General features: G+C 58.6%; 96 protein-coding genes, 1 tRNA gene and 1 other RNA gene (2 of these 98 cut by a window edge). 40 read left to right on the top strand and 58 right to left on the bottom strand.

The genetic code is table 11. The annotated features are described in order from the left end of the window. The 28 genes from ACWPM9_RS08010 to ACWPM9_RS07875 form a co-directional block, all read right to left on the bottom strand. Nucleotides 1–285, bottom strand: the 5' portion of a protein-coding gene (locus ACWPM9_RS08010) for a hypothetical protein (protein ID WP_428187158.1). Its footprint begins 117 nt before the window's first position; the window shows 285 of its 402 coding nt (coding positions 1–285); its start codon is at nucleotides 283–285; its stop codon lies off the left edge, out of view. A gap of 153 nt (nucleotides 286–438) precedes the next feature. Next, nucleotides 439–2598: an NAD-dependent DNA ligase LigA gene (gene ligA, locus ACWPM9_RS08005; protein WP_484757327.1), complete on the bottom strand. Its 2160-nt coding sequence runs from the start codon at nucleotides 2596–2598 to the stop codon at nucleotides 439–441. A 74-nt stretch (nucleotides 2599–2672) separates the two neighbouring features. Further along, nucleotides 2673–3491, bottom strand: coding sequence for an endonuclease/exonuclease/phosphatase family protein (locus ACWPM9_RS08000; RefSeq protein WP_484757326.1), 819 nt, complete (start codon nucleotides 3489–3491; stop codon nucleotides 2673–2675). Between the two features lie 49 nt (nucleotides 3492–3540). Further along, the gene (locus ACWPM9_RS07995) at nucleotides 3541–4932 is read right to left on the bottom strand and encodes a phospholipase D-like domain-containing protein (protein ID WP_484757622.1); all 1392 of its coding nucleotides are present in this window, start codon (nucleotides 4930–4932) and stop codon (nucleotides 3541–3543) included. A 109-nt stretch (nucleotides 4933–5041) separates the two neighbouring features. Next, nucleotides 5042–6715: a DNA repair protein RecN gene (gene recN, locus ACWPM9_RS07990; protein WP_484757325.1), complete on the bottom strand. Its 1674-nt coding sequence runs from the start codon at nucleotides 6713–6715 to the stop codon at nucleotides 5042–5044. A gap of 31 nt (nucleotides 6716–6746) precedes the next feature. Continuing rightward, the gene (locus tag ACWPM9_RS07985) at nucleotides 6747–7595 is read right to left on the bottom strand and encodes an outer membrane protein assembly factor BamD (protein ID WP_428187162.1); all 849 of its coding nucleotides are present in this window, start codon (nucleotides 7593–7595) and stop codon (nucleotides 6747–6749) included. A gap of 211 nt (nucleotides 7596–7806) precedes the next feature. Beyond that, nucleotides 7807–8766, bottom strand: a complete 960-nt coding sequence (lpxC, locus tag ACWPM9_RS07980) for a UDP-3-O-acyl-N-acetylglucosamine deacetylase (protein WP_484757324.1) — start codon at nucleotides 8764–8766, stop codon at nucleotides 7807–7809. Between the two features lie 277 nt (nucleotides 8767–9043). Further along, entirely contained in the window at nucleotides 9044–10756 is a 1713-nt protein-coding gene (gene ftsZ, locus ACWPM9_RS07975) for a cell division protein FtsZ (RefSeq protein WP_484757323.1), read from the bottom strand. A 95-nt stretch (nucleotides 10757–10851) separates the two neighbouring features. Next, the gene (gene ftsA, locus ACWPM9_RS07970) at nucleotides 10852–12183 is read right to left on the bottom strand and encodes a cell division protein FtsA (RefSeq protein WP_428187165.1); all 1332 of its coding nucleotides are present in this window, start codon (nucleotides 12181–12183) and stop codon (nucleotides 10852–10854) included. Beyond that, entirely contained in the window at nucleotides 12180–13067 is an 888-nt protein-coding gene (locus ACWPM9_RS07965; RefSeq protein ID WP_484757322.1) for a cell division protein FtsQ/DivIB, read from the bottom strand. The genes ftsA and ACWPM9_RS07965 overlap by 4 nt, the downstream gene beginning before the upstream one ends. 20 nt (nucleotides 13068–13087) lie before the next feature. Then, a complete protein-coding gene (locus tag ACWPM9_RS07960) occupies nucleotides 13088–14014 on the bottom strand; it encodes a D-alanine--D-alanine ligase (protein ID WP_484757321.1) in 927 nt (308 codons plus the stop codon). Between the two features lie 415 nt (nucleotides 14015–14429). Next, entirely contained in the window at nucleotides 14430–15404 is a 975-nt protein-coding gene (gene murB, locus ACWPM9_RS07955; RefSeq protein WP_484757320.1) for a UDP-N-acetylmuramate dehydrogenase, read from the bottom strand. Then, entirely contained in the window at nucleotides 15405–16817 is a 1413-nt protein-coding gene (gene murC / locus ACWPM9_RS07950) for a UDP-N-acetylmuramate--L-alanine ligase (protein ID WP_484757319.1), read from the bottom strand. After that, nucleotides 16814–17935, bottom strand: coding sequence for an undecaprenyldiphospho-muramoylpentapeptide beta-N-acetylglucosaminyltransferase (murG, locus tag ACWPM9_RS07945; protein WP_484757318.1), 1122 nt, complete (start codon nucleotides 17933–17935; stop codon nucleotides 16814–16816). The genes murC and murG overlap by 4 nt, the downstream gene beginning before the upstream one ends. 5 nt (nucleotides 17936–17940) lie before the next feature. Beyond that, entirely contained in the window at nucleotides 17941–19095 is a 1155-nt protein-coding gene (gene ftsW, locus ACWPM9_RS07940; RefSeq protein ID WP_428187171.1) for a putative lipid II flippase FtsW, read from the bottom strand. Between the two features lies 1 nt (nucleotide 19096). Beyond that, a complete protein-coding gene (gene murD / locus ACWPM9_RS07935; protein ID WP_484757317.1) occupies nucleotides 19097–20506 on the bottom strand; it encodes a UDP-N-acetylmuramoyl-L-alanine--D-glutamate ligase in 1410 nt (469 codons plus the stop codon). Nucleotides 20507–20512: 6 nt separating this feature from the next. Further along, on the bottom strand, nucleotides 20513–21613 hold the full coding sequence (gene mraY, locus ACWPM9_RS07930) for a phospho-N-acetylmuramoyl-pentapeptide-transferase (RefSeq protein WP_428187173.1): 1101 nt from the start codon (nucleotides 21611–21613) through the stop codon (nucleotides 20513–20515). A 24-nt stretch (nucleotides 21614–21637) separates the two neighbouring features. Beyond that, nucleotides 21638–23071: a UDP-N-acetylmuramoylalanyl-D-glutamyl-2,6-diaminopimelate--D-alanyl-D-alanine ligase gene (locus ACWPM9_RS07925; RefSeq protein WP_484757316.1), complete on the bottom strand. Its 1434-nt coding sequence runs from the start codon at nucleotides 23069–23071 to the stop codon at nucleotides 21638–21640. Further along, complete coding sequence (locus tag ACWPM9_RS07920; protein ID WP_484757315.1) at nucleotides 23068–24525, bottom strand: UDP-N-acetylmuramoyl-L-alanyl-D-glutamate--2,6-diaminopimelate ligase; 1458 nt, start codon at nucleotides 24523–24525, stop codon at nucleotides 23068–23070. The genes ACWPM9_RS07925 and ACWPM9_RS07920 overlap by 4 nt, the downstream gene beginning before the upstream one ends. Before the next feature lie 59 nt (nucleotides 24526–24584). Next, nucleotides 24585–26333 carry a peptidoglycan D,D-transpeptidase FtsI family protein gene (locus ACWPM9_RS07915; RefSeq protein ID WP_428187176.1) on the bottom strand — a complete coding sequence of 583 codons (1749 nt, stop codon included), beginning with the start codon at nucleotides 26331–26333 and terminating at the stop codon, nucleotides 24585–24587. Continuing rightward, the gene (gene ftsL, locus ACWPM9_RS07910) at nucleotides 26333–26701 is read right to left on the bottom strand and encodes a cell division protein FtsL (protein WP_428187177.1); all 369 of its coding nucleotides are present in this window, start codon (nucleotides 26699–26701) and stop codon (nucleotides 26333–26335) included. The genes ACWPM9_RS07915 and ftsL overlap by 1 nt, the downstream gene beginning before the upstream one ends. A 6-nt stretch (nucleotides 26702–26707) precedes the next feature. Beyond that, complete coding sequence (gene rsmH, locus ACWPM9_RS07905; protein ID WP_484757314.1) at nucleotides 26708–27733, bottom strand: 16S rRNA (cytosine(1402)-N(4))-methyltransferase RsmH; 1026 nt, start codon at nucleotides 27731–27733, stop codon at nucleotides 26708–26710. Nucleotides 27734–27746: 13 nt separating this feature from the next. Continuing rightward, nucleotides 27747–28187 (bottom strand): division/cell wall cluster transcriptional repressor MraZ, encoded by a 441-nt coding sequence (gene mraZ / locus ACWPM9_RS07900; protein ID WP_428187179.1) that lies wholly within the window; start codon nucleotides 28185–28187, stop codon nucleotides 27747–27749. A gap of 379 nt (nucleotides 28188–28566) precedes the next feature. Beyond that, nucleotides 28567–28992, bottom strand: an RNA gene (gene rnpB, locus ACWPM9_RS07895) — RNase P RNA component class A. Nucleotides 28993–29063: 71 nt separating this feature from the next. After that, the gene (locus ACWPM9_RS07890; protein ID WP_484757313.1) at nucleotides 29064–30251 is read right to left on the bottom strand and encodes an NAD(P)/FAD-dependent oxidoreductase; all 1188 of its coding nucleotides are present in this window, start codon (nucleotides 30249–30251) and stop codon (nucleotides 29064–29066) included. Between the two features lie 223 nt (nucleotides 30252–30474). Then, nucleotides 30475–30990 carry a lytic transglycosylase domain-containing protein gene (locus tag ACWPM9_RS07885; protein ID WP_428187181.1) on the bottom strand — a complete coding sequence of 172 codons (516 nt, stop codon included), beginning with the start codon at nucleotides 30988–30990 and terminating at the stop codon, nucleotides 30475–30477. A 263-nt stretch (nucleotides 30991–31253) separates the two neighbouring features. Continuing rightward, nucleotides 31254–32015, bottom strand: a complete 762-nt coding sequence (locus ACWPM9_RS07880; RefSeq protein ID WP_484757312.1) for an N-acetylmuramoyl-L-alanine amidase — start codon at nucleotides 32013–32015, stop codon at nucleotides 31254–31256. Further along, nucleotides 32012–32749, bottom strand: coding sequence for a TerB family tellurite resistance protein (locus tag ACWPM9_RS07875; RefSeq protein WP_484757311.1), 738 nt, complete (start codon nucleotides 32747–32749; stop codon nucleotides 32012–32014). The genes ACWPM9_RS07880 and ACWPM9_RS07875 overlap by 4 nt, the downstream gene beginning before the upstream one ends. Nucleotides 32750–33198: 449 nt before the next feature. On the opposite strand from ACWPM9_RS07875, the gene ACWPM9_RS07870 reads away from it, so the two are divergent. The 7 genes from ACWPM9_RS07870 (at nucleotide 33199) to ACWPM9_RS07840 (ending at nucleotide 40379) form a co-directional block, all read left to right on the top strand. Then, nucleotides 33199–34413, top strand: a complete 1215-nt coding sequence (locus ACWPM9_RS07870; protein WP_484757310.1) for a pyrophosphate--fructose-6-phosphate 1-phosphotransferase — start codon at nucleotides 33199–33201, stop codon at nucleotides 34411–34413. A 46-nt stretch (nucleotides 34414–34459) separates the two neighbouring features. Further along, the gene (locus ACWPM9_RS07865; protein WP_484757309.1) at nucleotides 34460–35095 is read left to right on the top strand and encodes a LysE family translocator; all 636 of its coding nucleotides are present in this window, start codon (nucleotides 34460–34462) and stop codon (nucleotides 35093–35095) included. Nucleotides 35096–35247: 152 nt separating this feature from the next. Beyond that, the gene (locus ACWPM9_RS07860) at nucleotides 35248–36138 is read left to right on the top strand and encodes a transglycosylase SLT domain-containing protein (protein ID WP_484757308.1); all 891 of its coding nucleotides are present in this window, start codon (nucleotides 35248–35250) and stop codon (nucleotides 36136–36138) included. Between the two features lie 132 nt (nucleotides 36139–36270). Continuing rightward, complete coding sequence (locus ACWPM9_RS07855) at nucleotides 36271–37518, top strand: BtaA family protein (RefSeq protein ID WP_484757307.1); 1248 nt, start codon at nucleotides 36271–36273, stop codon at nucleotides 37516–37518. Further along, on the top strand, nucleotides 37518–38180 hold the full coding sequence (locus ACWPM9_RS07850; RefSeq protein WP_484757306.1) for a class I SAM-dependent methyltransferase: 663 nt from the start codon (nucleotides 37518–37520) through the stop codon (nucleotides 38178–38180). Before ACWPM9_RS07855 ends, ACWPM9_RS07850 begins: the two co-directional genes overlap by 1 nt. A 127-nt stretch (nucleotides 38181–38307) precedes the next feature. Then, nucleotides 38308–39090, top strand: coding sequence for a glycoside hydrolase family 25 protein (locus tag ACWPM9_RS07845; protein WP_484757305.1), 783 nt, complete (start codon nucleotides 38308–38310; stop codon nucleotides 39088–39090). 104 nt (nucleotides 39091–39194) lie between these two features. Continuing rightward, nucleotides 39195–40379 (top strand): lytic murein transglycosylase, encoded by a 1185-nt coding sequence (locus tag ACWPM9_RS07840; protein ID WP_428187190.1) that lies wholly within the window; start codon nucleotides 39195–39197, stop codon nucleotides 40377–40379. Between the two features lie 58 nt (nucleotides 40380–40437). Here ACWPM9_RS07840 and ACWPM9_RS07835 read toward each other — a convergent pair whose 3' ends face one another. The 4 genes from ACWPM9_RS07835 to ettA all read right to left on the bottom strand — a co-directional run bounded on the left by ACWPM9_RS07835 (nucleotide 40438) and on the right by ettA (nucleotide 46122). Then, complete coding sequence (locus ACWPM9_RS07835) at nucleotides 40438–41706, bottom strand: cation:proton antiporter domain-containing protein (protein ID WP_484757304.1); 1269 nt, start codon at nucleotides 41704–41706, stop codon at nucleotides 40438–40440. A 660-nt stretch (nucleotides 41707–42366) separates the two neighbouring features. Beyond that, nucleotides 42367–43272: a methylenetetrahydrofolate reductase [NAD(P)H] gene (metF, locus tag ACWPM9_RS07830; RefSeq protein ID WP_484757303.1), complete on the bottom strand. Its 906-nt coding sequence runs from the start codon at nucleotides 43270–43272 to the stop codon at nucleotides 42367–42369. Nucleotides 43273–43275: 3 nt separating this feature from the next. Continuing rightward, on the bottom strand, nucleotides 43276–44280 hold the full coding sequence (locus tag ACWPM9_RS07825) for an ArsR/SmtB family transcription factor (protein ID WP_428187193.1): 1005 nt from the start codon (nucleotides 44278–44280) through the stop codon (nucleotides 43276–43278). Between the two features lie 192 nt (nucleotides 44281–44472). Then, nucleotides 44473–46122: an energy-dependent translational throttle protein EttA gene (ettA, locus tag ACWPM9_RS07820; protein ID WP_428187194.1), complete on the bottom strand. Its 1650-nt coding sequence runs from the start codon at nucleotides 46120–46122 to the stop codon at nucleotides 44473–44475. 337 nt (nucleotides 46123–46459) lie between these two features. Here ettA and ACWPM9_RS07815 point away from each other — a divergent pair, with 337 nt between their 5' ends. Genes ACWPM9_RS07815 through ACWPM9_RS07800 form a run of 4 tightly spaced genes read left to right on the top strand, consistent with a single transcriptional unit; the run spans nucleotide 46460 to nucleotide 51292 of the window. Beyond that, complete coding sequence (locus ACWPM9_RS07815) at nucleotides 46460–47416, top strand: alpha/beta fold hydrolase (protein WP_428187195.1); 957 nt, start codon at nucleotides 46460–46462, stop codon at nucleotides 47414–47416. A gap of 54 nt (nucleotides 47417–47470) precedes the next feature. Next, a complete protein-coding gene (locus tag ACWPM9_RS07810; protein ID WP_428187196.1) occupies nucleotides 47471–48433 on the top strand; it encodes a DMT family transporter in 963 nt (320 codons plus the stop codon). Nucleotides 48434–48446: 13 nt separating this feature from the next. Continuing rightward, a complete protein-coding gene (gene caiB / locus ACWPM9_RS07805) occupies nucleotides 48447–49640 on the top strand; it encodes a succinate--glutarate CoA-transferase (protein ID WP_484757302.1) in 1194 nt (397 codons plus the stop codon). Continuing rightward, nucleotides 49637–51292 carry a thiamine pyrophosphate-binding protein gene (locus tag ACWPM9_RS07800; RefSeq protein ID WP_484757301.1) on the top strand — a complete coding sequence of 552 codons (1656 nt, stop codon included), beginning with the start codon at nucleotides 49637–49639 and terminating at the stop codon, nucleotides 51290–51292. The genes caiB and ACWPM9_RS07800 overlap by 4 nt, the downstream gene beginning before the upstream one ends. An 88-nt stretch (nucleotides 51293–51380) precedes the next feature. On the opposite strand, the gene ACWPM9_RS07795 is transcribed toward ACWPM9_RS07800, so the two are convergent. The 3 genes from ACWPM9_RS07795 to ACWPM9_RS07785 form a co-directional block, all read right to left on the bottom strand. Beyond that, nucleotides 51381–51722: a RidA family protein gene (locus ACWPM9_RS07795; RefSeq protein ID WP_428187199.1), complete on the bottom strand. Its 342-nt coding sequence runs from the start codon at nucleotides 51720–51722 to the stop codon at nucleotides 51381–51383. Nucleotides 51723–51795: 73 nt separating this feature from the next. Further along, a complete protein-coding gene (locus ACWPM9_RS07790; RefSeq protein ID WP_484757300.1) occupies nucleotides 51796–52134 on the bottom strand; it encodes a protein tyrosine phosphatase family protein in 339 nt (112 codons plus the stop codon). 84 nt (nucleotides 52135–52218) lie between these two features. Further along, on the bottom strand, nucleotides 52219–53043 hold the full coding sequence (locus tag ACWPM9_RS07785) for a DUF4432 family protein (protein WP_484757299.1): 825 nt from the start codon (nucleotides 53041–53043) through the stop codon (nucleotides 52219–52221). A 187-nt stretch (nucleotides 53044–53230) separates the two neighbouring features. On the opposite strand from ACWPM9_RS07785, the gene ACWPM9_RS07780 reads away from it, so the two are divergent. After that, entirely contained in the window at nucleotides 53231–54568 is a 1338-nt protein-coding gene (locus ACWPM9_RS07780) for a L,D-transpeptidase (protein ID WP_484757298.1), read from the top strand. A gap of 16 nt (nucleotides 54569–54584) precedes the next feature. Here ACWPM9_RS07780 and ACWPM9_RS07775 read toward each other — a convergent pair whose 3' ends face one another. The 10 genes from ACWPM9_RS07775 to ACWPM9_RS07730 all read right to left on the bottom strand — a co-directional run bounded on the left by ACWPM9_RS07775 (nucleotide 54585) and on the right by ACWPM9_RS07730 (nucleotide 65074). Continuing rightward, on the bottom strand, nucleotides 54585–55343 hold the full coding sequence (locus tag ACWPM9_RS07775; RefSeq protein WP_484757297.1) for a Stf0 family sulfotransferase: 759 nt from the start codon (nucleotides 55341–55343) through the stop codon (nucleotides 54585–54587). Nucleotides 55344–55499: 156 nt separating this feature from the next. Next, complete coding sequence (locus ACWPM9_RS07770) at nucleotides 55500–56219, bottom strand: AAA family ATPase (protein ID WP_484757296.1); 720 nt, start codon at nucleotides 56217–56219, stop codon at nucleotides 55500–55502. A 242-nt stretch (nucleotides 56220–56461) separates the two neighbouring features. Further along, a complete protein-coding gene (locus ACWPM9_RS07765; protein ID WP_484757295.1) occupies nucleotides 56462–56689 on the bottom strand; it encodes a hypothetical protein in 228 nt (75 codons plus the stop codon). 302 nt (nucleotides 56690–56991) lie between these two features. Beyond that, nucleotides 56992–58137: an iron-containing alcohol dehydrogenase gene (locus tag ACWPM9_RS07760; protein ID WP_428187206.1), complete on the bottom strand. Its 1146-nt coding sequence runs from the start codon at nucleotides 58135–58137 to the stop codon at nucleotides 56992–56994. Then, nucleotides 58134–59519 carry an aldehyde dehydrogenase family protein gene (locus tag ACWPM9_RS07755; protein WP_484757294.1) on the bottom strand — a complete coding sequence of 462 codons (1386 nt, stop codon included), beginning with the start codon at nucleotides 59517–59519 and terminating at the stop codon, nucleotides 58134–58136. The genes ACWPM9_RS07760 and ACWPM9_RS07755 overlap by 4 nt, the downstream gene beginning before the upstream one ends. Nucleotides 59520–59698: 179 nt before the next feature. After that, nucleotides 59699–61066, bottom strand: coding sequence for a glutamine synthetase family protein (locus ACWPM9_RS07750; RefSeq protein ID WP_484757293.1), 1368 nt, complete (start codon nucleotides 61064–61066; stop codon nucleotides 59699–59701). A gap of 113 nt (nucleotides 61067–61179) precedes the next feature. After that, on the bottom strand, nucleotides 61180–62223 hold the full coding sequence (locus ACWPM9_RS07745; protein ID WP_428187209.1) for a TRAP transporter substrate-binding protein: 1044 nt from the start codon (nucleotides 62221–62223) through the stop codon (nucleotides 61180–61182). A gap of 114 nt (nucleotides 62224–62337) precedes the next feature. Then, nucleotides 62338–63663, bottom strand: coding sequence for a TRAP transporter large permease (locus tag ACWPM9_RS07740; RefSeq protein ID WP_428187210.1), 1326 nt, complete (start codon nucleotides 63661–63663; stop codon nucleotides 62338–62340). Next, complete coding sequence (locus tag ACWPM9_RS07735) at nucleotides 63660–64169, bottom strand: TRAP transporter small permease subunit (protein WP_428187211.1); 510 nt, start codon at nucleotides 64167–64169, stop codon at nucleotides 63660–63662. Before ACWPM9_RS07735 ends, ACWPM9_RS07740 begins: the two co-directional genes overlap by 4 nt. 125 nt (nucleotides 64170–64294) lie before the next feature. Further along, nucleotides 64295–65074, bottom strand: coding sequence for an N-formylglutamate amidohydrolase (locus tag ACWPM9_RS07730; RefSeq protein WP_428187212.1), 780 nt, complete (start codon nucleotides 65072–65074; stop codon nucleotides 64295–64297). Between the two features lie 172 nt (nucleotides 65075–65246). Between ACWPM9_RS07730 and ACWPM9_RS07725 the strand changes: the two genes are divergently transcribed. The 5 genes from ACWPM9_RS07725 (at nucleotide 65247) to ACWPM9_RS07705 (ending at nucleotide 70236) form a co-directional block, all read left to right on the top strand. After that, entirely contained in the window at nucleotides 65247–66119 is an 873-nt protein-coding gene (locus ACWPM9_RS07725) for a MurR/RpiR family transcriptional regulator (RefSeq protein WP_484757292.1), read from the top strand. A 174-nt stretch (nucleotides 66120–66293) separates the two neighbouring features. After that, a complete protein-coding gene (locus ACWPM9_RS07720) occupies nucleotides 66294–67400 on the top strand; it encodes an ABC transporter substrate-binding protein (protein WP_484757291.1) in 1107 nt (368 codons plus the stop codon). A gap of 104 nt (nucleotides 67401–67504) precedes the next feature. Continuing rightward, nucleotides 67505–68392 carry an ABC transporter permease gene (locus ACWPM9_RS07715; protein ID WP_428187215.1) on the top strand — a complete coding sequence of 296 codons (888 nt, stop codon included), beginning with the start codon at nucleotides 67505–67507 and terminating at the stop codon, nucleotides 68390–68392. Further along, a complete protein-coding gene (locus ACWPM9_RS07710; RefSeq protein ID WP_428187216.1) occupies nucleotides 68389–69168 on the top strand; it encodes an ABC transporter permease in 780 nt (259 codons plus the stop codon). The genes ACWPM9_RS07715 and ACWPM9_RS07710 overlap by 4 nt, the downstream gene beginning before the upstream one ends. 12 nt (nucleotides 69169–69180) lie before the next feature. Next, nucleotides 69181–70236 (top strand): ABC transporter ATP-binding protein, encoded by a 1056-nt coding sequence (locus ACWPM9_RS07705; RefSeq protein WP_428187217.1) that lies wholly within the window; start codon nucleotides 69181–69183, stop codon nucleotides 70234–70236. A 26-nt stretch (nucleotides 70237–70262) separates the two neighbouring features. On the opposite strand, the gene ACWPM9_RS07700 is transcribed toward ACWPM9_RS07705, so the two are convergent. Then, nucleotides 70263–71246 (bottom strand): GlxA family transcriptional regulator, encoded by a 984-nt coding sequence (locus ACWPM9_RS07700; RefSeq protein WP_484757290.1) that lies wholly within the window; start codon nucleotides 71244–71246, stop codon nucleotides 70263–70265. Between the two features lie 106 nt (nucleotides 71247–71352). Between ACWPM9_RS07700 and bcoG the strand changes: the two genes are divergently transcribed. From bcoG to ACWPM9_RS07655, 9 genes are all read left to right on the top strand, one after another. Beyond that, nucleotides 71353–72255, top strand: coding sequence for a 3-dehydrocarnitine:acetyl-CoA trimethylamine transferase BcoG (gene bcoG, locus ACWPM9_RS07695; protein WP_428187219.1), 903 nt, complete (start codon nucleotides 71353–71355; stop codon nucleotides 72253–72255). A 189-nt stretch (nucleotides 72256–72444) separates the two neighbouring features. Further along, nucleotides 72445–73938: a carnitine 3-dehydrogenase gene (locus ACWPM9_RS07690; RefSeq protein WP_484757289.1), complete on the top strand. Its 1494-nt coding sequence runs from the start codon at nucleotides 72445–72447 to the stop codon at nucleotides 73936–73938. 117 nt (nucleotides 73939–74055) lie between these two features. Then, nucleotides 74056–75216, top strand: coding sequence for an acyl-CoA dehydrogenase family protein (locus tag ACWPM9_RS07685; RefSeq protein ID WP_428187221.1), 1161 nt, complete (start codon nucleotides 74056–74058; stop codon nucleotides 75214–75216). After that, nucleotides 75216–77273, top strand: coding sequence for an acetate--CoA ligase family protein (locus ACWPM9_RS07680; RefSeq protein ID WP_484757288.1), 2058 nt, complete (start codon nucleotides 75216–75218; stop codon nucleotides 77271–77273). Before ACWPM9_RS07685 ends, ACWPM9_RS07680 begins: the two co-directional genes overlap by 1 nt. A 4-nt stretch (nucleotides 77274–77277) precedes the next feature. Next, nucleotides 77278–78060, top strand: coding sequence for a carnitinyl-CoA dehydratase (locus tag ACWPM9_RS07675; RefSeq protein WP_484757287.1), 783 nt, complete (start codon nucleotides 77278–77280; stop codon nucleotides 78058–78060). 156 nt (nucleotides 78061–78216) lie between these two features. After that, entirely contained in the window at nucleotides 78217–79806 is a 1590-nt protein-coding gene (locus ACWPM9_RS07670; RefSeq protein ID WP_428187224.1) for an ABC transporter substrate-binding protein, read from the top strand. 203 nt (nucleotides 79807–80009) lie between these two features. Further along, nucleotides 80010–81014, top strand: a complete 1005-nt coding sequence (locus ACWPM9_RS07665) for an ABC transporter permease (RefSeq protein ID WP_428187225.1) — start codon at nucleotides 80010–80012, stop codon at nucleotides 81012–81014. Then, entirely contained in the window at nucleotides 81011–81838 is an 828-nt protein-coding gene (locus tag ACWPM9_RS07660; protein ID WP_428187226.1) for an ABC transporter permease, read from the top strand. Before ACWPM9_RS07665 ends, ACWPM9_RS07660 begins: the two co-directional genes overlap by 4 nt. After that, nucleotides 81831–83462: an ABC transporter ATP-binding protein gene (locus ACWPM9_RS07655; RefSeq protein WP_484757286.1), complete on the top strand. Its 1632-nt coding sequence runs from the start codon at nucleotides 81831–81833 to the stop codon at nucleotides 83460–83462. Before ACWPM9_RS07660 ends, ACWPM9_RS07655 begins: the two co-directional genes overlap by 8 nt. A gap of 67 nt (nucleotides 83463–83529) precedes the next feature. Here the strand turns inward: ACWPM9_RS07655 and ACWPM9_RS07650 are convergent, their stop codons facing one another. Further along, entirely contained in the window at nucleotides 83530–84315 is a 786-nt protein-coding gene (locus tag ACWPM9_RS07650; protein ID WP_428187228.1) for a helix-turn-helix domain-containing protein, read from the bottom strand. A gap of 133 nt (nucleotides 84316–84448) precedes the next feature. On the opposite strand from ACWPM9_RS07650, the gene ACWPM9_RS07645 reads away from it, so the two are divergent. From ACWPM9_RS07645 to ACWPM9_RS07635, 3 genes are read left to right on the top strand one after another with little or no spacing between them, the layout of a single operon-like run. Next, on the top strand, nucleotides 84449–86038 hold the full coding sequence (locus ACWPM9_RS07645; protein ID WP_484757285.1) for an ABC transporter substrate-binding protein: 1590 nt from the start codon (nucleotides 84449–84451) through the stop codon (nucleotides 86036–86038). Between the two features lie 22 nt (nucleotides 86039–86060). Further along, the gene (locus ACWPM9_RS07640) at nucleotides 86061–88061 is read left to right on the top strand and encodes a CocE/NonD family hydrolase (RefSeq protein ID WP_484757621.1); all 2001 of its coding nucleotides are present in this window, start codon (nucleotides 86061–86063) and stop codon (nucleotides 88059–88061) included. Nucleotides 88062–88108: 47 nt separating this feature from the next. After that, nucleotides 88109–89152: a zinc-dependent alcohol dehydrogenase family protein gene (locus ACWPM9_RS07635; RefSeq protein ID WP_428187231.1), complete on the top strand. Its 1044-nt coding sequence runs from the start codon at nucleotides 88109–88111 to the stop codon at nucleotides 89150–89152. A 54-nt stretch (nucleotides 89153–89206) separates the two neighbouring features. Here the strand turns inward: ACWPM9_RS07635 and ACWPM9_RS07630 are convergent, their stop codons facing one another. Together ACWPM9_RS07630 and metH are read right to left on the bottom strand one after the other, a co-directional pair. Then, nucleotides 89207–90130, bottom strand: a complete 924-nt coding sequence (locus ACWPM9_RS07630; protein ID WP_484757284.1) for an alpha/beta hydrolase — start codon at nucleotides 90128–90130, stop codon at nucleotides 89207–89209. A 122-nt stretch (nucleotides 90131–90252) separates the two neighbouring features. Beyond that, entirely contained in the window at nucleotides 90253–94029 is a 3777-nt protein-coding gene (gene metH, locus ACWPM9_RS07625; protein WP_484757283.1) for a methionine synthase, read from the bottom strand. Nucleotides 94030–94209: 180 nt separating this feature from the next. Here metH and ACWPM9_RS07620 point away from each other — a divergent pair, with 180 nt between their 5' ends. After that, a complete protein-coding gene (locus tag ACWPM9_RS07620) occupies nucleotides 94210–95466 on the top strand; it encodes an AGE family epimerase/isomerase (protein WP_484757282.1) in 1257 nt (418 codons plus the stop codon). Nucleotides 95467–95505: 39 nt separating this feature from the next. Here the strand turns inward: ACWPM9_RS07620 and ACWPM9_RS07615 are convergent, their stop codons facing one another. Next, the gene (locus ACWPM9_RS07615; RefSeq protein ID WP_428187235.1) at nucleotides 95506–95985 is read right to left on the bottom strand and encodes a hypothetical protein; all 480 of its coding nucleotides are present in this window, start codon (nucleotides 95983–95985) and stop codon (nucleotides 95506–95508) included. Between the two features lie 209 nt (nucleotides 95986–96194). Continuing rightward, the gene (locus ACWPM9_RS07610) at nucleotides 96195–98018 is read right to left on the bottom strand and encodes a methyl-accepting chemotaxis protein (protein ID WP_484757281.1); all 1824 of its coding nucleotides are present in this window, start codon (nucleotides 98016–98018) and stop codon (nucleotides 96195–96197) included. Nucleotides 98019–98573: 555 nt separating this feature from the next. Between ACWPM9_RS07610 and ACWPM9_RS07605 the strand changes: the two genes are divergently transcribed. From ACWPM9_RS07605 to rsgA, 9 genes are all read left to right on the top strand, one after another. Next, entirely contained in the window at nucleotides 98574–99710 is a 1137-nt protein-coding gene (locus ACWPM9_RS07605) for a transporter substrate-binding protein (RefSeq protein WP_428187237.1), read from the top strand. Then, the gene (locus ACWPM9_RS07600; RefSeq protein WP_428187238.1) at nucleotides 99707–100291 is read left to right on the top strand and encodes an ANTAR domain-containing response regulator; all 585 of its coding nucleotides are present in this window, start codon (nucleotides 99707–99709) and stop codon (nucleotides 100289–100291) included. The genes ACWPM9_RS07605 and ACWPM9_RS07600 overlap by 4 nt, the downstream gene beginning before the upstream one ends. Beyond that, entirely contained in the window at nucleotides 100291–101139 is an 849-nt protein-coding gene (locus ACWPM9_RS07595; protein ID WP_428187239.1) for an ABC transporter permease, read from the top strand. The genes ACWPM9_RS07600 and ACWPM9_RS07595 overlap by 1 nt, the downstream gene beginning before the upstream one ends. After that, nucleotides 101139–102059 carry an ABC transporter permease gene (locus tag ACWPM9_RS07590; protein ID WP_484757280.1) on the top strand — a complete coding sequence of 307 codons (921 nt, stop codon included), beginning with the start codon at nucleotides 101139–101141 and terminating at the stop codon, nucleotides 102057–102059. The genes ACWPM9_RS07595 and ACWPM9_RS07590 overlap by 1 nt, the downstream gene beginning before the upstream one ends. A gap of 28 nt (nucleotides 102060–102087) precedes the next feature. Continuing rightward, nucleotides 102088–103707 (top strand): ABC transporter substrate-binding protein, encoded by a 1620-nt coding sequence (locus ACWPM9_RS07585; protein WP_428187241.1) that lies wholly within the window; start codon nucleotides 102088–102090, stop codon nucleotides 103705–103707. A 100-nt stretch (nucleotides 103708–103807) separates the two neighbouring features. Continuing rightward, nucleotides 103808–104752 carry an acetamidase/formamidase family protein gene (locus tag ACWPM9_RS07580; RefSeq protein ID WP_428187242.1) on the top strand — a complete coding sequence of 315 codons (945 nt, stop codon included), beginning with the start codon at nucleotides 103808–103810 and terminating at the stop codon, nucleotides 104750–104752. Next, nucleotides 104749–106464, top strand: coding sequence for an ABC transporter ATP-binding protein (locus ACWPM9_RS07575; RefSeq protein WP_484757279.1), 1716 nt, complete (start codon nucleotides 104749–104751; stop codon nucleotides 106462–106464). The genes ACWPM9_RS07580 and ACWPM9_RS07575 overlap by 4 nt, the downstream gene beginning before the upstream one ends. 131 nt (nucleotides 106465–106595) lie before the next feature. Further along, complete coding sequence (gene otnI / locus ACWPM9_RS07570) at nucleotides 106596–107363, top strand: 2-oxo-tetronate isomerase (protein ID WP_484757278.1); 768 nt, start codon at nucleotides 106596–106598, stop codon at nucleotides 107361–107363. Nucleotides 107364–107672: 309 nt separating this feature from the next. Next, nucleotides 107673–108671 (top strand): ribosome small subunit-dependent GTPase A, encoded by a 999-nt coding sequence (gene rsgA, locus ACWPM9_RS07565; RefSeq protein WP_484757620.1) that lies wholly within the window; start codon nucleotides 107673–107675, stop codon nucleotides 108669–108671. Nucleotides 108672–108712: 41 nt separating this feature from the next. Here the strand turns inward: rsgA and ACWPM9_RS07560 are convergent. Further along, a tRNA-Ile gene (locus ACWPM9_RS07560) sits at nucleotides 108713–108788 on the bottom strand. A gap of 169 nt (nucleotides 108789–108957) precedes the next feature. Here ACWPM9_RS07560 and ACWPM9_RS07555 point away from each other — a divergent pair. Beyond that, nucleotides 108958–109695, top strand: coding sequence for an SIMPL domain-containing protein (locus ACWPM9_RS07555; RefSeq protein WP_428187245.1), 738 nt, complete (start codon nucleotides 108958–108960; stop codon nucleotides 109693–109695). A gap of 103 nt (nucleotides 109696–109798) precedes the next feature. On the opposite strand, the gene ACWPM9_RS07550 is transcribed toward ACWPM9_RS07555, so the two are convergent. The 6 genes from ACWPM9_RS07550 to rpoD form a co-directional block, all read right to left on the bottom strand. Further along, nucleotides 109799–110158: a hypothetical protein gene (locus ACWPM9_RS07550; RefSeq protein WP_428187246.1), complete on the bottom strand. Its 360-nt coding sequence runs from the start codon at nucleotides 110156–110158 to the stop codon at nucleotides 109799–109801. A gap of 177 nt (nucleotides 110159–110335) precedes the next feature. Continuing rightward, entirely contained in the window at nucleotides 110336–110758 is a 423-nt protein-coding gene (locus ACWPM9_RS07545) for a secondary thiamine-phosphate synthase enzyme YjbQ (protein WP_484757277.1), read from the bottom strand. Nucleotides 110759–110839: 81 nt separating this feature from the next. Next, nucleotides 110840–112348: a putative bifunctional diguanylate cyclase/phosphodiesterase gene (locus tag ACWPM9_RS07540; protein ID WP_484757276.1), complete on the bottom strand. Its 1509-nt coding sequence runs from the start codon at nucleotides 112346–112348 to the stop codon at nucleotides 110840–110842. A gap of 261 nt (nucleotides 112349–112609) precedes the next feature. Continuing rightward, the gene (locus ACWPM9_RS07535) at nucleotides 112610–113767 is read right to left on the bottom strand and encodes a DUF930 domain-containing protein (protein WP_484757275.1); all 1158 of its coding nucleotides are present in this window, start codon (nucleotides 113765–113767) and stop codon (nucleotides 112610–112612) included. Between the two features lie 193 nt (nucleotides 113768–113960). Then, nucleotides 113961–114818 (bottom strand): EamA family transporter, encoded by an 858-nt coding sequence (locus ACWPM9_RS07530; protein ID WP_484757274.1) that lies wholly within the window; start codon nucleotides 114816–114818, stop codon nucleotides 113961–113963. Nucleotides 114819–114932: 114 nt separating this feature from the next. After that, a protein-coding gene (gene rpoD / locus ACWPM9_RS07525; RefSeq protein WP_428187251.1) for an RNA polymerase sigma factor RpoD crosses the window boundary here: on the bottom strand, nucleotides 114933–115343 show its final stretch. 1635 nt of this gene lie beyond the right edge of the window; only the last 411 of its 2046 coding nucleotides appear in the window; the start codon falls outside the window, past its right edge; the stop codon is at nucleotides 114933–114935.

The raw sequence follows: 115343 nt of genomic DNA, 5'->3' as shown, positions 1-115343 counted from the left end.
AATGACGGAATTCACTTCATCCGGCGTATCGCATAGGCACGCGACAGCAGAGATTGGGCAAACCCCACCGGGGTAACGCTTGCCATTGCCGGTATAGACCCGGCGGCCCCACTGCTCGGAATAGCTCAATTCTTCGCGTTCGAGATTGAGCAGCGTGCCATCAACGCTGGTCACGACTGCGGCCTTGCCATAGGCAAACCAGTGATAATTCAGCTTGCGCAGAATGTATTTTCCGGTGATGTCCTCGCCGCGCAATTCGGCGGGGTCTTCAATCAATCTGATCATGACGGTAATCCTTCAGCCATTTCACTATCCGCGAAGTCACCTTTTGCAGCAAGTCAAAAAAGCAAAGCTTTCCCAGTCACTTAGTCACAAAGTGTTTCCAATTCTTACAAGTTGTTGCAGATCCGTTATTGAATGATGCCAGCGCGTCGCTCCTCAAGGAGCGATCAGCGCCAGCCATTCATCCTCATCCATGGTCTGGATGCCAAGTTCTTGCGCCTTGCTGAGCTTCGAACCGGCGCCAGGCCCGGCAACCAGAATGTCCGTCTTCTTCGAAACGGAGCCGGAGACCTTGGCGCCGAGGCTCTCTGCCCGTGCCTTGGCTTCGTCCCGGGTGAACTTTTCAAGCGAGCCGGTAAAGACCACCGTCTTGCCGGCAACCGGACTGTCACTCGCTTGTGGCGCTTCTGCATCTTCAGGCGTCACCTTCTCAAGAAGACGGTGAATCACGTCCCGGTTTCGCTCTTCCTTGAAGAACTCGACAATTGCAGTGGCGACCACTTCGCCGATCCCGTCAATCGCGTTCAGTTCGTTCCACGCCTCACCATGCAAAGACCCGGCCTGCTTCATGCCCTCTTCAAGCGCTGCATATGACCCATAAGAGCGTGCCAGCAACTTGGCTGTGGTCTCGCCCACATGGCGAATACCAAGCGCATAGATGAAACGATTGAGCGCAATCGAGCGCCGCGCATCGATCGCGTCGAAGAGCTTGCGCACGCTCACTCGTCCAAACCCCTCGATATTCTCAAGCTTGGTTAGCGAGGTCGCTTCCTGCCGCTCTCTGAGCGTGAAGATGTCAGGTGCCGTGCGCACCGTGATCGCAGGATCTTCGCTGTCGAAGAAGAAGTCGATCTGTTTGGTACCAAGCCCTTCGATATCGAAGGCATTGCGGGAGACGAAATGCTTCAGATGTTCCTTGGCTTGCGCCTTGCAGATGAAACCGCCGGTACACCGGGTGACCGAATCGAGCTTGCCGGTCTTCTCATTCTTCTCGCGCACCGCATGGCTGCCGCAGACCGGACATTTGCTCGGAAACACGTAAGGCTCCGCGTCGGACTTACGCTTCTCGAGCACCACGTCGAGCACCTGCGGGATCACATCCCCTGCCCGTTGCACGATCACCGTGTCGCCGATCCGGATATCGTGGCCCTCTTCGCGAATACGCTCGCCATTATTGCCGATGCCCAGAATGTAGTCGGCATTGTGCAGCGTGGCATTGGTCACCACCACGCCGCCAACCGTGATCGGCGTCAGCCGCGCCACCGGCGTCAAGGCGCCGGTGCGGCCCACCTGAATGTCGATCGTCTCGATTGTCGTGAAGGCCTGCTCGGCGGGAAATTTGTGTGCGGTTGCCCAGCGCGGCGAACGCGAACGGAATCCGAGACGCTGCTGCAGGTCCAGCCGGTCGACCTTGTAGACCACGCCGTCGATATCATAGTCGAGATCGGGGCGTTTAAGACCGATCTGGTGATAATGATCGAGAATAGCCTCAACCGACGAAAGCCGGCTCATCAGTGGATTGACCGGAAAGCCCCAGCGTTCGAAGGTCTTGACCATGCCCAGCTGGGTGTCGGCCGGCATCTCCGATATCTCGCCCCAGGCATAGGCGAAGAACTTGAGTTTACGGCTGGCAGTCACCTTCGCGTCGAGCTGGCGCAGCGACCCGGCAGCCGTGTTGCGCGGGTTCACATAGGTCTGCTTGCCGTCGGCCTCCATCTGCGCATTGAGCGCCATGAAGTCGGACTTGGCCATATAGACCTCACCGCGGACCTCCACCACATCGGGTGCGTCGTCAGGCAGCGAGTCGGGAATTTCGGCAATGGTGCGGATATTGGCCGTGACGTTCTCGCCGGTCGTCCCGTCGCCACGCGTGGCGCCGGTGACCAGTTTGCGATTCTCGTAACGCAAGGACATCGACAAACCGTCGATCTTGGGCTCGGCGGTAAAGGCAATCGAGCCATCAGGCAATTGCCCGAGAAAACGGTAGACCGAGTTTATGAAGTCCCGCACGTCCTCGTCCGAAAACGTGTTATCCAGCGACAGCATCGGGCGAGCGTGGGTAACTTGAGAAAAGATACCAGCCGGCGCCGCACCCACGCGCTGCGAGGGACTGTCCGTGCGAACAAGGCCCGGAAACCGCTCTTCGATGGCATCATTGCGCCGCTTGAGCGCATCATAATCGGCGTCGGAGACTTCCGGCTTGTCCTCACCATGATAAAGCGCATCGTGATGGGCAATCGCTGCCGACAAGCGCTCAAGCTCGGCGCGCGCCTGTTCCTCGTTCAGTTCTTCAACGGGAATCAACTGTTCCGCCATGGCCGTCTCCGCTTGCTGACCCCCCACGTCTTAGCCGAAATTGAGGGAATGAAAAGACTGAAGCGTGACCATCCTCAAGCCTCTTGGCCAGCCTCTATATCGATCCGCGCCACCAGCGGCAGATGATCCGATGCCAGCCGTGCCAGAGGCGTATCGTGGACGGCGATATGATCCACCAGACCTTCCCGATTGCCGATGATGCGATCAAGGGAAAGCACCGGCAGACGGGCCGGAAAGCTTGGCAATGCCGGTGGCAATGGTCCAAGCGCCCGCTCCAACTGTTTGAGCGCAGAACCGTTACCAAGCCGCCACTCGTTGAAATCGCCCATCAGCAGCGTCGGTTGGGCATTCCCCGTGTCCAGCATGTCGAGAAGAATGCCGGCCTGTTTACGCCGCGAGCGTCGCAGCAGGCCCAGATGCGCGGCGATGATGCGGATGGTGGCACCCCGCTCAAGCTCAATATCGGCCATCAGCGCGCCGCGAGGTTCAAGACCCGGTAACGATACCTGGTGAACATCCCGCGCCATGCCTTGTCGAAACAGCAGCACATTGCCACACCAGCCATGCGATTTTGGCGTCGGTCGAACAGGAACGGCAACCGGCACCAATCCCGTCTCATGCCGCAACCGGTTCAGGTCCAGCAGCCCGGCACGCTCTCCATGGCGCATATCCGCCTCTTGCAGGGCAATCACATCCGCGCCGATCTGGCTGATCACATCGATGACACGGCCCGCATCGAAGCGACCATCCGTTCCCACACATTTATGCACGTTGTAAGAAGCGACCACGAGACAATCCTCTGTCTTGCGCACCGAAGGGACCACGATGGGCGGTCGTCGCTGGGTGCGAAGCGAGTGAAAGACTGCCTGCGCAAGATTGCCATTCTTCTTCATGTCTCAGCCGAACCTCTTCGATGCCGTGCCGTCTGTTGGACGTCCACGATCAGATATAGGGCGATGCAAGCCAAAGGATACGGTCGAGCAACCGCATTGGGAAGGCACGCGACCGCAGGCCCTGCAACGTCACTTCCTCGGCACCATCCCGCACACGGATGATCCGCTCGTCCATGCGCCGCCCAAATTCGTCGTCATGCACTTCCAGATCGACTTCGAAATTCAGCCGCAACGACCGGGAATCGATATTGGATGAACCGACGAAGGACCAGCGCCCATCCACCACCATCAGCTTGGAATGGTCGAACACGCCAGCACCCTTGAAGATACGGGCACCGTCCTTCAGGATGACATCGAATTGCGCGGTCATCGCGCGCGCGACAATGGCCAGATTATTCTTGCCCGGCACCACGATTTCGACAGTCACACCGCGTCGTGCAGCCGTGGACAGTGCCGCCAGCAGCACGCTATCGGGCAGGAAATAAGGCGACATGATACGGATCGATTTTTCCGCGACCGAAAAGGCCCCCATCATCACCTTGTGATTGCGCTCGATATTGGCATCCGGCCCGGATACGACCGCGCGGGCAAAAAGCGGAGCACCGACATGCGCATGATCCCGGGGGAGTGCCCAGGGGTCGCCGGACAAATCCTCGCCGGTCTCGAATTGCCAGTCATCGGCGGCGACAGCGAAGAGATCTGCAACGATCGGCCCGGTGATTTTGAAATGCGTGTCGCGGGCTGCATCGGGACCACTGAATGCTGCCCGAATGTTCATGCCCCCCATGAAGGCAAGCGCGCCATCAACCACCGCAATCTTGCGGTGGGTGCGCAGGTTCGCATAGGGAAGCCTAAGCCCCGCGATCACCTGACCATTGAACACTTCCACCGTGACGCCACCGTCCTGCAAATAGGAAACGATGCTCGGCACACTATAGCGCGCTCCGACCGCATCGATCAGCACCCGCACCTCGACCCCGCGCTTGCGCGCAGCAATCAGACAGTCTGCCAGCTTGAGACCGACATGGTCCCTGTCGAAGATGTAGGTTTCCAGCAGGATACTGCGTTTTGCCTTGTCGAAGGCATCCGCAAGCGCTGCATAGGCCTCGTCGCCGGTCGACAGCATGTCGATCGTATTGCCAGAGACCAGCGGATGACCGGTCACCTTGTCGCTTAGCCGCTTCAACGAGCCCTGACGACTGCCGAACTGACGCTCATAGTCTGCCTGCTCCACCCGAAAATGAGACAGGTCGCCCCAGACAGCGTCACCGCGCTTTGTCCGCCGAGACAGGATCGACTTGCGCCTGATACGGTTGACACCGACCACTGCATAGATCAGCGCGCCAAGTATGGGGGACAGCAGGATGACGCCGACCCAACCGATGGCCGAGCGCACCTCCCGCTTGTTCATCGTCGCATGAATCGCCGCGAGACTTCCCATGACGAGGGATAAAGCCGCCAGAATATGCGGCCAATAGGTTTGAAAAAGGTCCAAGCGAGAAGCACTCCGTCAATTGCCGAAGAGTATAACGTCCCAGGGCGTCTTTCGTTCAGTGATCACCAGCCAGCAATTTTGCTGCAGCCGCCCTCGCCTCATCCGTAATCGAGGCCCCCGCCAGCATGCGGGCAATTTCTTCCCGGCGGTGATCTTCGGACATCGTGGCAACACGTGTGGAGATACTATCGCCTGCCCCCTCTGTCGGACCTTTGGATATCAACAGGTGAGTCGCCGCCCGTGCCGCCACTTGCGGCGCATGGGTAACAGACAGAACCTGAACCTTGCTTGAAAGCCGTTTCAGCCTTTGACCGATTGCGTCTGCAACGGCGCCACCGACACCCGTGTCAATTTCATCGAAGACCAGGGTCGGCGCAGATCCCCGATCGGCCAGGGCAACCTTGAGCGCCAGAAGGAAGCGCGACAACTCACCACCGGACGCGACCTTCATGATCGGTCCCGGACGCGTACCGGGGTTCGTCTGCACATGGAATTCAACAGTGTCGATACCCTCGGCCTTGGGCGTCTCCGGATCGCTCAACACCTCAACCATGAAAGTTGCGCGCTCAAGCTTCAGCGCCGGAAGCTCGTCCATAACGGCCCGGCTCAACGCCGAACCGGCATTTTGACGCTTTGCCGAAAGTGCCTTGGCTGCATGATCGAACAATGCCTTTTGTTCGCCAACGGCCGCTTCCAGCCGTCCGAGTTTTTCCTCGCCGGCATCGAGATCGGCGAGATCGGCGACCATCTTCTCGGCCAAGGCTGGAAGAGCCGTCACCGGCACCGAGTATTTACGCCCCGCGGCCCGAAGCGCAAAGAGACGCTCCTCGACCCGCTCCAGCTCCTTTGGATCATACTCAGCCCGCCTCAGGGCCGCTTCCACTTCCATCTGGGCATTGGACAGGTTGTCCAGCGCCGCATCCAGCAGCTCAACCGTCTCTTCCAACAGGCCCGGCGCTTCATGGCTCTTGCGTTCCAGCCGCCGGACGAGCGAGGCAATCAATGGAACAGGGGAAGAATGACCGTTGAGGAAATCGGAGGCTTCGGAAATATCACCGGCGATACGCTCGGCCTTTTGCATCACGGAGCGGCGTTCTGCCAGTTCGTCTTCCTCGCCATCCGCCGGTGCCAATCCCTCCAGCTCCTCGACGGAGGCGCGCAGATAATCGGCCTCGCGGGCCGCAGCTTCCACCTTTGCCTTGTGGGTCTTGAAGGCTCGCTCGGCCTCGCGCCACTTGTGGTATTTCTCACCGACAGAGGCCGCCTCTTCTGCAAGACCTGCGAATGCATCCAGAAGAGCACGATGTGCGTCGGTATCCACCAGTGCGCGATCATCATGCTGACCGTGAATTTCCACCATCAACTGGCCGACCTGGCGCATGAGCTGCACGCTGACGGGTTGGTCGTTGATATAGGCCTTGGTTCGACCATCGGCATTTTGCTGGCGTCGGAAGATCAGGTCGCCATCATCGTCGACACCGTTCTCGCTCAGCAGCTTTCGCGCCGCATGCATCGTGCCGACGTCGAAAACGGCGGTAACCTGCCCCTTGTCGGCACCATGACGCACGAGAGAGCCATCGCCCCGCCCGCCAAGGGCGAGCGACAGGCTGTCGAGAAGGATGGATTTGCCAGCGCCGGTCTCGCCGGTCAGCACGGAAAGTCCGGCCTCGAAGGCTAGATCCAGCCGCTCGATCAAGACGATGTCACGGATCGATAACTGAACCAGCATAGCGTTCTATCTCGGTCGTAGGAATCAGTACTCAGGTCCCGAGGATAAACTTCTTGCCCGCCCTCGCAATCCAGGAACCCGGATTTTCACGCGGTTCAAGACCCTTACCCTTCAGGAGCTTGTAGGAATCGGCATACCACTGGCTGTCAGGATAGTTGTGACCGAGCACAGCCGCAGCCGTCTGGGCCTCCTGAACCACGCCCATTGCATAATAGGCCTCGACGAGCCGCGCGAGCGCTTCTTCGATCTGGTTGGTATTGCTGTAGTCTTCCACGACCTTGCGGAAGCGCGAAATGGCGGCCAGATATTCCTTGCGCTCAAGATAATAGCGGCCGACCTGCATTTCGCGCCCGGCAAGCTGGTCGCGTGCAAAACGGATCTTCGCCTGCGCGTCCTCGACATACTCCGAATCCGGATAGTCATTGACGACCTTCTGCATGGCATCGATCGTCTTGACCGACGACGCCTGGTCCTGGGTCACGTCAACGATCTGCTTCCAGTAGGACAGCCCGATCAGATACTGCACATAGGCCGAATCATCGGAACGCGGATAAAGATTGAGATAACGACCGCCGGTGGTAACAGCATCGGTATAACGACCGGTGCGATACTTCACGAAGGTGCTCATCACCAGCGCCTTCTGCGACCACTCGGAGAACGGATGCTGCGCATCCACCGCATCGAACTTGCGGCCAGCCTCGGCCATATTCCCGGCTTTGATGTTGGCGAGGCCCTGGTTGTACAGCACATCCGGCGGATCGGTTTCCGCCGCCAGCTTTGTGATATCGATGTCGGGGTCGGACTGGCAACCTGCCAGAAGCGCTCCGGGAGCCGTCATCAGAAAACATACAGTGGCGATCCGCGCTGCTTTATTGAGCATTCTCGACCCTACATCACTCTTCAAAAAGTATCCTGCTGCAGATAGCCCGAGTAAATGGCCACCGACAACTGGCGTTTCTAGCCACAAATGCGGCATGAGAGCAACGCAATGATGGTGATTTAACGCATTTTTATGGCAGCTTGACCACCACGCCCGGTTTTATTCTTAAACCCGGGCCTCCCACATGACAGAGAAAGGCAAGGCCTTTCCCTTAAACCTCAGCAGCCCAGGGCGCGAAGCCCGGCTCATTGACCGCAACGAATTCACGTGCCCGTGCATTTGTCTCACGCCTCGGCGCCTCGACAATTTCGTAAGCGGTTGGATCGTTGAGCAAAGCCTTCAGCGCATTCGAATTCAGCTTGTGGCCACCACGATAAGAACGGTAGCAGCCGATGAATTGCGCACCGGCCAGCGCCAGATCGCCAACGGCATCCAGTGTCTTGTGCCGGCCGAACTCGTCGGCGTAACGCAGGCCTTCCATGTTGATGACTGTGTCGTCATCGGAAATGACCACGGAGTTTTCAAGCGATGAACCGAGCGCAAAACCTGCAGCCCAGAGTTTCTCAACATCGCGCATGAAGCCGAAGGTTCGTGCGCGCGACAATTCGGTTGTAAAGCTCTCAGCCGTCAGTTCGCCCTGCCAGCCCTGACGACCGATCAACGGGCTGTCGAAATCGATCTCGACTTCGAACCGCGTACCATGATGCGGTCGAAATTCTGCCCAGGACGCGCCAGCTTCGATACGGACCGGCTTGATAACACGGATATAACGACGTTTGGCCCTCAGGTTGCGAATGCCGACCTGATTGATCGCATCGATGAAGGGTTCGGAGCTGCCGTCCATGATCGGCATCTCGGCACCGTCCACCTCAATCACGAGGTTATCGATTCCAAGTGCGTAGATCGCTGCCATCACATGTTCGATTGTCGCAATCGAGCGGTCGGCCTGAACGCCAAGCACGGTGCAAAGATCAGTATTGCCCACCTGGGATGACACTGCTTTCAGCTCTGTCACGCTGCCATTCTCGTGCAGACGGTGAAAGACGATGCCGCTATCCGCCTCAGCCGGCAGAAAATTCAATGTCACCTCGGTTCCGGAATGAACGCCTATGCCCTTCAGCGAAATGGCAAACGCGATTGTAGACTGAAACCCCAGCAAACCGATTGACATAAAATGCGTACCTTCCTGTCGCGGTGCTAAGGTCGCTCCTCGAAGCTGACACACCGCTCATACTATCCCGGAAATCCTGCACGAAGTCGGCAAGCACCCTTCCGTTTCGGACAATACATACGTATGCCCGCAACACATTCCAAATCACTGTTTCTTTCTGAATGTAACGAAAGAACGGAGTTGGAAACTCCTGCGAAATTATGGGCTTACGCGATACCGAAATAAGAAGGCCCGAGCACGAAGCTCGGGCCCTGCTTATTCGAATTTACGATTGTTATCAGCTCGACTGACGGCGAAGGAATGCCGGGATCTCGAGCTGATCGTCATCATGAGACGTATGCGACGCAGGTGTTGCACGGCCATGATCGTCGAGCTGACCACGGCGTGGCGCATAGAGGCTTGCTTCCGGAGACAGAGGGCGACGCTGCTGTGAAGCAGCGGGAGGCGTCCCTGTCATGTCGGATTCGACCGATTCCTCATCCTGATGGCGTCCAAGCGAGTTGGTGATCCGCTTCAACAGGCCCATCGGACCACGTTCGTCGGTCTGAACGCCCTGTGCCTGGCCACGGCGATCGATTTCGGCCTGGACGACAGGTGGAAAGTCCTCAACCTTTGGCATGCGAACGGGCTCGGCCATCGGGCGCGGTGCAACGGCCTGCGGCTCCTGACGAACAGGGGCCGGCTGCGGTGCCGGCTGAGGCGCGGCCGGACGGACCATCGCTGGAGCCGGCTGTGCCTGCGGTACGGCGACAGGGGCTTCATGAGCCGGAGGCGCATTGAACAGCTTGCTCTGCGGGCGGAAGGTTTCAGCAGCAGGAGCCGATGGCTGGCGGTTGATCTCGATGTCCAGTTCACGCTCCATTTCGGCTTCAGCCGAACGGATCGTATCTGCAACCGAATCGACGGCCTTTGGTGCAGGAGCCGGAGCCGGAGCCGGCTGCGCGGCAGGTCCCGACGACGCAATGGAAGGACGGGCAGCAGCGCGTGGCGTCACTTCATAGGTGTTGCCGCCACGTGCGTTGATTTCGCGGTCGATACCGGTCGCAACAACCGACACGCGGATGATGCCTTCCAGCGCTTCGTCGAAGGTTGCACCGAGGATGATATTGGCATCCGGATCGACTTCTTCGCGAATACGGGTTGCAGCTTCGTCCACTTCGAAGAGTGTCAGATCGCGGCCACCGGTGATGGAGATCAGCAGGCCCTGAGCACCCTTCATCGAGGTCTCGTCGAGCAGCGGGTTTGCAATAGCGGCTTCTGCAGCCTGCATCGCACGACCTTCGCCGGAAGCCTCGCCGGTACCCATCATCGCACGGCCCATCTCGCGCATCACCGAGCGAACGTCGGCGAAGTCGAGGTTGATCAGGCCTTCCTTGACCATCAGGTCGGTGATGCAGGCAACACCCGAATAGAGAACCTGGTCGGCCATGGCAAAGGCGTCAGCGAATGTCGTCTTGTCGTTGGCGATGCGGAAGAGGTTCTGGTTCGGGATGACGATCAGAGTGTCGACCGACTTCTGAAGCTCCTCGATACCCGATTCTGCCAGCCGCATGCGGCGTGCACCTTCAAACTGGAATGGCTTTGTGACAACGCCAACCGTCAGGATACCCTTGTTGCGGGCGGCCTGGGCAACAACCGGAGCAGCACCCGTACCGGTACCACCACCCATACCGGCGGTGACGAAGCACATATGCGTACCCGACAGGTGATCGATGATTTCGTCGATGCACTCTTCAGCAGCCGCACGACCGACTTCAGGCTGCGAACCCGCGCCGAGGCCTTCCGTTACACTCACGCCGAGCTGAATAACCCGATCAGCCTTGGTCATGGTCAGCGCCTGAGCGTCTGTGTTGGCGACAACGAAGTCGACGCCTTCCAGGCCGGCCGTGATCATGTTGTTGACAGCATTTCCGCCGCCGCCACCAACACCGAATACGGTGATACGTGGCTTCAGTTCAGTGATGTCTGGCTTTTGCAGCTTAATCGTCATGGTCCAATTCCTTCTCTATTAGGCCGCATCGCCACGCTGGCCTGATCACTGCTCTTTTTTGCCCGGCGCCGCTGCCAACGGCGACCGGACAGAATTCAAAAACTTTCCCTCAGCCACTGCCCTACGCGGGCAATTCGACCATTTCCGTTCGCGAATGGAGAAAACAGGCCATTTTGTCCTGCATGTGTCTCCAGATCCGCGACCTGCGGGTAAATCATTAACCCGACCGCCGTGGAGAATGCCGGTCCCTTGGCTGCAGCCGGCAGGCCGGATACGCCCATGGGGCGACCGATCCGCACATTGCGTGCCAGGATCTGACGTGCGGCTTCCGGCAGACCGGTGAGCTGGCTTGCTCCCCCGGTCAAAACGATCCGCTTTCCGACAACCGGGCTGAAACCCGATTTCTGGATCCGATCGCGGATCAGTTCCAGCGTCTCCTCGATGCGAGCCCGGATAATCCGGGAAATCAGTGCGCGCGACACCTGGCTCGGCAGGTCGCGGTCATCTTCGCCGATCGGTGGAACGGCAATCACGTCACGCTCGTCGGCTGCCGTCGAAAGCGCAGAACCGTGAACGACCTTCAAACGCTCGGCATCCTCGATCCGGGTCGACAGACCGCGCGCCAGATCGGTGGTGACATGATGACCGCCAAGACCGATTGCGTCGGTGTGAATGAGCTTGCCTTCGGCGAAAACCGAAATCGTCGTCGTACCGCCGCCCATATCGATGGCAGCGCAACCCAGTTCAACCTCGTCATCGACGAGCGCTGCAAGACCGCTGGCATATGGCGTCGCCACGACACCTTCCACGCTCAGATGCGCGCGGTTGATGCAAAGCTCCAGATTCTTCAGGGCAGCACGCTCGGCTGTCACGACATGCATGTCCACGCCGAGCGCATCGCCATACATGCCGAGCGGATCGCGAACACCGCGTTCGCCGTCCAGCATGAAACCGGTTGGCAGCGAGTGGAGAACTGCACGGTCGTTGTTCTGGGACTGCTGGCCAGCCGCAACAAGCACCTTGCGCAGATCGCCGGCTTCGACTTCCTGACCGCCGAGATCGATTGTCGCGGTGTAGACATCGCTGCCCAGGCGGCCAGCCGACACGTTGACAATCAGGCTGTCGATGGTGAGGCCAGCCATACGTTCGGCTGCATCGACCGCATTGCGGATGACGCTTTCGACCGCGTCCAGATCAGCGATGACGCCACATTTGACGCCACGCGAACGCTGGTGGCCGATACCGATGATTTCGACGCTGTGGGTGCGGCCCGGCAAGACATCGCTTTCCTTGCAGGGCGTCAAGCGACCGATCATGCAAACGACCTTGGTCGAGCCGATGTCGAGCACCGACACGATCTGCATCCGCTTGGACGACAGGGGCTTGAGGCGCGGCAGGCCGAAATTCTGGTGACCGAAGAGGCTCATATGCGCTCTCCCGCTTTTTTGATCAGCTTGTCGCGCTCGGCGATAGCCGTCTGACGGCGTTCCAGAGCTTCAGGTGTCAAACGCACGGCAACGCGATCGTCGAGGCGCAGGTCGATGGCCGCAATGTCGCGCTCCAGAATCTGGTTCTGCGCATTGAATTTTTCCAGACGGTCCAGAGCGCCAGCAAGATTGGTTTCCGGCAGCTTCACGATGATGCCGTTGTCGAGATGCACATCCCAGCGACGACCGGCGATCCGAACGAAAGCCTTGATGCGAAAAGCAATGTCAGGCCAGCGCGAAAACTCGTCTTCGACGCTCGCAGCTGCCGTTTCGGCATCGCGACCAACGAACAGCGGAAGGCCGGAGAACTTGTTGTCGCGCAACGGGCCAATCACGCTACCGTTCTTCTCGATCAGAGAAAGCTCGTTGCCGTGCTGCCAGATACCGTAGGCCTTGCGCTCTTCGAGCATCACCTCAACGGTTGCCGGATAAATCTTGCGCACTTCAGCTTTTTCGACCCAGGGCAGATTGGCAAGCGAACGACGAGCGGTGTCGATATCCAGCGCCAGCAGAGATGTCGTGCCATCAAGGCCGAGGGTCTGGAGAATATCGATTTCAGAGGTCTGGCGGTTGCCGGCGACCTTCACATCTTCGATGGCAAAACCAGCCATGGATGTCACAGCCTGAACGAAGCCCTGACCATGACCGCCAACGCCCACGCCGAACGAAACGACGGCAATGCAATAGCCGGCAAGCGAGATACGACCAAGGCTTTCCGGCAACACAATGCGGCCAGTGCCCAGACCGACAGCAACACGCACCAGCCGACGCACAGGACGCGGCAGCACCAGCTGCTCGCCATTGGACGAATCAGAAACCGACATACCAGACCGTCTATTGCCGTTCAGCGAAAACACGACGCGTCCTCCACCATCCAACGCAAAAACTCACCAAAAGTGTAGCCCGCATGAGCCGCCATCTCAGGCACCAGAGAGGTTGGGGTCATGCCTGGCTGCGTATTGACTTCAAGCCAGATCAACTCACCATCCTCGGACAGGCGATCGTCAAAACGAAAGTCCGACCGCGAAACACCGCGACACCCTACGGCCTGATGCGCCTTGACTGCGAACTCTTGTATTTTTTGGTAAATATTTAATGAAATTTTAGCCGGCAGAACGTGCTCCGAGCCCCCCACGACATATTTGGAATCATAGTCATAAAAGGCGTGACCTTTAGGAACGATCTCGGTGACACCCAGCGCCTTGCCGTCCATCACAGCGCAGGTCAATTCACGGCCGGCGACATAGCGCTCAACCATGACACGGTCGCCATAGCGCCACTCGGACGAGGTCAGGACCTGCGGCGGATGCGACTGACCTTCCTGGACAATCACAACGCCAAAGCTGGAGCCTTCGCTGACGGGTTTCACCACATAGGGAGGCTCAATGGGATGCGCGCGACCGATATCGTGACGCATCAGGATCTTGGCGTCGGCAACGGGAACGCCGGCAGCGGCAGCAACGACCTTGGCCTGCCCCTTGTCCATGGCAAGCGCCGAAGCCAGAACGCCGGAATGGGTGTAGGGTATCTGAAGATATTCGAGCACGCCCTGAACGGTGCCGTCTTCGCCATAAGGTCCATGCAGCGCATTGAATGCGACGTCGGGGCGCAGATCGGCAAGCACGGCAGCAACATCACGGCCGACATCCACACGGGTGACGCGATAACCCTCGGCCTCGAGAGCCGCTGCACACGACTCGCCCGAAGCCAGACTGACCGGCCGCTCTGAGGAAAAGCCACCCATAAGGACGGCGACATGCTTGCTACCCATAAACGCTCCTGGCGATTCTCGTGCCTTGCGCCACTTCACTTCCGCGAAACCCGCGACCGATGCGGTCCTGTTTTGCGTAGCGTTAGTAGAACAACATTAAGGTTAATGAAGTGTTTACTTTCGTTAACCGACGCCATTTTGACGCGAAAAATATTTTGCTCCGCGCCCGAAAAAAGCGCTTTAAACAACTGTTTTCATTGAAGAAGGCTAAGAGACCCCATTCTCACGCTGCTCAGATGACCATCAGCAATCTGGTAAACAGACGCTTTTCCACCGGCAGGCAGAGGGGTGTTCGCCGGACGATTCTGCCAAAGCCCGGAATCAGTGATCCGGTTCGGAATCATCCCCTCGCAAGCTGCCTCATGCAGCCGCGGTTGCGTTTCGGGCAGAGCCATATCAGCCTGCCCGAACTGCGTTATTCGTTGGGCTGGCCCAGAAAAGGTTCGATTTCGCGATCCGGCATGAAGACGCCGAGCCGTTTGATCTCCCATTCCAGCTTGATGCCGGACTTTTCAAAGACCTTCTGACGAACGGTCTCGCCCAGATATTCCAGATCGTAACCGCTCGCTTGACCGGTATTGATCATGAAATTGCAGTGAAGGGAAGACATCTGCGCACCACCGATCATCAAACCACGGCAGCCCGCCTCGTCGATCAATTCCCAGGCCGAATGACCCGCTGGATTCTTGAACGTCGAGCCACCAGTCTTCTCCTTGACCGGCTGAACTGTCTCGCGATGGGTGCGAACGGCATCCATGTCCTGACGAATCTTGGCCTTCTCCTCCGGGTACCCCTCGAAGGTGGCATGCGTGAAGATGACACCTGCTGGAGCCGATGAATGGCGATAGCTGTAGCCCATATCCGCATTCGACAATGTCAGCAGATTTCCCTTGCGATCCACCGCCTCGACCTCGACCAGACGCGATGCGGTCTCCGAACCGTTGGCACCTGCATTCATGCGCACGGCACCGCCGATGCTGCCGGGAATACCGTAATAAAAATGAAATCCGCCGATGCCGTTATCCATCGCCATCGCCGAGATATGCTTGTCGGGGCAGATCGCACCGGCGCGAATGCGATTCTCGCCGGCCAGTTCAACCTGGCCGAAGCCCTTGGCAGAGAGGCGAATGACCACACCCTTGATACCACCGTCACGCACCAGAAGGTTTGAGCCGACACCGACGGGTGTCACCGGCACATCATCGGGCAGCAGCTTCAGGAAGGTCACCAGATCCTCGACGTCATGCGGCTGGAACATCAACTCGGCGAGCCCGCCGGCCTGAAACCAGGTAACACGATCCATCGGCGCATTCGGTGTCAGCCGACCCTTGAGGTTTTCAACCTCGGGCCCCAGCGACGCCAGCAATTTTTCTCCGTCAACCTGCTTCATTCACGCATTTCCTGAAAAGGCATTGAGTTCGCCGGGCAGCGATGCGGCCCATTGGGTAATATTGCCAGCACCGAGCAAAATCACAAAATCTCCGGGCTTGGCGAGTTCGGCAATCATCGGCGCAAGCTTGTCGGGAGACGCCATATAACGAGCATCGCGATGACCGCTGGCCTTGATCCGCGACACCAGCGCTTCAGCATCAACACCGTCGACTGGATCTTCGCCAGCGGCATAAACCGGTGCGATAAAAATGCTGTCTGCATCGTTGAAGCAATTGGCAAAATCGTCAAACAGGCTTGCAAGTCGGCTATAGCGATGCGGCTGATGGACCGCGATGATCCGCCCGCTGCTCGATTCGCGTGCCGCCCGGATTGCCGACTTGATCTCGACTGGATGGTGACCGTAGTCATCGAACACCTGCACACCGTTCCATGTGCCGGTCAGGGTAAAGCGACGCTTGACCCCGCCAAAGCTCGACAGCCCCTTCTTGATCGCCGCCTCGCTGATGCCGAGCCGGTTGGCAACCGCTATCGCGGCGCAGGCATTGGAAATATTGTGACGACCGGGCATGGGCAACATCAGATCCTTGAAATTGAAGACTCGACCGGTCCGACGACGGCGAATCTCAACATCGAAGATAGACTTTGTGCCCTCAAGGCGCACGTTGGAAAAACGCACATCTGCCTGCGGATTTTCGCCGTAAGTGATGACCTTGCGGTCCTCGATCTTGCCGACGAGCGCCTGCACTTCCGGATGATCGAGGCACATCACGCCAAAACCGTAAAACGGCACATTCTCGACGAACTGGCGGAAGGCCGCCCGCACCGCATCGAAATTGCCGTAGTGATCCAGATGCTCCGGATCGATATTGGTCACGACAGCCACTTCGGCTGGCAGCTTCAGGAAGGTGCCGTCCGATTCGTCGGCTTCGACAACCATCCACTCGCCCTCACCCATGCGCGCATTGGTGCCATAGGCGTTGATGATTCCGCCATTGATTACCGTCGGATCGAGATCGCCGGCATCCAGCAGCGCGGCAACCATGGACGTCGTCGTGGTCTTGCCATGCGTGCCGCCGATGGCGATCGCATTGCGGAAGCGCATAAGCTCAGCCAGCATTTCAGCGCGGCGCACGATAGGCAGCAGCTTTTCACGCGCAGCGATGAGTTCAGGATTGCTCTTCTTGATCGCGGTGGAGACCACAACGACTTCGGCCTCGCCAAGGTTTTCCGCCTCGTGGCCAACGAATACAGGAATGCCCTTTTCGCGCAGACGTTGCACATTGGCACTGTCGGACTGGTCCGAGCCCTGAACCTTGTGCCCGAGATTATGCAACACCTCGGCGATACCGCTCATGCCGATACCACCAATGCCGATGAAATGCACAAGGCCGATGCTGGTCGGCATTTTCATGACGTCGTTCCTTTGAAATCATTGACGCTTGTGCCTGCGGCAATAGCCTCAACGAGGTCAGCAAGCAAGCGTGTCGCATCAGGTTTACCAACCCGGCGCGCGCTGTCTGCCATTCCTGAAAGCCGCTGCGGGTCCAGCATCGCCTGAGAGATAACCTCTGAAAGGCGTTCCGGCGAGAGGTCGGACTGGGCAGTCACTATCGCGCCACCGCTGGCTGCAAGCGCCGCTGCGTTGGCCGCCTGGTCATGGTCGAGCGCATAAGGATATGGCACCAGCAGTGATGGACGGCCAATGACCGAAAGTTCAGACACGGTCGAGGCGCCCGAGCGTGAAATCACCAGATGTGCCGCCGCAATTCGTCCCGCCATATCGTTGAAGAAGGGCGCGATATCCGCCGTCACACCGAGGTCGGCATATTGGGCTTTGACCTCGTCGAGATCCTCGGCACGCGCCTGTTGGCTGACAGTGAGGCGTTGGCGAAGCGGCGCATCCAGCAAGCGGATCGCCTGGGGAATGGCACCGGAGAAAAAGCTCGCCCCCTGGCTGCCACCGAAGACAACGAGACGGAACGGTCTTTGGGCTTCAGAGGGCGCATAAGGGATGGACGACGCAGCGATGACTGCGGGACGAACCGGATTGCCGGTGACCACAGTCTTTTCGCCATAGGTGCCGCTGCCACTCAGAAAACCGCCGGCAATTGCCCGCACGCCCTTGGCCAGCGCTTTGTTGGCGCGCCCCATGACAGCATTTTGTTCATGCAGCACCGTCGGCAATCCAAGGCCCTTGGCAGCCATCATTGGAGGAACGGTCGGATAGCCGCCAAAACCGACAACGATCTTTGGCTTGACGTCGCGCATCAGTCTGCGCGCCGCCCGCATGCCGCGCCAAAGCGTCCACACAGCTTTCAGAACCGAGACCGGATTCTTCGAGCCGATGGTGGCCGACGGTATGGTATGGATGGTTTCGGCCGGGAAATGGCCGGCATAGCGCTCCGCCCGTCGGTCGGTGACCAGATGCACCTGATAGCCGCGGTCAATCAACGCATGGGCCAGCGCCTCAGCCGGAAACAAATGGCCGCCGGTTCCTCCGGCAGCCAGAAACACAATACCCTTGGACATAGAAATTACTCCGCCGGCACGCCATGCGCGATTCGAAACAGGCTGCGCTCCTGCGCCCGCTTTTCCGGACGCCGCCGTGTCAGTGCAAGAATGAAGCCCGCCGTCACGCAGATCGCGATCATCGACGAACCACCATAGGAAATCAGCGGCAGGGTCATGCCCTTGGCTGGAAGAAGCTGCAGGTTGACGCCGATATTAATCAGCGACTGGCTGCCGATCTGAAGAACGAGACCGGCGACGGCAAAGCGATTGAAGTCGTCGCGTTCCTTGAAAGCATGGCTGAGACCGCGCAGCACCAGAAGGGCAAAGATCGACACCAGAACCATGCAGAAGATAATGCCGAACTCTTCGGCCGCGACAGAAAAGATAAAGTCGGTATGGCTATCGGGAATGATGCGCTTGACGATGCCCTCCCCCGGGCCCTGACCAAGCCAGTCGCCGCGAATGATGGCTTCGCGCGCGGTATCGACCTGAAATGTATCGCCCTCGCCCGTCCAGAACCTGTCTATTCGTCCCGCCACATGCGGGAGCGTGACATAGGCAACCGCAATACCCGAGGCTCCCAGTCCGCCCAGAAGCGTGATCCAGAGCCAGGGCATGCCCGCCATGAAGAACATCGCCCCCCACACAACCGAGGTCAGAATGGTTTGTCCAAGGTCAGGCTGCGCCATCAACAGGGCTGCAACCACACCGAACAGGATGATGGCAAACAGATTACCGGGTATCTCGGGCTGGCGTGCATGTTCGGCAAACAGCCAGGCACAGACAACCACAAAGGCTGGTTTCATGAATTCGGATGGCTGGATGGACAGGCCGGCAATGGTCACCCAACGACGAGCACCCTTGACCTCGATGCCGAAGAACAGCGCAATCAGCATCAGCAACAGAGATGCCGCCAGCATCAGGACGGCGGCACGGCGCACTTGTCTTGGCGTCAGGAAGGACAGCCCGATCATTACGCCTATGGCAGGGATCATGAAGACCGCCTGACGCTTGACGAAGTGAAAACTGTCCAGCCCCAAACGTTCGGCGACAGCAGGAGACGCCGCGAAAGACAGCATCAGCCCCACGCCCATCAACAGCAGAAAGAGCACGAGAAAAAGGCGATCGATCGTCCAGAACCAGTCTGCGACGGGACCACGCTCAGCGCGGCTTACCATGTCATTGCCCTCCTTGAGGAACCTCGACGAGCATCTTGATACCGGGCAACCCGGCAACTTGCGTTACGAACGAATCGCCACGCAGCTCGAAGTTCTTGTACTGATCGAAGCTTGCGCAAGCCGGGGCTAGTAAAATCGCAGCATCTTGATTGTCTTCGGCCGCATCGGCGGCAGCGTGGGCAACGGCTTTGTCTAAAGTGCCCGAAATTTCATAAGGTACCGCATCGCCCAGTGTCGCCGAAAAGGACGACGCCGCCTCGCCGATCAGATAGGCCTTGGCAATACGCGGGAAAAGCGGTGCCAGATTTGCGATACCGCCTTCCTTGGGCAACCCGCCCGCAATCCAGTAGATCCGCTCATAGCTTGAAAGTGACGGCTCGGCGGCCTCCGCATTGGTGGCCTTGGAATCGTTGACAAACACGACATTGCCGCGACGCCCGACCGGCTGCATCCGGTGCTTGAGGCCGGAAAAGCTCTTGAGCCCGGCCCTGACCTCATCCGCAGACACACCCACCGCGAGGCAAGCAGCAATCGCGGCTGCAGCGTTCTGTGCGTTGTGGGTGCCTTTAAGCGTCGGAATACCATTCAGGTCTGCCAGAACGTCCGTCTTGCCCATATGGGCGCGCATGATCCGGTGACCGTCGTTGTAAAAGCCTTCAGCCACCGGCTGACGTTTGGAGATGCGCTCCACGTTGCCGCCACCGTTTTCGATGTGATCGGCAATCAGCGCGCAATAGCTGTCGTCAACGGCGATGATGGATGTATCGCTTCCCGCCACCAGCCTTTCCTTGATCTCGGCATAGTGCTGCATGGTGCCGTGGCGATCGAGATGATCCGGCGTCAGGTTGAGCAGGATACCGGCGCTCGCATTCAACGTCGGTGCGAGATCGATCTGATAGGACGAGCACTCGACCACGAAATAGCGCTCTGCCTTGGGTGGATCGAGTGTGAGCACTGCCCGACCGATATTGCCGCCAAGCTGGGTATCGCGACCCGCGCTTTGCAGAATATGGGCAATCAACGCGGTCGTGGTCGACTTTCCGTTGGTGCCGGTGATTGCGATGAAAGGGCAATCCGGGGCCAAAGCACGCCGTTCCCGCACGAACAATTCCACATCGCCGATGATCTCGACGCCCGCGGTCCGCGCCAGCGTCACCGACCAATGCGGCTTGGGATGCGTGAGCGGGACGCCCGGAGACAGAACGAAGGCCGACAGGGCGTTCCAGTCAATGTCCCGCAAGTCAGCGGTTGGCACGCCGTCTGCGGCTGCCTTTGCAACGCTTTCGGGATTATCGTCCCAGGCCATCACCTTGGCACCGCCTGCAACCAGTGCCTTCGCCGTTGCCAGTCCCGAACCGCCGAGACCGAACAGAGCGACATCCTTGCCAGCGAAGGTTTTGACCGGGATCATGATCGACTACCGCAGCTTGAGGGTGGAAAGACCGAGCATGGCAAGCCCCACCGCGATGATCCAGAATCGGATCACAACCTGGCTTTCAGTCCAGCCGAGTTTTTCGAAGTGGTGGTGGATCGGCGCCATGAGAAACACGCGCTTGCCCGTAGTCTTGAACCAGGCCACCTGAATGATCACGGACAGGGTCTCAAGCACGAACAGCCCACCGATGATCGCCATGACGATCTCGTGTTTGGTCGCCACGGCGACCGTGCCGATCAGACCGCCCAGTGCCAGTGACCCTGTATCGCCCATGAAAATCGCAGCCGGCGGGGCGTTGAACCACAAGAATCCGAGACCGGCCCCGATCACGGCGCCCATGACGACCGCAAGCTCACCGGTTCCGACGACAAAGTTGATCTGGAGGTAATTGGCAAAGACGGCGTTACCCGCGAGATAGGAAATGACTCCGAAGGATGCAGCAGCAATCATCACCGGCACGATGGCCAGGCCGTCAAGGCCATCTGTCAGATTGACCGCATTGCCGGCAGCCACGATGACGAAACCGCCAAACAGCACGAAGAAGATGCCCAGATTGATCATGAAGTCTTTGAAGAAGGGAAACGCGACCGACGATGCAGCCGTTGACCCGGGCGGTGCCGTTGCAAAGGCCGACTGCATCATGAAGTAGACGGCAATGCCCGCAATCAGGAACTCGATCCCAAGACGCGCGCGCCCTGAAAAGCCCTTGTCGGATTGTTTGGTCACTTTCAGATAGTCGTCGTAAAATCCTATGGCACCGAAGCCGAGCGTAACCAGCAGCGTCGACACGACGTAAATATTCGACAGATCGGCCCAGAGCAGCGACGACCCGACCAGACCGGCCAGAATCATCAATCCACCCATTGTCGGCGTACCCGCCTTCTTGAAATGCGTTTGAGGACCATCAGCCCGGATCGGCTGGCCCTTGCCCTGACGGACACGCAGGGAATTGATCATCGCCGGACCGAATAGAAAAACGATCAGCGCGGAGGTGAAAAGTGCAGCCCCTGTCCGGAACGTGATGTAACGAAAGAGGTTGAAGAACTGTACATGGTCCGACAGTTCAACGAGCCAGATCAGCATGAGTGCCCTTTCCGAAAGCCCTGATTAAGATTGGCGCGACGTGTCGGAGAATGCAGCAAACTTGTCAAGCAGAGCGGTCACGATACGCCCAAACCCGATACCCAAAGACGACTTTATCATCAAAACATCGCCGGCTTGGACCGATGAGACAACGAAAGCCGCCAGTTCATCCGTATTTTCATGGTATTCGACTTTCACGCTTTCGGGCAAAGCATCCCGAAGCGCGACCATGGCCGGACCGGCAAGCCAGACATGCTCGATTCCAGCGGCCAGCAATGGACTTGCAAGCTCGGCGTGAACGCTTTCGGCAAATTCTCCCATTTCCAGCATGTCGCCCAGAATGGCGATACGCCGGCCCTCGCCGTCCGGATTGGCAGAAGCCAGAACGGAGATCGCCGCTCTCATCGATGCCGGATTGGCGTTGTAGCTTTCATCGATCAGCGTGAAACTCTTGCGGTCGATGGCAAGTTTGTGTCGGGCGCCACGCCCTTTGACGGGAGACAGGTCGCCAAGCGCTGCAATGGCAGATTCGACATTCGCGCTAATCAGCGCGACGACGCCCAGGACCGCCATGGCGTTTTCGGCCAGATGTTTGCCCGGCGCGCCGAGCAATATTTCATGCGTCTTGCCGCCAAAGACGGCCCAAAGGGTTGAGACCTCAGCCCCGCCGTCGAATTCCGCCAGCCGGAAATCGGCTTTGGCATATTCGCCGAAACTGTGAATATTCTCCACGCCCGCGGCCCGTGCCGCCTTTTCCAGAAGCGCATACTGGCTATTGTCGCGGTTGAGCAGAACATGGCCACCTGGCTCCAACCCCTCAAAGATCTCAGCCTTTGCAACGGCGATTTCCTCGATATCCTTGAAGTTTCCGAGATGAGCGGGCGCGATCGTGGTGATGACCGCAACATGAGGCCTGACCTGTTTCACCAGCGGACGAATTTCACCCGGATGGTTCATGCCGATTTCAAAGATACCGTATTCGGTATCGGCTGGCATGCGTGCCAAAGTGAGCGGCACGCCCCAGTGATTGTTGAACGAGGCAACGGCTGCATGCACCTTGCCGGACGGCTCCAGTACCTTGCGCAGCATTTCCTTCGTCGTTGTCTTGCCGACTGAACCGGTAACACCGATGATCTTCGCGCGTGTTCTGGCGCGGGCAGCCTTGCCCAGCAGAACCAGCGCCTCCAACACATCGTCCACCACGATCATCGGTACGACCAGCCGCCCAAGTGCCGGCAGCTTGGCTTCGCTCACGACAAGAAGAGACGCGCCATTGGCAATGGCAATGCTTGCGAAATCATGACCATCGACCCTGTCGCCCTTGATGGCGAAAAAGGCCTCTCCCGGCGAGATCGACCGGCTATCGATGGAAATGCCGGTAATGCCCTCGGGCAGATGGCCCACCGGACGTCCACCCATGGCCTCGGCCATGTCCTGCGATGTCCAGAGCAAGGTCAATGCTGCAGTTCCTTCAATGCGTTGCGAAGTTCCGTATGGTCAGAGAATGGCAGCGTGACGTCGCCGACGATCTGCCCTTCCTCATGTCCCTTGCCGGCCACGATCAGTGTGTCGCCGGACGACAGCATCGACACTGCGGACTTGATCGCTTTCGCGCGGTCGCCAATCTCTGTGGCACCCGGTGCAGCCGCCATGATCTCGGCGCGGATTTCATCCGGCACTTCGGTGCGTGGATTGTCGTCGGTGACAATCACGACATCAGCCAACCGGCAGGCGATTTCGCCCATGATCGGTCGTTTACCCTTGTCGCGATTACCGCCGCAACCGAACACCACGATGATGCGACCGCTGGTGAAGGGGCGAACCGACGTCAGCACATTCTCAAGCGCGTCCGGCTTGTGGGCGTAATCGACATAGGCCAGCGCCCCCGTTTTGGTCTGGCCGATCAGTTCCAGCCGGCCTGCGGCCCCCTGAAGCTTTTCCAGTGCCTTGAAGGTCTGTGCCGCAGAAACGCCGGTCGATATGGCAAGCCCTGCAGCCACCAGCGCATTGGCGATCTGGAAGTCACCGGCGAGCGGCAACTGGATTTCAAAGATCTGGCCATCGACATGCACTTCGGCCACTTGCTTGTGGCGAAAATGCTCGACGCGTTTCAGTGCAATGAAGCTGCCCTTGCGACCAACCGTGCGGACATCGTGGCCGGCAGCCGTTGCCACCCGGATCGCTTCACCGGACCAGCGGTCATCGGCAAAGATCACCGCAGGCGATCCCTTGGGCAGCAGCGTATCGAACAAACGCATCTTGGCGGCCATATAGTCCTCGACCGTCGGGTGATAATCCATGTGGTCGCGGCCGAGATTGGTAAAGGCGCCGGCTGAGAGCTTCACACCGTCCAGGCGGCTCTGATCGAGCCCGTGGCTGGAGGCCTCCATCGCCGCATGGGTCACCCCCTCACCGGCAAGTTCGGCAAGCAACTCATGAAGAGCGACAGGATCAGGTGTCGTCAGCGAACCATATTCATTTCGGCTGGGTGACACGACGCCGGTCGTGCCGATCTGTGCCGCTGCCAACCCTGCATGCGCCCAGATCTGCCGGGTGAATGATGCGACGGATGTCTTGCCGGCTGTTCCGGTCACGGCAACCATTGTCTCCGGCTGAGCGCCATAAAACTGTGCGGCTGCCAAGGCCAGAAAACGCCTCGGATTGTCGACCACAATCACAGGCACCGAAGCGTCCAGATCATGAGACGATACGACAGCAACCGCACCTTTTGAGACAGCGTCGGCGGCGAAGCTTGCGCCATCGGCCTTCACACCTGCCAAGGCCACAAACAGCATGCCCGGCCTGACCGCCCGGCTGTCCGCAGAAAGACCGGAAATCTCGAGATCGCCTGTACTTCCCTGCAGTTTAGCTTGCTGCAACACGTCACCAAAGGGCAACTCTCGCAAAATCATGATCTGTATTATCCCTCATCACCGGATCAACAACGACTCACCCGGCGAAGTAATATCCCTCAATATGATACGAGCAAGTCCGAACCGGCTTCCCCGAAATTTGGTTCTACACCGAGAATTGCGGCGCTTCTGCGAATTATGTCGCGAACCATGGGCGCAGCTGTGTAACCGGCAATGGGTGACTGACCGTCCTTGCCCTTGTGCGGTTCGTCACAAAAGGTCAGCACGATATATTGCGGATCGTTGATCGGAAACGCTGCGAGGAATGCGTTGAAGTTGAGCTTCGAGTCATAACGACCATTGACCACCTTGTCGGCTGTTCCGGTCTTGCCGCCGACATCGAAGCCTGGCACACGCGCATTGCGACCGGACCCCTCGAACCCGTTATAGCCGAAGAGATAGCGCATCTCGTCACTGGTCTTGTCCTGGATCACCTTCTTGGCCACCAGGGCGGCCTGCTCTGAGTTCCGCGGCAGGAATGTCGGCTCGATCAGATATCCGCCATTGACGAGGGCGGCACCGGCAACCGCCGTCTGCAGAGGTGTCGTTGCCACACCGTGGCCGAAGGAAATCGTGATCGAATTGATCTTCTTCCATTCCCGCGGCTGGCTGGGCGTTTTCACTTCCGGCAATTCTGTGTCCATACGGGTCAAAAGGCCGAGACGCGTCAGGAATTCCTTATGGGCATCGATACCGATGATATCGGCCATTTTGCCGGTGCCGATATTGGATGAATATTTGAAGATTTCCGGCACCGTCAGCACACGGCGCTGGCCGTGGAAATCCTTGATCGTAAATCCGCCGATACGGATCGGCTTGCTGGCATCGAATGAGTCGGTGATTTTCACCTTGCCCGAATCCAGCGCCATCGCCGTGGTGAAAGACTTGAAGGTCGACCCCATTTCGAACGTACCGTTGGACATGCGGTTCAGCCAGCCTTCTTCAGAACCGCTGGCCGGATTGTTGGGATCGAAATCGGGATAAGAAGCCATGGCGAGAACCTCGCCGGTGCGCACATCGAGAACGACAGCGCCGGCCCCCTTGGCTTCATATTTTGTCTGCGCTTCGGAGACCACATCGTGAACGATGTTCTGCACCCGCAGATCGATCGACAGCTTTACCGGCTCAAGCGGTGTATCTGTCGTCATCCCAAGCGCCCGCAGATCGGCAAGCCCCTGCTGGTCGATATATTTTTCCATGCCCGACATGCCGCGATTGTCGATATTGACGTAACCGACGATATGCGAAGCCGTAGCCCCTCCCGGATAGAAACGGCGCTTTTCGGGACGAAAGCCGATGCCTGGAATGCCAAGCGCCAGGATCTGGCTCTGCTGCTTGGGCGTCAACTGCCGGCGCAGCCACTGAAAATGCGACTTCGAGTTGGAGAGCTTGCGATAAATATCCTTGACGTCGAGATCGTTGAGGACGGTTGCGAGTTTCTCGACAGCCTCATCGGGATCGACGATCTTGTGCGGCTCGGCAAACAGCGACACCGTGCGAATATCGGTCGCCAGCACTTCACCGTTGCGGTCGAGAATATCCGGGCGCGATGCCATCAACCTGTCAGCTGGCGGAATGGAGGAGACCACTTCCGGCTGCTCATAGCCATACTGCATCAGCCGCACGCCGACGACGCCATAGGCAACCGCAAAGGCGGCAATCATCAAACCGACCCGCTTGCGCGCCAGCCCCGACTTGCGCTTGCCGGCGCCGATGAAAATTCCATCGGCAGGCACACCGCCGCGAGGACTGTCTGTGGAAAAATGCGCCTTGCTTTTGAGCAACATGAGCCGGGAAAGAAATGACATTATGGCTTCACCGATCCGGTTAAAATATCGTCCGTGGGTGCATGTTCACCTTCTGCAATTTCCTCCTTGGGCGGAAGCTGATCGCGGCGCATGGGCAATTCATCGGGACGCGCAAGTTGATCGGGTGCGGTCGGTTCGAGCTTCAGCTCATCGCCATAGACCTTGACCAATTGCTCCAGCCGGTTCGGCTGCGTCAGCAGCGCCCAATCCGCCTTCAGAAGGTCTATCGTGTCGTGCTCGAGTTTGATTTCCGCCTCAAGCTTATGGACCTCTTCGAGCTTGTCCTCGGCATGGTGCTTGATCTGATAGGTAATGGTAGCCGCAGCGACCATGGTCCCGATCATGATGATATCAATGGTTTTAAGCATGGCCGATCAACCTCCGATCCGCTCGAGGTCCGCCAGCGCCGGCAGATCGAAGATTGACAGGTCGGCCTTTCCAGCCGGTGCCTCGGTGCGCACACCTGCGCGCAGCTTGGCCGAACGCGCGCGCGGATTGGCATTTGCCTCTTCCTCGCTCGCGGAAACCATGGCCTTTCCGACTGGATTGAACGTCGCAGGAACGACGTTGACCATGGGCATGTGCCGCGAACCGCCCGCCTTGCCCGAGCGCTCGGAGAAGAACTTTTTGACGATGCGGTCCTCCAGTGAATGGAAGGTCACGACCACCAGCCGACCGCCGGGCTTCAAAGCCCGTTCAGCCGCAAAGAGTGCGCGCGCCAGTTCACCGAGTTCATCATTGACGAAAACCCGCAACGCCTGGAACACGCGCGTTGCCGGATGAATCTTGTCAGTCATTTTACGGGGGTTCACGGTCTCGATCAGATTTGCGAGATCGCGCGTGGTCGTGAAAGGTTGTTCGGCGCGGCGCTTTTCGATGGCGCGGGCAATACGACCGGACTTCTTTTCCTCGCCGAGAAAGCCGAAAATGCGGATCAGGTCGCCAACCTTGGCGCGATTGACCACATCTGCAGCCGTCACGCCGCTAGACGACATGCGCATGTCGAGAGGTCCATTGCGCTGGAAGGAAAACCCGCGCTCTGCCTCATCGATCTGCATGGAAGATACGCCGATATCGAGAACGACCCCGTCAAGGCCGCCCTCAGGCGCAAACTCGTCGAGCCTGGAGAACCGGGAATGAAACAACGCAAGCTTGCCATTGCTGGCATCCACCATCGCACGGCCAGCCTCGATCGCATTGGGGTCGCGGTCGACGGCAATGACGTCAGCGCCAGCATCCATGATCGCGGATGTGTAGCCGCCAGCACCGAATGTGCCATCGAGAACGACTGAGCCGCTATCGATAGAAAGCGCATCCAACACTTCAGCAAGAAGGACCGGAATGTGACGAACCAGTCCGCCATCGGCATCAGATGAATCTCCGCCAAGATTCGTCACCATTCCGTTCCCTCGCTTACCGGGACTGCAGCCCTCGCAGCCTGCGCCCCTCTCTCGCCGCCGCCTGAGCCTCCAGGAAGGTCTCCGGCCGCCAAAGCTGAAAATGATCCGCACGACCGACAAAAACGACTTCCGTCGTGATGCCAGTAAACTCGCGGATAAAATCCGTTACCATCAAGCGGCCCTCGCCATCGAGCCGCATATGCAATCCACCACCGTGCACCAGCAGAGACAACTCGTTTGCCTCCGCCGAAAACGGATCGAGCGCCGCCAGCTGCCGCTCGTACCGGTCGAACAGATCCGCCCCACCGACGCTGATGGCCGGAAACACGAAATCCTGAAGACAGTAAAGCTCCTGGATGTCGCGCTGCGCGAGCACAGAACGAAAGGCCGCCGGAACGGATACCCGCCCCTTCGCATCGATCTTGTTCGTCGCATTGGACAAGAAGCGGTTCATCAGAAACTGACGCCGCTCCCACCGGCGAAGGGCCAAACAGAGACCCCGTCAAACTCGACACCAAAAAAAGCGGCAAAGATCCACACACCAGCTCGCCATGCGAACCGGAACAACCGCTCCCGCTTTGATGAAATTGAGCCTCGAAAGGCCCGTCTGTATTGTGCTTATGGGATACCATGGGACAATTTGGGCGTCAATGGGATTGAGCCTATCGAAGGCGGTTCGGGGCATCAAAACTTTATAAGCCATTAAGATTAATGAAGAGTTATTTTCCCGAGACCCGGAATATTAGGCATCCATAATTTTATTTAATTAATTCAATGAGTTGCAAGCGTCCTATTGCTAGGACGCTTGCTAAGTACCCGTGTTCGAATGAGAAATTGCCAGTCGGCCTGTAAGCCGGGTTCTGTAAGGCTCCGGTTGCCCGGAACGTGGCAGCCATTCATCTGGGACAGCGTTTGCACGCTGCCTCTCGCAACCCACCCGGATGACTGGCCCGGAAACCGGCTGTAGCGGCTTGCGCCGCCCGCGTCATCCCTATTCGGTCTTGCTCCCGGTGGGGTTTGCCATGCCGTCCCTGTCGCCAGGTCCGCGGTGGGCTCTTACCCCACCCTTTCACCCTTACCCCGCCAGCTTTGCCGTCCCTATGGGGCGAAAAAGCAGGCGGGGCGGTTTCCTTTCTGTGGCACTTTCCCTGAGGTCACCCTCGCCGGACGTTATCCGGCACCGTATTTCCGTGGAGCCCGGACTTTCCTCACCCTACCGCCTTTCGGCATTGGTAAAGCGCGGCTGCCCGGCCGACTGGCAGCGCTCCCATAACCGACTGAGCCTGCGATTGCCAACAAAATATGCCAGACAAGGACCTGCCGCTTTCTCTCAGAGAAATTTCGGAGTGAAATCGGCGCTATAGTCGTTGCCCTCGATATGCCCTCTCAGCAGCATCTCAGCGCCGAGACGGCCGATTTCATCCGAGCTTTTCGCAGCCTGCCCGCACCCGCCTGCCAGCACGGCAATCCGTTCACTCGCATAGCCAATCGCTGGATAGTTGTTCGGGGTGAAGCTGGTCACGCAGGCGGCCATATGCGGCTCAATGCCTTTCAGCGACGGTACCAGACCCTCCGCGATTCGCTTCAAGTGGAGCCGCGTGCTCTCGCGTCCGCCGCTGTGGAACCACGCCCTCACCGCCGCTTCGTCTTGCAAAACGAGATCGTCTGGATCTCCGCCGATCTTGAGATAAAGCCGTCCATCCGGGTAGCGCACAGGCGGCAGCAGATAGATGTGATCGGTTGGAACGGACGGCGCGGAGATGAGCGAAGGCATCCCGGCATAGTCGCCAGCTTCAGCTTCGGCTATTTCGAATAGGGCGACGGTTCGGGCAAAGACCTGCAAATCCAGCCGTCGCGGCAACAAGCCGGCTGCGATGGAAAATCCGCCGGCTGCGACCAAAACTCTGTCTGCCAGATATGTCTGCCCCTCGAAGGTTGCCACCTCGACCCCGGTGGCCTGCTCACGGACCGAAGCCACCGTTTCCTCGATCAACCGAGCGCCGGCTTGATGAGCAAGAACACCTTGCGCCTTCACCAGACGGCGCGGATTGACGTAGCCGGCATTCGCTTGCTCGAATACACCCTCACTACCTTGCTCAAAGGAGAAGTACGGAAACTCAGGCCTCAATTGTGTGTCGTCAAGCGTCTGCGTCTTGACTGCCAGCCGCTCGGCGGCTGTTTTGACATCGGCGATATAGCAATCGGGCCCGTGCGGTTCCGGCCCCACGATCAGGCAACCCGCTTCCTCGTAAAACGAAATGCCGCTTTCTGTGGCGATATCGGCATAACGGGCAATGGATCGATGGGCGAGCCTGGCCCAGTTTTCATTGGCATCGATGGTTCGGGTGATCCGCGCCTCATCATAATGGCTGGCAAAAACGCCCGAATGGCCTGCGGTATCGGCAGGTTCACCAGGGCCTATCAATGCGACCCCATGTGACTGGCGCGCCAGATATTTTGCAGCAGCAGCCCCCATCATGCCTGCGCCAATGACGATCGATTCGAACCGCTCACTCATGAAAGACCAGCCTTGATTCCGTTTGCATTCAGAAGCCTAGGTAGCAGACCTGAAATCATCGGTGGAAGCACGATATACACGTCCGATAAAAAAATTATCAGCCTTGGGAACAAACGCCATGCCAGCAAGTTTTATGTCCAGCGCCGTCGCTCAGCACGAAAAAGGGCGCACCCTGATGGGGTCGCCCTTGTTCTGGCCAATATCTGAAAATGGCCCGCAGTGATCAGGAATGCAGAAGCGCCTGCACCTTCCCGCAATAGCGCTTTGATACCGGATTCATGCGCTTTGCACCATGACCGGCATTATATTTGAGGATGGTCTGGCATGTTTGACCACCGCCAAGTTCATGCGCTGCCGCAAGATACATCATTCCAAAGCGGATATTGGTCTCGGGATCGTAAAGTCCCTTTGCCCCACCATGGTAGCCCATCATGCGAGCCGTGGCTGGCTTGATCTGCATCAGGCCGATTTCTCCAGCACTGCCGCGAGCCTTCGGGTTGAAGTTGCTTTCGATACGAACAACAGCATGCGCAAGGTTCACAGGCACACCGTACTTGGCGGCGTATTTCGAGATCAGCTTGCCGTAGGGAGCCTTCTCAACCTTTGCACTCTCCACGCTGCCCGACAGCGGGAACAACGGCTTGATGATGTGATTTTCCTTCTCTTTGGCAAACGCGCCGCCAAAAGAAGTCATAGCAATAGCGATGCTTGCCGCAGCAGCAATAACCAGTCTTTTCATGTAAACCTTCAGTCTCCGAACCGAAGGGCAAGACCCGGCATGTCTCCGCACGCCTTATCCGTTTGGGGTTCCAGGGGAACGCCATCGGTCACTTGCCCTTAACGTTGATCTCTGCGGGAGGCCATGAGGTATTTAGGACGCCAACCCGCCGCTCAGCGAGGGTCTTTAGACCGGCGCAATATGGATTTCCTGTGGCAACGCAACATTTTCCAGCCGCAGCGGCTCTACCCGGACAGGTTGTCGCACCACAATTGAGCAGCCTGTCAAGCGAAACGCGGAAGAGAACGAAGCAGTCGAGCAAGCGTCTCAATCGTCGACATGTCAGCAATTCCATCGACCAGTGAGGGTCGGAAATGGCGCTGAAAAGCCTCCACCACACCCTTGGTTTTTTCACAGAATTCGCCGGTGATATCAACATTGTAACCGTAGAGAGACAGCATCGACTGCAGGGCCTCGACCGGCTGCCCCTGATCCCCGTGCTGGAAGAACCGTCCGCCGGATACCTGCACCGGTTCTACATAGTGGCCCACACCCTGCCGATGCAGTTTTTCCCAGGGGAAATTTTCACCCGGATCAACCTTGCGAACAGGGGCAATATCCGAGTGTCCAAGCACACGTTCCGGGGCAATAACGTAGCGCTCGACGCATTTTTGACACAATTCGACGACGGCATCGATCTGCGCCGATGGAAAATCAGGCAGGCCAGAGGGATGACCGCCATTGGCGATCTCGATTCCGATCGAACGGGAATTGATGTCGGTTTCGCCTTCCCAACAGCTTTTGCCCGCATGCCAGGCGCGGCGGCTCTCCGGCACCATCTGCACGATGCGACCGTCGCCATGAACGAAATAGTGACAGGAAACCTGACTCTCCTCGGCGGCAAGCCAGGAGAGAGCCCCCTCCTCCGTCGGCATACCGGTATAATGCAGGATAATCATATCCGGCGTCGAGACACCGACACGTTCACCATGATTGGGAGATGGCAGGATTATTGCGCCGGGATAGTCGGCATCAAACAGCGTCATGCGGCGCGGCGTTCTTTCTCGATCGCTTCATAGGCCGCATTGAAGGACGCCATACGCTGATGCGCCAGCGCATGAAACTCCGACGGCACGCCACGCGCATGAAGCCGGTCAGGATGGTGCTCGGACGCGAGAGCCCGGTAGCGCTGACGGATCGTGGCAAAATCATCCTCGGGCGAAACGCCGAGAACGCCATAGGGATCGCCCTCCAGATGCAGATGGCGACGGGTGATCTCGTCGAAACGCTGCTCGCTTAAACCGAAGATCTCGGCGATACGGCCCAGAAAGGCCATTTCGCTTTCATGGACGAGCCCATCTGCCTTGGCGATATGGAAAAGACCGTCGATAATGTCTTCCAGAACAGGGCAATGCAGTTCGCAGGTTCGGCACATCGCCGCCAGACGTTCAGCATAGGACTCGTAACCAGCCACATCCTGCCGCGCCAGATTATAGAGGCGCGCAACATTCTTGGCTTCTTCCGGTGGAAAATCGAAAATGCTGCGGAAGGCATCGACCTCGGCGGTCGTCACCACACCGTCGGCTTTGGCCATCTTGGCCGACAGCGCAATGATCGCGACAGAGAAGGAAACACGGCGGCGCGTCTCGGGGTCACCCTCGAATGCGGTGCGAACAGCTTCGACCAGACCGCCAAGCACATTGCCAGCAGCGTCGGCGACCGCACCCAGCAGTCGCTCCCAGATCGAAGATGCTTGTTCGCAAAAGAAATCAAATATCATATCGAAGCTTGACCAAATAATCGCCGAAAAAGCAAGCGAGAGCAGCCCCTCCGACATTAAACTTTATTCACCTTCCCTTGCATAAAGTTGATGCATTCCTAATGGACAGGGTGAAATCCGGGAAAGCGGCGCGAAATCGATCATCTCCATCGACGTCGGATCAAAGCCTCTGCTGCGCGACAGATCGTCCGTCCCCGATATCGCAGTCAGCCCGGCATTTTCCCATTTTACCGTTTGCAGCTGGATCAATGCGCATAAGCGCCACCACCTATACGCGAGCACCCAGCCTTTGAAACGATTATATTCGCGCGAGTTTTGCAATCGCCTGTCGATAGCGGCGAAATGCCCGAATTTCTTCGTAAATTCACTTTACACGCTCCCGTCACCTGTCGCATCCATGGTCCGTTCACAGATGGACATTCAGTGTGCGTAAGCCTCAGGAGGATCGTGTGCCCAAACAAAAAGTTGCAATGCTCACCGCTGGTGGCCTCGCCCCGTGCCTCTCGTCTGCTGTTGGCGGACTGATCGAGCGCTATACCGACATCGCCCCCGACATCGACATTGTGGCCTATAAATCCGGCTATCGCGGTCTGCTGATGGACTACAAGATCGATATCACCCGCGACATGCGAGAAAAAGCCCATCTGCTGCACCGCTATGGCGGTTCGCCGATCGGCAATAGCCGCGTCAAGCTGACAAATGCCGCCGACTGCGTGAAGAATGGCCTGATCAAGGAAGGCGAAAATCCTCTGAGAGTGGCCGCTGAACGGCTTGCCGATGAAGGCGTCACGATCCTCCACACCATTGGCGGCGACGACACCAACACAACGGCTGCCGACCTGGCCGCCTATCTTGGCGCCAATGGCTATGACCTGACGGTCGTCGGCCTGCCCAAGACGGTCGACAACGATGTTGTTCCGATCAAGCAGTCGCTGGGTGCCTGGACGGCAGCCGAAGTCGGCGCCCGCTTCTTCGACCACGTGTCCAATGAACAAAGTGCCGCCCCACGCACACTCGTTATCCACGAAGTGATGGGCCGCCACTGCGGCTGGCTGACGGCGGCCACCGCGCGCGCCTATATCGAGCGCACCAAGAACAACGAATATATCGAAGGCTTCATGATGAACACGGAGCTCAAGAATATCGATGGGCTCTATCTGCCTGAAACCCATTTCGACATGGAAGCCGAAGGCGCGCGCCTTCTGGAAATCATGGACAGAACCGGCTTTGTCACGCTGTTCGTCTCCGAGGGTGCCTGCCTCCATGAAATCGTTGCCGACCGCGAAGCAGCCGGTGCCGAAATCAAGCGCGACGCATTTGGGCATGTGAAGATCGACACCATCAATGTCGGCCAGTGGTTCCAGCAGCACTTCGCCAAGCTTTTGAAGGCTGAACGTTCGATTGTCCAAAAGTCCGGCTACTACGCACGTTCCGCACCAGCCAATTATGATGATCTGCGCCTGATCCAGGGAATGGTCGATCTGGCAGTCGAAAGCGGCCTCAACGGCGTGTCAGGCGTAACCGGTCATGATGAGGATCGAAACGGCCAACTGCGCACCATCGAATTTCCGCGTATCAAGGGCGGCAAAGCCTTTGACTTGGAAACGCCATGGTTCAAGACCGTTATGGATCACATGGGGCAGAAATTTAAACCAGCCAATTGACGGCATCCCGTTTCGGTGGCTTGGTCTCAATCAGGAGGATTGAATCATGTCGTTTGAACATTGGTTGGCATTCGCCGCCGCATCTGCGGTGCTTCTGGCGATACCCGGACCCACGATTCTGCTCGTGGTATCCTATGCGCTCGGCCATGGTCGAAAAACGGCATTGGCGACGGTGACCGGTGTGTCTTTGGGCGATTTCGTCGCCATGACAGCCTCGATCCTCGGTCTCGGCGCAATTTTGGCCACCTCTGCGGAGGCCTATACGGTCCTGCGGTGGATCGGCGGTGCTTATCTCGTCTATCTCGGCATCCGCCTGTGGCGGGCGCCGGTTGGCGATGGCCCGCTTGCCGACAACGATAATCTACGCGAACAAAGCCCGCTGCGCATCGTGTTGCATGCCTTTACGGTGACGGCACTCAACCCGAAAAGCATCGTTTTCTTCGTAGCCTTCGTTCCGCAATTCATCGATGCCACGCAGCCGTTTCTGCCGCAAATGATCGTGCTTGAGGCGACCTTCGTCACGCTCGCTGCCATCAATGCACTCGTCTATGCGCTGATTGCCGACAAGGCCCGCGTCTTTATCCGCAAGCACACCGTGCAGCGCGCTGTTAACCGCACCGGCGGCACGTTGCTGATTGCAGCCGGCGCAGTAACGGCAGGGTATCGCAAGATCGCTGCGTGATTGCAGTCACACACGCATAGCAAAGCTGTTGATCGGGCATGACTGCCACCTCGGTGCCGCAATTTGGCCGCGAGTTCGTGGAAACCCGAATTATGGAGCTTGCACTGACTCGTTTGTGAGGGTGCATGCGATTGGGGAACATGGGATCAGGCATGATTGCGCGCAATTTTCGCAGCATCGGAATTTTGGCATCAGCGACAACGCTGATAGGCCTTGCGGGCTGTACCAGCGGACTGGAAAGTGCGGCTCGCCAAGAGCTTAAATCCAACCCGTCAGCCGGCACGTCGCTTGCCATGCAGCAACCGGCAGAACCGGGCCCCCTCGTTCCCGGCTCGAATTCGCATGCCCCCGTGCCGACATCGCGTGAAGCCGCGTTGCAGAACCCGGCCGACGCTCCGACAGTGGGCGATGCCGTCGCCGTCATGGACGCCAAGCAGAACGACGCGTTGCAGACACCGGCAATGCCCGCCTCGGACAATCCCGATACATTGACCACACTTGCCGATGCGTCAACTGACACCGAGTTGCCGCAGGAAGTCACGTCCGTCCAGACCATCGTGCCAACGCCAAAGCCCGGCGACGCCCTTGCCTATGCCGCGCCATCGGCTGCCAATGCCGGTGCGGCGCTCGACAGCCAGTTCGACGTCACACCGCCTGCGACTGCACCGGACTTACAGGCCGCCCCGGCGACCACGGGTCCAACCGTCATCAACAGCCTGATCCGCAAATATGCAGCGGTCTATGACATTCCGGAAGCGCTGGTGCACCGTGTCGTTCACCGCGAAAGCCGGTACAATCCGGCAGCCTTCAACAATGGCCATTACGGCCTGATGCAGATCAAATATGCGACGGCCAAATCGATGGGCTATCGGGGCCCCGCCAATGGTCTGTTCGATGCGGAAAACAATCTCAAATACGCCATCAAATATCTGCGCGGTGCCTGGCTTGTCGCCGACAAGAGCTCGGACAATGCCGTCAGACTCTATGCCCGCGGCTACTACTACGACGCCAAGCGCCGCGGCATGCTGCACGTATTCCGTTAATTTGGCATCCACTGCATCGCGTTCAAACTGAAGCATTCGACCGGTTTTCAAGGCGTTTCCCACAACCCGCGTCATGAAACTGTAGCACGTCGCGTTTAAACGGCTAGGAACCGAAACGGATGGCTGCATCAGATGACCGAGCTTGCACCGGAGGCCGGTTTCCGCGGGAACCGCAAACTCAAGACCGCACTTCTCCAGCATAAGGCGCTTAGCAGGGATGGGCTGTCTGAACGCCTTTTCGGGCTGCTGTTTTCCGGTCTCGTCTATCCACAGATCTGGGAGGATCCCGATGTCGACATGGAGGCCATGGAACTGGCAGCCGGCCATCGCGTCGTCACCATCGGCTCCGGCGGCTGCAACATGCTGGCCTACCTCTCGCGCAGCCCCGCCAAGATCGATGTCGTCGACCTCAATCCCAACCATATCGCGCTCAACAGGTTGAAGCTTGCCGCCTTCCAGCACCTTCCGGACTATAAGACGCTGGTCGCTCATTTCGGCCGTGAACGTATCCGCTCCAACAGCCGCAGTTTCGACCGCTATATTGCGCCCAATCTCGATGCGGATACGCGTGCCTATTGGAACAAAAGAAGCCTGACCGGACGTCGCCGCATCAGCGTCTTCAACGGCAATTTCTATCGCACGGGGCTGCTTGGTCGCTTCATCGCGGTCGGCCACCTGATCGCCCGGCTGCATGGTGTTCGGCTGGAAGAATTCGCCAGGACCCGCACCTTGCGCGAACAACGTCAGTTCTTCGAGGACCGTGTCGCACCGCTGTTCGACAAACCGATGATCCGCTGGATGACGGAGCGCAAGAGTTCGCTGTTTGGCCTTGGCATTCCGCCGCGCCAATATGACGAACTCGCGAGCCTTGCCGATAACGGCACCATTGCGCCGGTGCTCAAGCACCGCCTGGAAAAGCTCGCCTGTCATTTTCCGTTGAAGGACAATTATTTTGCCTGGCAAGCCTTCGTGCGCCGCTATCCCTATGCCGATGAGGGCCTGTTGCCGACTTATCTGCAGCGCGAACACTATCAGTCGATCCGCCGCAATGCCGGCCGTGTCAGCGTGCATCATGCAAGCTTCACCGAACTGCTGGCCGAAAAACCATCCGCCTCGGTTGATCGCTACGTGCTGCTGGATGCGCAGGACTGGATGAATGATGGACAGATCGGTCAACTTTGGAGCGAGATCAGCAGAACGTCGGCACCCGCTGCCCGCGTGATCTTCCGCACGGCTGCCGAAAAAAGCATTATCGAAGGCCGCCTGCCAAATGCCATAGCCGCGCAGTGGACCTATCTCGAAGGTATGTCCAGGGCGCTGAATGCCAAGGATCGATCCGCGATCTATGGTGGCTTTCATATCTACGAGAAAGCATCCTGATGCCGGCGGACAACGGCGCGGCAATTGAGACATCCGGCCATGCCGAGCGCATGGACCAAATGTACCGCTATCAGCGCCACATCTACGATCTGACCCGCAAATATTACCTGTTCGGGCGCGACCGCGCGATCAGGCGTCTCGATGTTCCAGGCGACGGCCGATTGCTGGAAGTCGCCTGCGGCACGGGGCGCAATCTGCTGATGGCCCACAAGGCCTATCCCGAAGCCAGGCTCTATGGCCTGGACATTTCCGCGGAAATGCTCACCTCGGCAAAGGCAAGCTTTCGCAACAAGCGGCAGTCGCCAATCTTCAAGGTCGCAGATGCCACAGGCTTCGCACCGTCGGAATTTGGCGAAGACGATTTCGAGCGAATTTTGATCTCCTACGCCCTGTCGATGATACCCGACTGGAAAAAGGCCATCGGTGCTGCCCTGTCGGCCCTGTCTCCCGGCGGCTCGCTCCACATTGTCGACTTCGGCCAGCAGGAAGGCCTTCCCCGCGGTTTCCACACTGTGCTCAAGGCATGGCTCAACCGCTTTCATGTCACGCCACGGCCGGATCTACGGGACGAATTGGCAGCCCAGGCGCATGCACGCAATGCCACCCTGGAGTTCGAAAGCATCGGCCGCGGCTATGCCTGGCATGCGATTATTCGAACCTGATTACATATTTGAGTTGATCCTAACTGAATTTTTACCATGATGGCCTCAGATGGCGATACGCGCTCCTGAGTATTGCGTAAGTGCGCCGCATCAGGGGTCTTGATCAAACACGGATAACGGATCTCCCATGCGTTGGCTCTTACCGGCGGTACTCTCTTTTGCACTGCTTCTTGGCGGCTGCACCTCGGCAAGCTACGACCTCATGGAAACCGCGTCGATCAAGACCCGCTTCGGCGACAAGGATCCGCAGGATTTCGGCAAGAAGACCCCTTATCGTCATCAGGTTCACGGCATCGACGTTTCGAAGTGGAACGGCGAAATCGACTGGACGACCGTGCGTCGCTCGGGCGTCGCCTTCGCCTTCATCAAGGCGACCGAAGGCAAGGACATGGTCGATCCGCGCTTCGACGAGTATTGGCGGCAGGCCCGTGCCGCGCGCGTGGCCCATGCCCCCTATCACTTCTACTATTTCTGCTCGACGGCAGACGAACAGGCAGACTGGTTCATCCAGAATGTGCCGAAGGACGCCATGCAGTTGCCGCCGGTGCTTGACGTGGAGTGGAACCACACGTCGAAGACCTGCAAATACCGCCCGAGCGCCTTTACCGTGCGCGCAGAGATGAAGCGCTTCATGGACCGTATCGAGGCCTATTACGGTCTTCGGCCGATCATCTACACCTCTGTCGATTTCCACCGCGACAACCTTGACGGTTATTTCAAGGACTATCACTTCTGGGTTCGCGCCGTCGCCCAGCACCCGGAAGAAATCTATCCCGATCGTCGATGGGCCTTCTGGCAGTACACCTCCACCGGCGTCATCCCCGGCATCCGCGGCGATACCGATATCAACGTCTTCGCCGGCAACGAGCGCAACTGGAAAAACTGGGTTGAGGCCGTCACCAAAGGCTGACGCCTTGGCCTCACCATGCTTCCGCCTTGTTCCTTTGGAATATGCGCAGCCTCCGGTAGACTACCGAAAACGATAGACAATATGACCCACGGAAGGATCAAACGATGCGCGCACGTTCTCGCCTCGCCCTCGCTCTTGCAGTCACCACCTGCGTGGCCGGACCCGCTGCAGCCCAACAATGTGGCGGTGATCTCGGCTCGTTCCTGGCCGGCGTAAAGGCCGAGGCTGTCGCCAACGGTGCCTCTCCGGCCGCAGCCGACAAGGCGCTTGCCGGTGCTAAGATCGACCAGAAGGTCCTGTCGCGCGACCGCGCTCAGGGTGTCTTCAAGCAGACCTTCCTCGAATTTTCCCAGCGCACGGTCAGCCAGGCACGACTGAATATCGGCCGCCAGAAGATGAAGGAATATGCGAGCGTCTTTGACCGTGCAGAGCGCGAATACGGTGTCGCGCCCGGTGTCATCACCGCCTTCTGGGCCATGGAGACCGATTTTGGGGCGGTCCAGGGCGATTTCAATACCCGCAACGCGCTTGTAACGCTCGCCCATGACTGCCGCCGCCCCGAACTGTTCCGTCCGCAATTGATGGCCCTGATCACCATGGTTGAGCATGGGGATGTCGATCCAGCCACCAATACCGGCGCCTGGGCCGGCGAAATCGGTCAGGTACAGATGCTGCCGAAGGACATCGTGGCGTTTGGCGTGGATGGCGATGGCGATGGCCATGTGAGCCTGAAATCAAGCTCTCCCGACGCCATCATGACCGCCGCCAAGTTCATTCAGCATCTCGGCTATCAGGCGGGCCAGCCCTGGTTCCAGGAAGTAACGGTGCCCGAGAACCTGCCGTGGGAGAAGACAGGCTTCGACAGCGGCATGAAGGCCGCCGACTGGTTTGCCCTGGGCGTCAAGCCGCGCGACGGAAACACCCAGTTCGGCAATCTTGAAGGTGAACTGCTGTTGCCACAGGGTCGCCACGGTCCTGCCTTCATGGCATATCCGAACTTCAACATCTATCTCGAATGGAACCAGTCCTTCATCTACACCACGTCGGCAGCCTATTTCGCCACGCGCCTGTCCGGCGCAGAACCCTATCTGAAGGGCAATCCTGATCCGGGCCTCAGCAACGATCAGATGAAGGCGCTCCAGACCAAGCTACAGTCCATGGGCTATGATGTCGGCAAGATCGACGGAATCTGGGGTTCCGGCACGCGCTTTGCGGTACAAAAGGAACAGGCCAAGCGCGGCATGGCCGCTGACGGCTGGCCGACCCCCGCCTTGCTGAACGCGCTCTGAAACCAACCATCGGCATTTCTGCAAAAAAAAGGCGGCTCTCAAAGCCGCCTTTTTCATGTCAGCTCTTGCGACGATCCCGCTCATGGCGGCGGTGATAGATCGTCAACCGGATCGCGCGATAGCGCACCTTGGCCCAGTAACGCGCAAGCACCAGGGCTTCGCGACCGCGATGCACCTCATACAACTCATGGGCATAGGCCTTGGCCAGCGCTTGTCGATAATTCTGCAGGCCCTCGCTGGCATAGCCTTCGAGCCGGTGCAAAACGCTTCCCCAAAGGGGCGACAGCAACAGCGATACGGCGGTAACCGCAATCGACAGGCGGAACAGATCATAGCCCAGCGCACCGCTCGAAAAGCCGGCAGCCGACAGCACGAACGAGAACTCGCCGATCTGTGCCATCGAAAGACCGGCAATCAGTGCCGTCTGTGGACTGGACCCCGTTTTGCGCAATAGGAAAATGTTAAGCGAAGTCTTGGCCGCGATCACGAACAGCGAGACGAACAGCACCGTCCACAGATGCTCCCAGATAAAGTTGAGGTCGATCAGCAGACCGATCGACAGGAAGAACACCACAAGCAATACGCTCTGGATCGGCTCGATCACCGGAATGACGCGGCTGCGCAAGGTCGAGTTTCCGACGAGTAATCCGGCCAGAAAGGCACCGTAGGCGGGAGAAAGTCCGGCGACACCGGAAACGGACGCAGCCGTGAAGCATACAGCAAGAGACCCCAGAGCGAGGATCTCGATCTTGTCTTCGACGCGTTCTGCAAACGGGATTTTCAGTTTCCGGTGGCCGCCGAACCACCACAGCAACCCGCCCAGCAAGCCGAGCGCCACCACCATCTTCTTGGCAATCAGGGCGTAATCCACAGTTTCGCCGCCAAGGCTGGAGGCAAAAATAAGCATCGGCACAACGGCAATGTCCTGGGCAATCAACACGGCGACGGCCACCCGCCCCGCCTCTCCGCGCAAGACCCCCATCTCCTCCAGCATTTTCATTGCCACAACCGTCGAGGAAATGCCGATAATGAAGCCCAGAATGATCGCTTCGGAATGCGACGCCCCGGTAATCTGTGCGATTCCGAAGCCCAGCAGAAGCGCTGCCAGCAACTGCCCACCCATGACGATCAAGGCCTGCCTCAGCGTCAGGATGAAGGCGCGCACCGACAATTCCATACCGATGAAGAAAAGCAGCATGACGACGCCCATCTCGGCCAGAAGCGCCACATTGTCGGAATTGGCGATAAAACCGGCACCGGTCGGCCCCAGGGCCACCCCAGCCACGATAAAACCGACCAGCGGTGGCTGACGTAGCCACAGGAACATCAATCCCAGCACAGTCGCGACGGCAATAACGCCGGCAATGGCAACGAGATCGGCCGTATGACCGGTTGAATGGGAAATGGTTTCAGTGACGGTTTCCAGCGCAGGATCTCCCTTGCGTGTGAGTCATGTCCAATTTTTCGCACTTCTGTTGCCTGCTGGCAAATCGAGTTCCGGCACGCATTTGTTGCACATTGGAACATGCGCTGCCGCATTGGTTACCCGACGGTAAGAATTGTTAATTTAAATCAGCGCGGCCGGATCTCAGCATATCCATGGAATTTCAATTGCTTGCTATCTAACGCAGAAAGTTATCCACCGAGTGTTGCCGCAATGCAGCATAAAATTTACTTTTCAATCGACACAAAACGGACATAGTATCACCACGTCAACGCTAAGGAGGCAGACATGGGACTAACTCGTTCTCTAAATGTCCTGATCGTCAGTGCAGCGTTTGTGTTCGTAACAGTGATGCTGTTTATCTAAGAAAAACAAAAAAATAGCAGAAACGGACGCAAAAATCGTCCTTTAGGCCTCGGAGATCAGGGCCGCAAAACCCCACCTATGGCGCATTGATTCCAATGCGCCCCTAATCCAGAAACGGCAAAGCGCCGCGTGATCGTGGCGCTTTGCAGATAGACGGGCTTCAAAAACAAAAGAGGCTCAGGCTGCTCCAGCCATCCGTTCTGCATCTCGGCGAAGACCGATTTTTTCGAGCGTCGCGTTAACCAGTGGCGACCGATTCATCGTATAGATGTGGAACTCGTCCGCCCCTTTTTGGGCCAGATCGATGATCTGCTCGGACGCAATTTCAGCGGCCACTTCCGCCCTTTTGCGAGGATCATCCTCCAGTCCGGCAAATCGCGCGTCGAGCACGGAAGGCACAGTCGCGCCACAGGCACCGGCAAAGCGCTTCAGCTGCGCAAGGTTCAGGATCGGCATGATACCCGGAACGATGGGGATCGTGATACCGGCGGCCCTCACCTTTTCAAGATAACGCACGAAGGCCATGTTATCGAAGAAGAACTGGGTGAGCGCGCGCGTCGCACCATTGTCGACCTTGCGCTTGAGCATCTCGATATCCGCCTGGATATCGGCACTTTCCGGATGCTTTTCCGGATAGGCCGAGACCGACACCTCAAAATCTCCCATCTCGCGCAAACCGAGCGCAAGATCGGCGGCATTGGTAAATCCCTCGGGATGCGGCGTGTAGGCAGCGCCAACACCATCTTGAGGGTCGCCCCGCAAGGCCACGAAATGGCGCACACCGACGGCCTTGAACTCGTCTACGACCCGACGCACCTCGTCCCGGCTTGCGCCCACGCATGTAAGATGCGCCGCCGTTGGAAGACGTGTATCCGAAATCAATCGCTTCACCGTCGCCAAGGTCGGTTCGCGCGTCGTCCCGCCTGCGCCATAGGTCACTGACACAAACTCTGGATTCCAGCTGGCAAGTTCTTCGATGCAGGACCAGAGCTGCCCCTCCATATCCGGGGATTTCGGCGGAAAGAATTCAAAGGAGAGCTTGATATCGCGTCCGCGCAGCGGTCCGTGCTCGATAAGTGCCATTGATCAGTTGCTCCCTACAAGTCTGGGTAATTTCGCATTCAGGTCCACGACGGCGGCTTCATGCCGGGCAAGCCACATCGTCACAGTCAGCGCCTTGGCGCTGGGCTCGCGTGGCTCCACATCGACAATCTTCTCAACAGAGAAGTTCGCCCGCGACAGCCATTCGCTCATCATCGAATGCGAAAAGCCGAGGCGTTCGTGGGCATGTTCTTCCCGCAGATAGTCGAGGCTGTGAGGCGCCAGATCGATAACGACCAGTCTTCCGCCGGGCTTGAGCATACGTGCAGCCTCGTTCAGAGCGAGCTCTGGATGAACGAGAAAGTGAAGCACCTGATGGATAACGACCAGATCGAACTCGTTGCCATCGAGTGGCAGATTCAGAATATCGCCCTGACGAACGGAGGCTTTCAAGACCCCCGCCTTGTCGAGATTGGCGCGCGCCACAGACAGCATGTCGCGGCTGGCATCGATGCCGACGCCACGCCGATATGTGTCGGATAAGAGCTGCAGAATACGACCGGTACCGGTGCCAAGATCCAGCATGCTGTCGGCACCTTCGCCACCAACCAGCTTCAGCAGAGCCGATTCGACAAGGTCGTCATCGACGTGAAGCCGGCGCAATTCATCCCACTCGGATGCGTTGCGGCTGAAATAGGATTGTGCCCTTTCGGCGCGGTTCCGCTTGACCGCCGCCAGCCGTTCGCCGTCACGGTTGAGAACGGCATCATCGGACTTGGTGCTCGCCAGCAAGGTCTGGATGAGCGCTGCCGCATCTCCGTCCTGCGTCAGCCGGAAATAGGCCCAGGCACCTTCCTGATATCGCTCGATCAGACCCGCCTCACCCAAGAGTTTCAAGTGTCGTGAAATACGCGGCTGGGATTGCCCCAGAATTTCTGTAAGATCCGTGACCGTCAGATCACCCGCAGAAAGCAGCATGAGCAGACGAAATCGCGTCGGTTCCCCGACCGCTTTCAGCAATTCGACCAGTTTATCAATACCGAAGTTCACAATAGCCACCAGACGCAATCAAGATATAAACATATCTTTATATCGTTTTTGTTTGCGACGCAAGCGCGATTGATAAACGCCGCTTCGCAGCGGTGCGTCATCTCCCCCGCATCCCGCCGTTCGCGGCAATGTAACGACGTAAAAAAGCCCCGGTCTCCCGGGGCTTTGGAATTCATCGACTATGAATTTGCTTTATCGCGTCAGGCGCTTGTAGGACTGGCTGCCTGGATTGAGCGCGTCGGCGCCCAGGCGGCGAACCTTGTCCTCTTCGTAATCCTCGAAATTGCCTTCGAACCATTCCACATGGCCGTCGCCTTCAAAGGCCAGGATATGGGTTGCCAAACGGTCGAGGAACATGCGGTCATGGCTGATGATGATGGCGCAGCCCGCGAAGTTTTCCAGCGCCGTTTCCAGCGCACCCAGCGTTTCGGTATCGAGGTCGTTGGTCGGCTCGTCGAGCAGCAGCACGTTGCCGCCAGCCTTCAGCATCTTGGCCAGATGCACGCGGTTGCGCTGACCACCGGACAGGTTCGCGACCTTCTGCTGCTGATCGCCACCCTTGAAGTTGAACGCCCCGCAATAGGCGCGGGAGTTCATCTCGAACTTGCCGAGCTTGACGATTTCTGCGCCACCGGAAATTTCTTCCCAGACGGTCTTGTCACCGGCCAGCGCATCGCGGCTCTGGTCCACATAGCTGAGCTGTACGGTCTCGCCGATTCGGATCGAGCCCGAATCCGGCGTTTCCTGCCCGGTGATCATCTTGAACAGCGTCGACTTGCCCGCGCCGTTCGGACCGATGATGCCGACAATGCCGCCCGGCGGCAGCTTGATCGACAGGTCGTTGATCAGTGTGCGCCCTTCGAAGCCCTTGGTAATGCCGTCAAGTTCGATGACAACCTGACCAAGGCGCTCCGAGACCGGGATGATGATCTGTGCGTCGCCGGGCCGAATGCCTTCGGCCGCATCCACCAGCTGTTCATAAGCCTTGATACGGGCCTTGGACTTGGCCTGACGTGCCTTGGGGCTGGAAGCAATCCATTCCTGCTCGCGCGACAGCGATTTCTGCCGACCGGCTTCTTCGCGCTGCTCCTGCTGCATGCGCTTGGCCTTCGCCTGCAGATAGGCAGAGTAATTGCCTTCGTAGGGAATGCCGCGACCACGGTCGAGCTCCAGAATCCAGCCCGTCACATTGTCGAGGAAGTAGCGGTCATGGGTAATCATCATCACGGCGCCCGGATAGTCGCGCAGATGTTTTTCAAGCCAGGCGATGGTTTCGGCGTCGAGATGGTTGGTCGGCTCGTCAAGCAGAAGCAGATCTGGCTGCGACAGCAGCAGGCGGCAGAGCGCGATACGACGACGCTCACCACCGGACAGCAACGAAACGTCGGAATCCTTTGGCGGGCAGCGCAGCGCTTCCATGGCCATTTCGACCTGCTGCTCGAGATCCCACAGGTTCTGACTGTCGATGATATCCTGGAGCTGCGCGCCTTCATCGGCGGTCTCGTCGGAATAGTTCATCATCAGTTCATTATAGCGCTCGACGATTGCGGTCTTGGCAGCAACTCCGACCATCACGTTCTCGAAAGCATTCTTGCTCTCGTCCAGATGCGGCTCCTGCTCGAGATAGCCGACCGTTGCACCTTCGGCGAGCCAGGCTTCGCCTGTGAATTCCTTGTCCTGGCCGGCGATGATGCGCAGCACCGTCGACTTACCGGCACCGTTCGGACCGAGGATACCGATCTTGGCATCCGGGTAGAAAGACAGGTTGACGTTCTCAAGGATCTTCTTGGCGCCATAGGACTTGTTCAGCCCGGACATATGATAGATGAACTGACGTGCCATCGAATAATTGCTCCGCGAATGCGTGTGGATTTGCCCGCTATGTAAGGGAAAGCCTTGTCCGGGGCAATGTCCAATGAGTGATTTGCGGTGGAGCCAATTGCTTCTCAACTTCTGTTGGAGGTGCCACGGGAATGACGGCAGCCTCGGAAAGGCAGCGCGTAGATCGAACAACATCTCCGACATCGTTGTAAATTTCGGTCGAACCGCCAGAACCATCCCTCCTCACGGCAAAAATCAGCCGACAAGTCTTCATCGGCACTTAACGCAGTCGCAAAAAGCCGCCACTGTGCGCCGAAACGACTACCGACAAAAAGGTCGTCACTGAGGGAGGTCAAACATGTCCAGCGCGCCCAAATTTCTCGACGCGCCAAGCGGCGCCCGTCTCGCTTTTCATCAAGTGGAGGCGGTGAGCGCCCCTTATGCCGTCCTCGTCGTAAGTCACGGCCTCGCCGAACATTCCCGGCGCTATCTGCCCTTTGCTGAATTCATGGCGGCGCGCGGCTGTCACGTCTTTGTCCATGACCACCGCGGCCATGGCGAGACGACGGCAAATGACGCAGATCCAGGCATTTTTGCCAAGAGCCATGGGGCAGCCAAGGTCATTGACGATATTGTGGCCATGCGCGATCACGCGGTTGAAACTTATCCCGGTCTGCCCGTCATCCTCTTCGGTCATTCCATGGGCGGTCTGATTGCGCTGAATGCAGCAATTGCCAGGCCCGATGCCTTTCAGGCGCTGGCCATCTGGAATTCGAATTTCAATACGGGCCTGTCGGGCTATGTCGCCAAAGTCGTCCTCAAGATCGAACGCATGCTGAAGGGGTCGGACGTTCCGAGCCTCATCATGGCAAAGGCAACATTTGATGCCTGGGGCAAAAGCATCCAAGGTCGCAAGACCCTGTCCGACTGGCTGTCGCATGATGACGAAGTCGTGCGGGCATTCATCGCCGATCCGCTATGTGGATTTGAGCCGAGCGTCAGCATGTGGGCGGACGTGATTGAATTCTCCAAGGCACCGCTGCGTCCGGGCGCCCTGTCGCGTCTGAGCGCGGACCTGCCGATCCATCTGGTCGGTGGCGGACAGGATCCGGCCACGCGATGCGGACAAGATGTCGCCTGGATGGCACGCCGCCTGACGGAAAAAGACTTCTCGAACGTCACCTTGCGGATCTACGACGATATGCGCCACGAAACGCTGAACGAATTGGGCCGGGACATCGCCATGGCGGACTTCGCCGAATGGTGTGCGTCAGCCAATATCACGGGCGACGCGATCAAGACCCAATCGGAATGAAGCCATGATTTTTCTTCATGTGAACAGCCACTCTCAAACGGCTATAGGTGGGGTATGAAATCACCATCGCCCAGCCCCGTGCTATCGACACCGGATGCCCAAATTGTTGGCGGGCTTGGCTTGATGATGCTGGCCATGCTGGTGGCACCCTTCATCGATGTTTTCTCCAAGCTGGCGACCGCCAGCACGTCAGCAACGATGATCACCGCTGCCCGCTTCCTCTTTCAGGCGCTGTTCATGCTGCCGATTGTGCTCCGTCTGAAGCTTTGGCGCGGGTTCTCCTGGCGGCTCAGCGGCTTTCATGCCATTCGCGCCGCCATCATTGCCGTGTCGATGATCTGCTTTGTCAGCACGCTGAAGGTGATGCCGATCGCGGATGCAATCGCGATTTTCTTCGTCGAACCGATCATGCTCACCCTGCTGGCCAGTATATTCCTGAAGGAAACCGTCGGCTGGCGCCGCTACTTAGCCTGCGCGGTGGGATTTCTGGGCGCCATGCTCATCATTCGCCCAAGCTTTGCCGAAGTCGGCTTTGTCGCCCTGCTGCCCGTCATTACCGCGCTCTGTATCGCAATCTTCGCCTTGATGACCCGCGCCCTGGCGCACAAGGAAAATCCCTGGTCGATGCAGCTTCAGATGTCGGCCTGGGGTATCCCCATCGCGGCTGTACTTCTGTTCATTGGCGAGATCGCTGATATCGCAATAATGAAGCCCAGCATGCCCGACCTGGTCACCATGACCTGGCTGATTGGCGTCGGCTTCGTTGCCGCCATCTCCGGTATTCTCGCCACCTATGCCTATCGCGCAGCACCGGCCTCCGTGATCGCTCCTTTGCAATATATGGAGATTGTCTCTGCCACGCTGTTTGGCTGGCTGGTGTTTTCGGATTTCCCGGACGCCACAACATGGCTCGGCATAGCCATCATCATTGGCTCGGGACTTTTCATCATCTGGCGTGAGCGCCGCTTCGCGTCCAAACCTGTGACGGCCACCGCCAAAACATCGATAGCCCCCTGATGGCAAGAGCAACATGACCTTAAGCAAGCCCCCCCTTTCCGGTATCCGCGTCATTGAACTTGCCCGTGTCCTGGCAGGGCCATGGGCCGGCCAGATCCTGGCCGATCTGGGTGCCGACGTGATCAAGGTGGAAAACCCCGACAGCGGCGACGAAACCCGCGCCTGGGGACCGCCCTTCATAGAAGGCAAGGACGGAGAAAACCTCTCTGCCGCCTATTATCACTCGGCCAACCGCAACAAGCGCTCCATCGCCGTTGATTTTCGAACGGACGAAGGTCAGGACATCGTCCGCCGTCTGATCGCCAGCGCCGATGTCGTCATCGAGAACTTCAAGGTCGGCGGCTTGAAGAAATACGGTCTCGACTATGACAGCCTGAAGGACATCAATCCGAAGCTTGTCTATTGCTCCATAACGGGCTTCGGACTGACAGGCCCCTATGCCGGCTTTGCCGGTTATGACTACATCGTTCAGGGCATGTCCGGCTTCATGTCGATTACCGGCACACCCGATGGAGAACCCATGAAGGCAGGCGTTGCCATCGCCGACATCTTCACAGGTATCTATGCCGCAACAGCCATCCAGGCAGCCCTCATCCATGCGCTGAAAACCGGCGAGGGTCAGCAGGTCGACATGGCACTGCTGGATGTCATGTCCGGCGTGCTGGCCAACCAGAACCTCAACTATCTCGTCTCCGGCAAGGCTCCGTCCCGCCTTGGCAATGCCCACCCCAATATCGCTCCGTATGAGGTGATCCCCACGGCCGATGGCCACCTGATCCTTGCCGTTGGCAATGATGGCCAGTTCCGCCGCCTTTGCGCCATTTTGGGTATTGAGGCACTGGCGGATGACGAACGCTTCGCCACCAACAAGGCACGCGTCGCCCATAAGCCCGAACTGAGGGAGATCGTCACGGGCGAAACCGTGAAGTGGCACAAGCAAGACCTGCTGACCGCCTGCGAGGCCAGCGCGGTTCCAGCCGGTCCGATCAACTCGATCGCGGAAATGTTCTCCGATCCCCAGATCGTCGATCGCGGCTTGCGTATCGATCTTGACGACGACCGCGGCAACAGCATTCCAAGCATGCGCACCCCGATTGTACTGTCGAAGACACCACTGGCCTATAATCGCCCCAGCCCGCGTATTGATGAAAATAGAGACGACATTCTGGCCGAACTGGCCGAGCTTGAAGGAAAGAAGTCGACATGAAGAAGACCGGTGGCCAACTGATCGTTGATGCCCTGCAGGCCAATGGCGTCAAGCGCATCTCCTGCGTTCCGGGTGAAAGCTATCTCGCGGTCCTCGACGCGCTTTACGACAGCGGCATCGAAGTAGTGGTCTGCCGTCAGGAAGGTGGCGCTGCGATGATGGCCGATTGCTGGGGAAGGCTCTCCGGCGAACCCGGCATCTGCATGGTGACGCGCGGTCCGGGTGCCACAAACGCCTCCGCCGGCCTGCACATTGCCCGTCAGGATTCGATACCCATGATCCTGTTCATCGGCCAGGTTGCCCGTGACATGCGCGATCGCGAGGCCTTTCAGGAAGTCGAATATCGCCGCGCACTGACCGAATTCGCCAAATGGGTCGGCGAGATTGACGATGCCGCCCGCATTCCCGAATTCGTCACCCGCGCCTTTGCGGTCGCGACGTCAGGCCGTCCCGGCCCGGTCGTGTTATCCCTGCCCGAAGACATGCTGACAGATCTGGTTGATGCCCCCGCGGCAAAACCATACACAGCTGTCGAGATGCATCCAGGCCCAGCACAGATCAAAGAGTTGGCTGACATGCTGGCCAAGGCCAAGCGTCCGGTCGCCATCCTCGGCGGGACGCGATGGAGCGAAGAAGCTGTCGCCGATTTCCGGACGTTTGCCGAAACATGGAACCTGCCGGTCGGCTGCTCCTTCCGACGCCAGATGCTGTTCGATCATACGCATCCGTCCTATGCCGGCGATGTTGGCATTGGCATCAATCCGGCACTTGCCCGCGAAATCAAGGACGCGGACCTGCTTCTGCTCGTCGGTGCCCGCATGTCGGAGATGCCATCTTCAAGTTACACCTTGCTGGACATCCCCTACCCATCCCAGACACTGGTGCATGTTTATCCCGAACCGTCAGAACTCGGCCATGTCTATCGCCCGGATCTGGCCATCTGTGCCGCACCGGCAGAGTTTTCGGCCGCAATGAAGTCGCAGGCTCCGCCAGACAGTCCTGCATGGCTGGCGCGCACCAAATCCATGCATGAGGCCTATCTGGCCTGGTCGACACCGCCTTTACAAGGTCCGGGGCCGGTTCAGATGGGACCGATCATGAACTGGATCGAAGCCAATACCGACAAGCAGACCATCTTCACCAATGGTGCCGGCAACTACGCAACCTGGCTGCATCGTTTTCACCGATTTCAGGCATTTGCAACGCAGGCAGCCCCCACTTCTGGCTCTATGGGCTACGGCCTGCCAGCAGCAGTGGCCGCAAAGAAGCTCCACCCCGAACGCGAAGTTATCTGCTTTGCCGGCGACGGCTGTTTCATGATGCATGGGCAGGAATTTGCGACAGCCGTGCGCCACAACCTGCCGATCATCGTCCTCGTGATCAACAACGGCATCTACGGCACCATTCGCATGCATCAGGAGCGCGAATATCCGGGCCGCGTCAGCGCAACGGATTTGACCAATCCGGATTTTGCAGCCCTTGCCCGGGCCTATGGCGGACACGGCGAAACGGTGGAAACGACGGACGCGTTCGCAGCAGCCTTTGAGCGCGCCCGCGCATCCGGGAGGCCGGCAATCCTGGATATCAAACTCGACCCGCAGGCCATTACCCCTGCAAAGACGCTGAGCGAAATCCAGGCTGCAAGCAGATGATGAAACATCGCACGTAAAGAAAAAGCCGGCGCCCCCGATGGATGCGCCGGCCTTCGAATATTCGTGCGATCTGCGGATCGTCTTTGGCTTAGATCGCAGCCGTGACGATGAACTCGACCTTGTAGTCAGGCGTGGCAAGTGCTGCCTCGCTGGTCGCGCGTGCTGGTGGGTTGGCAGGATCGATCCAGCCTTCCCAGACAGCGTTCATTTCGGCAAAGGTGGACATGTCCGAGATGTAGATGATCGTCTGCAGGATCTTGGACTTGTCGGAACCTGCAAGCGCCAGAAGACGATCGACTTCGGCCAGAGCGGACTTCGACTGCTCCGTAACGCTGGAGCCCTCGCCCACCTGACCGGCGAGATAGACTGTGTTGCCATGGACGACAGCGCCGCTCATACGTTTACCAGGTTCGATACGCTTGATGCTCATGGAAATCTCCTTTTGACATGATGATGCCGCCGAAGACTGCGCTTCGGCGGTGTGATAAATTGGTTGAGAACGCTTAGCCGCGAAGGGGGAGTACGGTCTGATAGGCCTTCGTCGAGCGTGCGCCGGAGCGGCAGAACCCAAGCATTGGCCGTTCGAGGTCGTCGAGCGCATCCATCATGCCGCTCACGGTGTCCTCGGTAATGCCCATGGACCCGACAGGAATATGGCGGATCTTCAACCCCAGTTCTTCTGCACGCCTGGCGATATCGTCAAACAGCGGTTGGCCCGGTTCTTCAAAGTCTGGACGATGGCTAACGATCGACTTGAAGCCCCGCTCCTTGATCTCGTCCAGATCCTCTACCGTGATCTGACCGCTGACCCAGTATTCGTCGCTGACCTGCCTGATATCCATTATACGTCATTCCCTGGATTTCGATGACCGCTTGTCTACGTTGCCAGCCGCGCGGCGTCAATCTCGCAAGGCTGCAGCTATCCGTCAGATGAAGGCGAAGTTGAGGCCATAATCACGTGTTTCCCCCGGTGCCAGGAGCGGCAGTTCGCCGCGCGCCTCAAGCGCATTGCGACCTTCCATACGATGCGAAACCGGCTCGATGCCGATAACTTTCGCTGGATCGGTCTGATTATGCCACAGCTGCAGATAAGGCAGCGTATCGGTTCGGAAGCGGACCTGCAGCATCCGCCCGCCGATGGCAGCGATCGGCCCGAGCCGAAGCTCTGCCCATCCCCCCATTCCAGCGGACACGCAAATGATATCACCGTCAGGCTTTCCAAAGCGCCAGGGCGTCTGGCTGTCCTCAAGCATCGCACCGGCCAGCATCGTACCGTGATCCAGGTGTTTGGAGCCGATATTCATGTGGTACATCAGCATCGGTGGGAACGATGTGGACCCTGTATTGGTCACGGTATCGCGCAGGCTGACCATTCCGGTCTCGCCGTCGATTTGCCAATGGCGCTCAAGCAGCGCCTCACCGCCATCGGCAAGCGCAACCGCGACCCTTGCCGTGCACTCCGCATCCTTATCCATCGTCAGCGAGACGATCTCGGCGGGATGAGACGAGAAAGAACCATGTAGCGGATAGTTTTTCTTGCCCCCCTGATCGATCGGCTCTGGATGGCGAATATGATCGGGACCGCAGGTGAAGAGAAACCCTTGGAGCGAATGATCGATGCGCGAATCGCCATCGTCCGGGATCGCCCGTCCGGGCGCCAAATCAACGCCAGCAATCAGCAAATTGCCGATATCGAGCACAGAGCTTTCATCAAGGCTGATGATCGGCCCCGTTGCAGCCTTGAATTCCATCTAAAATCTCTCCTGAGAATAGTCCTGCCCTGATTTTGTCTCAGGCAAGGCATGCCGCCGCCACAGTTCGAAAGTAAGCCAGTGCCGGCATTAAGCTCTCGTTCATCATGAATTCACCTTTTCCAAGCTACTGTCAAATCTCGGAACATGACGATCCCTCGGGAATTCTACTCATATGAATGGACCCATGACCCACACCACGAAGCCCCGTCTGCTAATCGCAACTTTGCTCACCTCCGCTGTACTCGCGTCACAGCCGGCGCTTGCGCAAAATTACGGCTACAGGGACACGCTACTGGTCACGCCGCAGGGCGATATCCTCGATTATGTACCCGAGCGCGGCGAAGTGGAGATCGGCTATGACCGTCTCGGTCGGCGCGTGCTGTTTGATCATCGGGGTAACCTCATCGCGACCGAAGTTCCGGCAGAGACTTATTTTCCGCAAAACAACGCCCGCGAATACCCGACAGACAACCAACAGGTGTCGAATCAGGGATGGAATGACGACAACGTCGTGACCGGCGGCGTTCCGCCGCAAGGTCGGGTCGATAGCCAGCCACTCGATCAGGTTTACCCGGATATCAGCGACGAGCAGCGGCAGGTCTATGAAGAGCCGGCCCCCATGGCCACAGATCAGGCTACTCCGCGCACCGTGACACCGGAAATCCCGGTTGGAAAACTGGCCCGTGCCGAAGCAACAGCACTCCAGGTATTCCTCGACCGTGAAGGCATCTCCCCGGGCGTCATCGACGGCAAGATTGGCCAGAACGTCAACAAGGCCATCGTTGCCTGGGAACAGATGACCGGCGAAAAGCTCGATCCCAACAATGCCGATGAAATCCTTGAGCGCTTGCGCCTTTCGGGTGGCCTCGCCTTTATGAGCTATACCATCACCGCTGGCGACGCTGCAGGTCCCTATGTGGCCGAAATCCCCACCGACTACAGCCAGAAGGCCATGCTGCCTTCGCTCGCCTTCACTTCCACAGCCGAAATGCTGGCGGAAAAATTCCACATGGATGAAGACTATCTGCGCGAATTGAACCCAGGCGTCGACTTCACCATCCCCGGCACCATCATCAAGGTGATCGATCCGGGCGCTGCCAAAAAGGGACAGGTTGCCCGCATCGTCGCCGACAAGGGTCTGAAACAGGTTTTTGCCTATAATGACGCTGGTGGTCTGATCGCGGCATACCCGGCCAGTATCGGCTCCACCGACACCCCTTCCCCCTCAGGTACTGTCACGGTTGACCGCATCGCGCTTAATCCGGGCTACACCTACAACCCGAAAATCAATTTCCAGCAAGGTGGAAACGACAAGGTCCTCAACATTCCGCCTGGGCCAAATGGACCCGTTGGCGTTGTCTGGATGGCTTTGTCAAAGCCGACCTACGGCATTCACGGCACACCTGATCCCTCCAAGATCGGACGGACACAGAGTCACGGCTGTATTCGTCTGACGAATTGGGACGCGACCGAGCTCGCCAAGATGTCGAAGCCTGGCGTCACCGTGGAATTCGTCGACTGACAAACCGAAGTCGGCGTCAGGCACCGGTGGACTCCGCCTTGAACCGGGCCGACCAGTCCTGACTTTGCCGGTCGGCCAGCTTGCCGGTCGTGATCGGAATAGACGAGACATTGCTGCTATCCATGCCAAGCGCATCCAATACTCGGGCTAAGCCGTCATGCGGATCTGCCGACAACCCGTTATAGGTCAGCGGCAGTGGATCGATGCCGAATGTCTTGAACCATGCGCGCCATGCCGCATCGTCGTGTTCCAGTTCACGGACGATCTCGCCGATCCGCTGACCATCATAATGTGGTTCGAGATGTGACTGCGTTCGCTCCAGCTCGCCTCCGTCATAAGTGATATGCCACAGCCCGCTTTGCTCTGCCTTCATCAAAGAGATGGCCTGGGCAATCTTGTCCTCGCGGGAGAGATAGATGTAGAGCACGCGACCGAAAGCGGCTTCAATCAACGCACGTCCTGATCCTGCATCCGGATGAAGAAGCGCAAGCCTCTCGCACATCTCACCGAGATTTTCGTACATCACCCGCAAACCGAAGATACCCGTACCGCCACGACCTTCTTTAATGACTGCGTCCACATAGCGACGACTAAACTCAGTCGAATGCAGATCGCCATCATGGGTGACGCCCAGATCGCGTGCGAGACCCATGATCGATTGACGACGGAAATAGGAATCTGGCTGGCCGCAACCGGCATGCTCCAGCAGGTAGCACAGCAAGGTGCTGCCGCTACGGGGTGTGCCGCAGATGATGTAGGACTGATAAGACGGCATCGGAATGTCCCGTTTGAAAAGAACTTTCAATATCGGCGGGACATTAGCCACGACCGGTTCGAGCAGCAAGAGCGCAGGATTTGTCGGAACTCTGACAACGAAAAAGCCGCCCGCAGTCGGATGCGGACGGCTTTAAAACTTCGCGATGTGCGGATATCAGGCGGCGTTGCTGACCAGTCGCAAGAGACGGCGTGGCTGTTGCGAGCGGATGACGCGCACCGGAAGCAGGCGCATCACTTCGCCGGCAAAGGCGAGCGCATTGTCACGGGCCTTGTCGAGATTGCTGATCTTCGCTGCGTCCATCGTCCGCAGCGTGCCACCACAGTCGAACAGTTCACGGAATGCCGTGCGCTCGCCGATCGGCGTATTGATCACATTGACGCCGCGAGCCGCCAGAAGTCCCTTGATCGTCAGCAGCGCCCGTGTCGTCACCATGGAGGTCACACGCGTCAGCACCACCGAATGGCTGATCTTCATCTTGCCTGCATCTTCCATCAACTTGATCAGGTCAAGGATCTGCGCGCCACCGCGCGCATCCATCGCACAGCCCTGAATCGGGATCATGACATGATCCGACAGACCGATGGCCGCCGTCACCAGGGCGTCGCGTGCGCCGGCGAGATCGACAACGATATAATCCGTCGTCTGGGACAATTCACGAATATGGCCCTGAAGCGATGCCATGGTGATCTCGGAAATCACTTCAATATTGTGCTGCGGTCCGGAGATGTCATGCCACTGGGAAATCCAGCGCTGTGGATCGCCGTCGAGAATGGCCACACGATACCCCTGATGGGCGAGTTCGGTTGCGAGAAGAAGTGCGGCAGTGGTCTTTCCGGCGCCACCTTTGGCATTGGCAAATGAGATGACTGGCATTCTATTTCCTTGAAGGTATTATTCGAGCCGGAGATTGCTCTGCTGGTCACATGCTTTCATAGCGTCCTTGCTGCCAACTCTTGCGAATTATGGTTAATAAACATCTAATGCTGCGATCCTGAATTCATGGTCAGTGCGCGCAGCCGATAAAATAAGCCACTGATATCAATAGAAAAATACTCCCGCGCTGTTAGCGGGGAGCATTTATCCATCCCAAGAATTAGGGACCATCGGGCATTATATTATCTATTTTTAATACACGAACCGACATGCCGCGGCTGAACTTTGCCAGCCTTCAGGTCTGAAAGCTGCGGAATGGAAGAATCATGTCCGCCAATCGAAGCCTCGAAAACCGCCTTATCGATCGGAATCATGCGCCCACCGGACGTGAAGGAAGCCATCTTGTCCTTGCCTATATAAACCGTGCTGACCTTCATCTTGCAGAAAAAAGCCTTCCCGTCCTTGGACACGACCCATCCAAGACTGCCGGACTTGCCGGCCGCGAGAGGTCCAACTGCATAGCCTTTCTTTGAAAGCGTTGTGAAGCTTTCCGCGGACGCTGTTGCAGGCACAAGCAGAAGTCCCGCAAGCATGGACAAAACCAGTTTTGAAAATCGCATATCTGAAATCCCCCGAATCGACAGCTGTTAGAGTTCAACAGTTACATTACGGCAGGATGACCGACAGGTGACAACAGTGGCGAGCGGCGAATACAAAAATGGTCCGGTGCGCATTTGCACCGGACCAGACGAACCGAGCGATAGTCTGTTTCCTAGAAGCAGGCCTTGAACAGTTCCTTGGTGTTTTCCAGCGTCATCGGCACCGGATTACCACCTGCACTCGGATCTTCTATGGCCATGGCTGACAATTCATCAATCCGGTCTGGCTTGATACCCATCGCCGTCAGGTTATCCGGAACGCTCAACAATGCGCGCAACTCCAGCACATAATTGTAGAAGCCGTCAAAGCCGCCGGAGATACCGAGATAAGCTGCCGCCATTTCGATCCGGCTTTCGATGGCCTGACGGTTAAACGTGAGAACCGGTGGCATCACCACCGCATTGGTCATGCCGTGATGGGTGTTGTAGACCGCCCCAATCGGATGCGACAGCGCGTGGATGGCACCGAGCCCCTTCTGGAAGGCCGTAGCGCCCATCGCAGCCGCCGCCATCATGTTGGTCCGCGCTTCGATGTCGGCACCTTCCTTGTAGGCCCGCGGCAGGAACTCCTTGACCAGCCGCATGCCTTCCAGCGCGATACCCTGGCTCATCGGATGGTAGAAAGGCGAGGAATAGGCTTCCAGGCAATGGGCGAATGCATCCATGCCGGTGCCCGCCGTAATCATCTTCGGCATGCCCATCGTCAGTTCCGGATCGCAGATCACGACACCCGGCAGGAACTTCGGATGGAAGATGATCTTCTTCACATGGGTCTGCGAATTGGTGATGACCGAAGCGCGACCGACTTCCGAACCGGTGCCGGCGGTCGTCGGGACAGCGACGATTGGAGCGATACCCTCGATCGAGGCACGCGTCCACCAGTCACCGATATCCTCGAAGTCCCAGACCGGACGGGTCTGGCCAGCCATAAAGGCCACGCATTTACCAAGGTCGAGACCCGAGCCGCCACCGAAGGCAACAACGCCGTCGTGACCACCGTCCTTGAACGCTTTCACGCCGGCTTCCAGATTGATCTCGTTGGGATTGGGATCGACGTCGGCGAAGATCGCCCGGCCAAGACCGCCCTCTTCCATGACGTCCAGCGCGCCAAGCGTGATGGCCATGCTCGCCAGACCACGGTCTGTGACGAGAAGCGGGTTCTTCATCCCCAGCGACTTGCAGGCATCGGCAAGTTCGTTGATCCGGCCCCGCCCCATTTTAATGGCGGTCGGGTAGCTCCAGTTGGCGACGATATTCATTGGGTGACCTTCTTGAGATGATAGGATTTTGGTCTGGTGAGGTTCTGGAAACCGATGACGGAAAGCGATCCGCCCTTGCCGGTTTCCTTGCAGCCGGTCCAGCACAGGGCCGGATCGAGATAGTCGGCACGGTTCATGAACACGGTGCCCGTCTCGATATCGCGGCCAAGGCTGGCCGCACGCTCGGGATCCTGCGTCCACAGTGATGCTGTCAGGCCATAAGGACTGTCATTCATCAACGCCAGTGCCTCCTCGTCACTCCTCACCTTCATGATACCAACTGCGGGACCAAAGGTCTCCTCTTTCATGAAGGACATCGAATGATCGACATCGACGAGGATCTGAGGGGCAAGATAGGCACCGCCGTCATCCGCCGGGAAGAGCTTCGGATCGACCAGCGCCCTGGCACCCTTGGAAAGCGCTTCGCCGATCTGTTCTCGCACCACCATAGCAAACCGCTTGTTGGCCATTGGGCCGAGAGACGTTTCCGGATCGAGCGGGTTGCCCAACTTGTAGTTGGAGACCCACGCAACGGACTTTTCGACAAACTGGTCATACAGGCTCTCGTGCACATAGACGCGCTCGATACCGCAGCAGCACTGGCCGGAGTTGAAGGTCGCACCATCCATCAAGGTATCGACGGCAGCATCAAGATCCGCGTCCTCCATCACATAGCCGGGGTCCTTGCCCCCCAGTTCCAGCCCAAGGCCGGCGAAGGTCCCGGCTGCCGCCTTTTCGATAGACCGGCCGCCACCGACAGAGCCGGTGAAATTGATGAAGTTGAAATACCCTCCAGCAATCAGCGCCGAAGTCGTGTCGTGGTCGAGGAACACGTTCTGGAAAACATCTTCCGGCACGCCGGCCTCAACGAAGGCGCGCACCATGCGCTCGCCCACCAGCAATGTCTGGGTGGAGTGTTTGATGATCACGGTGTTGCCGGCCATCAACGCCGGCGCGACAGTGTTGATCGCCGTCATGTAAGGATAGTTCCAGGGTGCGATCACAAACACGACGCCCTGAGGCTCCCGCTCGATCCGGCGTTCAAAAGCATTGCTTTCTTCGATGATAAGCGGCTTCAGCGCATCTGCTGCAATCGAGGCGACATAATTGGAGCGCTCGTTGAACCCCTTGAACTCACCACCGTAGCGCACCGGGCGCCCCATCATGTGAGCGAGTTCCGGAACCACCTCGTCGGCCATTTCATTGACGCGGGCCACGCCCTTCATGACGAGCTGCACGCGCTCTTCAAGCGAACGACGCGCCCAGGCTTTTTGCGCATTCTTCGCGCGCTTTGCCACATCCTGTGCGGCACCGAGAGACAAGGTCTCCCGCTCCGCATAGACCGATCCGTCGATCGGAGAAATACATTGCAACATTGCCATTTCACTGCTCCTTCGGCCTTGAGGCCGGTGTTTCCGCGTGGATCAGCTGCGCCTTCTTGCAGGATGAACGCAGGCTGTTTCCAGACTCATTGTAGATATCGCGACGCGCTGCGCCCGACCCTGAAAAACGTTTCGTGACTTGTTGTTATCAAACGGCACTATGACAGCATTGAGCCCGATCAAGCCCGTTCGAAACCGCGCGCGACCTCCCAGTCGGTGACCCGCCGATCATATTCTTCCTGCTCCCATTCGGCCGCACGAACATAGTGATCGATGACATCGTCGCCGAGCGCCGAGCGCAGCATCTCCGAGGCGTTGAGCTCTTTGGCTGCTGCACGAAGCGTATTGGGAATTTCGCGGATATCTTTTGCGCCATAGGCATCGCCGGTAAATTCCGGCTCGAGCGCCATCTTCTTCTCGATACCATCGATCCCCGCAGCCAGAAGCGCTGCCATGGCAAGATACGGATTGAGATCGGAACCCCCGACACGGCATTCGACGCGAATACCCTTGGTGGCTTCGCCGCACAGGCGGTATCCGGCGGTCCGGTTATCCTTCGACCAGATCGCCTTGGTTGGCGCAAATGTGCCGACGGCAAAGCGCTTGTAGGAATTGATATAGGGTGCCAGAAAATAGGTGATCTCGCTGGCATGGGTCAAAAGCCCCGCCATATAATGCTTCATCAGATCCGACATGCCGTGCTCGGCCTTGTCGTCAAAGAACAGCGGCTTGCCATCCAGTGACCAGAGCGACTGGTGAATATGCGACGACGAGCCGGCAGCATTGTAATGCCACTTGGCAAGGAATGTGACGGACTTGCCTTTCGACCAGGCAATTTCCTTGCAGGCATTCTTGATGATCACATGGCGGTCGGCCATGGTCAGCGCCTCACCATAACGAACATTGATCTCGGCTTGCCCGGCAGACGCCTCACCCTTGGAGTTTTCGACCGGAATATTGGCACCCTGCAAGCCCTTGCGGATCGCCCGCATCACGTCTTCTTCCTTGGTTGTCTGGAAGATATGGTAGTCCTCGTTATAGGCGCTCGCGAGCTTCAGATTGCGGTAGCCCGATGACTGGGCCTCATCGAAGGTCTGATCGAACAGGAAGAACTCGAGCTCCGAGGCCATAAAAGCCTTCATCCCCATCGCCTCCAGACGCTTGACCTGCTTTTTGAGGATTGCGCGCGGCGAATGGGGCACTTCGGCATGGGTATGGTGGTCGAGAACGTCGCAGAGAACCAGCGCCGTGCCTTCCAGCCAGGGTGTCTTTCGAAGCGTCGAAAGATCCGGCTTCATCGTATAATCGCCGTAGCCCTTTTCCCAGCTCGTCGCCGCGTAACCGGAGACGGTTTCCATCTCCATATCGGTCGCCAGCAGATAATTGCAGCTATGAGTTTCCTCATAGGCGCCCTCGACGAAAAATTCAGCCTGGAAACGCTTTCCCATCAAGCGACCCTGCATATCGACCATCACGGCAAGCACGGTATCGATACGTCCCTCGGCGACATCTTTTTTCAGTTCATCGAATGTGTATTGTGCAGACATCGGTCAATCCTGACAGGCGGTGTTTCAGGCCCTGTAAACGTGGTGTTTTCATTGACCGGCCCGATACGCAAAACCGCGTACCGGACCGTGTGTTTCAGTGTCGATCGAAGGGATCAACGATAAGGCGAACCGGCCTTTTCCATGACAGCCTGATAATCCTTGAGGATCTTCACGACCCGGGCATTGCGCTCGCTCTGGCCTGCAATCTCGTCCCAGAAGGCATAGGCCTTCTCTTCCACAGTCTTCCACTCTTCGGCCGGAATTGTGGTGAGCTCGAGAGAGCTGCCGCCTGCGCGAAGCGATGCTTCACCGCCCCAATACCAATGAAGGCGACGGTAATGCGAACTATCCATGCAAACTCTCCAGAGCTGCTGGAGATGTTCCGGCACCTCATTCCAGCGGTCGGCATTGGCAAAGAACGAACCGCACCAGCCGCCGGAGATGTTGTTGGTCAGGAAGTATTTGGTCACCTCTTCCCAGCCGGACGTCTTCATTTCGGTGATCCCGGACCAGGCAATCGCATCGATTTCACCGGTCTGCATGGCAACCGGCACGTCTTCGAACGGGATGGTGACAGGCACGACGCCGAACTGCTCAAGGAACTTGCCAGCGGTCGGGAAGGTGAAGACGCGAAGGCCCTTCAGGTCTTCGAGAGACTTGATCGGCTTGTTGGTCGAGAAGTTGCATGGATCCCACGCACCGGCAGACAGCCACTTCACGCCGACTTCCGCATAGGCTTCGTCCCAGATCTCGGCCAGACCGTACTGGTAGAACAGTGTCGGCACGTCGAGGCTGAAGCGCGAGGCGAACGGGAAGTAGCCGCCGAACACCTTGATATCGACCGGCGAGTTCATCGAGTCATCGTCCGACTGGACGGCGTCGATGGTGCCGGCCTGCATGGCGCGGAACAGTTCGCCCGTGGGGACCAGCTGGTCAGCGGTGTAGAGCTCGATCTCCATCTCCCCATTGGCCGCCTTGTTGAAGGCGTCGATGCAAGGACGCACGACTTCTTCGGCAAGGGCAGCGCCGGCATAGGTCTGGAGACGCCAGGTGATCTTCTTGTCTTGCGCCCTGACGGCCGGTGCCGCCAGCATGGCCGGACCGGCTGCAGCAGCAGCGATACCGGCATTCTTCAAAAAGGTTCTTCTATTGGTCATTATCGTTTCCCTCTTTCAGTTGATGTTCGATTCCCCCCGCACCTCGTTTGAGGCTTTGGGGGACGTCTCATTCTACGGGCCCGTATGGCGGACCTCGTTGGTTTTGACCTGTCCCTAGCCCCGCACATAAACATGGTTGGGCAGCCAGGTGGCGATCTCCGGAAAGGCCATGACAATACCAAGACCGAGGATCATGATGGCAACGAACGGAATGATGGATCTGTAGATGTCGACAAGCGTAATTTCCGGCGGCGCCATGGCCCGCATCAGGAACAGATTGTAGCCAAATGGCGGTGTCATATAGGCGATCTGGCAGGTGATCGTATAAAGCACGCCATACCAGATCAGGTCGAAACCGAGCTTGCCCACCAGCGGAATATAGAGCGGCGCGACGATTACCAGCATGGCCGTATCGTCGAGGAATGTCCCCATGATCAGATAGGATATCTGCATCATGATGAGGATCTGCCAGGGACTCATGCCCAGCTCATCGACCAGCAGGTTCTCCAGCGCCTTGACGGCTCCAAGACCGTCGAAAACGGCACCAAAGCAAAGGGCAGCCAGGATGATCCACATGAACATGCAGGAAATGCCGAGCGTCTGCTCCAGCACCTTGTTCCACATAGTCCAGTTAAGCCGACCCTTGATGGCAGCAGCCACCAGTGAAGACAGCGCGCCCACTGCCGAGCTTTCAACCAGGCTCGTCACACCCATGACGAACAGGCCCATCATCAGGAAGAAGATCACGAACGGCAGGATGCCCGCACGAAGCAGCTTCAGTTTCTCGACCAGCGGAATATCGCGTTCTTCCTTTGGCAGAATTGGTCCGAGCGACGGAGTAATGCGGCAGCGAACGACAATGTAGATGATAAACATTGACGCCAGCAAAAGGCCGGGAAAGACGCCAGCGATCCATAGCTTGCCGACCGGCTGACGCGCAATCATGCCATAGAGGACAAGCACGACACTCGGCGGCACCAGAATGCCAAGCGAACTGCCGGCCTGAATGACTCCCGACACCATGATCTTGTCATAGCCGCGCTTCAAAAGCTCTGGAAGCGCAATCGTTGCCCCGATGGCCATACCCGCGACCGACAGGCCGTTCATGGCAGAGATGATAACCATCAGACCGATCGTACCGATCGCAAGGCCGCCCGGCAGTCCGCCCATCCACACGTGGAAAGCCTTGTAGAGATCCTCGGCGATACCGGATTCCGACAGCATATAGCCCATGAAGATAAACAGCGGCAGCGTCAGAAGCGGATACCATTTCATCAGCTTCATGCCGGCAGAAAAGCCGAGCTCGAAGCCGCCATCGCCCCACAGGAAGGCTGCAGCCACCACGCCGACGAATCCGATGGCGGCAAACACGCGCTGACCGGTCAACATCGACATCATCATCGATGAGAACATCAAGAGTGCAATAATTTCATAGCTCATGCGATCGGCCTCCCGACCGCAACGGCCAGATCCTTGAAGAAAATAGAGGTTGCCTGCAGGAAGGTGAGCGCGATGCCGACCACCATCACGATCTTGACCGGCGCCATATAGGGCGACCAGCTCGAATAGCTCGTTTCACCATATTGAAGCGCGTAGTTCGTGCTGGAGACACCGCCGTAAAGCAGGAAGAACAGGTAGACGAACAGCATGAATATGGTGATCACATCCACAATCGCCTTGGTGCGCGGCGACCAGCGTCCATAAATCAGGTCCATGCGCACATGACTGTCGAGTTGAAGCGAATAGGCGCCTCCCATCAGATAGTAGCCGGCCATGACAAATTGCGCTGTCTCGAGCGTCCAGTTGGCGGGCAGATGGGTGGTCTTGGAAATCGACGAATAGAGCAGGATGCCCATCATCACGAGCACGCCATACATGACGATGCGTCCCAGGCGGCGGTTGAAACCGTCCACGAAACGAACATAGGTCTTGATGGCTTCAGGCATCCCCGCCCCCGATCCACAGTGCGCAAGGCATCGATGCCATGCACCGTTCGCCCGCTATCGTCCTGTCCCGTCCCATCCATTCCCCTCTCTTATGATCTTTGGTCTAAATGCCTGGACACCGTTCCTCAGCTTGCGGCCCCCAGCCGCGATAGTCCGTCGCAAAACAGCGAGGTGAGATAGGCAGATACCTGACCCTGCCCTGCCTCGTCGGCCAGAAGATCGTTGCGAACCTCGATCATCACATTCATCAACCCGTTGGGCAATGCGTGCAGCCGCAGGCTGTGCGTGACGCCGTCATCCGGGCCGTAAGGATCATTTCGCTCCAGCCGATATTGACCACCCTTGCCCACATCCAGAAGCGCATCGGCAAAGCGGCTGTCTTCGTCGTGCAAGATACCGACCTCGACATCGCGCTGCTTGCCCAGATAGACCGGCGTAAACGAGTGAACGGTAACGACAATCGTATCCTGTCGCCGCGCTTTTCTTGCGGCAACCTCTTGAGCGATCCGGTCGTGAAACGGAATGTAGAGAGCAGCGGTGCGGGCATAACGTTCCGCAGGCGCAAGGTTTTTATTGCCCGGAATTTCGTAAATCTCGCTTGCTTCCGGCATGGCCGAGGGTGACTCCGGCGGCCGATTGCAGTCATAGATCAACCGGGAAAAACGCTGCGAAATCAGAACGCTGTCGAACTCGCTCGAAAGCTGGCTTGCAACGGCAAGCGCACCCGGATCCCAGGCAATATGGCTTGCCAGCGCCTCTGGGCCGAGGCCCAGGTTACCGGCATTGCGTGGCATCAGCCGGGATGCGTGCTCGCAGATAAACAGAAACCGGCCAGCCCCATCCGGATTGTCCACGGCAACGGGCTCGCCGTCCTCAACCGTCAGGATGTCCGTTCGTGAAAGCATGCAACGCCTCTGTCGCGTGGGAAGAAAAATCACGAAGAGAATTCTTCAAGGAGCCGTCACTGTCAATCGCATTTCTGTAAAAATCTTTTCAGAATTTGATTGACGCTGTTTCTTTCCGGGATGATAAACTTCCCTCATGGCGCGAAAACGTGGCGCCGATCGTGGGATAAACGTGGTCATTTTTACGAAAACCGTCTCTGAAGTCATCCACGCGCAGTTCGACGAACTGACGCGCGCCGAGCGCAAGTTGGCGGAGACACTGCTGGAAAATTATCCCGTCTCGGGCCTGGGAAGCATTACGACCGTGGCCGAAAACGCCGCGGTATCGACACCAACTGTTGCCCGTATGGTGCAGAAACTGGGCTACAAAGGCTATGGCGAGTTTCAGGCGCAACTCCACCATGAGCTGGAAGCGACGCTTTCAAATCCGATTGCCAAACACGATCGCTGGGCCGCCAATGCGCCCGGCACCCATATCCTGAACCGCTTTGCCGATGCGGTGATGAACAATATGCGCCAGACCCTGTCCGAGCTGGATACCGCGAGTTTCGATGCCGTGGTGAAGCTGCTTTGCGACAAGAAGCAGTCGGTCTATTTCGTCGGCGGCCGCATTACAGGCTCACTGGCCGAATATTTCTTCACCCACATGCAGGTAATCCGCCCCCGCACGACCTTGATGTCCAGCAATTCCGGCGCGTGGCCACAGCATGTCTTGAACATGAATGCCGGCGACGTTCTGGTGATCTTCGATATCCGCCGTTACGAGGCCGATATGGTGACGCTGGCGGAGGTTGCCCGTAACAATGGCGTCAAGATCGTCCTCTTTACCGACAACTGGTCCTCCCCCGTTACAAAGCATGCACTCCATAGTTTCAAGATCCAGATCGAGGCGCCCTCTGCCTGGGATTCATCTGTGGTCACACTCTTCGTGGTTGAGGCTTTGATAGAAGCCGTGCAGAATGCTGCCTGGGACGAGACACGCGAGCGTATGACGACGCTCGAAGGCCTTTTTGAACAGGCCCGCCTTTTCCGCAAGCCGCGGTAGAAGCGTTGATAACAATGGGAGGGGAAAAATCAAAAATATCAAAGATAAAGCGGATTGAGAGACGCGCCTTTGGCGCGCGGCATCTGTCACAATACTATCATTGAACCCGAATATCAGTCTTGCGACCGCGCGGCCTCCTTGAGCCCGGCGCGACGTTCAAGTGGAGAAACACCTATGTTCAAGAACATCAAGCGTATTCTGTCTCTGTCGACCGCCATGGTCGTTGCGACTTCCTCGCTGGCAATGGCAGAGCCGAGCGCAGAACTCGTCGATGCCGCCAAGGCTGAGGGCATGCTGACCACCATCGCCCTGCCCCACGACTGGTGTGGCTACGGCGCAGTCATCGACGGTTTCAAGAAGAAATACCCCGAAATCCAGGTCAACGAACTGAACCCGGATGCCGGCTCCGCTGACGAAGTCGAAGCCGTAAAGGCCAACAAGGACAACAAGGGCCCGCAGGCCCCTGACGTCGTGGATGTTGGACTTGCTTTCGGTCCGCAGATGAAAGCCGAAGGCCTTTTGATGCCGTATAAGGTCTCGACCTGGGACGAAATTCCAGACAGCATCAAGGATGCCGATGGTCATTGGTATGGTGACTATTACGGCGTGATGTCGATGATCGTGAACAAGGATCTCGTCACCAACACACCGGCAGACTGGTCCGACCTGCAAAAGCCTGAATACAACGGCCAGGTTGCGCTCGCCGGTGACCCGCGCGCCTCCAACCAGGCGATCCTCGGTGTTCTCGCAGCTGGCATGGCCAGTGGCGCCGCGGCCGGCAAGGATGCTGGCGAAGCCGGTCTGAAGTTTTTCGCCGAATTGAACAAGGCTGGCAACTTCGTACCCGTCATCGGCAAGTCCGGAACGCTTGCTCAGGGCTCGACCCCGATCGTCGTTGCCTGGGACTATAACGCGCTCTCCTGGAAGGACACACTGGCCGGCAACCCGCCTGTTGATGTGATCGTTCCGGAATCCGGCGTTCTGGCTGGCGTCTACGTTCAGGGCATCTCGGCCTACGCGCCACACCCGAATGCCGCCAAGCTCTGGATGGAATATCTCTATTCTGACGAAGGCCAGACACTTTGGCTCGCCGGTTACTGCCACCCTGCCCGCTTTAACGCCATGTCCAAGGCAGGCAAGATCCCGCAGGATCTGCTCGACAAGCTGCCGCCTGCAGCGTCCTACGAAAAGGCCTACTTCCCGACGCTTGAGGAAGTCGATGCCAACAAGGCCGCAGTCACCAGCGGTTGGGACACAGTGGTTGGCGCCAACGTCCAGTAAAGTCTCTTGATATCGCCGCCTCGGCTCTTGAGCCGGGGCGGTTTTTCTTATCTTATATTCCAACAACAAGAAGCGTCGTCTCAGACGCGATGAAGGGGACAGGTATGGCTGACAGCAGTTCCGCACCCGCGGCTGCCCGCGTCTCGGCGCGATTGCCGTTACATTGGCTGGGCGTCGCACCGTTCCTGATCTTTGCCCTGCTCTTTCTGTTCATGCCGACATTGAAGATTGTCATCGGTGCCTTTCAGACGCCGGAAGGTGGCTTCACATTCAACAATATCAGGGACCTCTTCACGCCATCCATCCTGTCGGCCTATTGGGTCTCGATCAAGATCAGTCTCGCATCGGCCATATTCGGTTGCCTGATCGGATTTTCCGTTGCAGCAGCCGTCATTCTGGGTGGCCTGCCGAAATGGATCCGCGGTCCGCTGATGACCTTTTCCGGCGTCGCCTCCAACTTTGCCGGTGTCCCTCTCGCCTTTGCGTTTCTGGCGACCCTGGGACCGGTCGGCCTGGTGACAGTCTTCCTGCGCACCGAGATCGGCGTCGATTTGCGAATGCTGGGCTTCAATCTCCTGTCCTTCTGGGGACTGACGATCACCTATCTGTTCTTCCAGATCCCGCTGATGGTGCTGATCATCACACCAGCCATTGACGGGTTGAAGCGGGAATGGCGCGAGGCAGCATCAATCCTTGGTGCCACACAGTTTCAGTATTGGCGTATGGTCGCATTCCCGATCCTCACACCCTCGTTGCTCGGAACTTTGGCTCTGCTGTTTGCCAATTCCTTCGGCGCTGTCGCCACCGCCATCGCGCTGACAGGTTCGTCGCTGAACATCGTGCCGATCCTGCTGTTTGCGCAGATCCGCGGTGATGTGCTCGGCAATCCCAATCTCGGCTATGCCCTGGCCTTCGGCATGATCGTCGTCACCGGCCTTGCCAATGCAATGTATATCTGGCTGCGCGCCCGCTCGGAAAGGTGGCTCAAATGAAGAAGTTCTGGGCCTGGGGAGCGCTTGCCTTCGGCATTGTCTATTTCGCGCTGCCGCTGATCGGCATGACCAACTTCTCGCTCAAGATGCGGCGCGGCGTCTATTCCTTCGATGCCTATGCCAAGGTACTCGGTGATCCGAAGTTCCAGCAGACATTCAGCTATTCGGTGACAATGGCCCTGGTGACCATCGTCTTCGGCATGCTCCTGATTGTCCCGACCGCCTACTGGGTGCGGCTGCGCATGCCCAAAATGCGGCCCTATATCGAATTCATCACCCTATTGCCGCTGGTCATCCCGGCGATCGTGGTCGTCTTCGGCTATATCCGCCTCTACAACACGTCAAGCTGGCTGCCGCTGACCGGCACCGTCATGGGCACCAATCTCCTGCTGATGTTCGGCTACACCATGTTGTCGCTGCCTTATATGTATCGCGCCGTGGATACCGGTCTTGCCGCAATCGATGTCAGAACCCTGACGGAGGCCGCCCAGAGCCTTGGTGCGGGCTGGACCCGCATTCTCTTTCGCATCATCCTGCCCAACGTGCTGATCGCGGTTCTGTCCGGCGCCTTCATCACCTTCGCCATCGTGCTGGGTGAATTCACTATGGCCGCCCTTTTGAACCGTCCGGCCTTTGGTCCATATATGCAGCTCCTCGGTGCCAACCGCGCCTACGAGCCGGCGGCCCTCGCCGTGATCGCCTTCGGCATCACATGGGGATGCCTCGGCTTGATCCAACTCGTCTCACGTTTCCAGAAAAACCAACGCCCCGCCTGAGGACTTGACCCAATGAGCTTCCTGACACTGTCCAATATCAAGAAGTCGTTCGGACCGGTTCGGGTCGTGCATGATTTCAACATGTCGATCGATCAGGGCGAATTCGTTTCGTTCCTCGGCCCGTCCGGCTGCGGAAAGACCACTGTTTTGCGCATGGTGGCAGGTTTTGAGGAACCATCCGCCGGTTCGATCGTGATCGACGGCAAGGACCAGACCTCGCTGAAACCCAATCAACGCAATATCGGCATGGTCTTTCAGGCCTATGCGCTTTTTCCCAACATGAATGTCTTCGACAACGTCGCCTTCGGCCTCAAGGTTGCTGGCGTCGCCAAGTCCGAGATCGACAAGCGCGTCAACGAGATGCTGGAACTGATCGGGCTGTCGCATCTGGCCGACCGCTACCCCTACCAGATGTCGGGCGGACAGCAACAGCGCGTCGCCCTCGCGCGTGCGCTTGCGCCGCGTCCGCAGGTGCTGTTGCTGGACGAACCATTGTCGGCGCTCGATGCCAAGATCCGCGTATCACTGCGCGAGGAAATCCGTGCCATTCAGCGCAAGCTCGGCATCACCACCATCTTCGTCACCCACGATCAGGAAGAGGCGCTGTCGATTTCCGACCGCGTGGTGGTGATGAATGCCGGCCGCGCCGACCAGATCGGCACGCCGTTCGAGATCTACAACACACCGGCTACACGCTTTGTCGCATCCTTTGTCGGAACGCTGAACCTCATCACCGGCGCCGTTGTCGACAGCAACAATGTGCGCATCGGCGAAAATGTGCTGACGCTCAAGCAATCGCTCGATGGCTACAAGATGGGCGATGAAATTCAGCTGGCGCTGCGTCCGGAAGCAGCCTCTCTGACACCCTCGCCCAAGGACGACACCACGTTAAGCGGCATAGTCACCTCCAGCCACTTTCTGGGCTCGGTCATCCGCACCCGGCTCGATGTTGGAGGAAATACGATCTCCTTTGACATGTTCAATGATCCGGGCCTCAAGCTGCCACCGATCGGCGCACCGGCCACGCTCCATTTTGCCGCCGATGATCTTCTCGTCATCAAGGACTGAAGCGAGCGGCCATTGCAAACGATCTTCTATAACGGCAGCGGCGTCATCGGCTTCAACCGTCGCCGCGTATCTGACGGGCTTTCGCGGAAATTGGCGCGGTAACTTCGGGCAAAGGCAGAGGCCGAGTTAAAACCGGTCGCAGCTGCGATATCGGCGAAGGGGGTGCGTGTCTCGATCACCTTGCGACGTGCCGCATTCAACCGCAGAGCCAGATAATGGACATGCGGCGGCACTCCGACGGCACTGCCGAACAACGCCGTCAGATGCCGGGCACTCACCCCGATGCGTCGGGCAAGCCTCGGCAGTGTCAGGGGTTGATCGATATGTTCTTCCATCAGCCGCATCGCCTGGCTCACCCGGCCATCGACCATGCGCATACTGCCGGTGGACGGCATGGCTGAGACGGACGCATCGATCCCGCCCTGCTCGTGAATGAACTGGCGCGAGACCTCCAGCGCCAGCGAATAGCCGTGACGACGGCGGATCAGTTCCAGCATCAGATCAAGTGCAGGCAGCGAGCCTGCAGCCGTAATGCGCTTGCCGTCGATCACATAGCGTTCCCGCACCGCCCGCACCTGAGGATAGGTCGCTGCAAACTCATCGTAATCCTCCCAATGCGTCGTGGCTGTAAAGCCTTCCAGCAATGCCGTTTCCGCCATCAGCCACGAACCCGATTCGATCCCCGCGACCGAGGCGCGATGTCGGGCAGTCTTCGACAGCTGCGTTTTCATGCTGGATGTGGCGTAACGTCGCCAGTTGTGACTGGAGAGAATGAACAGCGGATTGGTCTCTGGGCCAGGTTTGAAAGGGCCATCGACTGGAACCGGAATACCGCTCCTCGTTTCGATGGCTTTGCCGTCCAGACTGAACACCTTCCAGCGGTAGAGCTGCAGCCCGCTCACACGGTTGGCGACGCGCATGGGTTCCAGCACGGACGCAACCAGCATGAGGTTGGTTTCCGGAACCACCAGAAGATCGATATCGACGGTCTGAGACGCCAATTGCTGCATAGCACCATCCAAATTCAGCCGAATATGTATCAAATCAATCCTAGAATGCATAGCATGGCATTGGCAATTGGCTCGTAATAGGGACAACGACCAAGGGAGATCGACTTTGCCACTAGCCATGAACCGCGACGTTTTCATCACTTGCGCAGTCACCGGATCGGGCGACACGACGTCCAAATCCGAGCATGTTCCCATCACGCCAAAGCAGATTGCCGACTCCGCGATCGACGCCGCAAAAGCCGGCGCGGCCGTTGTCCACTGCCACGTCCGCGATCCTGAAACCGGCGCCCCCAGCCGACGCAACGATCTCTACAAGGAAGTGACCGATCGTATCCGCTCCGCCGACGTCGATGTGGTCTTGAACCTCACCGCCGGAATGGGCGGAGACATGATCTTCGGCGACGTTGAAAAGCCGCTGCCCCTCAAGGAACAGGGCACCGACATGGCTGGTGCCACCGAACGTGTGTCCCACATTGCCGAATGCCTGCCGGAAATCTGCACGCTCGATTGCGGCACCATGAACTTTTCGCTGGGCGACTATGTCATGACCAACACGCCGTCGATGCTGCGCGCCATGGCCAGGAAGATGACGGATCTTGGCGTTCGTCCCGAAATCGAAGCCTTCGATACCGGCCACCTCTGGTTTGCCAAGCAGCTGGTCGAAGAAGGTCTGATCGAAGATCCGGTTCTGGTGCAGCTCTGCATGGGTATCCCGTGGGGTGCGCCTGACGATCTCAACACCTTCATGGCCATGGTCAACAATATCCCGTCGAACTGGACCTTCTCGGCGTTTTCCATCGGCCGCAATGCCTTGGCCTATCCGGCAGCGTCGATCCTCGCCGGCGGCAATGTTCGCGTCGGTCTGGAAGACAATCTCTATATCGGCAAGGGCCAGTTCGCCACCAATGCCCAGCTCGTCGAAAAGGCAGCCTCTGTCGTGGAAGGCATGGGCGCCCGCATCATCGGTCCGGCCGAAGTGCGCGAAAAGCTGAAGCTGACAAAGCGATAACACCAAGTCCCCTTCCAAACCCTCCCCACGAGGGGGAGGGTTTACCACACCCAACCCTCATCGCCAGCCAAAGTCCTTCTACCAGATGGCTGTAGCGTAGAGTTGAGAATGAGCGAATGCCGCGAGTTAAGCCCCTCGCCCTTGTGGGTAAGGGCTTGGGGCCGGGTCTTAAATCAAGGATCTTTGCATATGACCAAAATCAACAAGGCCGCCTGCATTGGCGGTGGCGTTATCGGGGGAGCCTGGGCGGCCCGTTTCCTGCTCGCCGGTATCGATGTCGCCATGTTCGACCCGCATCCGGAAGCCGAGCGTATCGTCGGCGAAGTGCTGGCCAATGCCGAGCGAGCCTATGGCATGCTCACCATGGCACCGCTACCACCGCGCGGCACTCTGACCTTCGCCAAGAGCCTTGAAGACGCCGTTCAAGGCGCTGAATGGATTCAGGAAAGCGTGCCTGAGCGCCTGGAGCTAAAGCGCGGTGTGATTACCCAGATCGACGCGGCAGCAGATCCGTCGGCCCTCATCGGCTCGTCCACATCCGGCCTCATGCCGTCAGACCTCCAGCGCGACATGAAGCATCCCGAACGCATGTTCGTCGCGCATCCTTATAATCCTGTCTACCTGCTGCCGCTGGTCGAACTGGTGGGCGGTGCCAAGACATCCAGGGACACAATCGCCCGCGCCAAGGAACTGACCGCCACCATCGGCATGGAAGGCGTTGTCATTGCCAAGGAGATCGAGGCATTTGTCGGCGACCGCCTGCTCGAAGCTTTGTGGCGTGAGGCACTCTGGCTGATCCAGGACGATATCTGCGACACCGAAACACTCGACAATGTCATGCGCTATTCCTTCGGCATGCGCTGGGCGCAGATGGGTCTGTTCGAGACCTACCGCATTGCGGGTGGCGAGGCGGGGATGCGTCACTTCCTCAACCAGTTCGGCCCCTGCCTCAAATGGCCCTGGACCAAATTCACCGATGTTGTCGATCTTAACGATGCACTGGTCGAGAAGATTGGCGCCCAGTCGGACGCCCAGGCCGCCGGTCGTTCGATCCGTGAACTGGAACGCATCCGCGACGAAAATCTCGTCGGCATCATGCAGGCGCTGAAAGGTGGCAATGGCGGCGAAGGCTGGGGCGCCGGCAAACTGCTCGCCGATTTCGAGGCCCGTCTGTGGGCCAATGCCGGAAAGGCCGAGGTCGACACCACCGCCAAGCAGCCGCTGCGTCTGATCGACACCAAGGTCAATCCGTCCTGGCTCGATTACAATGGCCACATGACGGAATTCCGCTATCTGCAGGTCTTCGGCGACACCACCGATGCACTGCTGCGATTGATCGGTGTGGATGACACCTATGTTCAGACCGAGCGGCAGAGCTACTACACCGTCGAAACCCATATCCGCCATCTCGGCGAAGCGAAGATCGGCGAGGAACTCTACACGACCTGCCAGATCCTCTCGACGGACCAGAAGCGTATCCATGTTTTCCACCAGATCCATCTGGGTAAGGACGATAGCGTGATCGCAACCGCCGAACAGATGCTGCTCTATGTCGATTCCGAGGCCGGAAAGGCGATGACGGCACCGGACAAGGTTCTGTCGAAGCTCACAGCCATTGCCGCCGCCCATGCTGACCTGCCCAGGCCGGATGCAGCAGGACGCTCGGTCGGACAAAAGAAGTAGCGTTGCGACAAACGCCTGGCTTTCGCTCTACCTTCTCTCCGCCTGCGGGGAGAGGAAAGCAGAAGACGAATGAGGGCAAAGACTGCGCGCAGCCAGAACGGCAAAAAGGGGAAGCACATGAATTTCGGCCTCACCGAAGAACAGGAAATGATCGTCAAGACGGTGCGCGACTTCGTCGAGACGGAAATCTATCCCCATGAGGACATGGTCGAGAAGACCGGCGAAGTGCCGCCCGAACTTGGTCGGGAGATCGCCGCCAAGTGCAAGGAGATAGGCTTCTTCGGCTGTAACCTGCCCGAAGAAGTGGGCGGCGCGGGCCTCGACCACACCACGTTCACCCTCGTTGAGCGTGAACTCGGTCGCGGCTCCATGGCCCTCACCGTCTTCTTTGGCCGCCCCTCCGGCATTCTCATGGCCTGCAACGATGAGCAACGCGAGAAATATCTGCTGCCGGCCGTCAGCGGCGAAAAATTCGATGCACTCGCCATGACCGAGCCCGACGCAGGTTCCGACGTGCGCGGCATGAAGTGCTTTGCCAAGCCAGATGGCGACGACTGGGTCGTCAACGGCACCAAGCACTTCATCAGCCATGCCAATATCGCCGATTTCGTCATCGTCTTCATCGCCACCGGCGAAGAAGACACACCGCGCGGCCCCAAGAAGCTGATCACCTGCTTCCTCGTCGATCGCGGAACACCCGGCTTCGAAATCCGCGAAGGGTACAGTTCCGTCTCCCATCGCGGCTACAAGAACTGCATCCTGACCTTCGACAACTGCCGACTGCCAAAGGCACAGATCCTCGGCGAACTGCACAAGGGCTTCGATATCGCCAATGACTGGCTTTACGCCACGCGCCTCACGGTTGCCGCGACCTCGGTTGGCCGTGCCCGCCGCGCATTCGACTACGCACTGAACTATGCCGCCGAGCGCAAACAATTCGGCAAGCCCATCGGCGCCAATCAGGGTGTCTCCTTCAAGCTTGCCGACATGATCACCGACATCGACGCCGCAGACCTGCTCACCCTGTCTGCCGCCTGGCGTCTCGACAACGACCTGCCCGCCAATCGAGAGATCGCATCGGCCAAGGTCTTTGCCACCGAAATGCTGGCCAAGGTGACGGACGAAGCCATACAGGTCTTTGGCGGCATGGGCCTCATGGACGACCTCCCGCTTGCCCGCTTCTGGCGCGACGCCCGCGTGGAGCGTATCTGGGATGGCACGTCGGAAATTCAGCGTCACATCATCAGCCGTGAACTCCTGCGGCCATTGGGGGCGTAATGACCACTCGCTCGCTTGATCGCCTCATCCGCCCCAAATCCATTGCCGTCTTTGGCGGCAAGGAAGCGGGCCGCGTGGTCGAACAGTGTCGCAAGATGGGCTATGCGGGCGAGATCTGGCCGGTCCATCCGACCAAGGACACCGTCCACGGCCTGCCCTGCTTCCGCTCGGTCGCCGATCTGCCATCTGCCCCTGATGCGGCCTTTGTCGGCGTCAATCGCGCACTGACAATCGATATCATCCGCGAATTGTCGGCCGCCGGAAGCGGCGGTGCAATCTGTTATGCCTCCGGTTTCCGTGAGGCTGTCAACGAACTCTCCGATGGCGGCGATCTGCAGGACGCCTTGGTCGCGGCCGCTGGAGACATGCCGATTGTCGGACCCAATTGCTATGGTCTGATCAACATGCTCGACGGCGCGCTGCTGTGGCCGGACCAGCATGGACTGACCCGCACCAACCGTGGCGTGGCGATCCTGACGCAGTCCTCAAACATCGCCTGCAACATTTCCATGCAGATGCGTGGACTTCCTATTGCCTATCTCATGACGGCAGGCAATCAGGCGCAAACGGGTTTGTCGGAGCTTGCCGCCGGCATTCTGGAAGACGAGCGCGTCACCGCAATCGGACTGCATATCGAAGGCTTCGACGACATTCGCGCAGTCGAACGCCTCGCCACCCGGGCGCGCGAGTTGAAAAAGCCTGTGATTGCCCTGAAAGTCGGCAAATCGGAAGCCGCCCGGAAAGCGACCGTCTCGCACACCGCCTCGTTGGCGGGAAACGATGCGGTCTCGTCTGCCCTGTTTGAACGTCTGGGCATCGGCCGTGTCGACACATTGCCGGAAATGCTGGAAACGCTGAAGCTGCTTCACCTGCACGATCCTCTGGAGAGTGCAGAGATTTCCTCGATGAGCTGTTCCGGTGGCGAGGCATCGCTGATGTCGGATGCTGGCGAACGCCACAAGGTCACCTATCGCGATCTCCGGCCCGAACAGTTAAAGCCACTGCGCGAGAGCCTTGGCGACATGGTCACATTGTCCAATCCGCTCGATTACCATACCTTCGTCTGGGGCAACAAGGAACGCCAGACTGCCGCCTTTTCTGCCATGATGGACGGAGCCTATGCGATCAATCTGGTCGTCCTCGATTTCCCTCGAGCGGACCGCTGCGATAGCGCGGACTGGATGACGACGGTGGATGCGATACTGTGTTCGGCCAAGGCAACCGGCCAGCGCGCAGGCATCGTCACAAGCCTTGGCGAGAATCTGTCGGAAGACATTGCCGTTACCCTGATGGAAGCCGGCATCGTTCCCTTCTTTGGCATCGATGAAGCCCTTACCGCCATCGAAGTCTCCGCCTCGATTGGACAAGCATGGGCAAAGCCCCTGCCCGCTCCGCTGATCGCAGAAGCATTTATCGACGGCGAAACGGAACTCTTGTTTGAAGATACGGCCAAGGGAGAACTGGCCAAGTTCGGATTGACCGTACCCAAGGGCGAAACGGCGAAGACCTCCGATCTAGCGGCAGAGGCCGCAATCCGTTTGGGCTTCCCGGTCGCTCTGAAAGGCCTGGGGGTCGCCCACAAGACCGAAGCTGGTGCCGTCAAGCTCAACTTGAAGGACGCAGATGCCGTTCGTGAAGCGGCAACCGGCATGGCCGGGATTGCCACCGGATTTCTGGTGGAAGCCATGGCGGATAAGCCGGTCGCCGAGATGATCGTCGGCGCCATGCGCGATGCAGTCGCCGGCCCCGTACTGACCATCGGTGCAGGAGGCATACTCGTCGAACTGCTGGATGACGCCGCCATCATCACGCTGCCCACAGAGCCGGAAACCATCCGGAGCAAGATCGAAAGCTTGAAAATCGCCAGGCTTTTGCATGGCTACCGCGGCAATCCAGCCGGCGATATCGACGCGCTCGTCGCTGCCGTCGCTGCTGTGGCAAAATATGTCGCAGACAATGCGGCTGTCTTGGAAGAACTGGACATTAATCCATTGATGGTCCTTCCCGCAGGTCGGGGTGTGGTCGCCGTGGATGCCCTGATCAGAAAAAGGAGATAACGGAATGACCGGCCCGATTAGGACACGACGCGAAGGCGGCATTCTGGAGGTCACAATCGACCGTCCAAAGGCCAATGCGATCGACCTCAAGACAAGCCGGGTGATGGGAGAAATCTTCCGCGACTTCCGTGACGATGCCTCCTTGCGCGTCGCGATTGTCACCGGTGCCGGGGAAAAATTCTTCTGCCCCGGCTGGGATCTGAAGGCTGCCCATTACGGAGATGCCGTCGACGGCGATTATGGTGTTGGCGGCTTTGGCGGCATGCAGGAACTGCGTGACCTGAACAAGCCGATCATCTGCGCAGTCAACGGCATCTGTTGCGGCGGCGGGTTCGAAATCGCGCTGTCGACAGACCTTATTCTCGCAGCCGAACACGCAACCTTCGCGCTTCCGGAAATCCGCTCTGGCACGGTCGCCGATGCGGCATCGATCAAACTGCCCAAGCGAATCCCCTATCATGTCGCCATGGACATGTTGTTCACGGGGCGCTGGCTCGATGCAGAGGAAGGTCATCGCTGGGGCTTCGTCAACGAAATTCTGCCCGCCGACAAGCTGATGGAACGTGCCTGGGAGCTCGCCCGGATGCTCGAAAGTGGGCCGCCACTCGTCTATGCCGCGATCAAGGAAATCGTGCGCGATGCCGAGGGCAAAGACTTCCCCACCACCATGAACAAGATCACCAAACGGCAATATCAAACCGTCGATACTCTCTATTCCAGTGAAGACCAGTTGGAAGGTGCCCGCGCATTTACAGAGAAGCGTGATCCCGTTTGGAAAGGTAGGTAGCCAACATTTCGCCATAAAAGCTCATGCGAAAAGTGAAAAAAATAAAGTCAAGACTTTGTTTTCGATCACATTTCCATATGATGCCGCCATTCATCAGCATGCTAGGCAAGAAGAACAAGATCCGGCATGCGTCCGCAACCAGAGAAGGAACAGGGAATGACTGATTTCAAGAAACACCTCGCGAGCAGTGTCACAGCACGTGGCATGAACCGTCGCGAATTCATGGGCCGCGCCATGGCAGCCGGCCTCACAATCACAGCCGCAAGCACATTGTTTGCCGAAAGCGCCTCCGCGCAGGAGCCCAAGAAGGGCGGCCATCTGAAGCTTGGTCTCGAAGGTGGCTCTGCCACCGACAGCCAGGACCCGGCAAAGTTCCTGTCGCAGTTCATGTTCCTTATCGGCCGTTGCTGGGGTGACATGCTGGTCGAAAGTGATCCGCATACCGGCGAACCCGTACCATCGCTCGCCGAGAGCTGGGAACCGTCTGCCGACGCCTCCACCTGGACCTTCAAGATCCGCAAGGGTGTTCAGTTCCACGACGGCAAGGAACTGACCATCGACGACGTTGTTGCGACCTTGAAGCGCCACACCGATGAAAAGTCGGAATCCGGTGCGCTCGGTGTCATGAAGTCGATCACCGACATCAAGGCCGACGGCGACAACCTCGTGCTGACGCTCACTGAAGGCAATGCCGACCTGCCGCTGCTCCTGACCGACTACCATCTGGTCATCCAGCCCAATGGCGGCAATGACGATCCGCTCGCATCGATCGGCACCGGCCCTTACATCCTCAAGACATTCGAACCCGGTGTGCGTGCCACGCTGGAGAAGAACCCGAACGACTGGCGTTCTGACCGCGGTTACGTGGACAGCATCGAAGTCATCGGCATGAACGATGCGACGGCCCGTATTGCGGCTCTCTCATCCGGCCAGGTTCACTTCATCAACCGCGTTGACCCGAAGACCGTCGACCTATTGAAGCGCGCTCCGACCGTCGAGATCCTCAACACCTCTGGTCGCGGCCACTATGTCTTCATCATGCATTGCAACACTGCGCCGTTCGACAACAACGACCTGCGCCTTGCACTGAAATATGCCATGGACCGCGAGACCATGGTCGAAAAGATCCTCGGCGGCTACGGCAAGGTCGGCAACGACTTCCCGATCAACGAGACCTATGCTCTCTTCCCGGAAGGCATCGAACAGCGCGCCTATGATCCGGACAAGGCGAAGTTCCACTTCAAGAAGTCGGGTCACGACGGTTCGGTCCTGCTGCGCACGTCCGAAGTCGCTTTCCCTGGCGCCGTCGATGCAGCCGTTCTTTACCAGGAATCGGCAAAGAAGGCTGGCATCGATATCGAGGTGAAGCGTGAGCCGGGTGACGGCTACTGGTCGAACGTCTGGAACGTCCAGCCCTTCTCCACCTCTTACTGGGGTGGCCGTCCGACCCAGGACCAGATGTATTCGACTGCCTATCTGTCGACTGCCGACTGGAACGACACGCGCTTCCTGCGCCCGGACTTCGACAAGATCCTGCTTGAGGCCCGCGCCGAGCTGGATCAGGACAAGCGCAAGGAAATGTATCGCGAAATGGCGATGATGGTCCGCGACGAAGGCGGTCTGATCCTGCCAATGTTCAACGACTTCGTGAACGCCTCGACCAAGAGCGTGAAGGGCTACGTCCACGACATCGGCAACGACATGTCGAACGGCTATGTCGCTACCCGCGTCTGGCTGGAAGACTAAGAAAACTTCATTTGGCGGGGCCGCATATGGCGGCCCTGCCATTTTTCTGGTTCCTCAGCCAAGCCATGTCCGGAGCACCTCGAACCTCGTCTCTCCGGATTTGCCATTCCTGAAGCGGAATGCACGTCTCGTCACACCCGCGGAAAAACGAGACAGCCACGAGGGACCTTTCGACACGTTTCGCGATCGACAGGCCGGAGCCGATGACAAACATCCCAGACGACGGAGCGGAAACGCTCGGTTGGAGTGACCGATACCCCCTCGCAGCGCTGATCCTGCAGCGCCTCGCCTTGAGTGCTGCCCTTTTGATGGCCGTTTCCGTGCTCATCTATGGCGGCGTCGAAGCCCTCCCCGGCGATTTCGCCACAACCTATCTCGGACAGTCGGCCACACCACAGGCTGTCGCCAATATCCGTGCCGAACTCGGCCTGGACCGCCCCGTTGTGACTCGCTATTTCGAATGGCTGGGCGGAGCGCTCCAGGGCGATTTCGGCACGTCCTGGGCCAGCCGGAACTCGGTCACCGAACAGATTGGCAAGCGCTTGGGCAACTCCTTGTTCCTCGCCGCATTCGCCGCCGTCATATCGGTGCCGCTCGCCGTCGGCCTCGGAATGGTGGCCGTACAATTCCGCAATCGCATACCCGACCGGATCATCAACGTCATTTCGCTGGCCGCGATTTCTCTGCCGGAATTCTTCATCGGCTACCTGTTGATCATGTTCTTCTCGATCAAGTTCAACATCGCCACTTTCCCCGCCACAGTGCATGACGGCATGGGAATGATCGAGCGTCTGAAGGCCATTGCCCTGCCCACAGCGACGCTGGTGATGGTGGTACTGGCCCACATGATGCGCATGACCCGTGCTGCCATCCTCTCGGTCATGTCATCGGCCTATATGGAGACGGCAGAACTGAAGGGATTATCCGCCTTCCGCGCCATCATCAAGCACGCGGCCCCCAACGCCATTGCCCCGATCGTCAACGTCGTCGCCCTCAACCTGGCTTACCTCGTGGTAGGCGTCGTCGTCGTCGAAGTTGTCTTCGTCTATCCCGGCATGGGTCAGTACATGGTCGACGCCGTAACCGTTCGCGACATGCCGGTGGTACAGGCATGCGGCCTTATCTTTGCCGCCGTCTACATCCTGCTCAACATGGTCGCAGACATCATTGCGATCGTCGCCAACCCGAGACTGAGGCACCCACGATGAGACTGAAAGAAATCCCCATCAGTGCCTGGGTCGGCCTCTTCGGCATTTTCATTGCCTTCTTCTGTGCCATCTTCGCCCCCTTCATCGCACCCTTCGGCGAGCGCGAAATCGTCGGCAGCGTCTGGGAACCGTGGAGCAACACCTATCTCCTTGGCACAGACAACCTGGGCCGCGATCTGTTGTCGAGAATGATCTACGGCGCTCGCACAACCCTGTTTGTCGCACTCGCTGCCACCATCATTTCCTTCTCGCTCGGCATGGTCTTGAGCTTCACCGCCGCCGTCACACGCGGTGCGGTCGATCAGGTCCTGTCGCGCTTCAACGACCTGATGATGTCGATCCCGACTTTGATCTTCGCGCTGGTGGTTCTGGCGGTATTGCCCCAGAACCTGATCATCCTCATTCTGGTGATGGCGGTGCTCGACTCCACCCGTGTCTACCGGCTCGGCCGCGCCGTGGCCCTGGATGTCGCAGTGATGGAATTCGTGGAAGCCGCACGTCTGCGCGGTGAAGGCACAGTCTGGATCATTTTCCGCGAGATCCTGCCCAATACGCTGACACCGCTTCTGGCCGAATTCGGCCTGCGCTTTGCCTTCTCCATCCTGTTCCTCTCCACCCTCTCCTTCCTTGGCCTCGGCATCCAGCCGCCCGCCGCGGACTGGGGCGGCATGGTGAAGGACAACAAGGACGGCATCATCTTCGGCATTTCCGCAGCACTTGTTCCAGGCGGCGCCATTGCAGCCCTGGCCATCTGCGTGAACCTGGTAGTCGACTGGCTGCTGAAAAGGACCTCGAGCCTCAAGGGAGGGCGCGGTGATGCCTGATCTTCTTACCGTCCGCGATCTCAAGATCGAAGCAACCTCCTATCCACCGGGTGAACCACCCAGAGACATCACCATCGTTCAGGGCGTCTCCTTCGACCTCGAAAAGGGCAAGGTTCTTGGCCTCATCGGTGAATCCGGCGCCGGAAAATCCACCATTGGCCTGGCAGCGCTGGCCTATGGCCGCGGCGGTGTGCGCATCACCGGCGGCGAGGTCAAACTCGACGGCGAGGATATCCTGACGCTCGGCAAGTCCGGCATCCGAAAGGTGCGCGGCGCCCGTGTCTGCTATGTCGCCCAATCGGCAGCAGCAGCCTTCAATCCGGCCCATCGGCTGTCGGATCAGGTGATCGAAGCCACCCTCACCCACAAGCTGATGAGCGAGCAGGAAGCGCGCAAACGCGCCGTCTATCTGTTCGGCGTGCTGGGGCTCCCCGATCCCGAGAATTTTGGCGATCGCTATCCCCACCAGGTATCGGGTGGGCAGTTGCAGCGAGCCATGACTGCCATGGCGCTCTGCTCCAATCCGGAACTGATCGTCTTCGACGAGCCGACCACCGCGCTGGACGTCACCACCCAGATCGACGTACTGGCAGCGATCAAGCATGCGATCGAAGAAACAAATACGGCTGCTCTCTACATCACCCATGACCTGGCCGTCGTCGCCCAGATTTCCGACGATATCATGGTGCTGAAGCAGGGCGAGACCGTGGAATACGGTAGCGTTCAGCAGATCATCGAGGCGCCCAAGGAAGAATATACGAAGGCGCTCGTCAACGTCCGTCAGGCCAAGAAAACAGAGGCACCAGACCAGAGCAATACCCAGCTCACGGTGGAAAATGTCACAGCAGCCTATGGCAATGGCATGACGGTTCTACATGACGTGAGCCTGCATCTACCCAAGGGCCAGACACTTGCCATCGTCGGAGAAAGCGGTTCGGGCAAATCCACCCTCGCCCGCGTGATCACCGGACTTCTACCGCCGAAATCCGGCAAGATCACCTTCGAAGGCCAGGAACTGACGGCAACGCTGAAGAAACGCAGCAATGACGACCTGCGCCGCATCCAGCTGATCTACCAGATGGCCGATACCGCGATGAACCCGCGCCAGACGGTGCGTGATATCATCGGCCGCCCTTTGACCTTCTACTACGGTCTGCGCGGTGCGAAGAAGACCGCCCGTGTGAAAGAGCTTCTCGACCAGATCGAAATGGGTTCCGGCTTTGTCGATCGCTATCCGGCAGAATTGTCCGGCGGTCAGAAACAGCGTGTGGCCATCGCCCGCGCGCTTGCAGCCAAGCCGGAACTGATCCTCTGCGACGAGCCGACCTCCGCGCTCGATCCGCTGGTGGCTGAAGGTATCTTGAACCTGTTGATGCGGCTGCAGAAGGAGACCGATGTCTCTTATGTCTTCATCACCCACGACATCGCAATCGTGCGCGCCATTGCCGACAGTGTGGCGGTGATGCATCGTGGCAAGCTGGTCCGCTTCGGTCCGAAGTCGAAGGTGCTCGCACCTCCCTTCGACGACTACACCGACCTGCTGCTTAAATCCGTGCCGGAAATGCAGCTCGGCTGGCTGGAACAGGCGCTCTCCGAGCGCAAGATGGAAAGCGCCGGAAACTGATGCCGATGCGGCGAAGCCCAATCAGGTCTTCGCCGCTTCCTCAACGAAGCGACGGACCTCCTGTCCGCTAGTAGTCGGACGGTACCGCCATCACACTGGTACCAGCTGCTTCCAGGTAGCTTCTGACCGTCGGCGGCAATTGCCGCGACGAAAACGGCACCACGCCGCAACGCGATAGCAATTGCCTCAGGTCAGGCTCGGCACCGACATGCCGCCAGATCATCCGCGACGCATAGGGAAGATTTTCCTTACGCCACGAAACGCCCATCGTCGTTCCCCGCAGATATACCTTCTGATGCAGCTCGAACGGCAGCAGGATGGTCTGCGAGAGCATGGCACTGCGACCGCGCGCGCGCTCATAGATAAAGATGCGATTCCGCGAAAAGGAAGCGAGCCCGGCATATTTACTGTGCTGCTCGATGGAATTGTCTGCATCCCGAATACGCTCTATCGACGTCACATGCATCAGTCCGCCCGCCTCGTACAAACGGCTGCAGGAGCAGACGACCATATCAGGCCACGACGGTGACAGATGATAGGTCTGGTAGTAGCCCGCATGCCGCCGAAGCGCAGCAAGGTCGCCCGGAAATCCCTTGAAGAGATCCGAGCCTTCCGAGCCTCCCCGCTCGGGCTTGTGCAACCTATTGGCAAATGCAGCCGGGGCGAGACTGAAATCGGCAGCGCTCAGGTCAAAGAAGCTCGCAATGCGCGCCAGATTATGCGCCGACGGCCTGGTTTCACCACTGGTGTAGCGATTGAACTGCTGTCGATTGAGACCAATTTCACGGCAGATATGAGAGATGGAGCGTTGCGTGGCGCAGGCTGCTTTGAGGTTTTCGACGAAGTGATGCATTGGACATTCCGGCAGTCTGATCTGTGGCGGCACAATAGCGTAAACTCGCGCAAAGTCACGTCAGGTCGCGAAATTGCCTGACGCATGGTTCCGACTAGCCTCACCCCGGAAATTCAACAACAGGGGTCCTCCAATGTCCGACGCCAACCAGAACCGCAATCGCATTTTGCATGCAAGTGCCATCGACCGCCGCACCTTTCTCGGTGGCGCCATAACATTGGGCGCCCTGACGGGACTTGCCGGAGGCCTGACAAGCCAGGATGCCCGCGCTGCCGAACCCAAACGCGGTGGCGATTTAAAGCTTGGCCTGAAGGGCGGCGCCAGCAGCGACGTGCTGGACCCCGCAACCTATAGCGCTTCCGTTCTGTTCGTCACCGGCCGCCTCTGGGGCGACACCTTGGTGGAATCCGACCCAAAGACGGGCGCTCCGCTGCCATCTCTGGCAACTGCATGGGAACCGTCCGCAGACGCCTCCATCTGGACCTTCAAGATCCGCGATGACGTGGCGTTCCATGACGGTTCCAAGATGACCGTGTCAGACGTTGTCGCGACATTGAAGCGTCACTCGGACGAGAAGTCTCAGTCCGGTGCACTCGGCCTTCTGGGCTCGATCACCACGATCGAGGAGAAGGCCGGCGATCTCGTCCTGGCGCTGAAGGAGGGCAATGCCGACCTGCCCTTGATGCTGACCGACTACCACCTCATCATCCAGCCGAAGGGCGGCGTGGAAAACCCGAATGCCGCAATCGGTACCGGCCCCTATACTGTCAAAAGCTTCGATGCCGGTATCCGTGCCGTGTTTGAAAAGAACCAGAACGACTGGCGTTCGGATCGCGGCTATGTCGACAGCGTCGAAATCACCGTCATGAACGATGCAACGGCGCGTATCGCCGCCCTGTCATCCGGGCAGGTACACTTCATCAACAGCGTCGACCCCAAGACCGTGCCGCTTTTGAAACGAGCGCCATCCGTTGAAATCGTCCGCAGCGCCGGCAAGGGCTTCTACAGTTTCCTCATGCATTGCGACACCGCTCCCTTCGACAACAACGACCTACGTCTTGCGCTCAAATACGCGATCGACCGCCAGGCTATCCTCGATCAGGTCCTTGGTGGTTTCGGGACGCTCGGCAATGACTATCCCGTCAACAGCAACTATGCTCTGGCGCCAGAAGGCATCGAGCAACGGGCCTATGATCCGGACAAGGCCGCCTTCCACTTCAAGAAATCGGGTCTGGATCGCCCGGTTCTGTTGCGCACCTCGGACGCTGCCTTCCCCGGCGCCGTCGATGCGGCCATTCTCTTCCAGGAGAGCGCAAAAAAGGCCGGCATCGAGATCGAGGTCAAGCGAGAACCGGAAGACGGCTATTGGACCAATGTCTGGAATGCCCAGCCTTTCTGCGCATCCTATTGGGGCGGTCGTCCGACGCAGGATTCGCGTTACTCGACATCCTACCTGTCAACCGCACAGTGGAACGATACCCGCTTCAAGCGTGACGACTTCGACAAGCTGCTCCTGCAAGCCCGTTCTGAACTGGACGAGACCAGGCGCAAGGAACTTTACCGCACCATGGCCGTGATGGTCCGCGACGAAGGCGGTCTGATACTGCCCGTGTTCAACGACTACGTCATGGCGTCTTCAAACAAGCTTCAGGGCTTTGTCGATGATATCGGCAACGACATGTCGAATGGCTATATTGGCAGCCGAGTCTGGTTCGACGCCTGAAACTGAATTACGGATCATCAACATGTCGACTAATCGTACTTTCACGGTCATCGAGAATGACTGGATCACACTCAAGGACGGTACGCGCCTGGCCGCGCGCATCTGGATGCCGGACGGAACCGACGTCAATCCGGTTCCAGCCGTTCTGGAATTCCTGCCCTATCGCAAGCGCGACGGCACAGCCCCGCGCGACGAAAGCACCTATCCGCATTTTGCCGCCGCCGGCATTGCCGGTGTGCGCGTCGATATACGTGGCTCGGGCGAATCCGAAGGCGTTATCGACGGCGAATATACCGAACTGGAACTGGCCAACGCCTGCGAAGTGATTGCCTGGATTGCCAAACAGCCCTGGTCGAGTGGCTCGGTCGGTATGATGGGTATCTCCTGGGGCGGCTTCAACTGCCTGCAGGTCGCCGCCATGAACCCGCCGGCATTGAAGGCGGTAATCTCCATCGCCTCGACGGTCGACCGCTACAATGATGACATCCATTACAAGAATGGTTGCCATCTCTATGCCCAGCTCTCATGGGCGGGCACCATGCAGGGATACCAGTCCCGCGCACCGGACCCGGCAATCGTCGGCGACCGCTGGCGCGAGATGTGGCTGGACCGCCTGGAGAACGAACCCTTTTTCATGGCCGAGTGGCTGCAGCATCAGCGCCGCGACGCCTTCTGGCAGCACGGCTCCATCGGCGAAGACTTCGACGCCTTCAAGATCCCGGCACTGGTTCTGGCGGGCTGGGCCGATGGTTATCGCAACACCCCGCTGAAAGCCGTCGATGGCATGCCGGGACGCGCCAAGGCGCTGATCGGCCCTTGGGTGCACAAATACCCGCACTTTGCCTGGCCGAAACCCCGCGCCGATTTTCTCGGCGAAGCGATCCGCTGGTGGAACCGCTGGCTGCGCGACGAGCTAAATGGTGCGGAAGACACGCCTGAAGTGCGCGCCTACATCCTTGACGCGATTCGACCTGCCGCGCGACGCGACCATGATGCCGGTCGGTGGATCGCCAAGGACAAGTGGACAACACCGGAATTTCAGACCTTCTCTGTCAGCGCCCATGACGAGCTGACAGCTGATCAGCCAGCCTCTGCCGGTGAACGGGACGTCTACCTGAAGTCACCGCTCGATCTCGGCACCTCATCCGGCGAATGGTTCACCCTGAAGCCAGATGCCGAGCTTGCCATGGACCAGCGTGCCGATGATGGCGGGTCGCTTTGCTTCCAATCCGCACCGCTTGAAGAAGACACCGATTATCTCGGCCAGACGGTCCTGACACTCGATGTCGCTTGCGACGCAGATATCGCCAACATCGCCGCCCGCATCGTCGATGTTCACCCGGACGGTACGTCCTATCGCGTGTCGTTCGGTGTGCTCAACCTTGCTCACCGCGACGGCAATGCTGAACCGAAGGCCATGCCCCACGGCAAAAAGGTCACGATCACGCTGGAGCTGGATGCCTGCGGCTACCGTGTCCGCAAGGGCCACTGCATTCGCCTGGCATTGTCCACCAGCTACTGGCCGATGATCCTGCCACCACCGGAAGATGCGGGCCTCACCATCGATGTTCACTCGATCAAACTGGCGATGCCGCTTCTGGGCGACCATCGGGAGATTTCCGTGAAGGAACCGGATGATCCGGATCCGCTGCCGAAATACATCACACACGGCCCGGGCGAAACGCGACGCGAGGTCAATCGCAGTCTGACCGACAACCGCACGGAATACCGCATCTATGAGGATACCGGACATTCGGAACATCCGGGTTCAGGGATCACCAGCCACGAAATCCGCGATGAATGCTGGACAATCTCGCCGGCGGATCCGTTGTCGATGACAGGTCGCGCAACCTGGACCACGGAATACAGCCGACAGGGCTGGTCTGCGCGCTCGGTTGCGACCAACTACATGACCTGCACGAAAACCGACTGGTTGATTTCGGTGGAAGTCACGGCCTATGAAGACGGCAAGGAAATCTTTACGCGCCGCAAGGAGCAGAAGATCCCGCGCGACTTCATGTAATCCCACAGCCGGGTAACGGTTGCGGCACAGCAAACCGGAGGCCGACAATGAAGGCTATGTTCTACGAACGCTTTGGCGAAGCACCGGAGATCGTGGACGTACCAGACCCTGTCGCGCCATCCGCCGGTGTGGTGATAAAGGTCACCGCCACCGGCCTGTGCCGGAGTGACTGGCATGGCTGGATGGGCCATGATCCGGACATCAACCTCCCCCACATCCCCGGCCATGAATTCGCCGGCGTCGTGGAATCGGTTGGCGCCGAGGTCAGACGCTTCAAGCGCGGAGACCGGGTCACGGTGCCCTTCGTGTCCGGCTGCGGCCACTGCCGTGAATGCCGGTCGGGAAACCAGCAGGTCTGCGAGGCGCAATTCCAGCCGGGCTTCACCCATTGGGGTTCCTTTGCCGAATATGTCGCCATCGACTATGCCGACGAAAACCTCGTTCTCCTGCCGGAAACGATTGACGACGCAACAGCGGCAAGCCTCGGCTGCCGCTTTGCCACATCCTTCCGCGCCGTGGTCGACCAGGGCCGACTGAAGAAAGACGAGTGGCTGACGGTGCATGGCTGCGGCGGCGTTGGAATGTCGGCCATCATGATTGGCAAGGCACTGGGTGCCAAGGTGGTCGCCGTCGACATCTCGGAAGAAAAGCTCGCCATCGCAAGGTCCTTGGGCGCCGACCACACGGTCAACGGCACGCTTGAACTGGATACGGCAGTTGCGATCCGCGATCTGACCGATGGTGGCAGCCATGTCTCGATCGATGCGCTTGGCCATCCTGTCACCTGCTGCAATTCCGTGATGAACCTTCGCCGCCGGGGGCGTCATGTGCAGGTCGGGCTAATGCTTGGAGATCAGGCAAACCCTGCTATCCCCATGGGCCGCGTCATCGCCCATGAACTGGAAATCTACGGCAGTCACGGCATGCAGGCCTGGCGTTACGACGCCATGCTCGAGATGATCGCATCGGGAAGCCTTCAGCCGCAAAGGCTGATCGGTCGTCACGTCACTTTAAGCGAGGGGATACCAGCCTTGATGGAAATGGACCGCTTTTCAGAAACCGGGATCACCATCATCGACCGCTTCGTCTGAGAGGCTTGAGCGCGACCCGCTTTGCCTGCAGCAGCCGATAGCGACCGCAGTCATTCAGGCCGTCGCGCCAGAAAAATGCGAAACCGCTCTGCACAGCGCTTCAAAGCCTGTCCTGGCACCGTCACTCATATGGCGCGCGCGAAGCCAGGCGTGCACCATCTGCGGTTCTTCGCGAAACCAGACCTCGATACCAGCCTCGGCCAGCCGGGCGGCATACTGGCGACCGTCGTCCCGCAGCGGATCGAAATGCGCAACGGTGATAAAGGCAGGCGGCAGATCCGAGAGGTCCTCCAGCAAGAGCGGATGAGCGACGGCTTCATCTGCCGGGGCCTGCAAGACCTCGCGGTAGTATTTCACGTCAGCCGTTGTCAGCCCCGGAGCTTGTGCCATCTCCACATAGGAGCCCACCTCCAGATCACCCCCGAGCGCTGGATAGATGAGCACCTGTCCGCGGAGGCGACCGGCCAGTCCGCTACGCGCCGCGCGCACGCAAAGCCCGGCCGCCAGATTGCCGCCGGCGCTATCTCCGATCACGACGACGTCATGGCCCTGATCCAGCAACGTGGTCAGAACGGTATAGGCATCGTCAGTCTGGGCCGGCCAAACATGTTCCGGCGCAAGGCGATAATCGACCGCCGTCAATTCGGCCCCAACGGCATCGGCAATCTCCGCGCAGATCGCGTGATGGCTCTCCAGCGAGCCCACGACGAAACCGCCGCCGTGGATATAGAGCAAATGCGTATTGGTTTTGATCCGTGTCGGGCGATAGCGGCGCACCGGAACCCGACCGTCTGCCAGACTGTCATCGGTCAGCATGCCATCCGGAAGCGCCGGTGCAAATTGCGCACAAAGCGCATTATACCATTCCCGCTGCTGCTCGATCGATGCATCCACGGCATCCGCCGGATAAAAGGCATTGCTCTTTTCCAGAAAAGCCAGAATTCCTGCTTCACCGGGCATCGGAAAACCCTTGGTCATTTGGTCAAAAATCCTGTTTCGCCAGCACCCTGATCGAGATCAGGCAGACCCGTTAATCTCCCTGATTTCAGAGACATAAAACCATTTCTGGAATCAGATTGCCAACCTCTTGAATCAAACTCTCAGGCAGCATCATCCATGCTGTCGGCAGGCTTCACCGGCACATAGTTCAGGACCGTTGCGAGCCACCGTTCGGCCTCGCCAAGTGCCATACCCTTGCGCTTAGCATAGTCCGCCACCTGATCCCGTTCGACCTTGGCCACGCCAAAATAATAGCTCTCGGGATGACCGATATAGAGACCGGATACGGAAGAACCGGGCCACATGGCCATGCTTTCGGTGAGCGTGACACCCGTTGCCTTTTCCGCATCGAGCAGCTTGAACAGTGTCGGCTTTTCAGTGTGGTCGGGCTGTGCCGGATAGCCAGGTGCCGGACGGATACCGGCATAGGTTTCGGCCAGGAGTTCGTCGCTCGTCAACGTTTCGTCCGGCGCATAGCCCCAGAATTCCTGACGCACGCGCTGGTGCAGACGCTCGGCAAAGGCTTCGGCAAAACGGTCCGCCAGCGCCTTCACCAGGATCGACGAATAGTCGTCATTGGCGCGTTCGAAGCGTTCGGCGATGGCAATTTCTTCAAAGCCGGCTGTCACGACAAAGGCCCCCACATAGTCCTCGACGCCGCTCGCCTCAGGCGCAACGAAGTCCGACAGCGCCACATTGGGCCGACCGTCGCGTTTCGACAACTGCTGGCGCAGTGTGTAGAGCATGGCAAGCTCATCGCCGCGGGCATCGTCCTTGTAGAGGCGGATATCGTCGCCAACGGCATTGGCCGGCCAGAAACCGATCACGCCGCGCGGGCGGAACCATTTCTCGTCGATGATCTTCTTGAGCATCTCCTGCGCATCGGCAAACAGCTGCCGCGCGGCCTCACCCTGCTTCGCATCCTCCAGGATCATCGGATAGCGCCCCTTCAGCTCCCAGGTCTGGAAGAAGGGCGTCCAGTCGATATAATCGGCAAGCTCTGCCAGATCGTAATGGTCGAAACTTTTGGTGCCAAGAAAGCTCGGCTTGACCGGCTTGTAGCCCGTCCAGTCAATTTTAAGCGCATTCTCGCGGGCACGCGGCAACGGGAGGCGCTGCTTTTCGGCCTCGGCCCGCGCATGGGCCTCAGCCACCTTCGTGTATTCCGCCTTGATCTTTTCGACGTAAGGTCCCTTTTGCTCGGGCGAGAGCAGCGCGGAGACAACACCGACAGCGCGGCTGGCATCGGTCACATACACCGCCTGCCCGCGCTCATATTGGGGGCTGACCTTCACGGCCGTGTGCACACGGCTGGTGGTGGCACCTCCGATCAGCAACGGCACATCGAAACCCTGCTTTTCCATTTCCGACGCCACATAGACCATCTCGTCGAGCGATGGCGTGATCAGACCGGAGAGACCGATGATATCGACCTTCTCCTTGATCGCCGTCTCGAAAATCTTGGCAGCCGGCACCATCACGCCAAGATCGATGATCTCGTAATTGTTGCAGGCCAGCACAACGCCGACAATGTTCTTGCCGATATCGTGGACATCGCCCTTCACGGTCGCAAGCAACACCTTGCCAGCCGTCTCGCGCTCGCCATTGCCGCCATTGGCAAGCTTTTCCGCTTCCATATAAGGCAGAAGGACAGCAACAGCCTGCTTCATCACACGGGCAGACTTGACCACTTGCGGCAGGAACATCTTGCCCGAGCCGAACAGATCGCCAACGACATTCATGCCGGCCATCAACGGACCTTCGATCACATGCAAGGGGCGCTCGACGCTCTGGCGCGCTTCTTCGGTATCGGCATCGATATATTCGGTAATGCCATTGACCAGCGCATGCTCAAGACGTTTTTCGACCGACCATTCACGCCAGGTCAGATCCTGTTTCTTGGCTTCCTTACCGCCTGCTCCGCGAAACTGTTCGGCAATCTCCAGAAGTCGTTCGGTCGCATCATCGCGGCGGTTCAGCACCACGTCTTCGCAGGCCTCCCGCAGTTTCGGCTCAATGCTTTCATAGACCGCCAGCTGACCGGCATTGACGATGCCCATATCCATGCCGACCTGGATCGCATGATAGAGAAACACGGCATGCATGGCCTCGCGAACCGGCTCATTGCCGCGGAAAGAGAAGGACAGGTTCGAAACGCCACCGGAAATATGAACCAGCGGCATTTTCTCGCGGATCGTCCGCGTGGCCTCGATAAAGTCCTGGCCGTAATTATTGTGCTCTTCGATACCCGTGGCGACCGCAAAGATATTGGGGTCGAAAATAATGTCTTCCGGCGGGAACCCGGCAATTTCAGTCAGGATCTTGTAGGCACGCTCGCAGATCTCGACCTTGCGCTTGTAGGTATCCGCCTGCCCCTGCTCATCGAACGCCATGACGACGACAGCGGCACCGTAATTGCGGATCAGCTTGGCCTGGGCGATGAAGTTCTCCTCGCCCTCCTTGAGCGAGATCGAATTCACGACCGCCTTGCCTTGCACGCATTTCAAACCGGCTTCGATGATCGAGAACTTCGATGAATCGAGCATGATCGGCACGCGTGCGATATCCGGCTCGGCAGCAATCAGATTGAGAAACTCGACCATTGCCTTTTCGCTGTCGATCAAGCCTTCATCCATATTGATGTCGATGATCTGCGCGCCGTTTTCCACCTGATCGCGCGCCACGACCAGCGCTGCCGCATAGTCACCCGCAGTGATCAGCTTGCGGAACTTGGCAGAGCCGGTGACATTGGTGCGCTCGCCCACGTTGACGAATGGAATGTCCTTGGTCAGCACGAAGGGCTCGAGGCCCGAAAGCGACATGAAAGGCTTGTGCTCAGGCACCAGACGCGGCTTGTGCTGCGAAACGGCATCGGCAATCGCCCGGATATGCTCCGGCGTGGAGCCGCAACAGCCGCCGACTACATTGACGAGACCTTCCTTCGCAAAACCCTCGATCTGGCGCGCCATCATCTCGGGGCTCTCGTCATACTGGCCAAACTCGTTGGGCAGGCCTGCATTGGGATAGGCGCAGATGAACGTGTCAGCAACGCCCGACAATTCCTGCAGATGCGGACGCATGGCATCGGCACCAAGAGCGCAGTTCAGCCCGATGGTAAAGGGGTTGGAATGGCGCACCGAATACCAGAATGCCGACGGCGTCTGGCCGGACAACGTGCGGCCGGAAAGGTCTGTAATCGTGCCCGACACCATGACAGGAAGACGGATGCCCTTCTCGGCGAAGCGCTCCTCGCAGGCAAAGATCGCTGCCTTGGCGTTCAGCGTGTCGAAGATCGTCTCAATCAAAATGAGATCGGCCCCGCCATCGATCAGACCATCGATCTGCTCGCCATAGGCAATGCGCAGATCGTCAAACGAAACAGCACGGTAGCCCGGATTGTTGACGTCGGGCGACATGGATGCGGTGCGGTTGGTCGGCCCGATGGCGCCGGCGACGAAACGGCGGCGCCCATCTTCGCGCTCCGCACGGATCGCAGCCCGGCGCACCACCTTCGCACCCTCGAAATTGAGATCGTAAACCGCACCTTCCATCTGATAATCCGCCTGCGCAATGCGCGTGGACGAGAAGGTATTGGTTTCCAGAATGTCGGCACCCGCCATGGCATAGCGGTAATGGATTTCCTCAATTGCATCCGGCTGCGAGAGGATCAGGAGATCGTTATTGCCCTGCTGGTGACAGGCACAACCTAAAAAGCGCTCGCCCCTAAACTGCTCCTCATCGAAGCCTAGACCCTGGATCTGGGTGCCCATGGCACCGTCCAGCACGAGAATTCGCTCACGCGCAGCCTTGGCCAGGGCTTCTGCCACTTCCGCGCCATCCCGTTTCGCGCCCTCAGGGCCGAAAAGATTGTCAAGCATACGCGAACTCCCTTGTCTTCATTGCGACACATCGTGAAGTCACATAAAGATATCTTTATGTCAACAACTGTTTGCCAAAACTGGCAATTCGGCGACCTTTGCTAAAGCCGTTCGCCGTGACATTTGCCCACTCCCCCGATATAGCTCTTGCAACACTCGAAATGCCCCAAGGGAGGAACCATGTCGGAGAAAACCCCATCCAGCGCACTTGCAGAAAACTGGAGCGGCCGCCCCTATCACCGCCAATGGTTGAACGCACAGGCGACGGATCTGTTTCGCTTCTTCCAGTTTGCAGCGATCAATCCCAAGGGCGGATTCTACGATCTTGACCGGCATGGAAAGCCCCTTTCCACAGACAATCCTGTCCGCGGCATCCATATGGCCGCCCGCATGGTCCACTGCTTTGCCATTGGCGACCTTCTCGGCCTGCCGGGTTCCCGGGATGTAATCGACCACGGCATGGACTTCCTCTGGAACCGCCATCGCGACATGGACAATGGCGGCTATGCCTGGCAGGCGGATGATAACGGTGCGGTCGATACATCCAAACAAGGCTATGGCCACGCCTTCGTCTTGCTTGCTGCATCCTCGGCAAAAACTGTCGGCCATCCCCTCGCCGACCAGATGCTCGCCGACATCACCGAAATCCTGGAAACCAAATTCTGGGACAAGGAACACGGTGCCATTGCCGAGGAGTTTTCAGCCGACTGGACACCGGTGCCAGGCTATCGTGGCCAGAACTCCAATATGCACCTGACCGAAGCCCTGATGGCCGCCTTCGAAGCGACCGGAGAACACCAGTACCTCGACAAGGCTGAGAGCATTGCCGATCTTCTGATCCGCCGCAAGGCAACGGAATGCAGCTACCGGGTGCCGGAACATTTCGACGAGAACTGGAGCGTGGATGAGAACTACTACCACGAAAACGAGATGTTCCGCCCCGCCGGCACCACGCCCGGCCATTGGCTCGAGTGGTCTCGCCTGGTGCTCCAGCTCTGGGTGCTTGGTGGCAAGAAACATGACTGGATGCCGGAAGCCGCCCGCGGCCTGTTCTTCCAGTCTATGAAACTTGGCTGGGACAACAGCCATGGCGGTTTCTTCTATACGCTGGATTGGGAGAACCGGCCGGACAAGCGCTTCAAGCTGTGGTGGCCGCTTTGCGAAGGGGCAGCCGCTGCCCATTTCCTCAATGAGCACTCGCCCAGCGCTTTTCACGAAGAGAGCTATCGTCAGATCTGGGGCTTCATCAATCGCTATAGTCTCGACCATCCGCTGGGCGGTTGGCATGAGGAACTGACGGAAGACCTGAAACCCTCAAACACGCTCTTCCCCGGCAAGGGCGATATCTACCACGCCCTTCAGGCTTGCCTGATCCCGCTTTATCCGGCGACCGGCAGCCTGACCAAGGTGATTGCCGAAACCGGCGGACGTCTTTAAGCAGCTGTCACACGGCGGCTCGTTTTTCTTGCCGCCGTGTCAGTTGTCGGACTGGACTTCGCCCTTTTTCGGCTTGCCCTTAAGGCGAAAAGCCGCAGAAAAGCGTGTTCCCTTGGAAAATTGACCCGAACATTGAATGGTATCGGCGCCACGCGGCCCATTGCGAACGGCGCAATGACCGCTTGCCGCCAGAACATTGGGAGACCCATTGGCAGCGCCTGCGTTGATCACGACACGATCGATGTCGAATCCCTGAGCACGATTGGAGCGATCCACACCGCTGAATGTCAGAATACGGCTGCCGGTCAGCATGAAGTAGAACCCCACACGACCATCCGAATAGGCACTGCGACCGATGGTGGCCAGACAGCTCGCCGTCAGATCATCGCCGCCAAGTTCAACCCGAAGGCATGTGCCCTCCAGAGCATTGAAATCCGGTTGTCCGGCCGCCTCAACGTCAGCAGCAACGCCAAGGACGGTCACTGCAAAAGCAACGAGCCAAACCCACCGACATGTCATCAAAGCACCTTCCTCACAGAATGACCGCTGAGAACGATGCCTGCCGCGACCGTGAGCTTATGTAGACGATTTGCAGAACGGTCAGCAAGACCACCGACACCGGCAAGGACGCGGGATAACAGTCAGTATGGACAAGAGACGACAAGACGCGACTGCGCGACGGAACTGAGTTTCAGTCCGCCGCGCAGTCTTCAGTCGTTTACGGGCTCTTAGAACTCTTCCCAATCATTCTGCTTGAGCGCGGTATTTCCCACAGCCATTGGCGCTGGACGCGGGGCTGCCGGCTTCGCCAGCGGTGCGTGGCTTTCAGCAGGGGCTCTCGCAGCGGGCAAAGGTGCCGGGCGCACGGCGGGAGGCGCGCTTCCCGGCAGGCGCACACCGGCACGGCGATTGAGTTTGAAGCTCTGGACGAGCGTGGCCAGATGAGCGGCCCCGCCGGACAGCGCCTCACTGACCGCAGACATACTGGACACCATCGAGGCGTTCTGCTGCGTCATCTGGTCAAGCGAGTTCACCGCCGAGTTGATTTCCAGAAGGCTGGTCGACTGTTCGGAGGCTGCCGTAGCAATCGCCTGCACGTTACTGTCGATAGACTGGACGAAATCCTCGATCTTGGTCAGTGCCTTGCCAGTCTCGCCGACAAGACGCACCCCTTCCGTCACTTCCTTGCCGGAATTGGCAATGAGATCGGAAATCTCCTTCGCAGCCTTGGCAGAGCGCTGGGCCAGTTCGCGAACTTCCTGCGCCACAACCGCAAAGCCCTTGCCGCTTTCGCCCGCTCTGGCGGCCTCAACGCCGGCATTCAGCGCCAGAAGATTGGTCTGGAAGGCAATCTCGTCGATCACACCGATAATATTGGAGATCTCTTTAGAAGCCGATTCGATGCGGCTCATGGCATCGACGGTGGCCTTGACGACCCCAACGGATGCAGTCGCCGCCTCACGCGCATCTCCCACCAAACGACGGGTTTCCGTCGTCCGGGAACTGGAATCGCGAACGGTGACCGTAATCTGCTCCAACGCTGCCGACGTCTCTTCCAGTGCTGCTGCCTGTTGCTCGGAGCGATGTGCAAGACTTCCAGAGCTTTCCTTCATCTCGGAACTCTTCGACGAAAGCGAATTCGTCTCGTGAAGCACTTCCTCAAGAGTTTCCTGGAAGCGCCCGATCGAGACATTGAAATCGTTTCGCAAATGTTCGAACTCGGGAACAAAGGGCTCGTCGATTGTGATGCGTATATTACAATCGGCGAGTCGCCCGAGGCCAGCACCGACTTCCTGTATCGCCTTCACCCGTCCAGTGACGTCCGTGGCGAACTTCACCACCTTGACGACTTTGCCCTCATCGTCGAGGATCGGATTATAGGTTGCCTGGATATAGACCGGCGCACCATCCTTGCCGATCCGCTTGAACTCGTCGCTGGCGTATTTTCCAGTGTTCAGGCTTCGCCAGAACTCCTGATAGGCAGGAGACCGCACCTCTTCGGCATCGCAGAATATCGAGTGATGCTTGCCGACGATGTCCGACAGTGTGTAGCCAAGAACCGACAGAAAATTCTCGTTGGCCGTCAGAATTTCACCTTCCGGCGTGAATTCGATGATGGCTTGCGCGCGCGAGAGCGCTTCGAGCTTTCCATTGCTATCGATTTCCTTCTGTTTCAACTCGGTGATATCAGTCGCGAGCTTGACAACCTTGTAGACTTTTCCGCCACGCATCACCGGATTATAGGACGCTTCGATCCAGATTATGTCGCCGGTCTTGGTGACGCGCTTGTACTGGCGGCGGTCGAATTTGCCCTTGGCAAGACTGGTCCAGAAGTCTGCATATTCCGGTGAAGACACTTCTTGTGGTGTCAGGAACATCCGGTGATGCTTGCCGACAATTTCGGAGAGCTCATAGCCGAGCGCCTTGCAGAAATTCTCGTTGGCAGTCAGAATCGTGCCGTCAGGTGTAAACTCGATGATCGCCTGCGAACGGTTAAAGGCAGCCATCATCGCCTTTTCGTCGCTTGCAAATCCGGGGATGTGTATCGACATGCGCCAGAATCCTAATAGATGAGATACCGGAATCTAGCTTAGTAAACACTAATACAATCTTTACGCGGGAACAAAAATTGATGGCACGGAAATTCTCTTGACACCCCCACAGGAACCGGCCCGAAACCGGACCGACATGCGCCAAAAGAAGCATACGAATCAATGACAATGCAGCGTTAAGGCGCATCATTGCCGGAAAACGGGATAGAGCCAAAAATCGCAAAGGTTGCATTAGATCTACTGGATTTGCATACGGTGCCAAGCAATATTCTAACTGTCTCCGCAGCTTTCACTGCCAGATCGGCGCGATGTCATCTGCAATGCGAGCTTTGGGCAGCGCATCGGATTTCAGTCGGTGACGCCCCACCATCCGCCTCTCTCAATTTTCGCAGCGCCGCTTGACAAACACCCGATGACCATATTTTAATCATGCACACCATCTGAGCATTTGGCTTGGATTTCTCACATCGGCGACATCCGTCAACGGGCAACACCGCCCACAACGCCCCGAGCTCCGGGATCCGCGTTGTGGGATTTTTTGCGTTTGGAATTCCCATGCGAAGCACTGTCAGGATCGGCATACTCTATTCCACCACGGGGCCCTATGGAGCCATGGGGCGGGATGCCATGGCGGGCGCGGAATTTGCCTTTCACGAATATGCAAAGGCCGGCGGCACTGGCGTAGAACCGGTCTTCTTCGACCCGCATGCCGATCTGTCTGCCTATCTGGACGGTGCACGCCGCATGATCCGCGAAAACGGCTGCCGCCAGATCGTCGGGACCATCACCTCGGCTGCCCGCAAGGAAGTCTTGCCGCTCGTGGAAAAGCATGACGGCCTGCTCTGGTACATGTGCCCCTATGAGGGCTTCGAGGCCAATGAGAACACCATCTATATCGGCGGCTGCCCGAACCAGCACCTGATCCCCCTGTTTGAGCACCTGATCCCCCGTTATGGCGCCCGGCCTTATCTGGTCGGGGCCAATTATGTCTGGGGCTGGGAAATGAACCGGCTGGCACGCGAACTGATTTCCAATGCCGGGGGCACCGTTCTGGGTGAACGTTACCTTCCTTTCGAGGAGACAGCGGTAGATCGCCTGATTGCCGATATCGAAGAGAAAAAACCAAGCTTCGTGCTCAACAATCTCATCGGTCCTGCAAGCTATGCCTTTCTGGAAGCCATGCGAGCGCTCGGGGAGCGAAATCCCGCCTTCCTGCCCGGCAATTGCCCGGTGGCAAGTTGCGACCTGCAGGAATCGGAACTCGACGAAGTGGCCGATGGCGCAGCAACAGGCCAGCTCTGTGCAGCCTCGTATTTCGACACGCTGGAAAGTCCTGAAAACCGCAATTTCAAGCAACGCCTCGCCGCCTTTCGCCCCGGCATCACTCGCGTCTCCAGCATGTTTGCGAGCGCCTATACCGCGGTCACCATGTGCATCGGCGCGCTCGAGGCAAGCGGCAATGACGATCCGGCGGACGTGCGTCGGCAGGTTCTGTCGCGATCATGGCCGGGCCTGTTCGGCGACATGGTGGTCGATCCCGACACCAATCATGCAGCCCTGCCCTTCCTGCTGGGGCGTATCAACGCCGAACGCGGCTTTGACGTTATCGCCTCGCGCCCGCCGCTTGCAGCCGATCCCTATCTGACCGGCATCGGCAACAGAAGCGAGCCATGGCTAAGGGTGGTCTCATGATATCCAAGACACCCAACTTTACCGGATGGCGCGCTGTGATCCTGGCGCAGGAAGACGGAAATACCGAACGCTTGCGGCGTCAGTTGACCCTGCTTGGCGTCGCCTCGTCACTGCAATGGCTGCCCCTTGCCGAAACTGACCTGCCCGATCTCGTCATCGTCGATGCCGACCGGGGCTGGGACGAGCTTCTGCCCTGGCCGGAGCGCAAGCCCGCTCGACCTGTCTCGGCACTGCTGGGCTCTGAAGCGCCCGGACGTCTCGCCTGGGCCATTGGCTGCGGAGCAAGCTCCATCATTCCAAAGCCGGTCTCGGCCGCGACCATCTATCCGGCACTCGTTCTCGCCGTCACGTCCCATGGACAGCGCATGGAAGAGGAGGCCCGCATTGCAAGGCTGGAAGAGCGGCTGCGGCTGCGGCCCGTCGTCTATGCAGCGATTAACCGTCTGAAGAGTGAGCGCCAACTCGACGACGAACAGGCCTATGCCGCCCTCCGGGATAACGCCATGCAGCGTCGCATGCCGATTGAACAACTCGCCGCCCTCTTCATCGGTGGCTCAGAACCCTTGAGGGAAGTCAGCTGATGCGTGTGCTCAGAGAAATTGCCCGCCAACCAGCCGCTTTGTTCGGCTTTGCCATCGTCCTCATCGTTCTGATCGCGGCAATCGGAGCACCGCTGTTCGCCCCCTACAATCCCGACGCACAGATGTTCGACGGGTTGACGCTGGAAGGCGCTCCCATTCCGCCGAGCGACCAGTTTCTGCTGGGCACCGACACGCTTGGCCGTGATCTGTTGTCGCGTCTGCTGTTCGGCGCCAGAACCTCGCTGATCATCGGCCTCGTTGCCAATGGCATTGCCGTGGCAATAGGCCTATTTGTCGGCATCACCGCCGGCTACATGCGCGGCTGGGCCGGCAATCTGATGATGCGCTTCACCGATCTGATGATGGCCTTCCCCGCCCTGCTGCTCGCGATCGTTCTGGCAGCTCTGCTGAAACCCAGCCTGTGGATCGTTGCCATGGTCATCGCGCTGGTCAACTGGGTTCAGGTTGCGCGCATCGTCTATACCGAGACCCGTGGGCTGGTGGCACGCGACTTCATCCTCGCCGAGCGCTCGCTGGGTGCCGGACATGCCCGCATCCTGTTTCTCCATATCCTGCCGCATCTGGTGCCAACCGCGATTGTCTGGGGCACGCTCGGCATTGCCACCACGGTTCTGCTCGAAGCAACGCTGTCCTTCCTCGGCGTCGGCGTCCAGCCGCCCGATCCATCATGGGGCAATATCATCTTCGAAAGTCAGAGTTATTTCACCGTCGCGCCTTGGCTGGTCTTCTTCCCCGGCGTCCTGATCCTTCTGACAGCACTCGCCTTCAACCTGGTCGGTGACGCCCTTCGCGACATCCTTGACCCGACCCAGCGAGGCAGAGGCTGATGATATCCGTTCTCGCAAAGCGTCTGGTTCAAGCAACCCTCATCCTGTTTGGCGTCGCCGCTGTCACCTTCGTGCTGCTCTATGCCCTGCCGGCCGATCCGGCGCGCATGATTGCCGGGCGCAGCGCCACAGCGCAGACGGTTGCCAATATCCGCCATGAACTTGGCCTCGACCAACCGCTGTTCCTGCAGTTCTTCCATTATGTCAGTGGTCTGGTTCAGGGCGATCTCGGTCGCTCCTATGCCCAGAAGACTGAAGTTTCGACCTTGATTGCCGCACGGCTCCCCGCCACCCTGACATTGATGGCTGCAGGCATATTTCTGGAAGTGGTCTTCGGCATCCTTCTTGGCTCTATTGCGGCCCTGAACCGCGGCGGCCTCATCGACCGCACCGTCATGATGTCGGCCTTTGTCGGCGTGTCAGCGCCGCAATTCGTGGTCGCCCTTCTGCTGCTCTATGTCTTTGCCGCCATGCTCGGCTGGTTCCCGATGTCCGGTTATGGAACGCCGGCCCATGTGGTGCTTCCGGCCTGCACATTGGCGCTCCTGGGTGCCGGTTGGTACGCCCGTATCGTGCGCTCGGCCATGATCGACGTGCTGAACCAGGATTATGTCCGCACTGCCCGCGCCAAGGGCCTGTCCGCGACCCGCGTGATCCTGCGTCATGTGCTGCCCAATGCCATGCTGCCAGTCATTGCCATGATCGGCATCGATATCGGCCAGTTCATGGGCGGTGTGGTTGTGGTTGAAGCCGTCTACGGCTGGCCGGGCATCGGCCAACTCGCCTGGCAGGCAATCCAGCAGGTCGACATTCCCATCATCATGGGCGTCACGCTCACTTCCGCCCTTGCCATCATCATCGGCAACCTTCTCGCCGATCTCATTGCGCCGGCCATAGACCCGCGTATCCGTTCCAACTGAAGCCCAAACGATAAAAGGGGAACTGCTTATGTTTAGACGTTTGCTTCTCAACTCCACGACGGCGGCGCTCTTTGCGCTGACACCGCTTACGGTCAACGCCCAGGACACGCCAAGTCAAGGCGGCGACATCGTCGTCACCTACAAGGACGACATTACCACGCTCGATCCGGCCATCGGTTACGACTGGGTCAACTGGTCCATGATCAAGAGCCTTTTCTCACGTCTCGTCGACTATGAGCCCGGCACCGCAAACATCGTGCCGTCGCTGGCCGAGAGCTTTGAAGTCGCACCTGATGGCCTCACCTATACCTTCAAGCTGCGCAAGGGCGTGAAATTCTCCAACGGTCGCGATGTTGTCGCCTCCGATGTGAAATACTCGCTGGAACGCGCCGTCAATCCGAAGACACAAGGCCCGGGCGCCGGCTTCTTCGGTGCGATTGCGGGTTTTGACGAGATGACGGCTGGGACAGCGGACACCATGTCCGGCATCGAAACGCCGGATGATGGTACGGTCATCTTCCACCTCACCCGTCCTGACGCCACCTTCCTGCATGTGCTGGCGATCAACTTTGCCTCGGTCGTGCCAAAGGAAGCCGTCGAAGCGGCCAACGGCGATTTCGGCAAACATCCCGTCGGCTCCGGAACCTTCATTCTGAAAGACTGGACCATTGGCCAGAAGCTGGTGTTCGACAAGAACCCGGACTACTACGTCAAGGATATCCCGCATATCGACAAGGTGACGGTTGAAGTGGGCCAGGAGCCACTGGTCGCCCTGCTTCGGCTGCAAAAGGGTGAAGTCGATATCGCAGGCGACGGCATTCCGCCGGCAAAGTTCCTCGAAATCAAGAACTCGCCTGAAGGCGCCGACATGATTGTCGACGGCGAACAACTCCACACCGGCTACATCACCCTCAACACCAAGGTGAAGCCGTTCGACGACGTCAAGGTGCGCCAGGCCATCAACATGGCTGTCAACAAGGAGCGTATCGTGCGCATCCTGAACGGTCGCGCAACGCCTGCCAACCAGCCGCTTCCGCCGCTGATGCCGGGCTATGACAAGGACTACAAGGGCTATCCATTCGACGTGGAAAAGGCCAAGGCCCTGCTCACCGAAGCCGGTTATCCGGATGGCTTCGAGACCGTGCTCTTCTCCACCAATACCGATCCGCAGCCCCGCATCGCCCAGGCCATCCAGCAGGATCTGGCAGCCATTGGCGTCAAGGCTGAAGTTCGCGCTTTGGCGCAGGGCAATGTCATTGCCGCCGGCGGCACCGAAGGCGAAGCCCCGATGATCTGGTCGGGCGGCATGGCCTGGATCGCAGACTTCCCGGATCCATCCAACTTCTACGGCCCGATCCTCGGTTGCGCAGGCGCAGTTCAGGGCGGCTGGAACTGGTCGTGGTATTGCAACGAGGCACTCGACAAGCGCGCCATCGCCGCAGACGCGATGTCGGACCCGGCACAGACCGCAGAACGCCAGGCTGTCTGGGGCAAGATCTTCACCGACATCATGGATGACGCGCCCTGGGTACCGGTCATCAACGAACGTCGCGTGGTGGCAAAATCGCTGCGCATGGGCGGTCCGGACAACATCTACATCGACCCTACCCGCGTCATCAATTACGATGCGATCTACGTAAAGCAATAACAGCACAACAGCGAAATTGCCTCTCAAACGCCCCTCTCCCCATTCGGGGAGAGGGTTCAAGGCGAAAGGGGCAGTCGCCTATTTCTAGGGAGCTTCAACAATGTGCGTCGCATGCAACCACACCATCCATAGCGCTCAACATAATTTCGGCTGGAACAAGGATTTCCCGCCATCCCTGACGGCAAAGCCGGGCGAAACCATTCTGTTTGAGTGCCTGGATTCCTCCGGCGGCCAGATCGGCCCCGATGCGACGCTCGACACACTCGCCAATCTCGATTTCGGTAAGATCAACCCGGTCTCCGGCCCAGTCTATGTCGAGGGCGCTGAACCCGGTGATGCGCTGAAAGTCACCATCAACAAGTTCCACCCGTGCGGCTACGGCTGGACCGCCAATATTCCGGGCTTTGGCCTGCTGGCAGATCAGTTCGCCGATCCGGCACTGCATGTATGGACCTACGATACCCAGACCATGGCGCCCGCAGCCTATGGCCCAGGCGGCAAGGTACCGCTGAAGCCCTTCACCGGCACCATCGGTGTCGCCCCTGCAGAGCCCGGCCTCCATTCGGTCGTGCCGCCACGTCGCGTCGGCGGCAATATGGATATCCGCGACCTGTCGGCCGGCGTCACGCTTTACCTGCCCGTGGAATGCAAGGGCGCCTTGTTCTCTGTTGGCGACACCCACGCGGCCCAGGGCGATGGCGAGGTCTGCGGAACCGCGATCGAAAGCCAGATGAATGTCGAGCTGACGCTCGATCTGGTCAAGGGTGCCAACCTGAAGAGCCCACGCTTCACGGTAACCGAGCCTGTCACCCGCCACCTCGATGGCGCCGGTTACGAAGTCACCACCGGCATCGGACCCGATCTGATGACAGGGGCTCGCGAAGCCCTCATGCGGATGATCGACTTGCTGGGCAGTGAGCACGGCATGAGCGCCGTCGACGCCTATCTCCTGTGCTCGGTCTGCGGTGATCTGAGGATCAGCGAAATCGTCGACGCCCCCAACTGGGTCGTTTCCTTCTACTTCCCGAGGATCGTCCTTTCGTGACACAGCAACAAAAAGGCACAGCGCCGGTTCTTTCGGTCCGCAATCTCTCGGTCGACGCCCGCACACCGACCGGTCTGAAGCGCATTCTCGACGGTGTGAGCTTTACGCTCAACGCCGGCGAGACTTTGTGCCTTGCGGGCGAATCCGGCTCCGGTAAATCGGTAACCTCTCTTGCCACCATGGGGCTTTTGCCAAAGGCATCGCTGCGTGTGGCCTCAGGCGAAATCCGCCTCGGCGAGCGCAATTTGCTCGGTCTTTCGGAACGGGCCATGCGCCGGATAAGGGGTGGCGAGATCGCCATGATCTTCCAGGAGCCTATGACCTCGCTCAATCCGGTCATGACCATCGGCGCGCAACTGACCGAGGCCATCCGCGAACATCGCGACGATCTCACGCAAAGCCCGGAAATCGTGGCAAAACAGATGCTCGATGCCGTGCATATGACGCAGGCAGCCCACCGCCTCACGCAATTTCCCCATGAACTTTCCGGTGGCATGCGCCAGCGCGTGATGATCGCCATGGCGCTGTCGTGCCAGCCAAAGGTGCTGATCGCCGACGAGCCAACGACAGCGCTGGACGTGACAGTCCAGGCCCAGATCCTTACCCTGATGCGCGAACTACGCCAGGAATTCGACACCTCCATCCTGATGATCACCCACGACATGGGCGTCGTGGCCGAGATGGCCGATCGTGTCGCCATCATGCAGAATGGCCGCATCGTCGAACAGGGCGATGTTATCGACATCTTCGAGACACCGGCCGAACCCTATACGCGGGAACTGCTCGCTGCGGTCCCGCATCTGGGGGCACTCGCCGGAACCGACGGTCCCCCACGCGTCACCGAGGCCGCTCGTCTCCCGGCCCAGCCGCAACCGATCCTCGAGGTGGCCGAGCTAAGCGTCACCTATGGCGCAAAAAGCGGCTGGTTGGGTCGTGGCACCGCCCCACCGCCCACCGTCAGCAATATCAACTTTTCCTTGAAGGCTGGCGAGACGCTGGGGCTGGTTGGTGAAAGCGGCTCGGGCAAATCGACCACCGGCAAGGCCGTGCTCGGCCTCATTCCCTTTGACGGCAGCGTTCGCATTGCCGGACGCGAGGTATTTCAGTCGTCCCCGTCGATCATGTTGCCGATCCGTCGTGCGGCACAAATGATCTTTCAGGATCCCTACGCCTCGCTCGACCCGCGCATGAATGTGGGATCGGCGGTCGCCGAGCCGTTGGTGATCCACAATATCGGCAATGCTTCCGAGCGCCGCGACCGCGTTGCCGCCCTCCTCAAACGCGTCGGGCTGACACCCGATGCGGCCGGACGCTACCCACACGAATTCTCCGGCGGGCAACGGCAACGGATTTGCATCGCCCGCGCGCTGGCCCTGGAGCCCAAGCTGATCGTTGCCGACGAAAGCGTTGCAGCGCTCGACGTATCGGTGCGTGGCCGTGTGCTCGACCTGATGCTGGAACTGCAAGAGCAGATGGGTCTCGCCTATCTGTTCATTTCCCACGACATGGCCGTGATCGAAAAGATGGCACACCACGTGGCCGTCATGCGCGGCGGCCAGATCGTCGAAATGGGCACACGCCGGCAGGTATTCGAGAACCCCGGCAACGACTATACGCAAGCCCTCATGTCGGCTGTCCCCATCCCCGAACCGCGTCGCTATCGCGACAGCAATAGGGCCGAAAGGGAGATCGGGATGATGCGTTCCAGCTGAGCCCTTGGCCATTTCCTTCAGCGCCCCCCTGACTTATTGTCCCTCCCGACAAGGTCGTTCCGGCAAGTGAGTGGGCAAGGTGTGTCCAAGGCCCTTTGGCACGCATGTTGGAATGGAAGAGGAAGACTGAAATGCCCAGATTCGCCGCCAATCTCTCGATGATGTTTACCGAGGTGCCATTTCTAGATCGCTTTCGCGCCGCAGCCGAGTGTGGCTTTAAGGCAGTCGAATTTCTCTTCCCCTATGATCATCCAGCCGAAACCATTGCCGCACGACTGGCCGATGCCGGCCTCAAACAGGCACTCTTCAACATGCCGCCCGGCGATTGGGCAGCCGGTGAGCGCGGACTGGCGTCCCTTCCCGGACGGGAAGCCGACTTCACCGAAGCGCTCGCCATGGCAATCGCTTACGGCAAGGTTATTGGAACATCGTTTCTGCACACGATGGCGGGGATTGCGCCATCTGACGATGCCGCGGCGATCGCCTGCTACCGCGAAAACCTCAAGCGTGCTGCAGAGCGTACCGGAGAGGCCGGCATCGGCCTGGTGATCGAGCCGATCAATGGCCGCGACATGCCGGGCTATTTCCTCAACGACTTCGACCAGGCAATTGGTTTCGTCATCGAAGCCGACGCGCCGCATGTGAAGCTGCAATTTGATATCTATCACCGCCAGATCCTGCATGGCGACGTGATCGTCGCGCTTCGCCGCATGGCACCCCATATCGGCCACATCCAGATTGCCTCTGTTCCCGAGCGCCACGAGCCCATGAGCGGAGAGCTGAACGACCTCCACATCTTCGCCGAGATCGACGCCATAGGCTATCAGGGTTATGTCGGGTGCGAATACCGTCCGGTCGGCTCAACTGCGGACGGACTGGGCTGGCTGAAAGTCGTTTGATTGTCTCTCGCCGGAGATCGTTAACCTGTCCAGGCGTCTCGGCTTGCGCAGAGGCTAATTGAGCCCTCATGCTGTCATGGCCGATCGCCGCTGGACAATCCTTCACGCATGCCGAATAGTCGATCCGATCGCAAGCAGCGAGAGCACTTGCATGGGACCCAGCGACGATTTTCAGACGACAACGACAACCGTTGCCGTTATCACAGCCAGGGTCTAGCAATTTAAGGGTCAAGCGTGCCATCAAATCGACAGGAGCCCGTTTCGGGAGAGCTCTTCGATCTATCCGATCTCGGCTGGCGTTCGTTTTTCATGCAGCAACTCGAAGCGGATGAATTGCCGCTTTTCGAGATTTGCAGGGTCACCGCAGTCCATCGCTCGGTCCTGCATGTTCTGGGCGTCGACATAGACCGGACTGTTGCTCATTTTTCAGCAGGCGATGGCGATGCCGCAGGCTTTGCAACGGTCGGCGACTGGCTTCTGCTGGATCCCGGCACCTGTCAGCCCCTGCGCCTGTTGCGCAGATCGAGCCTCATCAAGCGCCGCGCGCCGGGAAAGAGGCGCGGCCTGCAATTGATCGCCGCCAATATCGACACACTCTTCATCGTGACCTCCTGTAACCAGGATTTCAACATTGCCCGCCTCGAACGCTATCTGACGCTGGCAAGAGAAGCCGACGTTACCCCCGTCGTCGTCGTCACCAAGTCAGACCTCGTGGACGACGCCGAAACATTTCGCCAGTCGGCGGTCGAGCTCTTTCAAGGACTTGAAGTCATCCTTGTCGACGCACGAAAGCCCGATCAGGTGGCAACCCTCCATCCATGGTGCGGCAGGGGGCAGACGGTGGCGTTTGTCGGCTCATCCGGCGTCGGCAAGTCGACCCTGATCAACACCCTGACCGGAGCGGACGCGATCTCGACCCAGGCCATCCGAGAGGATGACGCAAAGGGCCGGCACACCACATCATCGAGGCAACTGCACAGGCTCGAAAGCGGTGGCTGGCTGATCGACACGCCCGGCATGCGCGAATTGCAACTGGCGGACGTTCAGCAAGGTATCGAGGAGGTGTTCACCGACATCACCGAGCTGACCGAATCCTGCCGCTTTCGCGATTGCCGCCACGAAAGCGAACCCGGCTGTGCCGTGCGCGCGGCAACCGAGCGCGGTGAGATCGATCAGAGCCGGCTTGAGCGCTGGAAAAAGCTTCTGGTTGAGGACGCGCTCAACACAAAAAGCCTGGGCGAACGCCGAGGAAGAGACCGTGCGACCGGAAAAACGCCAAAGGCCGAGAAAAAGAATCAGCGCAGGTAGGATACCCCACTGATTCGACGGTGAAGTCCGAAGATAAAAAATGGTGGGCCTGGAGAGACTCGAACTCCCAACCAAGCGGTTATGAGCCGCCGGCTCTAACCATTGAGCTACAGGCCCTGCCCGGCTTCATTTGCCAGAGCGCGGGCAATGGCACCCGCTTGGGCAATCGCTTAGCCCATTTCGTTCGGCACGACAAGCCGTTGCCGTATTCGCTTCACAATCATAGGCTTCACATGCCTCTTAATGGCCGTCATAACGGGGCCAGTCTGATTGAAGGAAGCATAAAATGTCGAGCGTTAAGCCCACCCTCGCGAGCCTGGCCGTCATGCTGGCCACTGTTCCAGCTCTGCCAGGCATCGCCTTTGCGGATCAGGAAAAGCCACGCGAAGCGGTCATCATGGTTTCCGGCGAAGGCGAATCAGCCATTGCGCCCGATATGGCGATTCTCTCGCTGGCAGTCGTGCGCGAAGCCGAAACCGCGGCCGATGCGATGAAAGAAAGCAACACCGCAATGACGGCCGTTCTGGATGCCCTGAAAGGCGAAGGCATCGCCGACAAGGATATCCAGACCTCCGATTTTTCGGTCAATCCGCGCTACACCCAGGAAAAGAACAGCGACGGCGGCTACCAGTCGCCGAAGATCGATGGATATCAGGTGAGCAATCGCCTGACCGTCAAGGTCCGCGACCTGAAGAAACTCGGCGCTATCCTCGACAAGTCCGTCACGCTGGGCGTCAACGAGAGCGGCAATGTGCAATTCACCAATGACGACCCGAAGGAGGCCGTGACGGCGGCCCGCAAACAGGCCGTCGATGAGGCAATTGCCAAGGCGCGGGCACTGACGGAAGCTGCCGGCGTCAAGCTGGGCCGTATCGTCGAAATGAGCGAGAATTTCGCCCGGCCCATGCCGCAGCCGGCCTATCGCATGGCGATGGCGAAGGAAGCCTCCGATGCCGTGCCGATTGCCGGCGGTGAAAACAGCTATTCGGTCACCGTCAACATCACCTACGCCATCGACCAATAACAAAAAAAGGCGCCACCGTGCCAACCCGCTCTGGGCGGAGAGACACAGTGGCGCCAGCCATCCGGTAATCAGGGACGAGGTCCGGACGGCCTGAAACCGTTGCTTAGCGACGGATCAGCGGGCAGCCTGGAACATTGGCAAAGACCATCCGGTCATGGCGGTGGTGGCGATAGCCGGATACCACGACATGGCGAGGAGAAACGCGCTGGATATGGGCGCGGTGCAGACCGTTCCAGCGCGCCTTCTTCACGGCATGACGGGGTGCGCAGGCGGCAAACTGGCGGGAATGATGACGATTGTGGCTGTTATGGCCTTTATTGTGGCCGCGTTCGCCGAACTGGATGGTGAAGCCCGCTCCTGACCCATGGCCATAGCCTCCAGCCGATGCTGTCGATACGGTTGCGGTGAGCGATGCGATGGCGATCAAAGCGGCAGCACCTGCCTTTGCGATCATATTGGTCATGGTCTTCTCCTCTTGATCCTGTGGGCCGGGATGGCAATCTCGCTGTCGTCTGAGCGATTGAGAAGAAGATATGACCTGCCGCCTGAATGCAGTCCGAACCTGCCGTTCAGTTTCCATTCATTCGATCAAGAACCTGAAATCGTTTATTTTATTTTATTTTTTAACGTCTTCTGCCAATCAGGATCCAAGATGCAGAATGATCTCGCGCCGGTGCGGACGGTCGCGATGCTCGAACAGATAGAGCCCCTGCCAGGTTCCCAGCATCAGCCGGCCGCGATGAACCGGCACCGATAGCGACACCTGTGTGAGCGCCGATTTTATATGCGCCGGCATATCGTCTTCACCCTCCATCGTATGGACCACCCATTTCATCGACGGGTCGGAAGACGGCGGGACCAGTCTTCGAAAAAATTCTTTCAGATCGCGTTTGACGTCAGGATCGGCATTTTCCTGAATGAGCAGCGACGCCGAGGTATGGCGCACGAATAGGCTGAGCAGGCCCTCTTCCGGCGAATGCTGCCGGACGAAGTCCTGTGACTTGTCGGTGAACTCGTAGAGGCCCTGCCCGCGCGTCTCGATGGTTAAAACAGTCTGTGGCATCAAGCGTCTCCTGAGATTGTGGCAGAACGGAAAATCGCCCGCGATTGCTGTCCGGTCAAGGAAGCCCCGACACCGGATAGCTCATGCGAAGTGAGGGACGAGGTCCTGGATAGGCGATGGCTTGCCATAGAAAAACCCCTGGTGCCTGCGACAACCGGCACTCAGAAGCCAGTCGGCCTGCGCAGGCGTCTCTATGCCCTCGGCAATCACCTCGAGATCGAGGCCGCGCGCCATGATGAGCACAGCATAGATGATTTCCTGATCCACACGCTCATGATCGATATCGACGATCAGGCTGCGATCCAGCTTCAACCAGTCGATCGGCAAGCGACGCAACGCCGCGATATTCGAATAACCGGTTCCGAAATCATCAAGCGCAATCCTGATCCCTTGCTGGGAAATCCGCGACAATTCCCTGAGCGACGCCGCAACATCGGCAAAGACCAGTTCCTCGGTAATCTCCAGGGCGAGCGCCCTGGGCGGAAAGCCAATCTCCTTCAGAAGATCCCTGATCGTGGTGGACATTTCATTCCACCGGAACTGGCTCGGCGACACATTGACCGAGAGATAGTCCAACCGGCCTGAAACGACATGGGGCAGCGCCGCCTGACACGATTGTCGGGTGATCGACTGAAACAGCGCATCCATCAGCTTGCGCTCTTCGGCGAGCGGGATGAACTGATGCGGCGACAACAGCCCACGCTCTGGATGCTCCCACCGCGCCAGGGCTTCAAGCCCCTTGATGCGTCCCGTCGAAGCATCCACGATGGGTTGAAACCAGGGAATGATCTGGCCACCTGAAATCGCCTCCGCGAGTTCCGTACCCAGACGCATTTTCTCCTCAACCTCGTCCCGCAACACGGCGTTGAACGCTGTCGTTGAACGCCGGCCGTTTCTCTTGGAGGCCGTCAGCGCCATATCGCTGTATCGTTGCAGGTCGCCAGCGGTCTGCGCATCCTGTGGCAAGACGGCGAACCCCACCGAACAGGAGAGCTCGATGTCGCGCCCCTGATCGCCAAACGGTACGGCAAAGGCTGTGGACACACGACTGGCGTCTGCCTCGAGCGCAAGATGGTCACCGGTCACTTTCGCGATCACCGCGAATTCATCGCCCCCCAGTCTCGAGATCAGCGCATCCGGCCAGATGTCGCACAACCGCTGGGCCACCAGTTTCAGAATATCATCTGCTGCCTCATGGCCAAGGCCGTCGTTAAGATGTTTGAAATGATCGATGTCGATGAGAAAAAGTGCAAGCTGGCTACCCTCTGCCACTGCTTTGGCACAGGCGTCCGCCAGAAATTCATTGTAAAAACGACGGTTTGCCAGACCTGTCAGTTGGTCTTCACGAGCCAGCAAAACGGCGCGCTCGCGCTCCAGTGCCAGTTCGCCCGTGCGTTCTTTCACCCGCGTCTCAAGATCTTCAGCAAGACGCAACAGCGACTGGTTAGTGAGCGATAACGCCTTCGATTTTTCCGCCAGCAATTGTTCGGCGTGACGACGTGCAGCCCGTTCCTTTTCCACTAACTGCTCGAGCCGGGCAATCCGCTGTTGAACCGCTTCTACGCTATCGTCATTCGTCCTGGATGCCATCAAACCCCACCTGTATCCGGTATCGCTGCTTTCGGCTCACTGATCCACAACGCTACCAATATCAAGCCAATCATATACTCCCCCAACATAGCGGGTACCGGTCGGCACAAACCGATATAGCGAAACAAGAATATAAATTAGCATACTTTTATTTTAAACAATAACGGATTGCCTGAACAAAACTGGACTCTGAAGCACCAAGAAAGAGTAAACAACGGGGACTACTTACTGGAAATTGCTGGTAAATTATGGCCGCCTCACTCAATGGGGGAGACCGCGCCGTTTCCAGTCGCTGCGCGGAATAGCAGTGCCGACACTGAAGGCGAAGGACACGACCTTGGTGGCCTTCTCGTCGATCTCGCAGCGGAAGTTGAGGTTGTACCACTGCCCCTTTGCGCGGAAGGCAGAGTCGCGCATCTCGAACACGGTTCCCCTGTCCAGCCGGTGCGACGGCAATAGCTCCGGCCAGTACGGTGGCGTACCATTGCGCAATTGCTCGCGCAGTTCGGTCAGACACAATTGATCCGCCCGCACGCCGCGGGGAATATTGGCCATTGCCGTCACCGCCACGGGATCATCGGTGGCGTCACGCGAAAAGAGCTTTTTGGCCTCGTTGAGGACGGGAAGATCCGGCTGGGGACCACCGGAAGCGGTCGCAGACGGATCGTCGGATGTCTCCACGGCAGCAACCTCGGCCTCAGGCAGGGCACCTATGGCAATTCCGTCGGCACCCGACCCGACACCCAGAATATCGACGCCGGGCAGTTGATCCGTCGGTGGCGGTGGCTGGTCGGTTTGCGCAGTCTCTGCATCGCTCTCGGCAGGTCTTGCCGGAGCGGCCTCGTCTTCAGACTTTGCCTCGTCCGGTGTCTGCTCGCCCTCTTCCACGCTATCGCCGTCCAGCGCCTGACGCGCACCGCTTCCTTCGTCGCCAAACTGGAAAACGGGTCTCAGAACCGGAATGGGTACCCGCCGGGCATCATCGCCCCCCTGCTCTCCGCTTGGCGCTTGCGCCGCTGGTTCCTCGGCAGCCGGATGCTCTTCAGGCGCCTGTTCTGGCGTGGGAGGCTCTGGTGGTGGCGAAGGTTCGGGTGGCGTCTGCTCTTCCGGCGGTGGTGGCGGCGCAGGTGGTTCTTCAGGGTCTTCCGGCGCTGGCGGTGGTTCCGGCGGTTGCGCCTCGGCCTTCTCTTCGGCTTTCGGCTCTTCCTCGGCAGGTGCAGCGGCCTCCTCGGGAGGCGCTTCCTGCGCCTTGGCCTCTTCGGGCGGCTGCTCTTGCGTCTGTTCCGGCGGCGGTTGCTCTTCCGGCGGTGGCACGAGCTCCACGCTCACCGTTTCTTCCTTCTCCGGTGAGGACAGCGTGAATGGCAGGTTGATGAAGACGACCAGCATGACAAGCATATGCAGCACGAGCGAAATCACGACGCTCCCGCCCCACCGTCCCCAATATCTCCGGAAATGCTCTTTCATGCCGATGGATAAATACTCTCTGCTCGCACCGGATGTGGCGTCAAATCATGGCTGGATCAAGGGTGGATAACATGTACTGTCGTGAAAAGCGTCAAACGCGCGGAATGTCGATCGTCCCCTGCTCTCACGTGGATAGACGCTCGTTTCAAGATAGCCGCAGAAGAATCACACCAGCGGCGATGATCGCAGCTGCCATGATCCGGCGTTTGCCGACACGCTCGCGCAGCACGAAAGCCGATATCGCCACACCGAACAGGATGGAGGTCTCGCGCAAGGCGGCAACCACGGCAACCGGCGCCAGTGTCATGGCCCAAAGGGCAAGGCCATACGAAGCGGACGTGCCGACGCCACCGATCAGGCCGCTGCTCCAGTTTTCCCGCAGATAGTCAAAAAACAGACCCTTGCGCGTGTAGATCGCCCACCCCGCCAAAGGAATGGAGGTGAGAAAAAAGACCCAGAGCGCATAGGCGACCGGCGCATCGGACTGCCGCACGCCGTGGCCGTCGATCAGGGTATAGGCAGCAATCACACAGGCATTCAAAAGTGCAGTACCGACGGCTGAACCTTCGCCCGTGAGCGGCAGCACGCCGGCGCTTGCGCGTGGGCGATAGGCAAGCGCCAGAACGCCGATGCTGATCACCGCGATGCCGGCCCATGTGAAACCGGCCAGATATTCGCCGATGACGAAAAACGACACCAGCGCCACCAGAAGCGGTGCTGCCCCCCGCATCAGCGGATAGGTCTGGCTCATATCGCCAATGTGATAGGCGCGCGCGATGAGGCTGAAATAGGTTAAGTGACAACAGACCGAAGCGCCGATATACGGCCAGCTTTCGGCCGCCGGTTGCGGCAGGAACGGCAATGCAGCGAGCGCCAGAAGCCCGGAAAAACTGGAGACAAGCGCCGTGGTCAAAAGCTTGTCACTGCCACCTTTGACGATGGCGTTCCATGTCGCGTGCAAGAATGCAGCCAGCATGACAAAGGCAAAGACGGAAAGCGACATGACAACAGAGCTTCTTTTGGCGGGCGCTGGGACTGGGAAAACAGTCACGTGCCTGAAACAAAAATCCCGGCGTCTTTTACGACGCCGGGATGAGAATATTCGAAAGCGAGTGCCTCAGCTGTCGAGGAAGCTTCTAAGCTTGCGCGAGCGGCTCGGATGCTTGAGCTTGCGCAGTGCCTTGGCTTCGATCTGGCGAATACGTTCGCGTGTCACCGAGAACTGCTGACCAACCTCTTCGAGCGTGTGGTCGGTGTTCATGCCGATGCCGAAGCGCATGCGCAGCACGCGTTCTTCGCGCGGCGTGAGCGAGGCGAGAACGCGGGTCGTGGTTTCGCGCAGATTCGCCTGAATGGCAGCGTCGATCGGCAGCAGCGCATTCTTGTCCTCGATGAAGTCGCCCAGATGCGAATCCTCTTCGTCACCCACGGGGGTTTCGAGCGAGATCGGCTCCTTGGCGATCTTCAGGACCTTGCGGACCTTTTCGAGCGGCATGGCCAGCTTTTCGGCCAGTTCTTCCGGCGTCGG

The organism is Agrobacterium sp. H141, from assembly GCF_057158725.1.
Note: the sequence above shows the minus strand (reverse complement) of the source record. Positions and strands in the feature narration are given on the sequence as shown.

Coding starts and splice junctions, on each gene's coding strand:
- ACWPM9_RS07645 (WP_484757285.1), top strand. CDS start 84,449: ATGTCCGACGCCAACCAGAACCGCAATCGCATTTTGCATGCAAGTGCC.
- ACWPM9_RS07750 (WP_484757293.1), bottom strand. CDS start 61,066: ATGTCTGCACAATACACATTCGATGAACTGAAAAAAGATGTCGCCGAG.
- ACWPM9_RS07650 (WP_428187228.1), bottom strand. CDS start 84,315: ATGCATCACTTCGTCGAAAACCTCAAAGCAGCCTGCGCCACGCAACGC.
- rsmH (WP_484757314.1), bottom strand. CDS start 27,733: ATGGTGACGAATCTTGGCGGAGATTCATCTGATGCCGATGGCGGACTG.
- rsgA (WP_484757620.1), top strand. CDS start 107,673: ATGCAGCAACTCGAAGCGGATGAATTGCCGCTTTTCGAGATTTGCAGG.
- ACWPM9_RS07835 (WP_484757304.1), bottom strand. CDS start 41,706: ATGTTCCTGTGGCTACGTCAGCCACCGCTGGTCGGTTTTATCGTGGCT.
- ACWPM9_RS07605 (WP_428187237.1), top strand. CDS start 98,574: ATGCGAAGCACTGTCAGGATCGGCATACTCTATTCCACCACGGGGCCC.
- ACWPM9_RS07600 (WP_428187238.1), top strand. CDS start 99,707: ATGATATCCAAGACACCCAACTTTACCGGATGGCGCGCTGTGATCCTG.
- murC (WP_484757319.1), bottom strand. CDS start 16,817: ATGAAAATGCCGACCAGCATCGGCCTTGTGCATTTCATCGGCATTGGT.
- ACWPM9_RS07630 (WP_484757284.1), bottom strand. CDS start 90,130: ATGACCAAGGGTTTTCCGATGCCCGGTGAAGCAGGAATTCTGGCTTTT.
- ACWPM9_RS07680 (WP_484757288.1), top strand. CDS start 75,216: ATGACCACTCGCTCGCTTGATCGCCTCATCCGCCCCAAATCCATTGCC.
- ACWPM9_RS07920 (WP_484757315.1), bottom strand. CDS start 24,525: ATGATTTTGCGAGAGTTGCCCTTTGGTGACGTGTTGCAGCAAGCTAAA.
- ACWPM9_RS07790 (WP_484757300.1), bottom strand. CDS start 52,134: ATGGATATCAGGCAGGTCAGCGACGAATACTGGGTCAGCGGTCAGATC.
- ACWPM9_RS07890 (WP_484757313.1), bottom strand. CDS start 30,251: ATGAGTGAGCGGTTCGAATCGATCGTCATTGGCGCAGGCATGATGGGG.
- ACWPM9_RS07590 (WP_484757280.1), top strand. CDS start 101,139: ATGATATCCGTTCTCGCAAAGCGTCTGGTTCAAGCAACCCTCATCCTG.
- ftsW (WP_428187171.1), bottom strand. CDS start 19,095: ATGGTAAGCCGCGCTGAGCGTGGTCCCGTCGCAGACTGGTTCTGGACG.
- ettA (WP_428187194.1), bottom strand. CDS start 46,122: ATGGCACGTCAGTTCATCTATCATATGTCCGGGCTGAACAAGTCCTAT.
- ACWPM9_RS07615 (WP_428187235.1), bottom strand. CDS start 95,985: ATGACATGTCGGTGGGTTTGGCTCGTTGCTTTTGCAGTGACCGTCCTT.
- ACWPM9_RS07665 (WP_428187225.1), top strand. CDS start 80,010: ATGACAAACATCCCAGACGACGGAGCGGAAACGCTCGGTTGGAGTGAC.
- ACWPM9_RS07735 (WP_428187211.1), bottom strand. CDS start 64,169: ATGCCTGAAGCCATCAAGACCTATGTTCGTTTCGTGGACGGTTTCAAC.
- ACWPM9_RS07530 (WP_484757274.1), bottom strand. CDS start 114,818: ATGTCGCTTTCCGTCTTTGCCTTTGTCATGCTGGCTGCATTCTTGCAC.
- ACWPM9_RS08000 (WP_484757326.1), bottom strand. CDS start 3,491: ATGAAGAAGAATGGCAATCTTGCGCAGGCAGTCTTTCACTCGCTTCGC.
- ACWPM9_RS07780 (WP_484757298.1), top strand. CDS start 53,231: ATGACCCACACCACGAAGCCCCGTCTGCTAATCGCAACTTTGCTCACC.
- ACWPM9_RS07995 (WP_484757622.1), bottom strand. CDS start 4,932: ATGGGAAGTCTCGCGGCGATTCATGCGACGATGAACAAGCGGGAGGTG.
- ACWPM9_RS07635 (WP_428187231.1), top strand. CDS start 88,109: ATGAAGGCTATGTTCTACGAACGCTTTGGCGAAGCACCGGAGATCGTG.
- ftsL (WP_428187177.1), bottom strand. CDS start 26,701: ATGCTTAAAACCATTGATATCATCATGATCGGGACCATGGTCGCTGCG.
- ACWPM9_RS07550 (WP_428187246.1), bottom strand. CDS start 110,158: ATGACCAATATGATCGCAAAGGCAGGTGCTGCCGCTTTGATCGCCATC.
- ACWPM9_RS07855 (WP_484757307.1), top strand. CDS start 36,271: ATGACCGAGCTTGCACCGGAGGCCGGTTTCCGCGGGAACCGCAAACTC.
- mraY (WP_428187173.1), bottom strand. CDS start 21,613: ATGCTGATCTGGCTCGTTGAACTGTCGGACCATGTACAGTTCTTCAAC.
- ACWPM9_RS07730 (WP_428187212.1), bottom strand. CDS start 65,074: ATGCTTTCACGAACGGACATCCTGACGGTTGAGGACGGCGAGCCCGTT.
- ACWPM9_RS07720 (WP_484757291.1), top strand. CDS start 66,294: ATGTTCAAGAACATCAAGCGTATTCTGTCTCTGTCGACCGCCATGGTC.
- ACWPM9_RS07985 (WP_428187162.1), bottom strand. CDS start 7,595: ATGCTCAATAAAGCAGCGCGGATCGCCACTGTATGTTTTCTGATGACG.
- ligA (WP_484757327.1), bottom strand. CDS start 2,598: ATGGCGGAACAGTTGATTCCCGTTGAAGAACTGAACGAGGAACAGGCG.
- murD (WP_484757317.1), bottom strand. CDS start 20,506: ATGATCCCGGTCAAAACCTTCGCTGGCAAGGATGTCGCTCTGTTCGGT.
- ACWPM9_RS07845 (WP_484757305.1), top strand. CDS start 38,308: ATGCGTTGGCTCTTACCGGCGGTACTCTCTTTTGCACTGCTTCTTGGC.
- ACWPM9_RS07755 (WP_484757294.1), bottom strand. CDS start 59,519: ATGGCAATGTTGCAATGTATTTCTCCGATCGACGGATCGGTCTATGCG.
- ACWPM9_RS07875 (WP_484757311.1), bottom strand. CDS start 32,749: ATGATATTTGATTTCTTTTGCGAACAAGCATCTTCGATCTGGGAGCGA.
- ACWPM9_RS07840 (WP_428187190.1), top strand. CDS start 39,195: ATGCGCGCACGTTCTCGCCTCGCCCTCGCTCTTGCAGTCACCACCTGC.
- ACWPM9_RS07585 (WP_428187241.1), top strand. CDS start 102,088: ATGTTTAGACGTTTGCTTCTCAACTCCACGACGGCGGCGCTCTTTGCG.
- ACWPM9_RS07610 (WP_484757281.1), bottom strand. CDS start 98,018: ATGTCGATACACATCCCCGGATTTGCAAGCGACGAAAAGGCGATGATG.
- ACWPM9_RS07545 (WP_484757277.1), bottom strand. CDS start 110,758: ATGCCACAGACTGTTTTAACCATCGAGACGCGCGGGCAGGGCCTCTAC.
- ACWPM9_RS07595 (WP_428187239.1), top strand. CDS start 100,291: ATGCGTGTGCTCAGAGAAATTGCCCGCCAACCAGCCGCTTTGTTCGGC.
- lpxC (WP_484757324.1), bottom strand. CDS start 8,766: ATGTCAATCGGTTTGCTGGGGTTTCAGTCTACAATCGCGTTTGCCATT.
- ACWPM9_RS07785 (WP_484757299.1), bottom strand. CDS start 53,043: ATGGAATTCAAGGCTGCAACGGGGCCGATCATCAGCCTTGATGAAAGC.
- ACWPM9_RS07850 (WP_484757306.1), top strand. CDS start 37,518: ATGCCGGCGGACAACGGCGCGGCAATTGAGACATCCGGCCATGCCGAG.
- ACWPM9_RS07640 (WP_484757621.1), top strand. CDS start 86,061: ATGTCGACTAATCGTACTTTCACGGTCATCGAGAATGACTGGATCACA.
- murB (WP_484757320.1), bottom strand. CDS start 15,404: ATGAAGCAGGTTGACGGAGAAAAATTGCTGGCGTCGCTGGGGCCCGAG.
- ACWPM9_RS07960 (WP_484757321.1), bottom strand. CDS start 14,014: ATGGGTAGCAAGCATGTCGCCGTCCTTATGGGTGGCTTTTCCTCAGAG.
- ACWPM9_RS07710 (WP_428187216.1), top strand. CDS start 68,389: ATGAAGAAGTTCTGGGCCTGGGGAGCGCTTGCCTTCGGCATTGTCTAT.
- ACWPM9_RS07745 (WP_428187209.1), bottom strand. CDS start 62,223: ATGACCAATAGAAGAACCTTTTTGAAGAATGCCGGTATCGCTGCTGCT.
- ACWPM9_RS07965 (WP_484757322.1), bottom strand. CDS start 13,067: ATGTCGGTTTCTGATTCGTCCAATGGCGAGCAGCTGGTGCTGCCGCGT.
- ACWPM9_RS07655 (WP_484757286.1), top strand. CDS start 81,831: ATGCCTGATCTTCTTACCGTCCGCGATCTCAAGATCGAAGCAACCTCC.
- ACWPM9_RS07815 (WP_428187195.1), top strand. CDS start 46,460: ATGTCCAGCGCGCCCAAATTTCTCGACGCGCCAAGCGGCGCCCGTCTC.
- recN (WP_484757325.1), bottom strand. CDS start 6,715: ATGCTGGTTCAGTTATCGATCCGTGACATCGTCTTGATCGAGCGGCTG.
- ftsZ (WP_484757323.1), bottom strand. CDS start 10,756: ATGACGATTAAGCTGCAAAAGCCAGACATCACTGAACTGAAGCCACGT.
- ftsA (WP_428187165.1), bottom strand. CDS start 12,183: ATGAGCCTCTTCGGTCACCAGAATTTCGGCCTGCCGCGCCTCAAGCCC.
- ACWPM9_RS07660 (WP_428187226.1), top strand. CDS start 81,011: ATGAGACTGAAAGAAATCCCCATCAGTGCCTGGGTCGGCCTCTTCGGC.
- ACWPM9_RS07810 (WP_428187196.1), top strand. CDS start 47,471: ATGAAATCACCATCGCCCAGCCCCGTGCTATCGACACCGGATGCCCAA.
- mraZ (WP_428187179.1), bottom strand. CDS start 28,187: ATGAACCGCTTCTTGTCCAATGCGACGAACAAGATCGATGCGAAGGGG.
- ACWPM9_RS07885 (WP_428187181.1), bottom strand. CDS start 30,990: ATGAAAAGACTGGTTATTGCTGCTGCGGCAAGCATCGCTATTGCTATG.
- ACWPM9_RS07880 (WP_484757312.1), bottom strand. CDS start 32,015: ATGACGCTGTTTGATGCCGACTATCCCGGCGCAATAATCCTGCCATCT.
- ACWPM9_RS07775 (WP_484757297.1), bottom strand. CDS start 55,343: ATGCCGTCTTATCAGTCCTACATCATCTGCGGCACACCCCGTAGCGGC.
- ACWPM9_RS07770 (WP_484757296.1), bottom strand. CDS start 56,219: ATGCCAGTCATCTCATTTGCCAATGCCAAAGGTGGCGCCGGAAAGACC.
- ACWPM9_RS07540 (WP_484757276.1), bottom strand. CDS start 112,348: ATGGCATCCAGGACGAATGACGATAGCGTAGAAGCGGTTCAACAGCGG.
- ACWPM9_RS07700 (WP_484757290.1), bottom strand. CDS start 71,246: ATGCAGCAATTGGCGTCTCAGACCGTCGATATCGATCTTCTGGTGGTT.
- ACWPM9_RS07860 (WP_484757308.1), top strand. CDS start 35,248: ATGATTGCGCGCAATTTTCGCAGCATCGGAATTTTGGCATCAGCGACA.
- murG (WP_484757318.1), bottom strand. CDS start 17,935: ATGTCCAAGGGTATTGTGTTTCTGGCTGCCGGAGGAACCGGCGGCCAT.
- ACWPM9_RS07690 (WP_484757289.1), top strand. CDS start 72,445: ATGACCAAAATCAACAAGGCCGCCTGCATTGGCGGTGGCGTTATCGGG.
- ACWPM9_RS07865 (WP_484757309.1), top strand. CDS start 34,460: ATGTCGTTTGAACATTGGTTGGCATTCGCCGCCGCATCTGCGGTGCTT.
- ACWPM9_RS07795 (WP_428187199.1), bottom strand. CDS start 51,722: ATGAGCATCAAGCGTATCGAACCTGGTAAACGTATGAGCGGCGCTGTC.
- caiB (WP_484757302.1), top strand. CDS start 48,447: ATGACCTTAAGCAAGCCCCCCCTTTCCGGTATCCGCGTCATTGAACTT.
- ACWPM9_RS07685 (WP_428187221.1), top strand. CDS start 74,056: ATGAATTTCGGCCTCACCGAAGAACAGGAAATGATCGTCAAGACGGTG.
- otnI (WP_484757278.1), top strand. CDS start 106,596: ATGCCCAGATTCGCCGCCAATCTCTCGATGATGTTTACCGAGGTGCCA.
- metF (WP_484757303.1), bottom strand. CDS start 43,272: ATGGCACTTATCGAGCACGGACCGCTGCGCGGACGCGATATCAAGCTC.
- ACWPM9_RS07670 (WP_428187224.1), top strand. CDS start 78,217: ATGACTGATTTCAAGAAACACCTCGCGAGCAGTGTCACAGCACGTGGC.
- ACWPM9_RS07715 (WP_428187215.1), top strand. CDS start 67,505: ATGGCTGACAGCAGTTCCGCACCCGCGGCTGCCCGCGTCTCGGCGCGA.
- ACWPM9_RS07705 (WP_428187217.1), top strand. CDS start 69,181: ATGAGCTTCCTGACACTGTCCAATATCAAGAAGTCGTTCGGACCGGTT.
- ACWPM9_RS07800 (WP_484757301.1), top strand. CDS start 49,637: ATGAAGAAGACCGGTGGCCAACTGATCGTTGATGCCCTGCAGGCCAAT.
- ACWPM9_RS07620 (WP_484757282.1), top strand. CDS start 94,210: ATGTCGGAGAAAACCCCATCCAGCGCACTTGCAGAAAACTGGAGCGGC.
- ACWPM9_RS07555 (WP_428187245.1), top strand. CDS start 108,958: ATGTCGAGCGTTAAGCCCACCCTCGCGAGCCTGGCCGTCATGCTGGCC.
- metH (WP_484757283.1), bottom strand. CDS start 94,029: ATGCTTGACAATCTTTTCGGCCCTGAGGGCGCGAAACGGGATGGCGCG.
- ACWPM9_RS07760 (WP_428187206.1), bottom strand. CDS start 58,137: ATGAATATCGTCGCCAACTGGAGCTACCCGACCGCCATTAAAATGGGG.
- ACWPM9_RS07915 (WP_428187176.1), bottom strand. CDS start 26,333: ATGTCATTTCTTTCCCGGCTCATGTTGCTCAAAAGCAAGGCGCATTTT.
- ACWPM9_RS07580 (WP_428187242.1), top strand. CDS start 103,808: ATGTGCGTCGCATGCAACCACACCATCCATAGCGCTCAACATAATTTC.
- ACWPM9_RS07675 (WP_484757287.1), top strand. CDS start 77,278: ATGACCGGCCCGATTAGGACACGACGCGAAGGCGGCATTCTGGAGGTC.
- ACWPM9_RS07740 (WP_428187210.1), bottom strand. CDS start 63,663: ATGAGCTATGAAATTATTGCACTCTTGATGTTCTCATCGATGATGATG.